Source organism: Reinekea sp., assembly GCF_046710285.1.
GTDB lineage: Bacteria > Pseudomonadota > Gammaproteobacteria > Pseudomonadales > Natronospirillaceae > Reinekea.
The window spans coordinates 1-115,343 of sequence record NZ_JBKEGY010000001.1 but is presented as its reverse complement, the minus strand read 5'-3'; the positions used below and the strand labels follow the sequence as shown (position 1 = coordinate 115,343).

Here is a 115,343-nt window from a genome sequence, read left to right as displayed (position 1 = left end):
AGTGCCTTTTTTTCTTAACGTACATCTTTTTCTTGCAACTAAAAACTCAAAACTTGTAGCTTAAATTTTAATTAACCTTTTTCCAACAATTCACGCAAATCAATAATCGCGGCATTGGCACGGGATATATAGTTAGCCATCACTAAGGAATGGTTAGCTAACAAACCTAAACCATTACCGTTTAGTATAATCGGAGACCAAATATTAGACTGGGTACCCTCTAATTCTCGGATAATCTGCTGTAAGCTCACTAAGGCGTTTTTATCTTCAAGTACCGATGCAAAGTCGACTTCGATTGCCTGCAAAATATGGATCAACGCCCAAGAAGTACCACGCGCTTCGTAAAAGACGTTGTCGACCATTAAGCGTGGCGTTTTCACCTGTTGCTGTTGACCCGTTGGCGTAGATTGCTCGGCAGTTGATGATTGCCCTGCCATATCGGTATTAAAACGAGTTTGACCTACCGATGCGCTTAAACGTTGTGAAATAGACCCTAAACGAGTCTCTACATCACGTAACCAGCTTGAAAGGTTATCTGCCCGAGCATAAAACTGTGCATTACCTTGATCAACATCGGCTAGCCCTGCCAAGTATTGATCGATTAGCTTAATCGCTTGGCGATATTGACCTTCGGTTGCGGGTAACATCCAGCTATCGTGATCAAAATGTAATAATGGCTCAGCTTTAGCAAGAAACTCATCTTCAGTAGATTGTGACTGCGAGCGGCTCATGTCTTTACGCAATGAACGTGCTAAATCTCGCAATTGGATCACCACGCCGAACTCCCAGCTAGGCATGTTATCTAAAAAGATAGACGGCGGTGTGACATCGTTAGCTAAATAGCCACCTGGTTTGGTTAAGATATAATCGCCCAGGTAACTCAAGGTATAAGTTGTAGTATAACCAACCACTAATTGCTGGCCACTATCATTAGCATGCGTTTCTGCTAATGAGGGCATGTTATAAATAGCAGGCTCTCGACTCCAAATAATACCCAGCACAGACCATAAAATTAACAGTGCCGCGAGCAAAATAAGTGAAAAACGCCCCCAGTTCTTTTTCGAAGACTTGTCGGTTGCTTGCCCATCACTGGAGAAACGGTGTTTGAATTCGTTCCAACTCCGTACCATTCGTGCCTTTAGCATGATAAAAACTCCTTTAAACAGGCCTCAAGAGTAACCAGCTAAGGTCCTTCTGCCAATAGTCCAACAGTCATATTGTTAATCTATTTTCGGTTTTATGAACATTTTTCACAACTAAAATTCGTCTCACTAGTTGTTTGTGCAACTTAACCGCACTATCGTGTATCTTTAGCCGAAATTCGAAGTCATTTCGCGACAATAACTGATTCACATAAATGGATGGATAATGGCAAAATTACTGCTATTGAACGGCCCAAACCTAAATTTACTGGGGACTCGGGAGCCTGAAGTCTACGGCCATGAGACCTTAGAAGACATTTGCCTTGCCTTGACGCAACAAGCAAAAGCGCTTGGGCACCAGCTGGACTGCTTTCAAAGCAACCATGAAGGCGCCTTAATTGATCGTCTTCATACGACATTGGCAGACGATACCGACTTCATTTTGATCAATCCTGGTGCTTTCACACACACCAGCATTGCATTGAGGGATGCCTTTGCTGGCGTGAACAAACCTTTTATAGAACTGCATTTATCGAATGTGCACGCCAGAGAGGAGTTTCGCCAGCATTCTTATTTAGCCGCATTAGCCGTTGGAGTTATTGCCGGCTTTGGCAATAAAAGCTACGAACTTGCGCTACAAGCAGCACACAACCAACTAAATAAATAGAATTAACACTTTAATTCAGGGGTACAGATTATGGATATTCGTAAAGTTAAGAAACTGATTGAACTTTTAGAAGAATCGAACATTGATGAAATTGAAATAGCTGAAGGCGAAGAGTCTATTCGCATCAGTCGTACTTCTCGTTTAGCCGCTGCACAGCAGCAAATGCCAATGTATGCGCCTGCACCTGCACATTATGCAGCACCCGCGCCTGCACCTGTTGCGGCACCAGCTGCAGCGCCTACACAAGCAGCGTCTGTCGCGGCTTCTGAGCCTACTGGCCATAGCGTTAAATCACCTATGGTAGGAACTTTCTACGGTTCACCATCTCCGACTAGCCCTGCATTTGTTGAAGTCGGCCAAAAAGTAAATGCCGGCGACACGGTTTGTATCGTTGAAGCGATGAAGATGATGAACCAGATTGAGGCAGACAAAACCGGAACCGTTACTGCTATTTTAGTTGAAAATGGCGAGCCAGTAGAATTCGATCAACCATTGATCACCATCAGCTAACGGGAGCTTTCTCATGCTGAAAAAAGTATTAATTGCCAACCGAGGCGAAATTGCACTGCGTATCTTGCGCGCCTGTAAAGAACTCGGTATTAAAACGGTTGCAGTTCATTCAACCGCTGACCGTGAATTAAAGCACGTAAAGCTTGCTGATGAAGCCATCTGTATTGGCCCTGCGGCTTCAACCGATAGCTATTTGAACATTCCCGCTATTATTTCTGCCGCTGAAGTTAGCGACGTTGATGCTGTACACCCTGGCTATGGTTTTATGGCAGAACGTGCAGATTTTGCTGAGCAGCTGGAGAAATCTGGTTTTGTCTTTATTGGCCCAACCGCTGACTTAATCCGCCTCATGGGTGATAAAGTCTCTGCGATTAACGCCATGATCAAAGCAGGCGTCCCGACTGTTCCAGGCTCAAACGGCGCCGTACCTTCCGACCCAGAGCGTTGCAAAGAAATTGCCTTAAACATTGGTTACCCCGTCATTATTAAAGCGGCATCGGGTGGCGGTGGTCGCGGTATGCGCGTGGTTCATAAAGAAGCAGACCTACTTTCTTCAATACAAGTGACTCAAACAGAAGCAGCGGCTGCGTTCGGTGATGGTACCGTGTACATGGAGAAGTTTTTAACCAATCCTCGTCACGTAGAAGTTCAGGTGATAGCCGATGGCCAAGGCAACGCGATTCACTTAGGTGACCGTGACTGCTCATTGCAACGTCGTCACCAAAAAGTGCTTGAAGAAGCCCCTGCTCCGCACATCGATGAAGAAGCACGCCAAGGTGTCTTTGCCGCCTGTGTGAAAGCTTGTATCGATATTAATTATCGTGGTGCGGGTACGTTTGAATTTTTGTACGAAGACGGTCGTTATTACTTCATTGAAATGAATACCCGTGTACAGGTTGAACACCCTGTTTCAGAAATGGTAACTGGTGTTGATATCATCAAAGAGCAACTCTTAATTGCCTCTGGTAGACCGCTTTCAGTCAAACAAGAAGACGTTGTTATTCGCGGTCACTCTTTCGAATGTCGTATTAACGCAGAAGACCCAAAGACCTTTATGCCAAGCCCAGGCAAAATTACGCACTTCCATCCTCCGGGTGGCTTAGGTGTACGTTGGGACTCGCATATATATAGTGGTTATACGGTGCCGCCTTTTTACGACTCTATGATTGGTAAGTTAATTACCTTCGCTCCTACTCGTGCAGAAGCGTTATTACGTATGGCTTCTGCACTAGATGAACTAGTGATCAACGGCATCAAGACTAACATCGAATTGCATAAGAACTTAGTTCAAGATGTTGCGTTCGCCAAGGGTGGTGTCAATATTCACTACCTAGAGCACAAACTAAGTAATGAACAGTAAGTCATGAGCAACAAATAGCTTTAAATGTAATTACGCACCTACAGGTGCGTTTTTTTTGCCTTGCTGAAACAGCGCAATTCTTTACAAAATGCTCTACCCTATATTTAAATCAAAAATTGAGTTTAGTTAGAACTATGGAATTAATTTCATACCCGCTACTCGCTGCCATTGTCGGCAATTTAAGCGCCCAATTCGCGAAAGCCTTAGTCCAAGGCATATCAAAGCGCAGTTTTGCGCCAGATGTATTATTCGCCTCAGGCGGCATGCCCAGTAGCCACTCAGCATCTGTTGCGGCATTAGCCATGGCCATTGGCTTGCAAGACGGCTTTGACAGCAGCTTATTTGCCATTGCACTCACCCTAACCGGTGTCGTGGCATACGATGCCATGGGCGTTCGCCTAGCCGCAGGCAAACACGCTGCCGCCCTCAACATTCTAGTCCAAGAATTCAAAGAACTCGCCGAGCTAGCCAAAGAAAACCGCCCCGACAAAGGCATGATCATGATCCGCCACTTCCACGAACGCATCGGCCACAGCGTCAGCGAAGTCTTCGCAGGCTTAACCTTCGGCGCCGCGGTCGCTTATGGGGTTTTTCAGCTTTATTTTTAGGGTTGGAAAATCGGTTTTGGGCTGCGAGCTGCGAGCTGCGAGCTGCGGGCTGCGGGCTGCAAGTTTGATATGTGATATGACCCCACTAAAGTAGACACTGTTTTATCTTTAACCCGAAGCTCGAAGCTCACGGACGCCTAAAAGGCGCCGTTCCATCCCCACGCAACACCAAATTGCGTAAATCACACTAACAGTTTTGGTGAAGTTGGTTAGAATGGGGGTACTTACGTAAAGCGCAGGATATAACCATGCCTATATATCGTTCCAAAACAACTACTTCAGGCCGCAATATGGCCGGTGCACGTGCCTTGTGGCGTGCGACGGGAATGAAAGACGACGATTTCCAAAAACCTATTATTGCAGTGGTCAACAGCTTCACACAATTTGTACCGGGTCATGTTCATTTAAAAGATATGGGTCAGCTGGTCGCGCGTGAAATTGAAAAGGCGGGCGGCGTTGCTAAAGAATTTAATACCATTGCGGTCGATGATGGCATCGCGATGGGTCACGATGGCATGTTGTACAGCTTACCATCGCGCGAAATTATCGCGGATTCAGTTGAATACATGGTCAACGCGCATTGCGCCGATGCCATGGTGTGTATTTCAAACTGCGATAAAATCACCCCTGGAATGTTGATGGCCGCGCTGCGCATTAACATCCCAGTAATCTTTGTCTCTGGCGGACCAATGGAAGCGGGTAAAACCAAGCTTTCTGAACATGCGCTCGATTTAGTTGATGCCATGGTCATCGCGGCTGACGACACTGCAAGCGATGAAAAAGTTGCAGAATATGAACGCAGTGCTTGCCCTACATGTGGTTCTTGTTCGGGTATGTTTACCGCAAACTCAATGAATTGCTTAACCGAAGCCATTGGTCTTTCGTTGCCAGGCAATGGCACCACGCTAGCCACTCACTCTGATCGCCGTCGTTTGTTTGAAGAAGCAGGCCATCGCATTGTTGCGATTACCCGTGATTACTATGAGAACGACAACGATCGCGTTCTCCCGCGCTCAATCGCTAGCTTTAAAGCCTTTGAAAATGCTATGGCTCTAGATATTGCCATGGGTGGCTCTACGAACACTATCTTGCATTTACTGGCAGCAGCACAAGAAGCCGAAGTGGATTTCACATTAAAAGACATAGACCGTATGTCGCATTTGGTGCCACAGCTATGCAAGGTTGCACCCAATACGCCTGAGTACCACGTTGAAGACGTTCATCGCGCTGGCGGTATCTTCGGAATTTTGGGTGAGTTGAATCGTGCTGGTAAATTACATGCAGACCTCCCGACCGTTCATTCGAACACCATGGCTGAAGCCCTAGAAAAATGGGACATCATGTCAAACAATGATGCCGCCGTTGCCGAATTTTATAAGGCCGGTCCTGCAGGTATTCCAACGCAAGTTGCGTTCAGCCAATCGACTCGCTGGCCAACATTAGATGGCGACCGAGCAAATGGCTGTATTCGCTCCATTGAGAATGCGTTCAGTTTAGAAGGCGGTTTAGCCGTACTTTACGGCAACATTGCGCAAGATGGCTGTGTGGTCAAAACCGCCGGTGTTGACGAAAGCATTTTAAAATTCAATGGCAAAGCACGCATTTTTGAAAGCCAAGATGCCTCAGTTGCGGCTATTTTAGCCGATGAAGTGCACGAAGGTGACGTTGTCATTATTCGTTATGAAGGGCCTAAAGGTGGTCCGGGTATGCAAGAAATGCTTTACCCAACCAGCTACTTAAAGTCTAAAGGCCTTGGTAAAGCGTGCGCGTTATTGACTGATGGTCGGTTCTCTGGCGGAACCAGTGGCTTGTCCATTGGCCATGCATCGCCAGAAGCCGCTGCAGGCGGTAACATTGGCTTAATAGAAGAAGGTGATCTCATTGAAATTGATATCCCTAACCGAAGTATCAATGTTGCGCTAAGCGATGACATACTGGCACAACGCCGCACCGCAATGGATGCCAAGGGCAAAGCAGCGTGGAAGCCAGTTGAGAAGCGTGAGCGCAAAGTAACTCTAGCGTTAAAAGCCTATGCGTTATTAGCGACGAGTGCCGACAAAGGCGCTGTACGTAATGCGCAAATGCTTGACGACTAACAAGCTTCTTTAGCAAAAAATCGCTATAATATGTCTTTTCAAACAAAACGGGGTTCGCCCCGTTTTTTCTGTCTTGAGGATTATTAGTGCAAATTATTTCAGTACGACGAGTCATTCTAATCGGGCTAAGCATCACCCTACTTTTATCCGCATTTGTCAGCTTCAATATTTTACGTTTTGACAGCGAAAGCTGGCTTAAAAGCCAGACTGAAGCCTCTGACCTAGCTAACCTACATCTTCCTACACCTTTAAAACAAGGAACCTTTAATACTAAGCTGGTGTGGAATAATTTAAGTCTAGAGCTAGATGATGAGAGTTACTTTGAAACTGAACAACTTAGCGTGCAGCTAAATAGCCTATCTATTTTGCTCGGCCAACCGCAAATAGAATCCATTACTTTAAAGGCACCTTATCTAGAGACTTCAAAAAGCGCAGTCACGGTGCAACAATTAAGAATACCCGTAGCGCTGGGCATAAAAGAACTTTCAATCGTCGATGCTCTCGTAGTCATCGGACCAACAGAATTGCATGAAGTCCAGGTTGGCATGATCAAGAACGGCAGCTTTGGTGAATATTCAATGCAAACATCGGGCTACATACGGCAAGACGTTCTGGATATTAGTTTTGGTTACTCTGCTCAACTGAGTATCGATGGTGACAAAAATATCCGATTAAGCAATAACACGCTTGAAAGCCGACTTAACCTAGACCAAAGCACTGGACGCTTGGTAGGTAAAATCAAAAGCCTTTCTCTTGCACCCAATAACGATTTATCAATGAGCTTTGTGTCTTGGTCTTCTCAATGGCAGCAAAGCTTACATCAAGCGATCCCAAGTGAATTCGATTTCGCAGGCGGCTTAGAAGCAGGTAACTTTAAGGCGGCCCAGTGGAATTTAACCATGCTCGATGCTGCTCTCGCCTTCCGCGACACAGACAACATTGGCCATACCTATACCTTGCAATCTACTCAAGCCAATACGCTTAATGAGTCAGTGACGGGTCAACTCAGCGTGTCGATTTTGACTGAAAAACCCGAGGCCGTTAACACTGTTGATGATTGGCAAAGCTACAATTTAGTTATGTCGGGTGCGATCAATAACAACCAACCTTTACTATCATGGTCATTGCCTGAATTTCGTTTAGCTTTTATTAATGGAAACAATGAACGTATCTCCCATAACATTGCATTGCGCACCATTGACATTGACCCGACCGCACAACATTGGCTTATGGACGATGGTGATTGGAACCAGTTCTTAAACGACACCAATACCGCCGGCTATGGTTTTGGAAAAATTACCGGCCAGTGGCCCTCCATGAAAATACTTGAAGGCCCTGCTGTTGCCCAAAATTTGCAATACGCTTTAAATTTACTTTCTTCTGATTTGGTAACCCTTAATGCATTGTTCCGCCACTTGGTTCAGTAAACAGGTTTTAACTTGGTACGATGAGTTTGGCCGCAAAACCTTACCTTGGCTGCAAGGTAAAACGGCTTATCGTGTTTGGGTTTCTGAAATAATGTTGCAGCAAACTCAGGTTGCAACCGTCATCCCTTATTTCGAACGGTTTATGGAGCGGTTTCCAACCGTAGATGCACTCGCCAATGCGCCACAAGATGATGTATTGCATTTATGGACTGGCTTAGGTTACTACGCTCGTGCACGCAATTTACACAAAGCCGCACAGCAAATTATGAGTGATTATAACGGCGAATTTCCGCAACAAGCCGAGCAACTTATTGAATTGCCGGGTATCGGCCGATCTACCGCTGGAGCTATTGCAAGTTCGGTCTTTGATCAACACGCCGCTATTTTAGATGGCAATGTTAAGCGAGTACTTGCCCGTTTCTTTGCGTTAGAAGAATGGCCTGGCACAACTGACAGCCAAAACAAATTATGGGCTTGGAGCGAAGCGTTAACACCTAAAAAGCGCACCGCAGATTACAACCAAGTAATGATGGATTTAGGCGCCATGGTTTGCACTCGCTCTAAACCCAAGTGCAATCAATGCCCACTGGCTAAAAAATGCATCGCCTTGGCGAGCGAACAAACAACAGTGCTCCCTATTTCAAAACCTAAAAAAGAAAAACCCAGCAAAAGCACCTATATGTTAATGCTACAGGGCTCAGATGGGCGCGTTAAATTGGTACAGCGCCCTCCAACTGGTATATGGGGCGGGTTGTTTAGCTTTCCTGAATTCGAAACCTTAAAGGCACTTGAGGAATACACCCAAAGGCTTGATGTCTATCAGCATTTAGATTGGAACAGCTTTCGTCATACCTTTAGTCACTATCATCTTGATATTTGGCCAATCCAGGTAATTTTAAATACCTTACCCGATCAAATAGAAGAAGCGAACACAATCTGGTATCAGCCAAAACTAAGCGACTCTGAACAACAAATTGGCCTGCCAGCGCCAGCTGTGCAACTACTTAAAAAGCTAGAGCAAGCCATGTAATAATTCCCTAGTAAAAACCAACAGCTAGATTAATTACCCTGTAGGACCTAACATTAAGGTATACAGGTCACTACTCGCAACAACACAATTTTATTGCGCGATAAAGCATTAACAGTGGAGAGCACCTAATGACCAGAATGGTAGATTGTTCAAAATATAAAAAACCAATGCCAGGACTAGAGCGACCACCTTTCCCCGGTCCTAAAGGTTTAGAAATTTTTGAAACCGTTTCGAAAGATGCCTGGAATGAATGGCAAGAACACCAGACTCGTTTGATCAACGAGAAGCAACTAACCGTCACCGACCCTTCCGCTCGTACTTATTTAATGACTCAAATGACACTGTTTTTAACCGGTCAAGATTATGATGCCGCTGAAGGCTATGTACCTGAAGAAGACTAACGTTTCATAAAGCTGACATATTTGTGTCACCTAGCCGTCATAAATATCTTCCATACTTTTCTCATTAATTAACTAATATGAGAAAAGTATTATGGAAAACGATCAACACAAAACCGTTGCATTCGACTCTATTCTTGAAAAAGCAGTATCGCGCCGTAGTATTATAAAATCCGGTGGTGCCATTGGTGCCACAAGTTTTCTAGGGGGCGCATCTGCATTAGCCAGTGCGGCCACTCAAGCAACATTTTTAATGGGTTTTGAGCAAGTAGCTGCCTCAACTGCAGATGAGATAACACTGCCTCCGGGCTATAATCACGAGATACTAGTGGCTTGGGGCGACCCAATCATCAAGGGTGGCTCAAAATTTTCGGTTAAAAACGATGCACAAGACCAACTTCTGCAGTTTGGCGATAACACCGACGGCATGAGCATTTTTCATTTAAACAATAAAAACGGCGGACTGGATGAAAGCCGCGCAGTTATGGCCGTCAACAGTGAGTACATCAATAAAGAGTTTATGCACACGCATAAAGGCGAAAGCATGACCGCCGACGATGTAAAAAAAGAAATCTTTGCCCACGGTGTAAACGTTTTTGAAATCAATAAAAATAAAAAAGGCACTTGGAAAGTAAATAAAAACTCACCATTGAACCGACGATTACATGGCGATGCCGATGAGTTCGTTATGACAGGCCCAGTGACGGGTCACCCTTTACTACAAACTCTGGCAGACCCAAGTGGCGCAAATATTCGTGGCACACTAAATAACTGCGGGAATGGTCAAACACCGTGGGGCACTTATATTACCTGTGAAGAAAACTTCAACGGTTACTTTGGCGCTCCCAAAGGTACTCCACTAAGCAAAGAGCAATTGGCCTACGGTTTATCAGAAAATGGTTTTGATTATAACTGGTGGCAAACTGAAGATCGCTTCAACATGGCTAAACACCCGAACGAAGCAAATCGCTTTGGTTGGATTGTCGAAATTGATCCAATGGACCCAAGCTCGAAAGCGAAAAAACGCTCCGCATTAGGTCGTTTCAAACACGAAAACGCAGCCATTACTTTAGCCGCCAATGGTAAAGCGGTTGTCTACATGGGTGATGATGAGCGTGGTGAGTTTATCTACAAATTCGTCTCACAGGAATCTTACATTGAGGGTGATCGAGCTCATAACATGCGCCTACTTGATGAAGGAACTCTTTATGCCGCAAAATTTAACGACAACGGTTCAGGCGAATGGCTAGAATTAAGTTTCGGTAAAAATGGCTTAACGCCTACTAATGGCTTTAAAGACGAAGCCTATGTATTAGTCTACGCTCGTTTAGCCGCGCGCTTTGTAGGTGCCACCACTATGGATCGGCCTGAGTGGGTTGCCTGTCATCCATCTTCACCGATGGTGTTTTGCACCCTCACCAACAACAAATACCGCGGCGAAAAAGATTCACAGCCATTAAACGCCGCAAACCCGCGCGCAACCAATCCATTTGGTCATATAGTACGCTGGGTACCTGAAAACCGTGATCACACGTCTAATCGTTTTGGTTGGGATATGTTCGCGATGGCCGGCAACCCAAATACCCAAACCGGCCTAATGGCCGGCAGTGATAACGTCAACGCCGACAACATGTTTAACAGCCCTGACGGTCTAGCGTTTGATGCAGATGGTCGTTTGTGGATACAGACCGATGGCAACTATCAAAACGAAGGCATCTTTGCGGGCCAAGGTAACAATCAAATGCTCTGCGCCGACCCTGTCACCGGACACATTCGCCGCTTCTTAGTTGGGCCAAAGCAATGTGAAGTAACCGGAATTTCGTTTTCAAACGATCAGCGCACAGTCTTTGTTGGCATTCAGCACCCAGGCACAGACTGGCCAAACGCCGATAAAGACGGCGTGCCCCGCTCTGCAGTCGTCGCGATTCGCAAAGACGATGGTGGTATTATTGGCAGTTAAGTTAACAGTTTAGAAGTGACAAGGAAGTTCACAGAATAAATTCATCAGCCTGTTTGGCTAACCTTAGGGTTAGCCTTTTTTTATTTATGAATCCCCTGTCAAGCCTGCAATACCCGAGTTACATTAAGAACTGCAATTCAGTCACCTCGAGAAAGAGCTCGACAACCAATCCAATAGTTAATTAGAATAGCCTAATATAAAATTACAAGGTTCACACATGAAACAATTGGCTGGCATTTTATTCTTCGTACTGTCACTTTCGGCTTGTGCCAGTGATTCAGTAGACATTCAACAGTGGGCACAAACTGGCGTTATTATCGACACCCGAACGATAGAGGAGTGGAACAGCGGCCATTTAGAAGGTGCTACGTTAATCCCTTTTGACATTATTGGCGCTAATATCAACGCCGTCGCTGCCACCAAAGAAACGCCTATCTTACTTTACTGCCGAAGTGGCAATCGTGCGGGGGTTGCTGAAGAAACCTTACGCAATTTAGGTTATACCAACGTCATTAACCTTGGCGGTATGTCTACGGCCAAAAAGGCACTGGACCAGTAAACAGCATGGTGAAAATGACCAATTTTGATGGTTAATTTCACCATTACTAAAAAAAACAGATGCATTCCTCCTCTACAAGCCTTATAAATTGGCATTGCACAATTGGCACAAACCTTGAAATAGATTAGATGTCCCATCAATATTATTTTAAGGAAGAAGACCATGAGTGCATCTACAGACACACTAAACAACCAAAAACGCGCCTTCCAGTCTAAACGTTCAAAAGGCTGGGGCATGGGCCTATACCGCAATACTGATGACGCCAAAGTGGCCGGTGTTTGTTCTGGTATTGCAGAATATATAGAAATGGATAAAGGTTTGCTGCGTATATTAACCCTAGCCAGCGTGCTCTTTACCTCGGGCGGCTCGGCCATTTTATACGGTGCGGCTTGGTTGGCTTTGTCACCAAGGCCAGAACATCTCGAAGAGTCGGCTGGAACGCAAAGTGACACCACTAGCCGAACGCACGATGACACCGAGCAAAGCTAATCAGCTTGCTTAAGAAGTGCTTTAAAGTGACAAGGACGTCGCGTTAAAGCTTATATTCTGACAAAACGACTTCCATGCCATCAACCATCGCCTCCACTTTGTCAGAAGACGCTAAGGTAGACTGTGCAATCGCAACAGTTGCTTCGCCAATACCTACAATACCATCCATATTGGTTTCAATTTTTTGAAATACTTTATTTTGCGAGACTGCCTCTTCGCTAATATTGTGATTCATGGTCTTCAGGGCTTCGATATGTTCATGTACCTTAGCAAACATGTCATTAGCGGCTTTAATATCGACAGTAGTCTCGGTCATATTTTGACGCGCCTTATCCAACGTCTCGATAGTTTGCTGAGTTCCGGCCTCCAAGCTTCCAACTGTTGTCGCAATTTCACCAGTAGAGGCCTGTGTTCGCGTAGCGAGTGATCTTACCTCATCTGCAACAACGGCAAAGCCACGACCCTGTTCACCCGCTCTCGCGGCTTCTATGGCTGCGTTCAAGGCTAACAAGTTAGTTTGTTCAGCAATGCCTCTAATTTCATTAAGCATCTGGCTTATTGCCTGGGTATCTGCGGCCAGCTTGGCAGAGAAACTTGCAGTACCATGCAGCTCAGTTTCTAGACTCTGAATACTCTGCTGCGCCTTGGTCATTAATTGAAAACCCTGTAACGATACCCCGTCTACTTCGATAGCCGTTCCACAGGCTTGCTCGGCAGTATCACTCACTAGTTTATTGTGTTCTGTCGCGAAATGCAGATCATCTAAAACCGCTTCTGATTTGGCTTGTTGAGATTGGACGCCTTCGCTTAACTGCGCACTGTTTTCTCGCATGGAATGAGAGTTTTCACATAAAACGTTAACCGACGAATTAACACTGTTCATAAGCTGCCGCATATCTACTGCCATGCTGTTAAAGCTACTGATTATATCGCCAATCATATCGTCACTGTTAAGATTGCACTGCTTAGTTAAGTCTTTATTTGAGAACTGTTGCGCTACTACCGAAATTTGCTTCAATTTCACCAACAGCATTTTGTGCATGATGGCATAGCTTGCAACCCCCATCACCAAACCGGCCATGACACACAACGCCGCAAACACACCCAGCAAGCCAGGCTTAAATTCAACAAACAATGAGGCAAAGAATGGGAACACCGCCCCAATCACAAGGCCGAACGTTAAAAATGAAATTAACGTCTTAGAAAGTATGCTGCGCCGATTAAACAGTTTCATGATTACCCTTAGTGATCAAAAATAACCCTACCTATAGGGTTGTCGCCTTTAGACTAGCAAACTTTAGGAATAATACTCATAAAGGCGAGTTACTCTTAAAATTACAGCGACCTTCTAAAAAGCGATGAGGTGAACTCACTTTTCTAATAAAAACCAATAAAACTGAACAATTTTCATCCAAAAAAGGTATTTTTATCAAAAGAATCAATAATTTAGCAAAAAAGGTATTGACGACCTCGACGAAAATCCGTTTAATACGCCCCCGTTGACGAGATGAATTTCAAGCCAACATTGCCCAGATAGCTCAGTCGGTAGAGCAGGGGACTGAAAATCCCCGTGTCCGTGGTTCGATTCCGCGTCTGGGCACCATTAAATTTCACGAAGAAGCCTGCAGCAATGTGGGCTTTTTTGTGCCTGTTAGAAAATGAAATACCCCTTTCTTTGACATAACCCTCTAAAACTCAATCCTAAATCAGCTATATTGAGTTGTTATCTATAGTTCCCTAAATTAGTCCCCAGCAAAGGAGTCGTTATCATGAATGTTCAAGTTCTTATTACCATTACCGGCATGGATCAAGCTGACTTAGTTAAAACCCTTTCTCATAAAACACACGCGTTAGGGGGGAAGTGGTTAAACAGTAAAATATCTCATATAGATCACTATATGGCTGGGTTAATTAAGGTGGAGTTGCCTAAGTTACAACTGCACGCTTTGCTAGAAGAGTTTAGAGCTTTGCCTATTCAGGTTGAATGGGTCGAACTTGAGAAAACAGCTGCAAAAACGAAACAATTGCAATTATCGATTGATACAAAAGATCGTGCGGGCTTGGTGCGTGATATTTCTGAAATATTAAGCAACAATTCGGTGGTTGTAGACAGCATGGAATGTAACAGAGTTGGAGTTTCTGGCATCAGTGATGTTGTTTTCACTAGCCGCTTTCTCCTTTCTGTTAGCGAGAACTTTGACCCGCAAGTACTAACAAGTTCATTGCAAGAAATGCAAGATGAACTATTGATTGATATCACTGCGGCTTGATACTGCACCGCTCCATTGAGTTTCACTAGGTTGGCTAAACTAAATTAGAAAGGCGCTGAATTCAGCGCCTTTTATTTTTTGTATTTGATGGTCATAGCAATTGTTTAGAACAACGCCAGCAAACCATATTGAGATTCGAACATTCCAACCGCGAGCATTGCGCCGAGACACACAAGCAATACTAAGCTAGGTATTACAAGCTTATCCACTTTCGATAACCGCTTAGCGCGCTCTGTATCGCCAATGAGCCCATTGTTATCCAGTAACATGGCTAAGGCCCAAGCTAACACTGGATTGAAAACCGCGGCGGTAAAAATGCAAATACCAGCCGATTGCGAGTCTTTAGTGCTCTTAATCATTTGCATACCGGCTTCCAGTAACGGCAAAAACACCCCAACCAATAACGCAATGCGCATAACCGGCGGCCATACGGCGACGTCCATTGGGAAACCGAGTATAGCGATAATAATACACAGAGAACCCAGCAAAATGGCACCGCCAGGAATTGGGCGTTTTGCGATAGCAGCAGGAATCATGTAGGTGCCCCATGATGAGGTAATGTTGCCACCGCCGACGGCGGTTCCAACCACCTGGCGAATAGAGCACATGGTCATGGTGTCATCAACATCCATTAACACTTTTTCAGTATTTTTTGGGTAGTTCAGTTCTTGGAAAATTCGGTGGCCTAAGAAATCGGGTGACCACATGGCAACGGCCAAAATTGCAAAGGGTAATGATGCAATGAAGTGCTGTAAATTGGGTAACCCCAGCATCCAACCTTCGGTGGTGCTGCCCCACCAGTAAACAGGGTTTAAATTAGGCAGCCCCATTTTGGTTTCAAAGGTTAGGTCAAACCCTGCACCGAGTATCAGGGCGACTAATAAACCGGTAATTGCACAGGCTGGAATAGCTAGCCAACGTTTATTGATCTTAGCAAGGAATGCATAAAGAACGATGTTTATCGCGAGAACCACCAAACCGATATAACCCATACTGCCCGCGGCAATTTCTGCAGAGTGCAAGCCTTTGGCCCAAATTTGAATTTGGTCTATTTGACTGAATGCGCCGGTAAAGCCTAAAAACACCAGCAAGCCACCGGCTACACCTTGGCTGGTTAAATTAACCAGCTTAGAGCCGCCTTTAAAATAACTCAGCATCAAGCCAAATACGCCTAATAAAATGGCCAGAGCGAGTGGGTGCGCGCCCGCTAATGCAATAGCGCCAATGAGAGGAATCATTGGGCCATGGTTACCAGCAAGGTTTGCCCGAGGGTTAAAAAAGCCAGACGCCATAATACAAAAGAGTAAAGCTGGAATAAGCATTTCAACGCGTGCCACTTCAATGGCAAAGCTTTTGCCTAAGGTGATGTGGGCCCATTGCGCGGTGAGTCCATCGGCCCAGGACATCATGACCGCAGAGTACATGGCAATAATACCTATGGTACCGGCAATAGCTGGAACAAGGTCTTCCCATTCAAAGCGGAAATCACGACCCGGCAGGTTTAGCCGATAGCGTCGTGGTTGCATAATTTGTAATTCATGGTCTAAGTAGTCTGAACGAGTTTTAAAGTCGCTGGCAGGTTTGTGTAAATCGCTGTAGCTTTTGGATTGATTAGCTTCCGTCATTTAGGAAGATCTCCGGTGCTGTTAAAAAGTGAATTTCGTAGCAACAATTTTAAAGGTTCGACCTCACCAGCACCCCGTTTGGATAATAGAAGTAGCTGGGGCTAGGCAGTCCAAACTGCCATTGCTCAAGAGCTAGCAGCTTCACTTTAAAAATGATATGCAATTAAAAAAATAAGATTGAACATTAACAAATTTATCCAGCCATTCTTTAGAGCTAGGTCAAGCAAATAGCAGACTGGCCAACAAAATTAGCACTCTTAGCCTTTTGAATGAGGCTCAAGCTCTTTCTGATGTGCTATCCTCTTGGTACCAAGTTCTCATTCTTTATAAGTTACTCAATGCCGAATAGAAACGCTCATCACTTCCCCCAATGGCTCGCTGTAACGCTTCTCATTAGTGTTGCTACCATGTTTGCCGGTAACCATGTCGCGGCTCGGTTAGCTTTTGACAATGGTGCTGGTCTGATCATTGCGCTGTTAGCTCGGAGTGGTTTTGCCTTTGTGATCATGGCCAGTTTAGTTATTTGGCAGGGGCATTCCATTCGTATTCCTAGAGGAAAACGTCGTTTCCAGTTACTGCTGGGGTTAATGATTACACTACAAAGCCTTTCGCTCTACTCCTCTGTTGCGCGCATCCCTGTGCCTATCGCGTTGTTGCTGATTAACTCCTGGCCTATTATTTATACCCTTTTGAACTGGGTTTTATCGGGCGTGAAACCAACCGGCCGTTTTATCTTTATTATGGTAACAATACTGTTTGGTTTGTTACTGGTGCTGGATATTCCTAGTTGGTTCAATAGCCAGGAGCCCATTGAGGGTGATTGGTTTACAGGTATTGCCCTCGGTGCTCTGTCTGCTGTTTTTCTTGCGATTGCCATGCGATTGATGGATTACCAATTATCACAAATGACAGGTTCTGTGCGCAGCGGGTTTTCAATGCTGTTTGTCGTGCTCGTTCTATTTGTTATTGGTATCGCCGATGTTGTGCCTAACGGTATGGCATTGCCTGTCAATGGCATGGGCTGGGTAGGCTTAAGTGCCTTGGCTCTACTTTATGGAACGGCCTCTTCTATTTTATTTATCTCATTGCCTAAGCTGAACATGGCACGTAATTCTCCAATTGTGAACTTTGAACCGGTTGCAGCCTTATTCTTAAGTTTTTGGATTCTTAACCAAGCGCTTTCGCCTATTCAGTTAGTCGGTGGTGCCGTGGTTATGTCTGGTATAGTATTGCTCAGTTTCTCTAAACGTCCGCAATAATAAGAAAGTAAGTGATATTAAAATCATGCTTACCTTACTGAAGTTTTCATAAATGCAGCCGATAGTCTTATAAGTTAATGGATGAATATTACGAGACTAGATATGAAAAATTTAGCGGTGAGCACTAAGCTCTCTATTGCAGTCGCCCTTTCTATCACGCTAATGCTGTTAATTAGTGGTTATGCTGGTTATCAGCAATCTAAATCGATGTTAATAGACCAGGTCTATTCGAATATAGAATCCAGCGGTCAAGACCTAGCTAGCTCGATTAGCGCATGGCAACAGAATAAACTTGATATAATTAATGCCACGGGTTTAAAAGCAGATACAGATGACATTGGAACCGTTTTAGAGCAAGGGTTACTCTCTGGAGACTTTCTTTATGTGTATGTCGGTACAAAATCAGGTGAGATGCTTATGCGACCTGATGAACCGTTAGGCGACGATTTTGATCCGAGAACAAGGCCATGGTACAAGGACGCTTTGGCAGCAGGTAAGCCCATTGTAACCGAACCCTATATCGATTCAGAAACCGGTGAAACAGTGCTTTCGTTTACCCAGCCTATACCTATGGGCGTAATAGCGGGTGACATTTCGATGGAGGAAGTTATTCAATCGGTCTTGAAGCTTGAAATAGGCCAAACTGGCCGAGCGCTGCTTGTTGGCAGCGCAGACAATATTATTGTTTCAGATAACGCAGAACTCCTTGATAAAGATGTCAGCGGCCTATTTACAGGAGATACGTTAAGTAACAATGTAAATATATTCATGATTGAAGGTAAGGAGTATTTAGCCGCAAGTTACACTGTTCCAAATACTGCATGGCAAGTTGTTATTTCTGTTGAAACTTCGGATGCCTTTGCTTCTCTGAACACCTTAATAGTGAGTACTTTTATACTTTCGCTAGTCACTATTATTGTTGTCTTAATTGTTGTCGTTTTTATTATTAGGATCTTACTCACCCCATTGAGGCATCTAGGGCTTGCAATGGAAGATATCGCATCTGGGGAGGCAGATTTAACTAAACGAATTACAGTCTCTAGTGAAGATGAAATTGGTAAATTAGGCAAAAATTTCAATGATTTTGTAGAGTCAATCCACAACCTTGTCGTTAGAGTTATTGGCTCGGCGAACGAGATGCAATCTCTTTCCCAAAACACTCGTGAGACCGCTACCGCCAACAATGAAAGCGTACATCAACAGCAGTCTGAGATTTCTCAAGTAGCGGCAGCTATCCATGAAATGTCTTCAACTTCTGCGGCGGTGGCACAAAACGCAGAACAAACAGCCGACTCGGCACTGCTCGCAACGAACGAAACGTTACGAAGTGAGACCGCTGCGAACGACAATGCCACGCAAATGGGAAATTTAACGACGGAAATTGATAAATCGACGTTAGTCATCAACGACCTAAACGAGCATGCAAAGAACATTGCAACTATTTTAGCAACTATTCAAGGTATTGCCGAACAAACAAACTTACTCGCTTTAAATGCGGCGATCGAGGCAGCACGAGCTGGTGAGCAAGGAAGAGGCTTTGCCGTAGTGGCTGATGAAGTGAGGGCCTTATCTATGAGGACCCACGAAGCGACAGGCGAAATTCAAACAATGATCGGTTCTTTGAGAACTCAAACTGAGTCTGCTGTTATGCAAATGGATAAGAGTAAACAGATCGTTGAGCAGACGATGACTACGGCAAATTCCGTCTCTGAAAGTCAGGCCAGTATAAAAGCGGCTATAAATGAAATTAACACTCAAGCCATTACTATTGCTGAATCATCAAAAGAGCAGAATATTGCCACAGAAGAAATCAACCGTATCACTCAAGCTATACAATATGCGTCTCAACAATTGGCTGAAAATGTCGATACTGCTTATCAGCAGGCTGAAGAGCTTAACAAAATAGGTGAATCGGTTCGAAGCCATTTAGGGCGATTTAAAACATAAATTGACTCGAACCCATACCCTACGTTGTTCATCGTATAAGCAGGTCGCTTGCCTCTTCAATTTAGAGGCAAGCGACCTGAATTTTTATTGCGATGTGATAATCGTTTTAGCAATCATTCACCGCAGTGCACCATAAATGACCAACCTTAAGTCACAACACTTCCAACAATTGCTTGACGATGTCGTTGTCATGGCTGGTATAGTATTGCTCAGTTTCTCTAAACGTCCGCAATAAAGTCATAGTGAATAACCATGAAAAATAGCCCTTCAGAAAAAACGCAACAAGAGGCGATGCAAATAGCCAAAGCGACTGCACGCCCCGGCCAAACCAAAGAACACACTAAGTTAATTGCTAAAGGTGTTGAGAAAGGCATTGCGGAATACAAAAAGCAACAAAAAGCAAAAGCTCGCGAACGAGATAAAGCAAAGAAAAAGGTAGCTACTGGTGAACCCGAAGTAGAAGTACTTGCAGTCAAACCTAAAGCAAGTCTACCTGTTTGGCTGCCTTGGGTTCTACTCGTTGTTAGCTGGGTTGGTTTTATCGCGTTCACACTCATTACGACAAATGTTTGACCCAAAAAGCGACCCTTTTGTTGCCCCTGTTTGTCATGAGGCTATCCAGATCGTGTTTGAAGACGATGATATTCTCTTGATAAACAAACCCAGCGGGTTGCTAAGCCTATCGGGCAAAAACCCACTTAATCAAGATTCGGTTCATTTTCGCTTAACGCAGCAATACCCTGATATTCGTCTATTGCACCGGCTCGATCTTGGCACATCGGGCGTGATGTTATTGGCAAAAAACAAAGCGGTTAACACGGCGTTAATGCAACAGTTCCAAGCTCGCACAATTGAAAAAGATTACATCGCATTGCTTGATGGGCTGATAAAAGAACAAACCTTCATCATAGACTTACCCATTGCCAAAGGTGAGTTCCCTGCTCAAAAAATATGCCAGCAAACGGGCAAGGCGGCGCAAAGCAAAGTGTCAGTCCTTGACGCTAACGAGGTAAACCAAACCACTCGGGTAAAACTCACGCCCTTGACCGGTCGTACCCATCAGCTGCGCATTCATTGCCGTGAAATTGGCCATCCTATTTTAGGCTGTGATATTTACAACAATAACCACAGTCAGAAAAAAGCCGAACGCTTGTTATTACACGCCCAATCATTGAGTTTTGATCACCCAACTACCGGCGCTCGTATCAATGCTGTATGCGATTGCCCATTTTAACTGGTAAACTTAAGTTTATTTATTGCGCACACTGAAGGTTTGAAATGGATTACGAGTTAACCACCGTCGATGAATCGTTCGAAATAGAACCGTTAACACTTTGGCAAAGCCAGTGTTTTATCAGTGAAAACCCCTATCATGCACTGCTCAAACAAGAGCTCATCAATCGTGTCTACCAAGATGCACAAAGCAGCGATGTCGATGTAAAAAGTGATGTCGCCCTTGGCGCGAAGCTTAACTTACAAGAAAGTGAATTAGACTTCCTGGATACCGACGATGCCAACATTCAAACCCTAAACAGCTTCTTGTCAGAATTAATTATAACTGTGGCCGCAGAAACCAACCAAGGTTTTTGGCCTGAAGATGCCGATGTAGCAGCCACCATTATCGAAAGTTGGTATCACATTACCCAAAACGGCGGTTACCATGATGCCCACAGCCACCCTAACTGCTCTTGGTGTGGCATTTATTATTTAGACCCAGGTGATGCCGATTACAGCAAAAAAAGTGGTGTAAATCGGTTTTATGATCCTCGCGTTAATGCCGATCACTACTTAGATGCGGGCAGCCAATATTTAAACAGCACGGGCATTTGGGATATTGAGCCTGTTGAAGGACAAGTGATTATTTTCCCATCTTACTTAAAGCACTCTGCCCTGCCTTATTTTGGACAGTCTGACCGAGTGGTGATTGCCTTTAATGCCCGTGTCGATTTTATTTAACGTAAAATCAACCCAATAGAAATATCAAACTCCTGTACCGTTAATAATTTGTACAATGGTTTTTTATTAAATTCATACGGGAGTGTTGCGTGACTAACCCACCACAAGGTAAAGCTGTTGTTTATCAAGTGTTTACTCGTTTGTTCGGTAATAAAAATCGAACCAATAAACCTTGGGGCTCCCTGAATGAAAATGGCGTCGGTAAGTTTGCTGATTTTAACGATACAGCCTTGGCGGCCATTAAAACCTACGGCACCACCCATGTTTGGTACACCGGTGTGCCTCATCATGCACTAATTAACGAGTATCCGGGCATGAGTAGTGATCACCCTGAGGTGGTAAAAGGCCGTGCCGGTTCACCCTACGCGGTGAAAGATTACTATAACGTTAACCCAGATTTAGCGACTAACCCTGCCAACCGGCTAGCCGAGTTTGAAGCGCTCATTGCGCGTACCCACCAGCACGGCATGAAAGTAATCATCGATATTGTGCCAAACCATGTCGCTCGACAATACCACAGCACCAGTGCGCCAGATGAGGCTCGAGACTTTGGCGCAGATGATAATACGCAAGTAGAGTACCAGCGCGACAACAACTTTTACTACTTACCAAATGAAAGTTTTGCAGCGCCTGACTTTCCAGAAGGGTTTGAACCACTGGGAGGAGAATTCAATGCAGAGCTAACGGGTCATTTTATTGAAACACCCGCAAAGTGGACCGGCAATGGCTCAACACTGGCCAAGCCCAGTTGGGATGATTGGTTTGAAACCGTCAAAATAAATTATGGCGTTACCCCAGATGGCCACAAAGAATTTGATCAGCTACCTGCCGATTTTAGAAACCAAGACCTACATGCCCACTTTGAATTCTGGCAAACGAAAAATGTCCCCAACAGCTGGCTAAAATTTCGCGACATCGCGCTTTACTGGCTTGCCAAAGGCGTTGATGGGTTTCGATTTGATATGGCCGAAATGGTGCCGGTTGAGTTTTGGAGTTACTTAAACTCGGCCATTCATCACGCTAACCCACAAGCTGAGGTGATTGCTGAGGTATACCAGCCTAACTTGTATCGAGATTACCTTCACTTAGGCAAAATGAATTACCTTTACGATAAAGTCGATTTATACGATTCCTTAAAAGGTATTATTCAGCATAAGGCCGGTGCCCATATTATTGATGATATTCAAACCCAGTTAGAAGATATTGATGCCAATCTGATTCGCTTTTTAGAGAACCATGATGAGCAACGTATCCCATCGCCAGAATTTGCTGGCAGTGCCGAAAAAGCCTGGCCCGCCATGGTGGTCACCGCATTAATGGGGCAAGGCCCAACTATGCTCTATTTTGGCCAAGCTCAAGGCGAGAAAGCAGAGTCCGATCTTGGCTTTGGCCGAGCCAGCCGCACAACAATTTTTGATTATGCCGGTGTGCCAGCCCATCAAGATTGGATGAACGATGGTTTGTTTGATGGTGGTTTATTATCGTCAGAGCAAAAGGCTTTAAACGAAGCCTACCAACGGCTACTGACTTTCTCGGCAAATGAAGCTAGTTTACAAGGTTCATTTTACAGCTTACATGCAGTGAACTTATCGGCAGAGAGTAGCTATGACGACAGAAGCTACAGCTTTGTAAGGCAGCATGGCGATGAATGGGCGATAGTCATCGTTAACTTTGACAACGTGCCTAAGCATTACTCATTGGTATTACCAGCCGAGCTGGCTAACGGTTCGCTTAAACTTGAGCCAAAGGCAATGCTTACTGAGCAAATTAATGGGGCTAATCACCAACAGCCCCTACTTCATAGCACCGATAACCAGTTTAAGCTCAATATCAGCTGCCCGGCTTACGGTGCTTTGGTATATAAGCGTTGAACTTAGTCACTTTTAGTCGATAAAAGTGGCGAACTGCTCAAGTGGCTTTTTCTCGATGCTCGGCACCATGCAGTCTTTTTCAGGATACCCCGCCACTAGAATCATATAGGGGCGTTCATCTTTCGGGCGCTTTAAAATTTGATTTAAGAACTTCATCGGGCTTGGGGTATGGGTCAAGGTAGCAACGCCGGCCTGATGCAACGCGCTAATAAGAAAACCTGAGGCAATACCCACAGATTCTGAAGTGTAATAATGCTTTAACTTGTTACCATCTTCATCGTAAGTGAACTTTTGCAAAAAGATGACAATTAGGTGTGAGGCTCGCTCTAAAAATGGCTTATCCGCATCGGTACCTAGAGGTGACAAGGCATCTAACCAATCTTCTGGTGCCTTTTCAGAGTAAAACTCACGCTCCTCCTCTTCTGCAGCCTCTCTTATTTGCTTTTTAACCGCAGGATTAGACACCACAACAAAGTGCCACGGTTGCATGTTGGCACCGTTTGGGGCGGTACCAGCGGCTAACAACGCATGCTGAATAACCGAATCTGGGACTTTTTTGTCAGAAAAGTCACGAATAGAGCGCCGCGTCTTTATTTGCTGGTAAAACTCAGCGGCTTTGGCCTCCATTTCAGGCTCAGAAAGCTCTGTAAAGTTCAATGGCTGCGGAATATAGTCATTATTCATTATCATTACACTCACATCATTAAAGAGATTGATAAGCCACTCGGCTAATGTGGCTAAACATAGTTGAAAATGGATGTTTTTGACAACCGTTATTTAACTGGCCTAGGTTTTAAAGCTCAGCACGCCTATAATGACCGTTTTGAACATCAGGTAATTCAGCGGTCGATGAATTTGTTAAAAAGACGCTATAGAACTAAACGTGCTAAATGGAATGCGACGCCGCATAAAACTGGCTCCAAACTGGGGCTTTTTTATGATAGACACTTTGTCGATCATGCTTTTATTCGTGCGCTCAATCGCAATTTTCATGCCTTAGATGCAAATGTTTACCGTGGTAGCCAGCCGTCTCCTAGGTTTATTAAACAACTCAAAGCCAAAGGGTTTAAAACTATCATCAACTTACGGGGTGAAAATAAGTCAGCCAGCTACATTCTTGAAAAGCAGGCTTGCGAGAAATACAGTGTTCGTTTAATTAATACCAAATTGAACTCGCGGCGTATTCCGGAACCTAAAGAATTTAGACAATGGCTAGACTTTGTGAATAACTGCGAAAAACCAGTGATGTTTCATTGTAAGTCAGGAGCTGACCGTGCCGGAATTGCGGCGGCTATGTATGTGTTAATTCACACCGATTTAGGCATTGATGAAGCCAAAAAACAGCTTAGCCTGAGGTATTATCATCTAAGCCATTCTAAAACCGGCATTCTTGATCACTTTATAGACGCCTATGCACAGTTTAATGCGCACACTCCCATCGCCTTTGTTGATTGGTATGAGCAACATTGTGATCGTGATGCCATTGCCGCGTCTTTCAAGCCATCCACACTCTCTAATTGGTTAGTCGAAAAGGTACTACGTCGTGAGTAATCCAAACAACTCTCATTTAATTAAACGCCTGTGGCACGACTACACCCGTAAGCACAGCGTCAAACTGAGCATCGCTATATTTTTTATGCTGCTCGAAGGCTATGCGATGTACATTTTCGTGAAAACACTTCAGCCTATGTTTGATGTGATTTTTATTGCCGGTGATGAAAGCCAAATTTGGCCAATTACGCTGGCGGTATGTGGTGTCTTTGTAATTCGTGGTGTCGGTTCATTTATCCATCGCTCATTGATGGTCAAAACTGGTGTGCTCATTGTTGGCGATATGCAACGTAATTTAACCCGTCACCTGTTGTCGCTCGATGTGTCCTTTTTTAATAAACACTCACCCGGTGAACTCATTGAGCGAGTACGTGGCGACACCCAAGCTTTACAAGGGTTTGCCAGTACTACGTTATTAACCCTAGGTCGTGATACTGCGCTATTAATTGCAATGCTCAGCAATGCAATTTCCGTTGACCTCATGTGGACGCTGATGATTTTTATAGGCTTTCCACTGTTAGTATTGCCTATCGGCATTTTACAAAAGCTAATTCGTAAACAAACTCGTAAAGCACGTACGGCTTCGGCCATGCTTTCAACTCGGCTCGATGAAATTTTTCACGGCATCAAAGCTATTAAACTAAACAACTTGGCTAAGCATGAAGATAAGCGTTTCTATTCGGGTGTAAATTCCTTTGTTAAGACTCAAATGAAATCTGAGTACAGCCGCGCGGCTATGCCTTCATTTATTGATATTATTGCTGGGCTTGGTTTCATTGCGGTGATTTATTATGGCGGCCATGAAATTATAGCCGGTGAAAAAACGGCCGGTGCGTTCATGCAATTCTTTACTGCGATTGCCTTGGTACTCGACCCTATTCGTCGCTTAACAAATATATCGGGCGCTATTCAAGGCGCGATTGCAAATTTAGAACGCATTTATTTCTTATTCGATCAAAAACCTAAACCTCGTTTAGAAGCGAATGAAAAAGCATTAACACAGCCCTATGGTGATATTGAATTTAAAGAAGTTGAGTTTGGTTATACCGATCAATCCGTGCTTAATAAATTAAGTTTTATTGCGCCCGGCGGAAAAACAACAGCTTTTGTAGGCCCAAGTGGCGCAGGTAAATCAACGCTGTTTAACATTCTCACCTTATTAGAATTACCAACGGCGGGCACAATTACCATTGGCAAGCAAGATATCTCAACAGTTGATACCAAAGCCTTACGCCACGATATTGCGGTTGTTTCTCAGGAGTCGGCATTGTTTGATGAATCGCTCTATGAAAACATCAAGCTAGGTGATCTAGAAGGTGATGATGAAGCCGTAGCCAATGCAGCCAAAGCGGCTTTGGTTTCTAAGTTTGCCGATAGCCTGCCCGATCAACTCGATACTCTAGCAGGGCCTCGCGGCTCAAACCTATCAGGTGGTCAACGCCAACGTGTCATTATTGCCCGCGCTATTTTACGTAATGCGCCCATCTTATTGTTAGATGAAGCAACCTCCGCCTTAGATAACCACACCGAGCAAAAAATCCAAGCATTATTAGATGACTTTGCCGAAGACAAAACCACACTGGTTATAGCGCACCGTTTAACTACCGTGATGAATGCCGATCTAATACATGTGATGCAAAATGGTCGTATTGTAGAAAGTGGTACCCATGCGGAATTACTCGCGATGAATAATCACTACGCAGCTTTGCATACAACGCTAGAAAGATAAACAAGTAGAAGTAATGATGACGCTGCGCACAGCTTGCTAATTGATTTAGCTGTGCGAGTACCTTTGAAGCTATTAACCCGGCTGACCATCGAATCTTGGTTTAGTCAAAATTGGCCAGAAATGCATAAAAAATAGGCCGTAACCAATTGACCAAAATATGATTGAAACGGCCATGACTTGGGCATAATTCGCCCAAAAATAAACACCCAGAATACGCACAATAAAGGCCATGAACACGGCAATAAATGCGCCCACCATCCAATTACTCACCGCCAACATGCGCCCTGTATGTCCTAACGAAACCCGTGAGATCATTGCCAAAATCATTAAGCCAATACCACCCACGGTTAAACTGTGTAGCGCTTGCGGGCGGCTAATAACATTTAACCAAGGCTGCAATGCAAATAAACCCAGACCCACTGGAATACACCAATAACTTAAGTGCAATGACCAAACCAGCGGAAAGCGGATGGTCACCTGAGGGCGCCAGCGCATTGCACGATAGCTGTGCAATAAAGTAGCAATCGCCAAGATCAAGGTATTGATTAGAACGGGTAGCACCGCCGGAAAACTAACCACGAACGCTGAGAAGATAGTAAATAAAATGGTCGACTTTTCTAACCAAGGCAGACCATCGACTCTTTGAGTTTGCGTTCCGTTAGCGGTGAACATGGGGAAAATTCGCCCCGCCATCAAACTAATAAGCAAAATAACGGCCATCACCATTAGATAGCTTGCTTGCTGAGATAGCAAATAGGCATTATTAAGCGCAGCGTAATGCATCAGGGCATTTGCCAGTGTCATCACCGTTAAGATAGGCAAGAAAACCAAGTTGCGCCAGCGTTTGGCTTTAATAATAGGCAGCGCGAGCACTACCGCCGTGATGGGTAAAAAACTCATATCAAGTGTAATGATTAACGCATTGGGTAAGTAGCCGTTAAATGGAAAGCTTAAGCGCGCGAGCACCCACAACAATACCAACCCACCCAGTTTCCAACCACCAAAGCCAGGTAATCCGGTCCAGTTCTTTACGGCGGTTAGTAAAAAACCGGCAATGATTGCTGAGCTAAAACCAAACAACATTTCGTGCATGTGCCACCACAGAGCACCACCGTAAATATTCAAGGTTAAATGTCCGCTTAGCACCAGAGACCATACTATTAGGGTGACTAGGCTTACTAATGGCGCTAATAAAAAGAAGGGCCTAAACGCCAATGCTAGCCATACGGAGACAAACGAGCGTTTAGGTAAATTATTTGCGGGGTTTATCGGTTTCTGCATTTTTCGCTCACTTTTCGTTAACTTGCGTGTTCTATTGATAAAAGGTTCACCAAACCCGATCGATGTTTTTCGCCAATCAAATCAGCCAAAGTATATTTTTCTAACGTGGAATAAAAACTATCTTGCGCTTCTACAAAGATATTTTTCATTTGGCAGCTGGGCGTAATAACACATTGGTTGTTAGCACCAAAGCATTCAACCATTTTGCTACCGTCTTCCATACTACGCACCAATTTGCCAATGTTTATCTGCTCGGGCGGCCTATTTAAACGAATACCCCCATTTTTACCTCGCGTAGCTAGAACAAAATCCTTTTGACTAAGTCCCTGCACTACCTTCATCAGGTGGTTTTTGGAAATACCGTAACTCAGGGCAATGTCATTGATGGTACAAGGCCTATTTTCATTCACTGCTAGATAAATCAGTACCCGCAGCGAATAGTCAGTAAAACGAGTGATATTCATAAGAAAACTAATTTCGATTTATAAGATGCATTTAGTTTACATCTTATAAATCGAAATGTACACTGCCGCAAAAGATGCATTTCCACTGCATCTTAAAGATTTACAGCGAATGAACACCCCGAACAACAACACGACTGCATAACCAGTGACCATGGAGACTACAATGAAAAAATACTATCGATTATGGTGGACATTAATTGCCATATTCGCCATAACATTTGGCATTCTCGGGTATTTCGGTAAAGAAATTTACCGAGAAGCCCCCCCTATACCCGCGACCGTTGTCAATGAATCTGGCGATGTGTTGATGACCAGTGAGAGTATTCTCGATGGCCAAATTGCCTGGCAAACCACCGGTGGAATGCAACTTGGCTCTATTTGGGGTCACGGCGCTTATCAAGCACCCGATTGGACAGCCGACTGGTTGCACCGTGAATTGGTGAACTGGTTAGATATTGCAGCGATCGAGACTTTCCAAACCCCTTACGAAAATCTCAATGAAGAACAACAAGCTTCATTACAGTTTAAACTGAAAAAAGCTTATCGAACCAACACCTACGACACCGAGTCGGACACCTTAGTGTTATCAGAGCGACGATTAGCCGCGATTGAAAAAACAGCCGATTATTATCACCGATTGTTTGGTGACGACCCCGCACTAACCGAAACACGCGCTAACTTTGCGATGAAAGAAAACACCCTTCCTGATCCTGAGCATCGTCAACGCATGACCGAGTTCTTCTTCTGGACAGCATGGGCTGCTGGCACTGAGCGCACGACTGAGTCGGCTACCTATACCAATAACTGGCCACATGAGCCTCTCATAGACAATGTTCCAACCATGGAAAATATCGTTTGGTCTATTATCAGTATTATTCTTTTAGTCGCCGGTGTTGGCTTGTTAATTTGGTTCTGGGCTTTCTTCCGTGATGCCGATGACGAAGAACTTGTCGTTCCTGAAAACGATCCGTTAACCAGTTTTCAATTAACGCCATCACAAAAGGCACTGGGCAAATATTTATTTATTGTTGTCGCGCTGTTCTCTTTTCAAGTCATGATGGGAGGCTTAACCGCACACTACACAGTTGAAGGTGATGGTTTCTACGGCATTGATTTAGCCAAATGGTTTCCGTATAGCTTAACCCGTACTTGGCACATTCAATCTGCATTGTTTTGGATTGCAACAGCTTTCCTTGCCGCCGGTTTATTCTTAGCACCGATTATTAATGGTGGTAAAGACCCAAAATTTCAGAAGCTAGGTGTCGACATTTTATTTTGGGCATTGGTTGCCGTCGTCGCGGGTTCATTTATCGGAAACTTCTTAGCTATTTCTCACATGATGCCGCAAAACTTAAGTTTTTGGTTAGGCCATCAAGGTTACGAATACGTTGACTTAGGTCGACTCTGGCAAATTGGTAAATTTACCGGCATCGTATTGTGGTTAGTCTTAATGTTGCGCGGAATTGTGCCTGCTTTACAACAGCCGGGTGACAAGCACTTATTGGTATTACTGACCGCTTCCGTAGTGGCCATTGGTTTATTCTATGGCGCTGGCTTTTTCTACGGCGCACGTACGCACATCTCTGTGATGGAATACTGGCGTTGGTGGATCGTTCATCTTTGGGTTGAAGGCTTCTTCGAAGTATTTGCCACTGCCGCACTGGCGTTTATTTTCGTGAGCATGGGTATTGTTTCAAAACGCTTGGCAACCATTGCCAGCTTAGGTTCGGCCTCTTTATTTATGCTCGGTGGCATCCCTGGTACTTTCCATCACATGTATTTTTCAGGCACCACAACGCCCGTTATGGCAGTAGGCGCGGTATTCAGTGCACTTGAAGTTGTTCCCTTGATTGTATTAGGCCATGAAGGCTGGGAGCATTATCGTTTACAACGCAGCGCGCCTTGGATGCAAAAAGTAAAATGGCCATTGCTGTTCTTCGTTGCGGTCGCGTTTTGGAATATGGTCGGTGCTGGGGTCATGGGATTCATGATCAACCCACCAATCTCGTTGTATTACTTGCAAGGTTTAAACACTACGGCAACGCATGCGCACGCAGCGCTGTTTGGTGTGTACGGCTTCTTAGGTCTTGGCTTTGTCATCTTAGTTTTAAGATACATTCGCCCTAACATGACCTTCAGCGAACCACTGATGAAAACCGCATTCTGGTGGCTCAACGGTGGCTTAGCATTAATGTTGTTCACCAGCTTGTTGCCCGTTGGTATTATTCAATTGGTTGCCAGTGCATCAGAAGGCTTGTGGTATGCCCGCAGCGAAAGCTTCATGCAGACTGATTTACTGCAAACATTACGTTGGATTCGTACCTTTGGCGACGTTGTCTTTATTGTTGGCGCGTTAGCTGTCAGCTGGCAGGTCGTTAAAGGCTTGTGGCTCGATAAATCAGAAGGCACTGAGCAACCAGCTGTACCTTTATGGAGTAACGGCGCTGAAGGCCGCAAACCAGAACACGGTGTAGATGTTTGCTGTGGCAGTTGTGGTGGCTCTGACGCTGTAAAAGATTAATAACCGTCAGTTTATTTAGAGGTGGGTGCTATCTTAAGTGATAGCACCTTTTTTTATCTCTTAATTAGAATCAAGCCCAAGAAAACGTTTAAACTTCATTAACTGCTCATGGTCGGGCTGTTCTTGAGCTAATAGACCCGCTAGATGCATAATTAATAAATCGCGACGCGCGGTATCTAAAGGTGCTACAAAAACAGCACCGATAAACTCACGCATTTGTAGAGGCAGATGCCAACTAATTTTTACCGCATTACCAAAGCGCGAACTGTATTGTTGCAGCAGCTCGTCCAGAAGGCCTTCATTAAGTGATTCATCTGGTGCTGGGCACTCTTGAATAATCTCAAGCAACGCAAATTCACCCAGCCGATGCAACAGGCCCGCTGTGTAATAAGGTGCAGGATCTAATTTCAACTTGATCGCTATTTTACGCGCTTCTTCGGCCACGCGCTGGCCTTGTCTAGCATAATGTTCTATTTGTTTTTGAATAACCGGTAGACGCGCGGCACTGCCTTGGTTCAGTAATATGGCAGCGGTTTGCGCGATTGCCATAGAGACACCCATTATCGTGATTGCCTCAACCAATGTTGAAACTGAGCGTCCATATCGTTGCATCTGATTACTGTTCGCAACACTGAGCAATCGAGTCGTAATCGTTACATCATCTTTCCAAGCCTTTGCGAGTGTTTTAGCCGTCGGTAGCTCGTCTTTCCATTGCATTGACATGACGTTTTGCGCATCTGGTAGCAAAACTAGGTGATCAAGGTGCTTTACGCGCCCTTCCAACCAATGATCCCAATCAGGGGCTGTATCAGGTATTTTTAAAGAAACTTTTCGCTTAAAAAACGGTGTCAACCGGGTAAGCACATCTTCCGGAGTAAATGGCTTAACTATGTATCCATTAAGCCCAGCTCGATGACTCGCTAGGACAGAATTTCGATCGCCACGACCTGTCACCATGAAAATGGGCACATCTGAATCTTCACTGCGAATACGCCGCGCAAGCTCAAGACCCGAACCTGAGCCTTGTAAATTCCAATCACACAGCACCAAACCAATTTCTGATTTTTGCCAGATCGACCAAGCAACATCTACGCTTTCGGCTTCTTTCACCGTCACTGTTTGACTCAGGCTACTGACTATCGCTATGAGCAGTTCGCGCACGAGAGAGTCATCTTCTACGATCAGAATATTCATTATTACTGCTTCTTGCCTCGATGCTAAACGTGAAAATAGTCTATTATTAACTTTAGCTCATAATATGCGACTCTGTTCAAAATGCATAACATTAGCCAATAATTAAGGTTGGTTACTTGTTTTTTTAAGAAGAGGTATCCATGGTTTCAAACGATGTGATGGCAAAAATAGCCACACTGCGCCGGCAATTCCAAGTTCGTTTAATCGATGACTCAGAGCACCTTCGCAAACTTTGGCAGAATTGGGTCGAGCAAGGCATCGAATCAGATCGGCAACAAATATTGAATTTAACGCATTCACTTAAAGGCAGCAGTGGAACATTTGGCTTTAGCCAGATCAGCGCACAAGCCGCACTGTTAGAAGCCGCATTAGATGCGCAAAGCCAAAATAAAGCCATGGTGCAAGCCAATTTCACCGCATTATTAGCCGCTATCGATCTAGTCATTGAACAGGGCCAGTCTTAGGCAATCATTGGCCGAGCCTAAATAAGATTCTTACCTTTAATCTTGCGCCTGGCGCCAAAGCTGACGCACTTGATCAGCCAACGTAAGAGGATCAAAAGGCTTGGGAATTACTCCTATAGCCCCGAGTGCTTGATACGCCGTTATCTCACTGGGCTGCGATTTTGCCGTCATAAACACGGCCGGTACATTGGCCATACCCGGTATTAAGCGTAAGCGACGTAACGTCTCTGGCCCGTCAAGATCGGGCATCATGACATCCAGTAAAACGAGATCCGGTAAACGTGCCTCCACGGCTTCCAGACATTCCATACCTGAGGCACATTGGGTAATTTCTAAACCACCCACGTTTACCAATGCTAACGCAGCAATAGCGCGAATGTCGGGATCGTCTTCTACATGTATGACATAATGAATAGGCATCGGTTGCTTCAATTCCGTATTATTTTAATTTTGAGTACCGCTATCACCATTAGGATACCTCATTTTGAAAACACTGCACGGCTACTCTAAATTCTGTTAACCCGGGTTGAGATTCAAAACTAATGTTCCCGCCCATAGAGACCATAATGTTTTGACTAATTACAAGACCCAACCCTGTGCCACCCTTTTCGCGACTTGTTCGACTGTCGGCTTGGCTAAATCGCTGGAATATTCGATCTTTAAAATCATCAGGAACTCCTGGTCCATTATCGCTGACCGAGATCGTGACCTGGCAATGACTTACATGAGTGTTGATTGTCACCTGCCCATCTTTAGGGGAGTATTTTATGGCGTTAGAGAGTAAATTTGCCATAACCTGCTCAAACCTATTGGCGTCAACTTCGACCGCTACATCTGCAACACTGCCAACGACAACAGCGACATGGTGTAAATTTGAATAGCCGACAATATTGTCCATTGTTGTTTTTAGGAGCTGCGAAAGAGGAATCTTTTTCATATCAAAACTGATCCGTCCTGCGACCAATTTATCTAAATCAAGAAGATCATTCACTAACAAAATGAGTCTTTCGGTATTTTTAAGGGCAATACCAACCATATTACTAGCCGGCTCCGTTAGTCCGCCAAGGTGCCCAGCCGCCAATAATTTTAATGAACCAGAAATTGATGTCAGTGGTGTGCGCAACTCATGACTCACTGTAGAAACTAATTCATCTTTTAATTGCTCTATTCGTCGCTGATCACTGATATCTTCATAAATGGTCCAAAGTAAATGCCGGCTATCGACATCTAACATTTTCAAACCACGTACCCTTACTGGGTAGTGCTGGCCATTGTAACCGCTAATATCGCATTCAATCGGGCCAAACTGGTCTTGATCTGTGGTTGATTCTAATTGGCCAATTATATCTTGTTGGTTGAGCAATAAATCTTCTTTGCGCAGGTTAAGCAATGCATCTCGGCTATAGCCACTTTGGTGAGTCAATGCGTCATTTACCGCCAGTAACTCACCCGTATCGACATCTGATAAAGAGACGCCTAAAGGCGATAGTTCAAATAAACCTCGCAATCTGGATTCTCGCTGTTGCAAGAGGCGCCTATTTTGGTCCCGGACTAGCGCCGACTCTACCCACCGCCCTAACAGGCGAACAAACGCTAAATCTGTTTCACTCAAGGGTTCTTTACGGCCCTGCAAGGCAGAGAAATTCAATGTTCCATAGACTTTCGATTCAACCACTAAACGAATGCCAACATAGGTTTCAAGGTTAAACAGTATATAACAGGGGTGCTCCTCCAGCACGCTACCTGCAACTGAGTTGATAACCATTTCACCTTCATTTTCCATGACCAAGCTGCAATAGGTGCTTCCTAAAGGAAACTCATCGCCTGGGCTTAACGATTGCGTATCTGGTACCTGGCACCACTGCACCCGGTAATTACTCTTCTCTACTTTACTAATAATGCCTACATCTAGGCTGAGATGTTCACAGCCTAAAGCTAGAACTCGACTTAGTCGATCATCTAGACTGCTTTTTGCATCGGCGGCTATTTCATTCAGTTCCGCCAAAAACTTCAGTTGATCACGCAGTTTTGATTTAATATGACGATCTTCAGTGACATCTAAACTCAAACCTACCAGCCCAATTACGTCATCATACTGGTTACGAAGCGGCAATTTTGACACCCGAAACCAGGCTGAATCTCCATCTTTATTCGCACCTTTATTTTCAAGTAATAAAATGCTTTCACCGCGGTCTAATACAGCTCTATCTTCGCGTTCAGACTGATCTATTAAATTACTGGGGTAGAGGTCGCGGTCGTGCTTACCAAGTACATCGGCTTCATTGGCCAAGCCTAGATGATCCAGTTCTGCGCGGTTGGCGAGCACTTTACGCGCCTCTCTATCTTTGACGTAAATGTTCATCGGAATATTATCAATGATCGTTCTCAGCAGTTGCTCTCGGTTTTGCAATGTTTGATCAGTCTGTTCGTGGCGCTGCAACTCTAATTCAGCTAAGGCAGCATAATCTGCAAACATCTCGCGCTCTAATGGCGTCAGCACCCTTGGAACTTTATCAATCAAGCAAAGGGTCCCCATTGCAAAGCCATGACGAGAACGCAGTGGAATACCCGCATAAAACCGAACCTGGGCATCGCCTGTCACCAGAGGGTTGTCTGCGAAACGAGAATCTTTTAATGCATCGGAAATTTCAAACAGGTTTTCACCCAAGATTGCATGCCCACAAAAAGACACCGCGCGCGGTGTTTGTGTGGCGTCCAGCCCTTGCCTTGATTTAAACCATTGCCGATTCGCATCGACTAAACTCACCAATACGGTTTTAACATTTAGGGCCGCTCGGGTTAATCGGGTAATTCGGTCAAAATTCGCATCGGCTGGTGTATCTAATAAAGCCAAATTATAGAGCACGGCTAAGCGTTGTTGTTCGTTATCCGGAAATGCTGGTGCTTTCATCAATACCCTCGTCGACTTAACTTGCTACTTTTTAGTTTAGCAGCTCGACAGCATCCCAACAGAAATTAGTCTAACTTTTCTGTAACCACCTAAAATATCATCGTTAAATGGACTAATTAGAAAGTCATTGCTCCAGCTTGAAATCTTGTGCTTTAAGATTATGTTTTTTAAGTAACTTGTAGAAATCGGTTCTGTTTCTGCCTGAGACTTCTGCTGCTTTCGATACAACACCGTCAGTCATTTTTAACACGCGACTCACATAATGCCGTTCAAATTCATCTTTAGCCTCTGTTAGACTTGGCCAATAATCCGTATTTTGCAGCATTGCTTGATTGACAAGTGTGGAACTAATCACGGGAGATTGCGTTAATGCAACACACTGCTCAACCACATTTACCAGTTGTCGTATATTACCTTGCCACTGTGCTTGGCACAGCTTCAAAAGCGCATCATCTGAAAAACGTGTTGCATTGACGTTATGCTTTGATGCACTTTGTGAGAGTAGATGCCTGACTAGTACTGGGATATCTTCTGGACGCTCGCTTAAACTCGGTAGGCGCAAATTAACAACACAAATCCGATAGTACAAATCTTCTCGGAATGTTTCGTCTTTCATCGCCTCAGGTAAATCACGATGCGTTGCCGATACTACTCTAACATCTATAGGAATTGTTTCAACGCTACCCACTGGACGTATTGCCTTTTCTTGCAATACTCTCAAAAGTTTAACCTGCAATGACAATGGCATATCGCCAATTTCATCTAAAAATAACGTACCTCCTTGTGCGGCTCTAAACAAACCTTGATGCTCGCTAACGGCTCCAGAAAATGCTCCCTTTTTATGACCGAATAGCTCAGACTCTAATAAATGTTCTGGCAAAGCTCCGCAGTTTATAGCGACGAAGGGTTTACTCGCCCGACTGCTGGCCTTATGGATAGCGTTTGCTAATAACTCCTTGCCGGTGCCACTCGCGCCCGAAATGAGTATGCTGACATCCCGTGGCGCAACCATAGCTGTTTGCTCCATCAATCGTTGCATCACGGTGCTTCGATAAATAATATCTTTGTGCCAAAGTTCATTGGAGTGCATCGATGTTTGGGAGATAGCATTATTTAACGCTGCACGTAATTTTTGATGATCTATGGGTTTAGTGATAAAACCCAATGCGCCTTTTTCTGTAGCATCTACAGCCTCTGTAATAGAGCCATGGGCTGTCATCAATATAACGGGCAACGATGGCAACCGACTTGAAATGAAATCGAGCAAGTACAGGCCATCTTGGCCAGGCATTCTTAAGTCACTCAATACAACTGAAAAGGTAGAGTCGGCTAATTGTTTAATTGCAACCTCTACACTTTCTGCCACGCTAACGATGTACCCTTCACTTTCTAGACGAATACTCAACAATCGAAGTAGGCTAGGATCATCATCTACAAGCAATATTTTAGCGCCTTTAGATGTTGTGCTAGTGGAGGTTTGTATTGGGTATTCTAAGCTAGAGTCATTTTTTAGTGTCATCGGATAGATTGCCTTCTGAGTTTAATTGTTGCTCAATATTTGTTATGGCATCAATTTTTTTCTGGGCTTTTTGTAGTTCTACTTTCGTCTCAGTTAATTCTGTTTTTACGTTATTTAGGCTCTGGATGGTCAGGCTTAATTGTTCAGACTGGTCTAATATATTTTTATGAAACACCAGGTGCGTGAGTAATAACTGATCTAACGGAAAAGGGTAATTTGAAACCATCTGCTCTAACTTATTAATATTGTCCTTCCGAACGGCCAGTACCTCATTGGTATGAGTGAGTAGCAGCGCTTTCTTTAATGTATCAATTTCATCATTTGTCAGGAAAGACAACTGCTGTTGTCGCTCTAGTTCACTCAAAAAAAGTAGCGTTGCCATATAACTTTGCCATGCTAAGACATTACAAGCATTGCCAGTAAGATCAAGCGGATAAGCCAAGCAATCTGTATTATCAACCATTAATGGCTCGACTTTTGTTTCGTTAGAAACCTCTTCATTCCACAAAGTACTTTCATCGATTAACTTAGACTCAATTTGGGGATGGCTAATGCAACCTGTTAGGGCTACACATATAAAAAGTAAACTAAAAATTAATTTCACGACGTTCCCTATTGTTCAATATATAGGCAAGGTCACCGATGCCACAAAATCAAACTCTTCATCACTGCCCAATTCAACATGCCCACCCAGTAAACGGGCGCAATCATTTACAATAGACAAACCTAAACCACTGCCTCGCATTGAATCGTAACGAGGCAGTTCGGCACGATAAAAAGGTTCGAGTAAATGCGACAGGTGCTGCTGAGATACTTTCGGCCCGGTGTTTGCAACACGCAATTGAAAATACGTTAAGTTTTGTTTGAACTGAATGTGAACCTTACCACCTTGATCACCATATGCCTGAGCATTACTTAACAGATTTTCGACAATTCGTGTAAATAGTTTGTGATCAGTTGAGAATTGTGACGCAGTGCACTCAATATTAAGCTCCTGTTGACGTGCTTTGAAAGATAAGTCGTGGTTACTTTTTAATTGAGAGAGTATTTCTTGCGGGTTTAATTCAACTAGATCGGGCTCCTGCTGTTGTAAAAAATAATTATATTCTAGCAGTTGTTCGGTTAAGTTCCGTAATCGATAGGTACTGCCTTCAAGCAAACTTAATACTTCCTTTTGCTGAGCGGTTAAGGGCCCTGCTAGCTCTTCATTCAAAATGGAGCAACCTTCCTGAATACTTGATAATGGCGTTTTGAACTCATGCGATGCGTGGCGTAAAAAAGATTGCCGTAAAGCTTCTAGCTGATCGAGTCGTGTTTCAAGCCATATCAACTTTTCAAAAATGGCTTTGAATTCATTCGGTCCTGAAAAGGCGTCCAAGTGATTATCATCTTGCCTTTCTCCTGAACCAATCGCTTTTATTTTTTCCTCCAATTGCTTAACAGGCGCCGCCATACGGCCACTGATCAGAACGACAAGAAAGAAAGTAGCAAAGGCAATAGCGGTTAACCATCTGTTAACTAATTTTTGTTGCTGCTCGGTGTATTCTTGCTGTTGTTGAGTTGAAACGTCTAAATATTGCCATAAGCGTTTCATCATCTGAGCTTGGCGTGTTTTTAGGGTTGAGAAAAGAGCATCTAGTTCACCCTGTTGACTAGACACAAAACTCGATTCAAGTTTATTAATATCGGGGTTTTGGCGTTCACAAAATTCAGACTGCTCAACATCGCTAGTGCAGACTAAACGCGTTAATTGATTGTATTTTTCAATATTAGCATGTGCCAACCCAGCGAGAGGCTCTGAACTTAAGATTAAATATTGACGAATGACTCGCTCGATATCTACAAGCAGGCTGTCCATTTCGACAGCTGTGCGCACATTACTAATTGATATTTTGGTAAATTGAACTGACGAAAGGCTTACGTTTCTTTGAATAGTGTTGCTCTTCCACAATAGTAGGCACAACGGAATAAACGAGACAAAAAAACCAAGAAGTATGAGATGTCTAAGCGACAATGATTGGAAAGTGGGCTTCATAAATTTAGTATCAGAAAACAGCAAATAAAACTATGCTTAACATAACGGCATACCCTAGAATAATTCCAGAGTATACCGAGGTTTTTACTTACTTATCGTGCATAGTTATCATACTTAACTCATCGGCCGATACTAAACCATTTGCATCTGTGTCTAACACCTTGAACTCAGCTTCAGAGATATAGCCATTGCCATCTATATCTACACTAATGAAGCTCGCTGAAAGCGTTTCGAAAAGTACAGCTTCTTCGATACTGATTTGGCTATCTTGATTCACATCAATGACTCGGAACTCCAACTCGCTAGATAAAGCTTCGTCATTTGCGAAAGTTAGGCTAGATAGAGCAGTGAAAGCAGTGATTAATAATAATTTTTTCATGGTGATTCTCTCTTTAGGTGGTTAATAAATTTGCTGGCTTATTGCTAAGCGCAACATCGCTATTTCAAATCACGTGCCAGAATTTATTTATCTATAAAAATCAAAGACTTACAGTGCTTTTCCATTGTAAAACCATGAAGATAGCGCCCGAGTTGTCGCCAATGAGCAACAATTTAGCCTTGAATTAATAATTATCTAACAAAATCAATAACTTAGCGTGTCGGCTAATACCGACAATGCCATTATTACTAATCGGAAGCGATGCTCCCTCCAGTTAAAATCACTGCTAATTTATATTCCACCAATGCAATTATAATTGGCATATGCTAATTATAGGCGTATAGTTTTTGTTGATTGCACTGACTAGGAGAAATGAAATGCAAACTGCCTATCCCGCATTAAATGATCACTTTTGTAAGCACTTTAACCACGCTAACAGTTTTAAACTTGTCGATGAGCAAGGTGCTATATCAACGACTTTAAACTTGCCAACTAAGTCAGACGATTGCTCAGTTAATCACACCTGGCCTACATTGCTTAAACAGGCGAATGTTAATCGCATAGTTGTTCAGTTTATTGGCCAACGAATGTTGGATCGGTTTCTTCAGGCCGGATTTACAGTTGAACAAGCACCTAGAGGTACAATTGAAATTAATGCAACCGTAATGGCGGCCACCAAGCAATTGTCACTTGGGGATGGCCATGCTTCTCCAAAATTCGAAAAGAAACTAAAGCAAGGTAAGCAATGCTGTCATGGCACAAATAGCAGCTGCAATTCAACACACAGTTGTCAAGATTAATGCCTAGAAAAAAAATGGCACGCCGGATCGAATGTTCAGCACCCTATACATGCTTCAAACCAAATGGAGTGCCTCTAAAATTACTTGAACGGCAAACCTTAGCGGCTGATGAGCTAGAAGCTATTCGCTTAGTAGATTTAGAAGGAATGCAGCAAATTGAAGCAGCCACAGAAATGGCTGTTTCAAGACAAACGCTGGCATTGATCTTAAAGTCAGGCAGAAAAAAAGTGAGCGCAAGCTTAGTACTCGGTCAAGCGTTGTTTTTAGAAAAAATATAGCTGTAACGACTACCTAACTTTTCGTTCGCGCGCGACAATTCGCTTTTAATTTACTCTCTTAGCGAATAGGTGATACAGGTGTGTTACGACATCCCAACCAATGATGACGATGGCGATTATCAACGCTATTTCTACACCGGTATTCACCCCAAGCATAAAGTCATCTAAAGGAGCTTGTTCTGGGTTACTAACTACCGTCAATAACTGTTCGGACTTTAGCGTAGCGGCTAGTACTGCAATCCAAACTAAGTTTAAAGTCACATTGGCGATTCTTAACCCGTTTTGCCACCAGCCTTGAACCAGTTTCGTCGCAGCTAAAAGTATATCAAGAACCAGTAGTAAGACGATTCCGCCAACTAACAGTTCAGAAATATTCAACGATACATCAGTTAACCAAACACCCTCATGGCGAATCATACTAGGAAGATCTATCGCACCTGTTATCCACAAAAGCATAATTACTGATACGTTAAGTTCAATCAGCGCTTCAAGTTTGGGAATTCTTCTGCTTTGGTTTTGTTGCAGCAGCGTACGAGCATTCCACTTGTCAAGCCAACTCGCGCGCTCACCCATACGCTCTAAAATCACAAATATAAAACCAATAAGCAACAATGCCTTCATGAAAGTACTAGGGGCACCTAGAACACTTTGCAATAACGGCTTAAATAGCTCATCTGAACTCCACACGCCGAGTGCAAATAAACCGACATGAATCACTGCAACCACTAACGCAGCAATTTTAATGGTTTCTATAAAGCTTAAATACAAACCGGGACCAATGAGGTACATAGGCTCATCTTGACCAATGCGTGTCGCCATGCGAATAGGGTGCGGTAGCTGCTGAATAAATTCCACAGGGTCCTTTTGGCTTTCAGGACTACTCTCTAGCTCCTCGAATTGTTCCGATAACGAATCAAACAACTCATCTGCGGTTTCTTGTCTAAGTTTTGCAGGCAAATAACTAGCGACTTTGTCGGCATACGCGCGAATCATATCCATGATTGTTCTCCTGTCTTCAATCTAGAATTCGGTGAATAGTGACATTCATTGCTTGCCATTCCTCACTCAATGCGGTTAGAACATCTAGGCCAAGTACGTTGAGCTGGTAGAACCGCTTTTTGCGATTACTTTCAACCCGCCATTCACTGTCGAGCAGACCTTGTTTTTGCAAACGACGAATTAAAGGATACAAAGTGCCCTCATCCATGGGTAAGCCTTTATCTTCAAGGCTTTTACGCAAAGAATAACCATAGTGTTCCTCACGAAGCTGACCCAATACCGCTATTACAATCACCCCACGCCTAAGCTCTAAGCGCATTTTTTCAAGCACATCCTGAAACTCTATACTGGTTGCCATATACTGTGTACCACATAGTGTATGGCAGCCAGTATAATTAGAAATGTGGCGAGAGCAAGGTTTGGGTGAAAAATATACGATGACAGTTATTGCCTTAAGACACTGCTGTCCCTTAAATATCTCAGACCTTACGCGGGGTTCAGCGGCTCACCACTTGAAATGTCGGTCGCCATAAACCCGTCCAAGGGGGCTTTATAGAAACATCCATGTTTCAATCAATGGGCCGCTTCTAAACTATGGGACAGCAGTGGCCTTAAGGACCATTTTTTTCGAATGGAGGCTGGATAGATGCTTAAGTATGGGGCGTAATGATAATGTGGATTGAATTCAAGAGAGACAGGCACAAAAAAAGCCAATCTTTTCAGATCAGCTTTTAGAGCAATGGTACCAGCGGCCGGACTCGAACCGGCACGCTTTTAAGGGCGCGGGATTTTGAATCCCGTGTGTCTACCAATTTCACCACGCTGGCAACGTGGGCGGTATTCTATGGAATTTTTCTTTTGTGTCAAGCACTTAGGGAAATAATCTACAGGTCTTTAAGCGGTGCCATGAGCCGTTGGTGCCATGGCTGGGGTCTGGCTAGGCCGTAACCTTGGCCTGTTTGGCAGCCCAGCTGGCGTAGTCTTTCGAACTGCTCTGGGGTTTCGATGCCTTCGGCTAACACCTCAATGCCTAAGGCATTGGCCATGGATAAAATTGCATAAATTATCTGGTCTTCTTTACGGGATTGGGTTTGCGTTTGCAAAAATTGGCGATCAATTTTTAGTTTATCAATAGGCAGTGAGTGTAAGTAGGCTAAGCAAGAATATCCGGTTCCGAAATCATCTATGGCTATACGTATGCCCAGTTCGCGCCACTGTGTGAACTGCTCGATGACGGTGTCACTTAATGTCATGAGTTGGGATTCAATCACTTCGAGCTCTAACTGCCAATTTGCAGCTTTGACCTTGTTATTTAGCGTAAGTATAAGTGCTTTAAAGGCTTCGTCGTCTATTTGCTGCACCGATACGTTAACCGCCAGAATAGGCTTAAAACCCTTCTCCCAAGAGCACCATGACAAGACATCTCGTTCAATAAGGGCAAACATACGAGCGGAGTGCAGGTTTATTAGGCCACGCGCCTCGGCTAGCGCTATGAACTCATCGGGTGGCACCGTGCCTAGCTCAGGCGAGTTCCAGCGAGAGAGCACTTCAACACCGCTAAATGCGCCTGTTTGTAAATTGTACAGCGGCTGATAAGCGGCACTGAATTGCTCAGGTTCATATTGTAGAGAATTGCGCAATGATTCTACTATGCGCTGCTGATTCTCAGTTTTGAGTGATTGCTTACGATCAAAGAGTTGAAATTGTGCTCGGCCACTTTTTTTGGCAGCAAACATAGCCTTTTCGGCATTGATTAGCAGTTGCTGCTCTGTCATGCCTTGTTCAGGGTAAAATGCGATGCCTATTGAAATTGAGACCTGGAAGGTTTGTCGCTCTACCGAAACGGGCCGTTCAAATGAGCGCATTAAGCGATGGCACAGGTACTGCATTTCGTGATCTTCGCCGTATTCGACCACGGCTGCAAATTCATCTCCAGACAGTCTAGCCAACACATCGCTCTTACGCAGCATCTGGCGAATTTTTTCTGCGCAGGCATTTAGTAGCTTGTCACCGGTTTCATGACCATACAGCTCGTTGATATCTTTAAAATGATCAAGGTCAAAATACAAGATCGCGAAATCAGGGTCTTTATCAACAGAGGCTATCCGTTGCCTAAGGCGCTCCAAAAAAGAATAGCGATTAGGTAACGAGGTTAGTGGATCATTTTGGTGGATAAACTTTATAGCTGGCGTACTCACAAGTACGTTAAATTCAAATATGCCAACAAAGCGCTGTTTATTCTCGCTATTTAACGAAGTGAGGGTTAACTGCAGTGATTGTGAACCATAAGTAGTGGACTGAATGATGGTTTGCCAGTGACCTTCTTCAGCTATTGCGCGACAAATGAGACGCGCATCAAACAACTCTGTTTTAGGTAGTAAGGAAGGCAAGCTAACCAAAGACAACGAAACATGCTCAGAAAACTGTAAATTAGCGTATAACAGCTGGAAGTTTTCATCGAATACAGCAACAGGCTGCGCGAGCTCATCGACGATGTCACGATAACTGGGCTGATAAAGAGCTTCACTTCGCCGCACTACAATTAAACCTTTTAACTTGATACCTGAAACGTCAACGAAATTTCTTAATTACGTTTTTCAATTTAGCTAAGATTATTGAGCGTTCTTTCGTATGAATTCAACAACTTACTAATACAAGGTGATAACTTATCAAGCAATCTACTACAGAAAGTTACATGAATGCCAGTGCCTTTTTATAACCACGAGTGTTCTTCATGGCCATGACGCAAATATATCCTCTGCGCATGGAGCCTTTGGCACATTTCAGTTAGAATAGGCGCCCTTTTATTGAGCCGTCTTAGAATTTCATGCAAGTCACCGATTTTGATTTCCAATTACCCGATGCCCAAATTGCTCGGCACCCTACGCCAAACCGCACGGGAAGCCGCTTGCTGCATCTTGATGGATTGTCTGGGCAGTGCCAACATTTGAACTTTCCCGATATTGAATCTCTGGTAAATCCTGGCGATTTACTGGTGTTCAACAATACTCGTGTTATTCCTGCACGTCTGTTTGGGCAAAAAGTATCCGGGGGTAAAGTTGAAGTCTTAGTTGAACGCATGATTTCTGATCATGAAGCTGTTGCCCATGTTCGCTGCAATAAAAGCCCGAAAGCCGGTACTTTGCTGCAAATGGAGGGTGGTATTGAGCTAGAAGTAACCGGGCGAGATGAAAATCTATTTTGTCTACGCTGCTTAAACGACCAACCACTAGTAGATTTACTCGAAACCCACGGCCACATGCCGCTGCCACCTTATTTAGAGCGCGAAGACAATGACTCCGATCGCGAGCGTTACCAAACCGTTTATGCCGCGCAAAAAGGCGCGGTTGCCGCACCCACAGCTGGGCTGCATTTTGATGATGCTATTCTTGCGAAACTTAAAGAAAAGGGCGTAAACACGGCCTTTGTGACCTTGCATGTAGGCGCAGGCACTTTTCAACCTGTGAAGGCGGACAAGCTTGAAGACCATACTATGCATGCTGAATGGATAGACGTGCCTGAAGCCGTGGTTAAGCAAATTAAGCAAACCAAAGCCGCGGGCGGTCGAGTCATTGCTGTCGGTACTACCAGTGTTCGCTCATTAGAAAGCGCCTCTCAAAGCGGACAAATAGCCACCTTTACGGGTGATACCCGTATTTTTATTTACCCTGGCTATCAATACAAAACGGTTGATGCCATGTTAACTAACTTTCACCTGCCTAAATCGACTTTGATTATGCTGGTGAGTGCCTTTGCCGGCACTGAACACGTTATGGCAGCTTACCAAAGCGCCATTGCCAATAAATATCGTTTCTTTAGTTATGGCGATGCTATGTTTGTGACCAAAAACACCACTCTAGCCGCACAAGAGGATAACCCATGAGCCGCAGCTGCTTTATGAAATTTGCACTACATAATACCGATGGCAAGGCCCGCCGCGGCACCTTAACTTTTCCTCGTGGCGAAGTACAAACCCCTGCCTTTATGCCGGTAGGCACTTATGGAACGGTTAAGGGCATGACCCCGAAAGACATTAAAGAAACCGGCGCTGAGATTATCCTCGGTAATACTTTTCACCTAATGCTGCGCCCTGGCACACAAGTGATCAGTGAGCATGGTGATTTGCATGATTTTGCTCAATGGGACAAGCCAATTCTAACCGATTCAGGCGGCTTCCAAGTATTTTCATTGGGCAAACTGCGCAAAATTACTGAAGATGGCGTCACGTTTCAATCGCCCGTCAACGGCTCTAAAGTACACATGACACCCGAAAGCAGCATGGAAGTTCAACGCGCCCTCGGCTCTGATGTCGTGATGATATTTGATGAATGCACGCCATACCCTGCTACTCACCAAGAAGCTAAAAAGTCGATGCAAATGAGCCTTCGTTGGGCCAAACGCTCTAAAGAAGCGCACGGCGACAGCCCTTCAGCGCTTTTCGGCATTATTCAAGGTGGCATGTACGAAGACTTACGCGAAGAGAGCCTTAAAGGGCTAGACGAAATAGATTTTGATGGCTACGCCATTGGCGGCTTAAGCGTTGGCGAACCTAAAGATGAAATGATCAAGGTTCTAGATTACTTACCCGCGAAAATGCCCGAAGATAAGCCACGCTACTTAATGGGTGTAGGTAAGCCAGAAGACTTAGTTGAAGGCGTGCGTCGCGGTGTCGATATGTTCGATTGCGTCATGCCAACCCGAAATGCCCGCAACGGCCATCTCTTTGTAACTGATGGTGTTGTTAAGATTCGCAACGCTAAACACCGACACGACACCACCTCATTAGACCCTGAATGTGATTGCTATACATGTAAAAACTTCAGTAAAGCCTATTTATATCACCTAGATAAATGTGGTGAAATGCTTGGCGCTCAATTAAACACTATACATAACCTGCGTTACTATCAGCGCCTTATGGCAGATTTACGCTTGGCTATTGAAGAAAATCGGCTTGATGAATACGTGAATGGCTTTTATGCTCTTCGCGGCTTGGAAACGCCGGCTTTGGCACCATAAAGAATAACGATTGATCAAATTAATAACTAAAACTAGATATTGGAGTATAACCATGAAAAAAATCTTTGCGGCCTTATTGGCTTTAGCCCCGGTAGCAGCGCTTGCTCAAACCGTACCTGCACAACCAAGCCCTTGGCAGCTTCCTATTATGCTGGGTATTTTCTTCGTTATTTTCTGGTTCATGGTTTGGCGTCCACAGTCAAAGCGCGCTAAAGAGCATAAGCAATTGTTAAGTGCTATTGGTAAAGGCGATGAAGTTGTTACAACAGCCGGTATCGCGGGTAAAGTAACCAAGGTTACCGATGATTATGTCCAGGTTGAAGTATCGCCTAACGTTGTCTTATCTTTCCAAAAAGGTGCTATTTCTGCAACCTTGCCTAAAGGCACCCTAAAAGCTATTTAATTCGTTAATCGGCTGCGATACGTAAACGATGCGTTAGTAGAAACCTGACTAGAGTCGGGTTTTTATTTTACTGACTCTGTCGTTGGTAAAATAAAAACCTGCACAAACGTAGCCATCTTGAAAGCAAGGAAACACCATGCTCAATAAATACCCTTTGTGGAAATACGTATTAATCGGCTTAGTGCTGGTTTTAGGTATTTACTACAGCCTACCCAATTTATACCCAAATGACCCTGCTATCCAAATTCGTGGTGCCAGCGCTGGCTTAGTTGTAACTGACGTCACTTTAAATAAAGCTGAATCTGTTTTAGATGAAGCGAACATTGAACATTTTGGCGGCGAAATACAATCTCAATCTATATTGCTTCGATTAACTAGCAATGAAGACCAATTATTGGCCAAAGCAGCCCTACAAAAGGGTTTAGGCAACGACTACGTTATCGCGCTTAACCTAGCGCCTACCACACCAAGCTGGCTAACTGCTTTTGGTGGCAAGCCAATGGCACTCGGTTTAGACCTTTCTGGTGGTGTTCACTTCTTAATGGAAGTAGACATGGACAAGTACCTTGCCTCTCGCCTTGCTAACTTTGAAGCGGACATTAAGCGTAACTTACGCACCGAATCAATTCGTTACCGCGCTATTGATGTCACCGGTGACCGCACCATCCAAGTCATTCTTGCCGATGAAGGTCATCAAGACGCGGCGAATACTTGGCTCAACCGTAACCTTAGTGAATTTACTCGCTCCAATGCGACAGCACGTGATTTACCGGCAATCAACCTCACCTTGACTGATGCCGCGGTTACCGCCATGGAAGATTACGCGATTAAGCAAAACCAAACGACTTTAAGTAACCGTGTAAATGAAATTGGTGTTAGTGAGCCATTAGTTCAACGTCAAGGTCGTAACCGCATTGTGGTAGAGCTACCAGGTGAGCAGGATACCGCTCGCGCTAAGAACATTTTAGGTAAATCAGCCAATCTTGAATACCGCATGGAATCTCAAGACGGTGATGGCGAAATTTATCAGTTTAAAGACAGTAACCGAACCGCAATGTTAAGCCGCGACATTATTGTTACCGGTGAGAACGTTGTGAACGCCAGCGTGACCTACGATCAAAACGGTTCTCCTTCTGTTTCTGTCACGTTAGACAGCGTGGGTGGTGCTCGCATGGGCCAGAACACGAAAAACAACGTTGGTAAATTGATGGGCGTTTTGTTCATTGAACAAAAAGCAGAGCTATTAGGCTATGAAACCGTCAACGGCTCTCAAGTTCCTCAATATCGAAACTACGAAACAAAAGAAATTATTTCGCTAGCGACCATCCAAGGTATCTTCTCATCACAGTTCCAAGTGACAGGGTTAGATAGCACAGAAGAAGCCGCTGAATTGGCTCTATTGTTAAGAGCCGGTGCTCTTGCTGCACCCATGACTTTTGTTGAAGAACGTACCGTTGGGCCAAGCTTAGGTGCAGAAAATATCCGCACTGGGTTGCTCTCTGTTGTTATTGGTTTTGGTTTAGTTATTTTGTTTATGCTGGGCTTCTACAAAGTATTTGGCATATTCGCAGCTGCAGCACTTACGGCTAACCTATTCCTCATGATGGCCGTTATGTCTATATTGGGCGCAACACTGACCTTACCGGGCATTGCTGGTATCGTATTAACGGTAGGTATGGCAGTCGATGCTAACGTACTTATTTTCTCTCGAATCAAAGAAGAACTAGCCGCCGGAAAACCTCCACAAACAGCCATTGACTCTGGTTATGGCAATGCCTTCTCGACAATTTTGGATGCCAACCTAACCACCTTAATTGTTGCAATTATACTCTACGCAATTGGTACCGGCTCTGTGAAGGGGTTTGCGATTACATTATCGGTCGGTATTTTAACATCCATGTTTACTGCCATCTTATTAACTCGCGCGCTAGCCAATTTGGTTTATGGCGGTCGCGTAGTTAAAAAGCTGTCTATTTAAGGAGCCTCAAGATGACAGATGTAAAAGTTTTAAATTTCATGGGCAAGCGAACATATGCCCTTGTTTTTTCGGTGGTCTTACTAATCGTTTCCATTGGCTCACTTGCCATTAATGGCCTAAATTTTGGCTTAGACTTCACCGGCGGCGTTCAAATTGAACTCGGCTTTGAAGAGGCTGCAAATTTAGACCAGATAAGAAACACATTGAATGCTCAAGGGTATCGCGATGTAAACGTGAAGTTCTTCGGCAACAACACCGATGTCTTAATCAACATGCAAGAAGACAACAACCCGCAGTTAGGCGAGCAAGTATTAGCGCTGGTTCAGCAAGACCAAGCCAATGTGCAATTGCGCCGAAATGAGTTTGTTGGCCCTCAAGTTGGTGAAGAATTAGCGAACAATGGTGGCATAGGCATGATCGTCGCCCTAGGCTTGGTGATGATTTACATCGCCTTTCGCTTTCAATTTAAGTTTGCGGTTGGTGCCGTCACAGCCTTGATTCACGATGTCATTATTGTGATTGGATTTTTCTCTATCACACAAATGGCCTTCGATTTAACCGTACTCGCTGCCGTATTAGCGGTGATCGGTTACTCATTGAATGACACCATCGTTGTAGCAGACCGTATTCGTGAGAACTTTCGCGTAATTCGTCGAGATGATACGGAATACCTTATTAATATTTCACTGTCTCAAACCTTAGGGCGAACCTTAATAACCTCGTTAACAACACTGTTAGTGTTATTGGCACTGGCTCTATTCGGTGGCGAGTTGATTCGTGGATTTGCTGTTGCGCTCATGGTGGGTGTTGGCATTGGTACCTACTCTTCTATATATGTTTCAGCCAATATCTTAATGCTAATGAAGCTAACCAAGGAAGATATGATTCCTCAGGAAAAAGAAGCGATTGATACCGATGAAGTCCCTACCTGGTTAAAAGACATTGAAGGCGACGAAGACGAAACGCTTGAGGACCAGAAACAATAAACCTAGCTGGTTTTTAAACAAAGAAGAGGGCGAATTATTCGCCCTTTTTTATTGCCTGCACGAAAGCCCACCAAGACAGCCTCGCCTTCAAAATGAATTATGTTACACTTATTTTGTTAATGACTAGATGAACTAAGAGACTTATGAGTAAGACACGCGTTCTAACCGGTATCACCACTACAGGCATTCCACACCTTGGTAATTACGCTGGCGCCATTCGCCCAGCGATTGAAGCGAGCCAAGCTGAAAATGCAGAATCATTTTTGTTTTTGGCAGATTATCACGCCTTAATAAAATGCCATGAACCAGAACGCGTACGTGAATCCGCACGCTCCGTCGCTGCAACATGGCTTGCCACCGGCCTAGATGTAGATCGAGTGACTTTTTATCGTCAGAGCGCAATTCCAGAAATCACCGAACTAAGCTGGATACTTACAACCATCGCCGCCAAAGGCTTAATGAACCGCGCACATGCATACAAAGCCGCCGTTCAAGATAACCTGGAAAATGGTGATGGCGATGCCGATAAAGGCATAGAGATGGGCTTGTTTAGCTATCCAATTTTAATGACTGCCGATATTCTAATGTTTAACGGCCAGAAAATCCCTGTGGGCAAAGATCAAACGCAGCATATTGAAATGGCACGCGATATAGCTCAACGTTTTAACTTTATTTATGGCGATACTTTCTCCCTACCAGAAGCCGTTGTAGATGAAAGCGCCATGATTATCCCAGGCTTAGACGGCCGAAAGATGTCAAAGAGCTATAACAACACAATCCAGCTTTTCGAAACTGAGAAAAAGTTCAAAAAGCTGATTAATAAAATTAAGACCAATAGCTTAGAGCCAGGCGAACCCAAGGACCCAGAAGGTTGCACCCTGTTCTCAATTTACAGTGCATTTTCAAACGAAGCACAACAAGCCGACGTCCGAAAAATGTACGCCGATGGCATTGCATGGGGTGAAATGAAGAAGTTCTTATTTGAGTTTTTAAATGAAGAACTCAAAGATAAGCGTGATGAATACAACCGCTTAATGGCCGACCCTGCTGAACTCGATCGCGCGTTAAAAGTTGGCGCTGAAAAAGCACGTAACGTAGCGCGGCCATTCTTAGATGAGATTCGCAGTAAAGTTGGAATTGGCGGGATGGTGTTTTAAAAAAGCTGCAAATTTTAAAGAAAGCTGCAAGCTGCAACTAAAACATAAGGACATGTTCGGTGCCTTAAATAGCTAAGGTGCCAGATTGGTCTTGATTGGGAATCTGAGCCATGGATGGCGAAGTTTAGCGGTGCATGGATGCACTTGAGCGACCAATCAAGGCTAATTTGGTGCCTTAGCGAACCCCGCAACCTGCCGATGCCCAAAGGGCAACGTTCTATTTTTTTTTACCAAAAAAAAGCAGATCAAAAGATCTGCTTCGATACGTTCAGTTCACAACGGGCAATTAGATTGCTTCGATGTTCTCAGCTTGAGGGCCTTTCTGACCTTGAGTGATGGTGAACTTAACTTTTTGACCTTCGGCCAAAGTTTTGAAACCAGAACCAGAGATAGCACTGAAATGTGCGAACACATCAGGACCACTTTCTTGTTCGATGAAGCCAAAACCTTTAGTTTCGTTAAACCACTTTACAGTGCCAGTTACTGAATCAGACATGCTGTTTTCCTATTATATAAAAGTATAAAACGCCTTTTTGGTGGACTAAGCCTTAAGCCAATTGGGCGGTCGAGCCAGAATAGTACATTTACTTATATACAACAGGACGAAAAAGGAACTGTACGCCGTGTTTCGAAATGCGGTAATAAGACTTACGTTCTAGCAACTTCATTATAGTGAACAATATCCGCCCGTCAACATCATCCGGTACCATGGCTAAAGCATAAAAAACGCATTGAAACCCACGATAATTCACACGGTTTAACAAATATTTTATGCCGTCAAAATACATGATTTTTCTTTCAAAACAAGTATTTAGCACGCTAGTCAATTACACTAAGTTCAGCGTCATTAATTCATTAAAAGCGCACTAAATTCAATTTCATCTAAAGATATAAAATAATATGCCTACTAAAGTCGTACTGCTGATTGCTAAAAACTGGCCCGAGCCGAACTCAACTGCGGCTGGCAGGCGAACCTTAGACTTATTAAACCTATTTAAAAAAGCCGGATTCGAAGTACATATTGCCAGTACCGCAGAACCCACGCCTTTTCAGGCAGATTTTTCAGCATTATCCTACGCCACTCACTCGATAAAGGTTAACGACAATGCATTTGACGACTGGATAAGTGCATTTAACCCCACATTGGTCATTTATGACCGCTTTGTGATGGAAGAACAGTTCGGCTGGCGCGTTAAAGAACAAAGCCCTAAAACAGCAACACTGATTGATACCAGTGACCTACACTGCTTACGAATCGCCCGCGAACACGCATTTAAAAAAGACCAAACACTCAATCTCTTTAACGATATCGCTATTCGTGAAATATCGGCTATAACGCGCTGTGATTTCACCCTAATGATCTCTAAAGTCGAGATAGACTTACTCATCAATAAATTCCAAATCCCCCAACATAAATGCTTATACCTGCCATTTTTAGTCGACCAGGCGCCGCAGCCAAGCCTAGTAGGGTTTGCAGATCGCCAGAATTTAGTCATGGTAGGCGGGTTTAAACATGAACCTAATCGGGACGCGACTCGCTGGTTACGTGAAGCGTTGTGGCCCGCAATGCAACCTTTATTACCCAAGGGAACACAAATGCATGTCTATGGCGCTTATGCAGATCATGCAATGAACCAGCTAAATGCACCGAAAAATAACTTTTATATAAAAGGCCGAGTTGATGATTCAATGTCGACCGTTGAACGGTATCGATTAAATTTGGCCCCACTGCGGTTTGGCGCAGGACAAAAAGGAAAAATTCTGGAAGGCTGGCTCACGGGCACCCCGACTCTAACCACTCCCGTAGGTGCAGAAGCGATGCATGGGGCAGAACCTCCAGTTTATAAATTAACCAATCACCCCGATGAGTTTGCTCGGTTAGTTGCCAGTTATTATCAAGATGAAATGCAGTGGTTAACCTTACAAGAAGACGGCTATCGCAGAGTTCGAAGCAACTTTCTTAGCTCTGACCATGCTCCTAAATTTGTCGAAGTTATTATTCAGGCGATTGAGCAATTAGATGCGCATCGCGCCAAAGATTTTTGGCAGTCCTTGTTATGGCAAAATCAGCTCGGCTCAATGAAATACATGAGCCGCTGGATCGAAGAAAAAAACAAACAAAACTAGAACTTCTCAAAATAAAGCCCCAATTTTGTGACCAGACGCACAAAATAAATATGTCATTACTAATGGCTAAAAATTTACTCTTTAGTCAGTATATTGACGATCTTTTTCTAATACTTTAGACGTACCACTCAAAAAGACCCGATGTTCAGCAACAAAAGGTGTGAAATGCATCGCAAAACGGTAGTGTCTGTAACGAGATTTACATTGATCCTCATTTAACTCGTAAAAGGCTTCCTAAATGTTCATTGATGGTTTATCCGATTGGGAGAAGCGTCGACTAGCGTTAGTTCTAAAAGAGCAAGGCAACACAGCATTTATGGTAATTAAACACGCTAAAGCAGCGGTATTGAGCGCTAAACGTAATCGACCCGTAAACACTGTCGATGACAAGTATTTAATGTTACTCGATAAAACAATAGAAGAGTTATATGGCTATCAACGACTACCCAACTCATTGCAATACACAAGCCCCGAAGTAGTTGCTGCAGCTATTGGTGAAATTAACCGCCGAGAAAATTGACCCACCCTCCACATAACGGCATCATGCAGAAAATTGCAATGCCGCCAAACCATGCCTAAAACATTAGAACCTGCTTTACTTTATCAGTGCCCCGTTTGCCAATCACCCTTGTTGCCTTACAACCTTAGCGTTAAATGCGATAAGGGACACACCTTTGATGTCCATAAAAAAGGTTATATCAACCTATTATTAGCTCATCAAAAAAACAGTAAGGCACCAGGTGATGATGCACAAATGGTTGCCAGCCGACGCCGATTTTTAGAGCAAGGTTATTATCAGGCATTAGCAGAAAAAATTGCCCTACGAGCTAGGCAATGGCTACCGAGCAACGCTAGTCTATGGGATGCAGGTTGTGGCGAGGGTTATTACACCAATACAATTGCACAAATAAACCCTGGGTTTGAACTCTATGGCCTTGATATTTCTAAACCCGCAATACAATCAGCAAGTCGCTATAAACAAGTCAATTGGTGTGTTGCTTCGAGTTCACACCCGCCTTATCTGAATGAAAGTTTTGATGCCATTGTGAGCGTATTTTCTCGTGTTGATGCTTTACCGTTTTACCGAGTACTCAAACCTAGTGGTTCTGTTTTATTGGCCGTACCTGACAGTGATCACTTACTTAACTTGCGCAAGTTAATTTATGACACAGTGAGGCCCTACGATACATCTAAGCATCTTAGTTATTTCGATCAGGGCTTTGAATTAACCAATGAAGAACGAATTACAGTAGAACTACAACTCAACAACAACCAAGCAATCTTTGATTTATTGGGCATGACGCCCCACGCGCACCGCTTACCTCAAGATAAGCGCAGCGCGTTAGAGCAAGTTTCAAGCTTAACTGATACCGCCTGCTTCAAACTGTATCAGTTTAAAAAATCTCATTTGAATCCAAGCCAAACAGACTAGGGTCACCCGGATCAACGTTTTCTGGCGCAGGTGCTGGCTCGCCTTCGTAATCTTGATTAATCTGCTTAATCAAAATTTCAACTCGGCGGTTTTGTGAACGCCCTTCCGGCGTATCATTTGAAGCAATAGGTTTGGTTGAACCGTGACCAACTATGGTGAATCTGTTCTCATCCATTTCTGGTGCAACAAATAAATATTCAGCCACCGCCAGCGCACGAGCGGCACTCAACAGCCAATTACTTCTAAACCGAGCCGACGCAATTGGAATATCATCGGTATGCCCTTCAACAAAAAGCTCACCTGGCGTTGCGACTAATAACTCGCGTATTTTATCTAGAACAGGCAGGAAGTCGTCCGCAACATAGTCCGAGCCGCCACTAAAGCTTTGCTCCTTAACCCTTATAATGATGGTTTCATTAATGGTTTCGATTTGCAGCAAGCCCTCGGCAATTTCTTCAGCCAAAGCTTGGGCAAGTCGCTCAGCACTTTCTTGAATCTCTTCTGAAGTGGCGCTGTCTGGGACAACTATTTCACGCGTCAACTTACCTTCTTCACCTTGGGCGGTTTCTTGCATGGTCACGGTATCTTGGCAAAGAATTTCTAAAGAATCCCGTAAGTCATCTACTGTATCTTGGCGGACAGAGTTTAACGGCGTGGGGTTTGGCGTGCCAGGACTAAACTCTTTAGCGATAATACTGGTGCCCTTGGGAATATCCATGACATTAATTTCTGCTTGAACACCAAATGCATTGCGTAATGAACCTGCTAAACGCTTGAATTTTAAGGCATCCATTTCTGAAAAGGACAGCAATAGCACAAAAAAGCACATTAACAGTGCCATTAAGTCAGAAAATGTACCCATCCATGCGGGGAGACCCTCAATGCATTCGGGGCAGTCGTCTTCTTCATCCATACTGTACCCTTACTCGCCGCGTAAATTAGATGGAAGGTAGCTTTTTAGCATTGATTCAATAATGCGTGGGTTTTGCCCTGCCTGAATTGCCAATAGACCATCAATGGCCATTTTTTGAATCGTCTCTTCTTGCTTTGAGCGCACACCGAGCTTATCTGCTATTGGAATACAGATAACAGTGGCTAAGAATGAACCGTAAAGGGTTGTTAATAGCGCCACGGCCATTGCTGGACCAATAGTTTTTGGATCATCCATATTAGCCAACATCGCAACTAATCCGATCAAGGTACCAATCATACCCATGGCAGGGCCAACATCGGCAACGGCACTGAAAAATTTAGCGCCATCTCCGTGGCGATCTGTGGTCATTTTCATATCTTTATTTAATAAGGTTTTCACTACCTCTGGATCATGACCATCAACCAACAGCTGAATACCTTTTGATAAAAAGTCACTGCTGGTTTCTTTACCCTCTAATGACAGCAAACCACCTTTACGAGCTGCATCCGCTAGTTCAACAATTTCACCAATTAAGTCTTCTGGCTTAACAATGGAAAAAGAGAAAGCTTTACCTACTATTTTGCCAACACCCAAAAACTGCTCTAAGGTAAATTTCGACATAGCCACGAATGTCGACCCACCAAATACAATGAGTACCGACGGAATGTTGATAAATATGCCTATGCTGCCACCTAAAAGCATGGACATGACAATCATGGCAATGGCCCCGATGAGCCCAACAATCATAGCTATATCCACGAATTACCTCGCTGTGTTCTAGATCGGCTAAGCAAACCTTAGTCACGATCATTAAAAAATAATTAGCTAAAGCTTAGCAGCAAAAACCAACCGCTGTGAGCTTACAAATCAATAAAGAAAAAATTTACTACATTTCACTAATAGACCTAATCAGTTAAACTGTCGTCTTCAAAGGCTCTATCGGCCGAGCTTTCTGAAAATTAACCTTAAATTTGTCAAGAACCACTTTTAAAATGCCGACGCTAGAGGTATTTCCATGTCTAAAGCTTCAAAATATACATTCGAAGATGATTTATCAGCCCTTGAAAACATTGTTGAACAGCTTGAATCAGGTGAATTAAGTTTAGACGACGCCATGACAGCTTTCGAAGCTGGCGTAAAATTAACCAACCAATGTCAAAAAACATTAGCCGATGCGCAGCAAAAAGTTCAGGTATTAGTCGATAACAACGGTCTTGAGACATTACAAGCATTTAATGAACAAGGCGCCTAATGAAACTTGCTGATTTTCTGTCAGATACTCGTACTCGCTTTGAAACACATTTACTGAGCACGTTTCAACCATCACCTTCTCAACATTTAGCCAGCGCGATACATTACTCTTTGCTCAATGGCGGAAAACGTTTACGCCCTGCCTTAGTGCGTGCGGCGGCATTGGCGTGCGAGCACGACAATGATGACTGGCTAGTGCCGGCCACCGCTATCGAAGTGATCCATGTTTACAGCCTTATTCATGATGATTTGCCTGCGATGGACGATGACGACCTACGTCGTGGTAAGCCAACCAACCACAAGGCCTTTGACGAAGCGACCGCTATTTTGGCCGGTGATGCATTGCAAGCAGAAGCATTTCAGCTTTTAGCAAATGCAGTGAACTTTAACGATGCTCAAGTACGGCGCATGCTCATATCAATTAGCGCTGGCGCTGGCCATCAAGGTATGGTCGGCGGACAAATGCTCGATATATTAGCCGAAAAGCAAAATGGCACCTTAGAGCAGCTAGAAACTATCCACCGCTTAAAGACGGGCGCACTTATTAAGGCCGCTCTGACACTTGGCGCCCTCTGCCAAAAAAATGTAAGCCAAGAAACCCTCGAACAGCTTGAAAATTATGGTGACGCCATTGGTTTAGCGTTTCAAATCACCGATGATATACTCGACGTTACCAGTTCGACTGAAGTTCTCGGCAAACCCCAAGGCAGTGATTTAGATGGCAATAAAACCACCTATGTTTCTCTGTTAGGGCTAACTGGCGCAGAACATCATGCTCAGCAACAGTTTAGCCTTGCCATCGAATCATTAACCAATATGGGCCTAAATGAATCCAGCCTGCTATGGCAGCTGGCCGAATATATTTTAAACCGAGAATATTAGTGAGTCACACCTCTGCTTTAGAAGTACCCGAATTTAGGGTTTATATGGTTGCTGCCGTCTTTGGCACCATGGCTATTTGGATGGCGCGCTTTCTCTATGGCTGGATGGTCTGGCAGTACACTGAGTCTCCTTTTTGGGTTGGCGTGGCAAGCGCTGGATTACTACTGCCTTCACTTATAGTCACCCCTATTTTTGGTGTGGTTTCTGATCGAATCAACCTAAAGCATGGCATTATTAGCTGGCAGTTTGGTCAAGGTTTGATCACTGGGGTAACCGCAATAATATTGGCCTTTAACCCACTATCTTTGCCATTATTAATGGCCCTCATCGTAACCTTTGGTATTGTTGCCTCCGCGGGCTCGCCACTGCGACTCACTATTTTACCCAAGCTGGTCGGAAAGAATCGACTTTCTAGCGCTGTCGGTTACGGGGCGATCTTATTCAACACATCACGCGTAATCGCCCCCGCTCTGTCTGCCTGGTTCTTAGCCTCTTTCTCCGAATTAAGCTTGTTATGGCTTTGTACGATCGCCTTTTCGGTGGCAGCGCTAATTAACCTAAATTTACCAAACTTCAGGCAGCCCACTGACAAACCCAATGCCATGCCTTGGTATTCTGAATTCGTGGTTGGCGTTAAGGTCAGTTGGCACTCCCCGTTTGTACGTATTTTAATACTGCTGACTCTTTTGAATAGCTTCACTGGGCGAACGCTCATGGAGCTCTTGCCCGCATTCTCAGGCTCTATCACTCAGGGGACAGCCGCAGATTTGGCCACTCTCATTGCTTGTGCAGGTGTTGGTTCGATTGTTGGCGGGATATTTATGTCTCGGCAACGCAACGAAATTGGCCGACTAAAAAACATCCTGCTTGCATCCTTGATACTCTCAATAGTCTTTATAGTGATCTTACTAATAACTCATTCGCTCTTAATTATTGCGATTAGCATTGGTTTTATCAGCCTTTTAATGACGCTTTTCGGCACTGGCAGCCAAATTATTCTGCAAATCCAAACCGATGAAAGTACCCGTGGTCGGGTAATGAGCTTGTGGCTTACCATTGCAATAGCCGGTCCCGCCGTGGGTGCTTTCGTTATGGGTTGGATTACTGAAATCAGCAGTTTCAACGTTACGTTCATCTTAATGGTGACTCTATCGGCGATTTGTTGCTTTTTGTTGATGAGCCATCAGCATAAAGTCGCCAAAAAGAACTTAAGTTGACGGTTGAAGACTCAATTCTGTGTCCTTGGTTGCTGCCTTTTTAAACCAATATTCTGTACACTAGGCCACTTCTTACCCTCTCTGCCATTAGAGAGGTGGTTCCGTATTATCAGGGTATTAAATGAAGGTTTTTGACCATATTCCAAAATCGCGTCCAAGTACGCCACTACTAGATCGTGTTGACTCCCCCGCCGACCTTAAAAAGCTCAGTTTGTCGCAATTGCCTCAATTTGCAGATGAGTTACGTGAATACTTACTTTACAGCGTAGGCCAGTCTGGCGGACATTTCGGTGCGGGCTTAGGTGTTGTTGAATTAACCGTTGCCTTGCACTACGTTTATGACACTCCAGATCAAAAGTTAGTCTGGGATGTTGGTCATCAAGCTTATCCACATAAAATCATTACCGGTCGTCGAGACAAGTTACCCACTATTCGTCAAGAACACGGTTTACATGCCTTTCCCCAGCGTACAGAAAGTGAATTTGACACCTTTGGTGTAGGCCATTCAAGTACCTCTATCTCAGCTGCGTTAGGTATGGCTATTGCTGGACGCCTACAAGGTAATCCACAACAAACCGTTGCGGTCATTGGTGACGGGGCCATTACCGCCGGCTTAGCTTTTGAAGCATTGAATCATGCTGGCCATGACGGCGCGAATCTATTGGTAGTATTAAATGACAACGACATGTCAATTTCAGAGAATGTAGGCGCACTCAACAAGGCTTTTTCAAGGGTATTTTCTTCAAGAACCTATTCCCATTTACGTGAAAACAGCAAAAAAGTCTTAAAAAATGTTCCTCCCATGCTTGAATTTGCGCGCAAAGCCGAAGAACACATGAAGGGCATGGTTGCACCGGGCACCCTATTTGAAGAACTCGGATTCAACTATATTGGCCCTGTCGATGGTCACGATGTTATCGAATTAGTACAAACCTTAAAGAACATTAAAACCTTTAGTGGACCGCAGTTTTTGCATGTTGCCAGCCAAAAAGGCAAAGGGTTTTTGCCAGCTGAAAATGAGCCGATTAAGTACCATGCTATTACTAAAATTGAGCCACAAGTTGCCGAGAGTTCCACTCCTAAGCCTGCGGTAAAGCCAAACTATTCAAATGTTTTTGGTCAATGGCTATGCGATATGGCCGAGCAAAATAAACAACTCGCCGGTATTACGCCGGCGATGCGCGAAGGCTCTGATCTCATCAAATTTTCGCAACAATACCCACAACGGTATTTTGATGTCGCTATTGCAGAGCAACATGCGGTAACACTTGCCGCTGGACTCGCATGCGATGGCATTAAGCCTGTCGTTGCAATTTATTCAACATTTTTGCAGCGCGGTTATGATCAACTTATTCACGATGTCGCCATCCAAAATCTAGATGTTTTATTTGCCATCGATCGTGCTGGCTTTGTCGGAGAAGATGGCCCTACGCATTCCGGTAGTTATGATTTTAGTTTTTTACGCTGCATCCCTAACTTAATCGTGATGGCGCCAAAAGACGAGCAAGAGTGTCGACAAATGCTATCCACTGGTTTCAATTATGTTGGTCCTGCTGCTGTTCGCTATCCTCGCGGCAAAGGCCCTGGTGTCGATGTTGATCAATCGCTTGAATGCCTAGCCATTGGCAAATCTGAACTACTGCGCAAAGGCAAAAAAGTAGCCATTTTAGCCTTTGGGAGCCGCGTAGAACCTTGTAGATCAGTGGCGGATACCTTAGATGCTACCTTAATTAATATGCGTTTTATCAAGCCCATTGATCAAGCAGCCATTATTAAAGCAGCGCAAGAACATGATTTAATCGTAACCGTTGAAGAAAATGCCATCATGGGTGGTGCTGGTTCGGCTGTTGCAGAATCGCTAATGGAATCTGGCTTACCCGTTAACATGTTACAGCTGGGCTTACCCGATGAATTTACCAACCATGCAAAACCAGAAGTCATGCTTGCACACGTTGGCTTAGACAGCGCAGGAATTTTAGCTCGAATTCAAGCGCGGCTGAGTAAGTAAAATGATTTTGGTCATTGCCATTGTTGCGTTGCTTGCCTTACTGATTGGACCGAACTTATGGGTGAAGCGCGTACTGAAAAAAAACAATAATGAACGCAATGACCTACCGGGTACCGGTGCTGAATTGGCAACGCATTTAATGAAGCGTTTTGAGTTAACTGATGTAACCTTAGAAACCACCGAAAAAGGTGACCATTATGACCCAACCAGCCGCACAATTCGCCTAACGCCTTCCGTTTATAATGGCAAAAGTTTAACCGCCATTGCGACCTCCGCACATGAGTTTGGTCACGCACTTCAACACCATAAATCCTATAAGCCGTTACTTACGCGCACAGCAATGGCTAAACAAGCCTACTATGTCCAAAATGCAGCAAGCATTGCCTTGTTGTTAATTCCTTTCCTATCGATGATTCCTGGCTTAGCTATTTTTGCCCGAGCAGTGCTTGTTTTCGTGGTCGGTTCAATGTTTTTTTCAGCCATCATCCATCTAGTGACTTTGCCGGTTGAGTTTGATGCATCTTTTGGACGAGCTTTGCCTATTTTGCAACAAGGCGATTATGTTGATCAGAAAGATTTCGGCACCGTTCGCAAAATTCTTCTTGCTTGCGCGCTAACCTACGTTAGCCAAGCAATGATTGGTGCTCTAAATTTTGGTCGCTGGATTCGAATGCTCAGGCGCTAAACTTAGCGCTATAATAATTATTTCTGCTCTGCTTCACACTGCCAACAATAGTCAAATGAACCTGCATTTTTTTCACCGCATTGATTGCAAAACCACTCTTGCGTTGCTTTTAATTCAATTTGTTCAATGACGGACTTCGCCAAGGTTTCATCTCGCTCATCACTGAGCCAAAGCTCAGGCCAAACATCCTGCGGAGCTAATTCGCCCGAACCACCTGAGGCATATTCATTACGGATACTGGTTTGAATATGCTTAAGCTGCAATAAGTTCTGAATATTAACGACTTGGTATAAATTGGGATGGGTATATATTTTGGTCATAAGGTTATCTTATTGAAATAACATCAACTGTCTCATAATTGATCTCTATGCGATAGTCGAAAAAAACCGCCTACCCCTTTTAAGGAATAGACGGAAGGCTCTCCAACTTTGGTTGTTATTCTACTTTAGTAATATCAAGAGACGGGCTTTCTTTATTGCTAAAGTTAAGAACAAACCGATAAACACCCTCTTCACTTATACTAAGGTTCATTACACTATCCTGTTTAACCAGCAAAGTGGTTGTACTTGGTTCCAAAAGTGCGCCTAGCTTAGAGTAATTCAAACCAGAATTATTACCCGTTTTAACCTTATAAAAACCCTTATCTAACGATAGTTCAATGGCATATTGGTTATTGCCAATAAACTGAAACTGGTTCTCGGTTAAAAGCTTTTCCCAGCTGGTCAATGTACCCAGCAAATAGATAGATTCTTTGCCTAAGCTTGGCATTTGCGTTAGATCTTTCGGCTTAACAGGCAAGCCTAGCGTGCGTGAGTCTTGTTGAGGTTGAACAAATACGGCGACCGTTAAACCCGGCACTCGAACTTCGCCCCCTTCAAAGGTTGAGCGCCTGACCACATCGTCGATGGAATTCTGTAACATAGGGTGTAACTGTAGTTTTCTGGCGCCAGGAATCTGAATCGTTTGAGCCACATTTGAGGCGTTAATTACAACCACTATCGCATCCAGCTTTGGATCTAAATTTTTACCATCAATACCATCGTCAATAGACATTGCAATAACACCTGGCACTTGGTTATTACCTGTATTATGAAAATCTACCCGCTGAATAATGTCTTCTGCGCTTGTCAATCTAAACAATGGACTGCTTTTTCGAATAGCCAAATACTCCAGGAAAACCGCTGCTGACATTTCACGATCAGATTTTTCGCTGTAGCTGTTCGGGTTAGCAAAGGCTTGTTCAACTAAGTGCCAATTATTGCCGTCTTTATCTTTTCTAGGTAAGCCTTTTGCCCAAGTACTGTCAGCCAAACTAAAGTCGACTGCGTTGAACCAATCACCACTGTCATAGCTGTCTCGCTCCATCGATTTCGACCTGAGAATGTCAGAGCCCATGTGAAAAAATGGTACCCCTTGCGCGAACATATTGGTAGCCAAGCCTAGGTTTTGCATTCGAACTCGTTCAGCCGTTGTGATATCACTGGCGATGCGGTATTGGTTATTGTCCCACAGCGTTTGGTTGTCGTGTTTAGAGACATAACTTATATTTTCTTGCGGGTCTAAGGTATACCCAGCTGGCATGCCGTTATAGTCGATATCTTGACCGAATACGGGGAAGCCATCTTTATTTATAAGGACAAAATGTCTTAAGTTACCGGCCAAACCAACTCGAATTTGATCACTTTTATGGAGTAGATCTTGTTTATCGCTATCATCACCCTGACGCATTTCGTTTGGTAAATAGTAAAGCCCATTACCAAAGCCTTGATTAAAGCGTAACGAGTCACCCTCATCAAACGGACCGCCGCCTCGAACAGCATCACGTAAACGATCACTGAAAGTACCTATACCGGTGCCCGCCATGTTCCATTGAATCGCATTTTCGCCACGGGCTCCGTCGACCACTTCGCCAAAGTTCCAACCTTCACCATAAAAATAAATATTTGGGCGTACCGCTTTGACTTTTTCGAATGCTTTTTCTAGGTTTGATTTCATATGGTGACCCATAAGGTCAAACCGGAAAGCATCAACATGATAATCTCGTGCCCAGACCACCAATGAATCAATCATTAGTTTCTCCATCATGCGATTTTCACTAGCGGTATTTTTACAACAGGTCGAGTTTTCTACAGCACCTGACTCTATGTTTAAACGATGATAGTAACCCGGGACGACCTTATCGAGCACCGACTTAGACGCCAAACCAGCTTCGTTGGTATGGTTGTATACAACATCCATGACAAAGTTTAACCCCATATCATGAATACTTTGCACCATGTCTCGATACTCTAAAATTCTATCAGTGCCATTGGCATTAACGGCGTAGCTGCCCTCAGGAACGGTGTAATGAAAAGGGTCATAGCCCCAATTGAAATTATCAAGCGGTCGTACAAAACTCATCAAATTTTGTTGTTGATCGCTGTCGCCAGGAAAACCTGTTAGGACATCGCGTATCGATAAGTCAGTTTCACAATATTGCCCGAACTCGCTTTGCCTAAAATCGCCACTCAATTGACATAAACGAGATACTTTATCATCTATATTAACTTGCTCGCCTGCAAACTCATTGGTCGTGGCAATATCAAAAGACGGCAATAAATGCAGATGAGTTAAACCCGCTTGTTGCAAGGCCATCAAATGCTGAACACTGGCTCGATCGGTTTCTGCCAATGCGCCGTATTTGCCGTTTAAAGTCGCCGTTCCAAGTTGATCACTTAAGGTTAAATCTCGAAGGTGTGATTCATAAATGACGATGTCTTCTGGCTGAGCGACCACATATTGTCCTTGACCCCAGCGGGCGGGCTTAAGGTTTTCCGCATCTAGGTCTACCACTTGAGAAAATTTGCTATTGGTACTTAAGCTGAGACTATATGGGTCGGTAACTTCATATTGCTCTATTTGGTTAGATTCTGGGTGATAAACACGAATATCATATCGATAAAAATATCCGCTGAGGTTTTTTTTGCTGTCGTATATCCATACCCCGCTGTCTTGATCAAAGCTCATTGCTAACGCTTTAGCTTTACTCGATGGTTTTTTATAGAGCTTAAGAGTTATGTTTTGAGCCGTCGGAGCCCATACACTAAACCGTGTAGACCCTTGATCAACAATTGCGCCTAAATTAACCTCTGCAGCTGCACTGGCAAAAACTGCATCTAACACCGCTGACTTTTGGACCAACGTTGCGGCCTCTAAACTACCATCAGGATTAAATGTCGCCACAACCAACTGCCCTTTTAAAGCTGCTTTTGCATCGAAACCTGATGGTAAGCTCCACGCTTTAAAGTCGGCTAAATGAGGGAAGCGTGTTTTAAGTTCTTCTGATAATTGCCCTCGTTTAAGAACAACCTCCGTACCACCTTCGATAGATTTGTTTTCTGCATTAGTGCGGATATCTGCATTTTGACTGTAAAACAGCTTAACGGTTGGTACTGCACCTGGATTGAACGCTATAGTGCTGGCATCTAACCAATGGGCAGAAGCGCCATCGATTGAAATTGGTGGTACCCTATGGGGTTGATTGTAGAGCTTAGAAACGCCTTGAAAGGTATATAATATTTGTGAATTAACCTTGGCCCGGTTAAATAAGTGATCAATGCCACCAAGATCTTTTTCGTCTCCTTTGTGAACAATGAACATAAAGTCTATCCAATCATCTCTGTTCATCGGTACGATAAAATAAGCACCTAGATCAGGATGTACGCCACTAGCGGGGTGTGCCGCCCCCCAGCTGGTTCCAGCAGCCAGCTCATTCGCATTGGTGGTATTGCTATCACCATCCCATAGATGCAAACCCCAGCCATCGTAGTTATTGTCGTTACGTTTGTAATAAATTACGGCTTCATTCGGCTTAGCCTGATAAATATTGTCTATTGTGTCTGACGTTGATTGTGTCGCTATCGTTTGCTGCGACCGTTGCTCGGTATCACTGCTGTTCACGACTTGCGTTTGACAACCTACAAGCAGCAAACAAAGGGCGATAAAACTGGAATAGCCAGCGTACAACTGTAAACGTTTCATATTGCATCCCATTGTTAGTTTTTATTAAGGGTTAAAATATCTGTGCAGCGCGTTTGTATAGGTCATCCTACCTGTCTTAAGGTATTGTAGAGATTCGATTTAGGTGGGGGTTTGATTTGACCATGACTCAACAATCAATAAAATTTTGGCAAAGTGTATGTTTGAGCAAAAAAGGCGCCATTGAAGATACGCCCTTTGGGCCGGATGCTTTGGTATTTAAAGTATCGGGCAAAATGTTTGCACTACTTACTCAACGCAAAGATGGGCTTAGCCTAAATTTAAAGTGCGACCCGCAAGAAGCGTTAATTATTCGCGATAGTTTTAACGCAGTAACTGCGGGGTATCACATGAATAAAAAACATTGGAATACGGTAAATCTTGAACAAGATTTAGATGAGCAATTAATCAAAGGCTGGATAGATGATTCATACTTACTCGTGCTAAACACTCTAGCGAAGAAAGCACGTATTCAATATCTAGAAGATTAAAAAGTCCAGTAGAGCTCACTGCAGCCCGACTATAATCTCACAGTTTACGCAGGGTTCAGCGGCCCATTGCTTGAAATTTCGGTCGCCATAAACCCGTCCATGGGGGCTTGATTGAAACATCCATGTTTCAAACACCCGAATTCCAAGCAATGGGCCGCTTCTAAACTAGGGAACAGCAGTACAGTAGAACTGAGCTTTGATTTTTTTGCCTCAATTACTACCAGACGTCGAAGAAGTGCTGGTCAAATAGTGCTTACGAGACCACATTTTCATCGTATCTAACTTGCGTAGCCGAGCGCCAACCGAATCTATGGTGCTTTGTACAGACGCATTGTTATTAACAATATCAGCTAAAGCGAACTCCATTGAGCTCCAAAAGCGTTTCATTTCTGGAATATCGGGCATCGTTTCGCCAGTCGCTGCCATAACGTAGGTATGGGCAATAAATGCATCAGACTCTAGCTCTGCCATCAGTTGCTTATTGGCGGCAGCACCAATTGGGCGATCGGTATCTATGGCTTTCACGCCATCATAGACCACGACATACTCTTCAAGTAACTTTTTAGCCATTTCGGTGTTGGGCGAAGAACTATTGATCGCTGCAGACAAGAAACCAACAAATGGTCGACCTAAGCCCGAATCTTTGTCAACTCTTGGAAACTTAGCTAAGCCAAAGTTTAGGTTCGCCGTTTTTAACTCATTCCATACCCAAGGGCCATTAATATTCATTGCAATATCGCCGTTCTTAAAGCCATCCATCATTGCGCCCCAATCCACGCCATCGCCATCTTCGATGACGCCTTCTTTTTTCAATCGCTGCAATAAATTCAAACCTTTCACAGCGCCACGGTTATCGACACCAACTTCATTCAGTTGGTAGACTCGCTCTATTTTTTTAAACGAATAGCCCCCTGCAGAGGTTAATAGCGGCCAAGTAAAGTAAACGTTGTTAGTTGGCCACATGATGGCGCGTTTGCCTTCTTTACGAAGCTCTTTATCAAGCGCAATGACTTCATTCCAAGAAGTCGGCGCTTTTGGAATGAGATCTTTATTATAGATGAGCGATATAGCTTCCATTGCGATCGGATAACCATAAATTGAATTGCCAACGGTGACCGCATTCCATGCAAAATCATCAATTTGGTCATAAAGTTCTTTAGATGGCTGTACGGGTTCTAGTAACCCTTCGTTAATCCAGTTTCCGAACCGGTCGTGCGCCCAAATTATAATATCAGGGCCTTCTGAGGTGGCGGCAACTCTATCAAAACGGTTTGCTGGGTCTCCATAGCTTTCAGGCCAATCATTCTGAGTTTCAACAATAACCTTAATGCCAGTTTCAGCACTAAATTGTTCAGCTATTTGCCCTAAACCTTCGTAACCTTTATCACTGTTTATCCAGACGACTAGCGCATCTTCTTGGAAGCCGTATGAAAGCTGGCTACTGGCGATTAGAACTAACCCTAACGCTGACGCTTTGACTTTATTGTACAACTGCATATTTGTCTCCGTAGAATTCAAGGGCCTGATTTATAAGCTAAAAATGTTTATACTGACAATATAGTTGAACTCGCGAGTTTCACCACGAGTCAGTGTAATATTAACAAGGTTGTTCTAGATGGTAAGTTGGAATATGGAAAGGTACGAGTTAGTAATTGTGGGTGGAGGTATGGTGGGCTTAACAATGGCGCTCGCTTTGCGGCCAATGCTCGACTTAAACTGCAAGATTGCCTTAATAGATCCCGCACCGAAGCCTACCCAAAGGCCGCTCGAATCACCTAGTTTCGATGACCGCTCGACTGCCTTGTCGAGTTACACACTCAACACGTTCAACACACTGGGGCTAACAACTTTGCAGCAAAATTCCAGCCCAATCACCGCTATTGAAGTGTCCGATCGAGGTCATGCAGGTTATCACCACATGAGCGCCCAAGAGCAAGGCTTTGATAGCTACGGAGCTGTGGTCGCAAATAAAACTCTGGGCCAGCTACTCTGGCAGACTGCAAGTGAACTCAACATTGAATACCGTTTTAATCAGCGCGTTACAAATATCGAAGCCAATCAAAATGGTCATCAACTAACATTAGACGGCGGTAGTCAATTAAGCAGCCAGTATGTTTTGTTATGTGACGGCGGGCGCTCAGAGCTCCATAAACAGCTAGGGCTTCAAGAAAAAACTCATCATTTCCAAGCTCGAGCCAGAATTGCTACAGTTCAAACTCAGTTGCCGCACATTGGCAAAGCCTTTGAACGATTTACCGAGTCTGGCCCAATTGCCTTGTTACCATTTGGTGAATTCAGCGCCCTAGTTTGGACTCTACCCGAGAAAATTTACCCATCGATCTCTGCGTTAGACAAAGCTGAAACATTAGTTTGGTTAAACCAACAGTTTGGCCAACGTTTAGGGACCATTACCGCCATAAGTGAATGGCAAGAATATCCCCTCATTGAAAAGCAACTGCCCATATCTATTAGCCATGGCTTTATTGCCTTAGGCAATGCAGCCGTAACATTACACCCTGTTGCAGGGCAAGGATTTAACTTGGCCATTCGCGGTATTATGCGTTGCGCTGCTTTATTAAATAGCGAGTATCAATCACACCAAAGCCTACCCAACTTTGCTCAATGGCAGGCGCTATCAGATGGTATTCAGATTGATCAATCCAAGACTGTAATGTTTTCAAAAAAACTAATTCAATTGTTTGAATCTAGCAATGTTGCGACCCAAATAGCCAGAGGAATTGGGCTCAACAGCCTAGATCGCCACCCGTTAATCAGTCAATCATTTGCTTTGGCTGGCATGGGTTTAGTACAAAATGCACCGAGTCAACTCTAGAGAGCTGCCATGACTGAGCCTAATCTTACACACGATATTATAATTTCCGGCGGAGGTATGGTCGGTCTGTCACTCGCCTTAACCTGTGCGAACCAAGGACTGCGCGTGGCGCTTATCGAAAAAAACCTGCCACCATCACCAAGCTTAAACGATGGTCAATATTCACCTCGAGTCAGTGCTATAAACCATGCCAGTGAACGCTTTCTTAACAGCATCGGAGCCTGGCAAGAAATTCCTACTCAGCGACTCTGCTCCTACCAGAAAATGCATGTTTGGGACGGCCTTGGCTCGGCACAACTCAACTTTACTGCGGCTGATGTACAGACCGGCCACCTTGGCCACATTATCGAAAACAATCATATTGTTCATGCATTGTGGCAGTGCGTTTATCAACAAAGCCTTATCGATTTGTATACCTCAAAACAGATCGAAAGCCTTAATAATACTGCGCAAAATGCGAGTGTTAACCTAGAAAGCGGTGAATGCTTAACGGCTGCACTCATCGTTGCTGCAGAGGGAAAATTCTCACCCGTACGGCAATTTGCAGGTATTCAAACCAATGAATGGGATTACCAGCACCAGGCCATTGTTACCACTGTGAAGCATCAATTGAACCACCAAAACTGCGCCCAGCAAGTGTTTCTAGAATCTGGTCCGCTGGCGTTTTTGCCATTGAAAACTCGCGACGGTGCCAATAACGTTAGCTCTATCGTTTGGTCGGCCAAGCCAGAGCGAGCTAAGCAATTACTGGCCATGAACGACAATGATTTTAAAAAGGCATTGTCTCAAGCTTTTGAACATTCGCTAGGTGAACTGGAGCATATTGATGCTCGGTTTTCATTCCCTTTAACCGCTCAACATGCGCAAAGTTATTTTCAAGGTCGCGTTGTCGTTGTTGGTGATGCCGCCCATACCATCCATCCATTGGCAGGCTTAGGCGTAAACCTTGGTTTTCTCGATGCCGCCACCTTGGGCGAAGAGTTAACAAGAGCAAAAGATAAAAATATTGATTTAGCGCACCCGCATGTACTGCGGCGCTATCAACGCCAACGTAAAAGCCATACCTATGTAGTTACGGGCTTAATGGAAGCCTTAAAGCGTGGCTTTGATCAGCAAGGGGCTTCCAGTGTTTTAGTGCGCAATGCGGGCATGCAACTTATTAACAAGTCACCTATTCTAAAGCGACCTCTGATTCTTGCGGCGCTCGGTGATATTGGTACAGCGTTACCAAAAGCCTGCCAACCACTCACAAATTAGCGTAATAGACCTCACGCAATGGCATTGACGGCTGTTGCGCTACCTAAAATGCCTGCAACTAGAATGTGATCCGCTAGGTTTCTTTCGTAAAACATCCATTTCGAGTGACTTTAGATACCGACAGGTGCTGATCTGAGATAAAATGCACAGCCAACACCCGTCAAAAGATTAGTCTTTATGTTTGAAATTGCGCTCTTCGAGCCACAGATCGCTCCAAATACTGGCAATATTATTCGTTTAGTCGCGAACAATGGCTGTAAATTACACCTTATTGAGCCACTCGGGTTCTCGTTGGATGAAAAAAAAGTACGTCGTGCTGGCTTGGATTATCATGATTTAGCCAATGTCACCATTCACCCGAACTACGCTGCATTCAAAGACGCTGTTGGCGATAGGCGCATTATTGCGTGCACGACAAAAGGCACACGCAGCCATTCTGATGTCAATTATCACACGGATGATATTCTATTATTTGGTGCAGAAACTCATGGCCTACACCCAGATGTGATGAACAGCATTGCTCCTGAAAACCGAATTAAAATACCCATGCGTGAATCCAATCGCAGCTTAAACTTATCCAATGCAGTCGCTATTATTAGTTACGAAGCTTGGCGGCAATTAGACTATATTGGATCGCTCGACATTTAGTTAGATTGATCAAATTGATAAGTTAATTAACACTAAGGTTTTCCAAAACTAAATCTAGCTTTGCTTTTAAATAAAAAAAATTTAACACCGCTCAGGTTTTTGTTTGCACTATAACACCCTGTTGACTAGCCTAAAGTAACTGGAACCCTGCGTTTTAAAAACAACGAAACATCTGGTTCCACTTTTTATGGCATAAAAACTTAATTTTTTATTAAAATAGTAAGAAATCCGCTAAATTTAGCTATTAAAAGACTTTTAACTCAGGCAGTTAAGTTGATATGTTGCTAAACTACTTGAATTATGTAAATAATCATCAAGTAGCTGGATTAATCAGAGCGATGTTAAAAAAAGTCAGTACCAAACAAAAGCCTCAACAATGGCTGTATCTATCAGCGTTCGGCATGACCGTGTTTCGAACTCGTACAGATGCCGGTAAACTACCATCATTAGAAATTCTGGCTCATCAAGCCGCCCAAGACCCACTTCATAATGCGGCTAATCATGTTAAATGGGTTAGGCAACACATGAAAGGTAGCATCAATTTATTGTTAACAGACAGTTTATATCAATTACTATTATCTGATGTCCCGGACGTACCCGATGAGGAAATTGAATCAGCCATTAGATTCAAAGCCGCTGATTTAATTCAGTACGATATAGAAGACGCTGCTTTAGATGTTATCCAGTTGCCCAGCGAAGCTTATCGCGGTCGTATGAAAATGGCTTTTATTCTTGCAACTAAAAAACAACCTCTACGCGAGTGGTCTATGGCCCTAGTACAAAAAGGCATCCGTATCGACACTATAGATGTGGAGCACACTCAACTGCGCAACCTAGCGGTCCACTTACAAAACTTCAGTGAAACTGGAATATTTCACATTGAGAGCACCCGCGGTCGCTTGATATTAAACTTTCAAGGCGAGATGGTACTTTCACGGACCTTTGATTCGGGCTTATCAACGCTTGCCTCAGAAGGCACTTTTCAAGATGGCGAGCTAGAACTCACTCAATCAGACAACGAGCAAGATGATATTCAACTTGAAACACTTGTTTTAGAAATGCGCCGCTCGTTTGACTACTACGAATCACAGCTCGGCTTAGGCGCTATATCTGAAGTACAACTACTTTGCCTTCCTGAGCACCTTAGTTTATCAACCAAATTAACCGAAAAACTCGGAATGCGTTTCTCACCGATTAACATCTCCGATTTCATGAACTTTACCTCATTGGATGAGAATATCGAACCTAGCCAATTATTGGGTATTGCAGGAACGGCGTTCCGAGGGGCGTTAGCATGACAAAACAAGTAAACCTAGTTTCCAGTGACCTTCTCCCTGGTTATGGCCCAGTGCAATTACCTATTTTTATACTTATCTTTTGCGTCTCATTAGTTTGTGCAGCATTGTGGGTTTTCAGTGCTTATGACACTCGCGCTCAACATTTAGAAGAGAAAGCGATGTGGCAACAAACGGCAAAAAACCAATTAGCCGCATTGGAAGCTTATCAAAAGCTACACCCAAAACTACATAATCAAGACCAATTAGAGCAGCGCAACATTGTATTAACTGATGAACTCAATCTCCGTCGCACCACCTTGCAAGATTTAGCTGACCAACTTGAAAATGCTATTGAGGGCTTCACTCGGCCGTTGTTACAGTTATCTGATTACGATGTGCAAGGTCTGTGGTTAGATACCATTCAACTTAAAGACGGTAAGCGCTCCTTCAACCTAATTGGCTTCGCACAAACGCCTGAGTTGATTCCAGAATACTTGGCTCAACTTGGTCAATCTGACTTTAAAGGCATCACTATCCAGCAACTGAGCGTAGAAAAAGAAGTAGCACAAAATCAGCTATGGCGATTCGGTTTAACCAACGATAAAAACCTAAATGCCTTGGGGGTTCAATAATGTTTGCAAAGAACCTTTATAAAGTACGCCTACAGTTAGAACGCTTGTCGCTTCGCGAGCGCTACTTGTTGTTAATCATTATTTTCGCACTTGTTATACTGGTAGCCCAAGGTGTACTTATCCTTTCGGGTCTCGATAAACATGATGCGGTTATCTCACAAGTGGATAACTATAAGAATGAAGCGACAGCCTATCAAGATACACTCAAGAATTTAGAGTCTGCGGTCAGCAACCCTAGAATTATAGCCCTACAAAATAGTAACCAGCAGTTAGAAAACACTATATCTGAGTTAGATGGCCGCATTGATAAAATTGCCAGCTTATTAATTACGCCTGAGCGTATGGCTTCAGTGATAAAACAATTGCTCAACGAGCAAAATAAATTATCACTAGAGCGTTTTAATGTGCTTCCCGCAAAGCGCTTACAATCGAGCACCGATGTTGAAACCATTTTTTATCAGCACACGATCGAAATTGCGCTAACAGGTGAGTTTGAGGCCTTTGTTTCTTATCTTGAAAAAATAGAAGAGCTTCCCGAGGAGCTCTTCTGGGACGATTTACTCATCAAAACACAATCTTTCCCTGTGCTTGAATTTAGATTAAAGGTTCATACCCTAAGCCGGCAAGAGGAGTGGTTAAATGTTTAAGTTTTGTATTGCTCTAGCGGCTAGTTTTTGTTTTTCTGTATCTTTAGCTCAAGCTAACCCGATGCGCCCTGATAATATGGCGGCACCAAAGAGTACAGCAACTACAACTGCCAAACCGAAGGTTACCTATTTCAGTTTATCCGACATCTCAATTATCGGTGATCTTCGTTATGCCTATATAAATAAGCAACAACTGACGTTAAATGATCTAATTAATGGTTATCGCGTTGCCCAAATTGAAGCCGATTACGTTTTGCTAATTAAAGGCAATTCAGAACGAACTCTTTATTTAAAATCTCCGGGCAGTTTTAAAATTGTTCCGTCGACCGAGGATTACCCGAGTGAATAAGCTACTCAGAATTACTGCATACACACTGAGTGCTACGCTACTAGTAGCCTGTGCGAATACACAAACAGCAGAAACCGATACGGGTTTTAGTGCCCGTGCGGCGCTTGCAGCAGAAAGACAAAATGCCATAGCAACTGAAACAGAACCTCGGCCCAGTGTTGAATCTCCACTAACACTGACCAACGATTTGCTGGCTGTCAATCAAGCGCCTACGTTGAAGCGCATTGATATTGAAGCGAATAATCGCCCAGCTGCGGCTTTTTTTGCTGACCTAGGTAAAAGCCAGCAGGTAAACTTATTACTAGATCCTGGCATTACAAATAACATTACCCTGTCTTTGCGTGGAGTAACACTTAGACAAACCTTGGCTGCGTTGCGTGACAGCTATGGTTATGACTTTGAGAAAACGAGCTATGGTTACCGAGTCGTTCCGAATCAAATATCCACTCGTGTTTACAAACTTAACTACCTAAATGTTGAACGTTCCGGTGAATCAAATACCAACATTGGCAATGGCGAAGACAACAGTACAAACCGCGTCAAAACAACTACCGGTAGCGTTTCCAGCATCAATGGCGAAAGCAACTCTGACAGCTTTTGGGATAATTTAAAAACCTCTCTACAAGGTTTCATCCGCACCAGCAATGAAAACGACAATGTTATCATCAACCCACAAACTGGCTTGCTAGTAGTTCGAGCATCCTCTATTGAGCATAACGCCATCAATAGTTTTTTAACTGATGCAGAACTGACCTTACAAAAACAAGTGATCATCGAAGCTAAAATCGTTGAGGTGACTTTAGACAACGAATTTAAGTCTGGTATCAACTGGAGCATACTTGATGGCAATTTCGCAAACGGAAATGGCAGCGGCTCACTCTCACTAGATGGCAACACGGTTCCTGGCTTTGGCGATGTTGGTGGGGTTTTCAATATTAACTTAGGTATAAATAACTTTACTTCAATGCTCCAACTGCTAGACCATCAAGGTGATGTCCAAGTTCTTTCTAGCCCTCGCGTTTCAACCATCAATAATCAAAAGGCGGTGATAAAGGTTGGCGTCGATGATTACTTTGCGACCAGTGCATCGAGTGATATTACCAATTCAGAAACCAATACAACCACATCGAGTGGTGCTCCCTTTAATCTTGAAAAGATATTTTCTGGGATTGCTTTAGATGTGACGCCTCAGATTTCAAATGATGACAGCGTAACACTACACGTTCGCCCTTCTGTTACAGAAGTCGTCGAGCGTACGAAAGTTATTAATGTCGGTGATCAGAGCTATTCGCTACCGCTTGCCTACTCTAATATTCGTGAGTCAGACAGTATTATACGTGCGCAAAGCGGACAAATAGTTGTCATTGGTGGCTTGCTTCAGCAAAAACAAGATAATGGCAACACAGGGCTACCCTTTTTCTCAAAGGTCCCACTCATTAAGTACTTTTTTCAGCAAGAGCGCAAAGCAACTCGCAAGAGTGAGTTAGTCATTTTATTAAAACCAACCGTTTATGACCAATTCACCAGCCTGAATGATATTGACGATGTGCTAGGAAGAATTCAATAGTATGTACTTGCGTCACTTCGGACTTTCAAAACAGCCCTTCAGCCTAACGCCTGATACTGGGTTGTTTGTTAACTTGCCCAGCCATGAGCAGTGCTTTAATTTGATGACTCATGTGCTCGACAGCGGTGAGGGGTTTCTAAAAGTCATCGGTGATGTTGGAACAGGTAAAACTATTTTGTGCCGTAAGCTGCTTCGTTATTTAGAAGCGCATGAGGCAACAGAGCATCGTTTTCATACGGTATATATCCCTAACCCTATGCTATCGCCGGTTGGGCTATACCGAGCTGTGGGTCAAGAGCTTGGCTTAGACGCTTCAGAAAAACGTAACGACGATGCATTATTGCAACACATTAATGAACGAGTTCTTTCTCTAGCTAACGAAAACAAAGGCGTTGTGATTGTCGTAGATGAATCACAATCGCTGCCGCCAGCGACTTTGGAGGCACTCAGACTCATTAGTAACTTAGAGACTGAAGAAAGAAAGCTCGTGCAAATTATTCTTTTTGGTCAGACAGAGCTCGATGAGCTGTTAAATCAGAATCGATTTAGACAGCTAAAGCAACGTATTACTTTTGCCCATTACTTATCTCCTTTGTCAGTTACCGAAGCTAAGCAGTATCTTCAGTTCCGGCTTTTGCAGTGCGGTTATAATGGCCATGACTTATTCTCCAATTCAGCCATCAAAAAGCTACACAGAGCAGCAGAAGGTATTCCTAGGATGCTAAATGTGTTGGCTCATAAATCAATGATGGCAGCCTACGCAGACCAAAAAAAACAAGTTGAGCTAACGCATGTCGCGCTTGCAACTAACGATACGGCTCGAACGAAGCTGCCGTTAGCACCTTTTGCTGCTGGCGCCGCCTTCGTTGTTCTTGTCGCCACTGTTGTTTGGAGGCTGCTATGAGCGCTATTCATCAAGCTCTGCAACGGGCTACCAATACCCCAGCTGAGCCACTCAATCGAAACGACTACAACCCGTTAGCCTCCAACCTAGGGGGTCCTAAAAAGAAATCCAAAGGGTCTATTTTTTATTGGTTTCTAGCCGGGGCTTTTTTGGTACTTATTCCAGTCGTCGTGTTTTGGCCTATGCCCGGTCAAACACCGATAATTGAATCACAGCAAACGCTCAACACTATCCCTGAGCCAGCAGTGCAAGAGTCTAGTCGTAAAGCTCAGGGAATTGAGACGACACCGGTTCAGGCGGAGTCACTTATTGCGCCAAAGAGCGCCACTCTAGAGAGTGAGTCAACATCTTCACCTATAGACAATGGAACGGCGGTGGTTGAAAGTGTCGCAACTCGCTCATCCACGTTCAGCCCGGCCAGGACTAACCCTGTTAGTTCGCCGCCTAGTCCAGAAGCAACAGTCGACACCCAACCAATAATCAAGTCCAAGCCTGCTGCACAACAGTCAAAGGTCGCTGACATCGCGAAGGTTGCGGAAGAACCTAAGGCCGAGAGTACCCTTGATGTTGTCACCGTCAGTGCAAAACATTGGCAGTCAAAGGTTGAACAACATCTAGCCGATGGAAACATTGAGCATGCTGAAGCCGTCCTAAAGCAATGGATTGGTGGGGCACCACAAGATGAAGCACCTAGATTATGGCTTGCACGCATCTATTTATCTAACCAATTGTATAGTTCTGCCGAATCGTTGTTGACACAACTCGAATCAAATGAAGCGTTAGCCCTAAAAGGTATTCTATTTGAGAAAACTAAGCGTTTTGGGCTTGCGAGCGCTCAATTTTCTGAGTTATTCGAAAGAGAGCCCGAAAGTGGACGATGGCTCTTAATGTGGGCAGTGAATACTGAAAATAGTGGAAAACTGGCAAGATCGCTCGATCTGTACCAAGCTTTCATTAGAAACTTCAATTATGAAGACGAAGCACTCACTACTTTCGCGCAACAACGAGTTCGTGCGCTAGGGGGGTCTTAAATGAAAGCAGTAGCTTTATATTCAATACTATCTGAGCACGCCAATGTCGATCAAGTGCAATTAGACCTGCTATTTAACCAAATGCCTAAAGATGCAACCGTCTCACAATTTCGTAATTTATTGGTTAAAAGCGGGCTGCTAGAATATAACGAAATAATGTCGTTATTTATTACCAAAGGCTTGGCGCCTAGAGGTAAAGCTCTTGTGAGTAAGCTGAAGGCTGAACAAGCCAAAGTGATTGAGTTTAAACCAACGGGCCATGAACAAAAATTTCATATTACAGATACAGAAATCACTTCGACAATAGATATTTCTAATGGTCTCCTACCTGTTGAGATCCCTCCGCCTGTTGAAAGCCAGCTGGAGTTTCGCCATAGCGATGAAAAACAAGCTGTTTTGTTAGCTCTGGAGATGGCCCAAATGGGTGATCCTGCAGAAGCAGAAATTATTTTGTTAGAGACCATAGAAAGCTTCGAAAACTCGGTCGCTGCAATGCAATGCATGTGCTGGCTATATCTAGCAACGGGCCATGTTGAGCTAATCCATCAATGGGCAAGCCGTAATCTAGATCACCATCAGGGCGATACGCTAACGCTTGAGCTACTGTCTTTGGCCGATCAAATTCTCGGTAAACATTTGCTAGCCTCTGCTCGGTATCAACGCCTCTTAAGCAAAGATAAAGTTAAGTCTTCTTGGTATATTTTGTTAGCTAAGTCCCAAGAGGCGAGCCAATGCATCCCAGAGGCAATCGAAAATTATAAAATATATTTAGCGATAGGCAAGGATCCAAAATTGATCGACTTTGCTAAAACGCGATTACAGGAGTTAAACCGTAAATGACCACCTTAACCCCGACTGATGCGACGCCTCGAAAGAGAATTCGTTTAGGTGATCTATTGGTTGAAACCGGCTCTATTACCTCAGGCCAGTTAAACCTAGCTCTACAAGAACAAAAAATTACTGGAAAAAAAGTGGGCCGAGTCCTTGTAGACATGGGCCTCATACAAGAGCAACAATTACTCTTAACATTGTCTGGCCACCTTAGAATTCCATTTATTGAGTTGCGGCAGTATCAGCTCGATAACAACATCATGCATTTACTCGACGAAAATATCGCGCGGCGTTTTCGTTGTTTGTTGCTCAGCAAAAAAGACGGCAAATACTTACTCGGCATGGCAGACCCACTTGATTTAATGGCTGTTGATGAAGTCGAAAAAGCCCTTAAAGAAGATGTAACCACCGCCATCGTCCGAGAATCAGAATTACTGGCGACCCTTGATGTTGTTTACCGCAACACAAGTGAAATTGAATCCTTGGCGGGGCAACTCGACGATGAGCTGTCTCAAAGTGACTTCGACATTGCAAACCTAGCCGATGAAACCGATTTACAAGATGCACCCGTGGTTCGGTTACTGCAAAGCGTACTGGAGGACGCCATCGCTGTCGCTGCTTCTGACATTCATATAGAGCCCGATGAAAAAGTTTTCCGTATTCGTATGCGCGTAGACGGTGTCTTGCAAGAGCAAGTCGTTAAAGAAAAGCGCGTTGCTTCCGCATTAGTGATGCGCCTTAAAATTATGTCTAACCTAGATATTTCAGAAAAGCGTTTGCCTCAAGACGGTCGCTTTAACGTCGGGATTAAAGGCCGCTCGGTTGACGTTCGTATCTCGACCATGCCGGTCCAATATGGCGAGTCAGTGGTAATGCGTCTACTGGATCAATCTGCTGGGATACTTGGTCTTAGTGAATTAGGCATGCCTAAAGAGATTAAAGATCGCTTTGAAGTGATGATTGAACGCCCACATGGCTTAATTCTTGTCACTGGCCCAACGGGTAGCGGTAAAACCACAACACTTTATTCTGCTTTGACTAAGTTAAACACACCTAAACGAAAAATAATTACCGTTGAAGACCCTATCGAATATCGACTCAGTCGCGTTAACCAAGTTCAGGTTAATGCTAAAATTAACTTAACATTTGCGAGTGTACTGCGCACCGCATTGCGGCAAGACCCTGATATAATTCTCGTGGGCGAGATGCGAGATCAAGAAACCGTTTCTATTGGAGTACGTGCCGCAATGACCGGCCACATGGTCATGAGTACGCTACACACCAATGATGCTGTTTCCAGTGCGATACGCCTAGCAGATATGGGTGTTGAACCTTACATGGTTGCCTCAGCATTACGCGGTGTTTTAGCTCAACGCCTTGTCCGTAAAGTTTGCCAAGACTGTAAAAAACCTCATCAACCCGATACACGTGAAAAGATGTGGTTACAAAATATGGTGGGCGGAAAGTTTCAACATACTCCTTTCTTTGCTGGCGAAGGTTGTTATCAGTGCAACAACACGGGTTATAAAGGGCGTGTCGGGGTTTACGAGTGGCTCGAACTTGATGACGCCATGCTCGTTGCCCTGAGAGATCAAGATCACAACGGTTTCATTCAAGCGGCACGACAAAATGCGAGCTTTAAACCAATGGAAGAGCTTGCTTTAGAATATGCCGAGCAAGGTATTACTGATTTAGAAGAAGTTTTCCGTATCTCAATCGATTTAGATGACTTTGAGGGTGATCGCCCACATATTGGCGTTGAGCACTTAGGTGAAACAAATGGCTAATTTCTTTTATCGAGGGCGCAATGAAAATGGAGAGCCTGTCCAAGGCATTTTAGAAGCTCAATCTAAATCTGCGGTGCTTACGTCTCTTAAGAGGCTCAGCATTATCCCTACATTGATTGAGCCGGCAAAGGGTAAGCCTAAACAAGACTCTAAAAAGACTTCTGGGCTCGATGAAGCGTTATCTGGTTTATTTGCCAAAAAGAAAGTCGGCATTGATGAGCTTATAATGTTCAGCCGACAAATGTATGCTCTCACCCGCTCAGGTATTCCTCTAATTAGGGCAATTAACGGGTTAGCCGATGCCTCACGCTCTGAAGTTTTAGGCGAAATTCTCCACGATATTTCACGGACGTTAACCCAAGGCTCTTCGTTGTCTAACGCATTCCGCGCTCATCCAAAAATATTTGGCGAACTGTTTGTTTCTATGATTGCAATGGGTGAGTCTACAGGCCGATTGGATACCGCATTTTTACAGTTGATCAGCCATTTAGAATTAGAAAAAGATACTCGTAAAAAAATAAAATCGGCTACTCGTTATCCTATGATCGTGACCATCGCAATGGCGATTGGCTTAGTCATTATCAATGTTATGGTTGTCCCTGCTTTTTCTACTATTTTTGAAAAACTAGGTGCCGACCTACCATTACCGACAATCATACTTATTGCAACATCTGACTTCATGATAACGTTTTGGTGGCTTATCGCTATTGTCGTCATCGGTTCTAGCTACGCATTTCTACACTGGAAAAAAACACCCGATGGGTTATTAAAGTGGGATGAAATAGTGTTAAGAATACCTATTTTGGGCGGTGTATTTGAGCGTATCGCTTTAGGCCGGTTTGCGCGCCCCCTTGCGATGATGCTGAGTGCGGGCGTGCCATTACTGCAAGCACTTAAGGTATCTTCTCGTACCGTTGGCAATGAATATATCGGTCAGGGCATTGAGGGGATGCTGAAAGGGATTGAACGTGGCGAATCATTATTATCGACCGCCTCATCAAGTGGTTTATTTAACCCGCTCATTCTTCAGATGATCGCCGTCGGAGAAGAAACCGGTAACGTTTCCGACCTGTTAACTGACATTTCCGATTTTTATGACCAAGAAGTTGAATACGATTTAAAACGACTCGCTGAATCGCTTGAACCTATCTTGCTGGTATTTATGGGTTTCATGGTTTTGATTTTAGCTCTCGGTGTTTTCCTCCCAATGTGGGAGCTCGGTGCGGCATTCGGCTAGGTTAATCAAGCAAAAATTCAAAGGTAAAAGCAATGCTCAAAAAGAAAAAAACTGTCTCTCTAGTTTTGGGCAGCGGCGGCGCACGCGGTATGGCACACATTGGCGTTATTCGTTGCTTAGAAGATCAAGGTTATGAAATTAAGAACATCGCGGGCGCTAGTATTGGCGCAATGGTTGGTGGGTTTTATGCCGCAGGCCAACTCGACCAATTACAAAGCTGGGTAACCGCTTTAGATCGTAAAAATGTCCTCGGCCTGTTAGATCTTAGCTTTAGTGGCGGGGGTTTGTTTAAAGGCGATAAACTCATGGACGCCTTAGAATCTTTAGTAAAAGATCGAGTCATTGAAGAGCTTCCCATCGACTTTACCGCGGTTGCGGTAGACTTAGTGCGCCAAAAAGAAGTTTGGTTTACCGATGGCAGTTTATACGAGGCTGTTCGCGCGTCTATTTCTATCCCTTCTGTATTCAAACCCCATTATTATCGTGACATGTATTTAGTGGATGGTGGTGTATTAAACCCAGTACCCGTTGCCGCTTCAATGAAATATGTAACAGACATTACCTTAGCCGTGAACCTCAATGCTAAACGCAACCCACTAGCACCTGACCTAGATCCTGAGGTTGACAACGCTGCTAAAGATGCCTCAGACAGAAACACTGTCCATAGAGCAATTAAACGCTTTATAGATCGGTGGGGTTCTGAAGATAAGGGTGGTTCCTTTCAAGAGCGACAGTTTTCAACCGTTGAGTTAATTAACCGAAGTATAGAGACTATGCAGAATACCATGGCTCACATGAAACTAGCGGCAAATATGCCCGATATCTTGATTGAAGTGCCTTACACTCTCGGTGGTTTATTCGACTATCATCTTGCAGACAAAATGATAGAAGAAGGGTATCAGTTGTGTTTGAAATCATTAAAACACTATGACTTAGTCGGTCCCGAAGAGGCCATTGCTGAAGACTTCCATGGCATAGACCGGTCAGGACTTGATCAATTATAGAGTGTTAACGACCATCTGAGTTCCAGTTAAACAATATCGAGCCAAGCAATAAAAATGCGAGGGTCATCGCTGCCAGGATACTCAGATGATCGCTAATTTGCATAAAGCTGGCACCATCTATCATGACTTCGCGCATAGCCTCAACTATATGAGTTAACGGGAATACGTTAGAAATAACCTTTATAAAATGCGGCGCACCTTCAAGTGGGAACCAAACTTGAGATAAGCCCATCATCGGCCAAGTTGTCATGTTAATTAAGGCGCCGGTAAACTCTTCACTGCGCAATCGGCTGGCAACTAACAACCCCAAGCTGATCAGTGACAATGCTCCTAACACCATGACTATTAGCAATAGTGCGTAACTGCCGATCATCACCGTCGATAAAATATAACGACCACCGAAATATAAAATATTGCTGACAAATACAACTGAAACAAGACGCGATAATACTTGGGCGCTGATAAATTCAATCGCAGTTAAAGGCGTTGCGTTTAACCGCTTAAGCACACCATTTTTTCGATAGCGTACAATCGCATAGCCTACGCCAAACAATGAACTGAACATGATGGTCATGCCAATAATACCTGGTAGTACCCAGTCGACATAACGAATAGCATCACCACGAACAATATTACGTTGATAATGCGGGTCTATTTTAGACAGTAATTGTTCAGCGATATAACCTTGGCTACTTTCGTCATTAACCCAATAAAACTGTTGATCAATATCGATGACCAGGTCTATTTGATGTCGCTGTAAACGTTCAACTGCAACATCAATATCCTGATAAGGTATAAACTGAATATGTTTAACCGCCATAAATTGTGGCCGAGCCACGTAACCGTCTTCTATGGCAATAACACCAACTTTAAATAACGGCTGGCTTTGCCCAAAGGCGAAATAAAACACAAACAACAGCAAAAAAGGGAAAATGAGATTCCAAATGAGTGTACTGCGATCACGGAAAAATTCTTTATTGCGGGCATGAAAGACCGCTAACATACGTTTCATTCACTATACCCTTAATGCATGCCCTGTCAGTTTCAAGAATAGGTCCTCTAAGTTGGGGCGCTTCACCTGTAAGCCTTGTAAGGAAATTTTCTGCTCTATTAACCATTGAATAGTTTCATCAACGGTATCGGTGGCTATTTCATAATTACCCTGCACTTGCTGATGATCAATATTAAGTTCGATTGCGTTCTCGATAGGCAAAGAGACAACCGCACCAGTAAAGTGCTCGGCTAATAAATTTGAAGGGGCGCCACGAGCAATTATTCGTCCTTGGTCCATAATGGCGATATCATCACAGAGAATGTGCGCTTCATCCATGTAGTGTGTTGTTAGAACAATACTTCTACCTTGGGCTTTTATTGACTCAATGAGAGTCCAAAAATTGCGTCGAGCTTGTGGGTCTAGACCTGTTGTTGGCTCATCAAGAAACACCAGATCTGGCGAATTAACTAAGGCAAGGGCTAACAGCAACCGCTGCCGCTGCCCGCCAGACAATGTGCGGGCATCTTGCTTGAGGATATCTTCTAGCGCGCATAATTCAATGAGTTCTGGTAATGGCATGGCCTTGTCATATAAATCATGAAACAGCTGCAAGGTCTCTTTTACGGTAAGAAAGTCTTGCAGTGCCGTCTGTTGAAATTGCACCCCTACTCGCTTATAGACCGACTTTTTGGCAGGTTTTCCAAATAAGGATATTTTTCCTGAGGTTGGCGGTAAAATACCTTCTAACATCTCAATAGTCGTTGTCTTGCCTGCGCCGTTTGGCCCCAATAAGCCAAAACAACAACCTTCAGCTACCGCAAAGCTTAACTGATCGACCGCAATGGCAGATCCATAATGCTTGGTTAGGTTCTCAACAGAGATCACATTTGCCATTTGGTTCACTATATTTTCATGTAAAAAGGCATAGGCTAATCAAGCTAGACTAAAACTACCAGCCCCAATAGTCATTTAGCGTTCGATCGGTGTTTAAGGATCCCGGTCTGAGGTTGACTGTGTTAGACTGGTTGACCGAGCCTAGATTAGTGTCATAGGCCGATTCAAACTAAAACTCAATATGCGATGACCTCTTAATGGGGGTCAAATGGGTGCCATGTGATTTCAGAAAAAATGCTACTCGTCTCACCAACTCTGGCTGCAACGCTAGGCTTGGAAGAAGCGCTGCTATTTCAGCTGCTCTATGAAGCAAGAGCATTGCAAGGCCATGACGCTATTGAACTCAGCACGGCGCAACAGAAAAAACTGTTTCCGTTCTGGAGCGATATGCAATTTTTGGCTGTTAGCAATCGCTTACAAGCCCAGGGTGTTCTTAGCATCGTAAGCCAGTCGCCATGGCAGTTTAAGATTGATCCATTATTTGATGTTGAGGAATTAACGGGTGAGCAGAGTAAATTACCCGACCTCAATCATGCGGTGCCGGTATTTTCTCCACCAGCTAAAGCGGTAGAAAAGCCAGCCAGCGCTCAAACACATACATCAGTTACAGAGCCAAGCAAACAAACAAAACCTTCGGTTGTGACCGACACCTTACCTGTGTTTTCAATGAATGAAGCTCGCCGCCGCAACCAAGAAGATGACGATTTAGCTTACCTAAAGCCGTCAAACTCTAATGGTGGACGGGTCTCAATTCAACGCGTGCGAATGTCGCCAGAATGGGAGCCAAGCGAACAGTTTCCAAGTTTGCTATCGTTTCACAACATCCCCTTGGCTTTCGCCCTTTCCGAATTGGAAAAATTTCGGCAATATTACCTAGCCAGTGAACGCCAAGAAGCTAATTGGGATATCCGCTTAGTTAACTGGGTGCAACGCGCTTGGCCAGAGTCATCACATTCTAAAGGTCGCTATGAGCAATCAAACAACACAACTCGTGAGCCTGAAAACAATCCTCGCGAAAAAAGAGCACGCGTCCGGGACGCTCTCCGAAACATCGCAGATACTGACTGGTAACCGGCCAAAGGTAGATCACGACACAAAAGTCTTGATCAATATGATTTTTGCCCGTTTTCATCATATTTATACACACCGTTTCGAAAGCGCTTATGGTGATGAAACGACGCTCAATCAAGCCAAACGTGAATGGGCGATGTCTCTTGCTGGTCTAACAGAAGTGCAGCTAGAGTTTGCGCTAGAACGATGTAAGCGTGAACACGCTTGGCCACCTACTATTGCAGAGTTTCTAAAGCTACTTGAACCAACGCCTGAATCACTAGGTTTACCTTCGCTTGACCAAGCCTACTTAGAGGCCTGTGTTAACGCCCACCACCCTAGTGCTCACACTTGGACTCATGTCTGTGTGCAATTAGCCGCACAACAGGTAAGCTATCATGCCCTGCGCTCTGAGTCTGAACGCACAACTAAGCCCGTATTTAAAGCAGCTTACACAGCGCTGTGTAAGCGTTTATTTGCTGGCGAAGTGGTTGAAATACCAAGCCCAAGGTCACTGCCTGAGCCAAATTTCAATGAAGAGTTAGCTTTTGTGAATAAACTTAAAGCTGAAGGTGTAGATGACGTTAACGCACAAGCGCTAGCTTATTACCTTGAAAAACCAAAGGGCAGCGAGGTTAGAAAACGCTATCGAAAACAAGCGATTGCTTCATTAGAAGCCATGAATGTTAATGTTGAAGCACCGCAATAATGAACAACTCGCTAATTTGCCTCTGTCATGAAACGCGAACTGGCGTAACCCGTTTTATCATCAAAGGTTATTTTCATCCATAATCCGATAGCCTCATCTGGGTATGCCCAAACTTTCGCATCTTTACCCAGCTTAGCGACTACTTCGCTATCAACCGTCGCTTGAGCACGAACATTTAAGACATTGGCTGATATCGTCATCAATACTTTTTCAGTCGCCGATGCAGGCGCTTCATTGACAGTACTTACAGTCGGCTCAACAACTACCTCTGCTGGATTCGTTTCTTCAATGATAATAGGCGAAACCTGACTTTCAACTGGCGTTTCGATTTCAGGCGCGACTGCTGGAGGGCTTGCCTCTACCTCAACAGGCACAGTTGGTGCGGGGGTCAATGCTATTTTAGGGAGATTATCATGTTGCATACGCGCAACTGAAATACGGCCTAGCTGTAATGGACCAAAAACTAACAACGCCAAGGCCGCAGCGCCTAGAATAAACCCAACAATGAAGGCGGGTACTTTACCAGTAGGCTCTGTTTTTTTGGTTTCTCTATGTTCGAATATATTTCGTGATGTTGCGGTATGCCCATACATTCGCCATTCAATTCTGTCTAAATAACGAGGATCGACGGGCAATAATGGTGCACGGGACTTGGCTTCATCTACTTCCAAGAACTCTCGGAAAACATCACCACCAATTTCATGTAAACGCTGTTCGTTGATGCCAATAATTTGCCCTAAAATTCTTAGCGCTAACGGCACGTGAGTAGGCAGTTCATGATCGGCAAGTACTAAACGCCAGCAGGTTTCGACTAAAAATGGAATTTGCTCACTGGATATTGTTTCAGCCATCCAGGTGAGAGCTTCAACGTGCTCTTCAACATCATTTTCATCGAGAAACTGTGCCCAACGTGAAGATAGGTCGGTATCAGAATAAGGCAGTGCTTTACTTAAAGTACGGTCGATCTGCAATTCACTAGAAGGATAGACATAGGCAAGCCATTGCAGAGCGAGTTGAACTGCAGCTTGAGTATGATCTGATAGTGACTCCCAAAAATGGTATGAACTATCTGTATGCGTGGTCACTTGCTTTGTTTCTGCCATGGTCTTTTTAATCAAATTAGTTGTGTGACGAGGTTATCGCCCTACTCTCAATATAAAACACTGTTCTCTTAAGGGTAGACAAGAATACGTAAAATGCTCGGAAACTTAGCTACATTTAACAAATAATTGAACTAATTTACAGAAAAATAATGTTTTTAGGTATATACGGGGGTTTTTAGGTTGGTGAGGTAGTGTTTTAGACCATTAAAACGAAAAAGGAGCACCCTAGCGCCACTGCTGTCCCATAAATATATCTGGCTTTACGCGGGGTTCAGCGGCCCATTGCTTGAAATTTCGGTCGCTCGGGATGCCGCCCAATACCCCCGTCTTTGGGGGCTTGATTGAAACATCCATGTTTCAAACACCCGAATTCCAAGCAATGGACCACTTCTAAACTATGGCACAGCAGTGACCCTAGTGCTCCTTTCGATTTTAGTTAACCCGAGGAGCGTTACTTTTTATACTTTTCGGGTAATGCATCACGTGCAACACCTGTCTCAACTGCCGCACGGGCCACTGCACCGGCAACTCGATCAAGCAAGCGCGGGTCTAATGGCTTAGGAATTATATACTCTGGGCCAAATTCAAAGGCATTGCCGCCATAAGCATCAATAACTTCTTGAAGAATTTCTTCTTTCGCTAAATCGCTAATGGCATGAGCTGCAGCAAGCTTCATTTCTTCATTGATTTTAGTCGAACGAACATCCAATGCACCACGGAAAATAAATGGGAAGCCCAGTACGTTGTTGACTTGGTTCGGGTAGTCAGAGCGGCCAGTCGCCATGATCAAATCATCACGAACAGAGGCGGCCAATTCAGGCTTAATTTCTGGATCTGGGTTAGAACATGCAAAAACAATTGGCTTATCGGCCATAGTTTTTAACTGCTCTGCGCTTAGCTGATCTGGACCAGAAAGGCCTAAGAACACATCGGCACCATCAATGGCTTCAGAAAGAGTACGCGCACGAGTCACATCGTTTGCAAACTCTGCTTTATATTGGTTAACACCTTCACGACCGTTAAAAATAACGCCCTTGCGGTCGAGCATGACGATGTTTTCTTTCTTCATGCCTGCTGCGACTAGCAAACGAGAGCAAGAAATAGCTGCTGCCCCCGCACCTAGGCAAACGAGCTTAGCTTTTTCGAGGGTTTTACCTTGAATATCGAGTGCATTCAGCATACCCGCGACCGTTACAATAGCAGTACCATGCTGGTCATCATGGAAAATTGGAATATTGCATGATTCAATTAAACGTCGCTCAATTTCGAAACATTCCGGCGCTTTAATGTCTTCTAGGTTGATTCCACCAAAGGTTTCAGCAATAAGCTCTACAGTGCGGACAATTTCATTGATGTCGGTTGAATCGACCTCAATATCGATCGCGTCAATATTGGCAAAACGCTTAAACAACAACGCTTTACCTTCCATGACAGGCTTACTGGCCAACGAACCTAAGTTACCTAACCCTAAAATAGCCGTTCCATTAGAAATAACGCCCACTAAATTGCCTTTAATGGTGTATTTATAGGCATTTTCTGGATCTTCAGCAATAGCACGGACAGGCTCGGCTACGCCAGGGCTGTAGGCAAGCGATAAGTCACGTGCAGATTCGGCAGGAGTGGTAATTTCAATGCTGAGCTTACCTGGACTAGGTTCAGCGTGATAAGCCAAGGCATCTTTTTTAAGTGTATCTGTCATGAGGGTATCCAATTATTTTTATAAGAGTCGTATTCGTGCGGCTAGCATAACGCCGCAAGTGAATTGGCTCAATACGTCTTTATGGATAAAGATGCACCGCTGTGTTGCCAAACGCTACATGCACCTCATTATCAAGCCAGATACTAACCTGTTTATAAGGTGACAAGAATCAATCCCATCGCCTAACAACTTGGTATCTTGTATGCATTAACCACATTGGAAAATAAATGAGCACAGTAAAACTAACACAATACAGCCACGGAGCCGGGTGTGGATGCAAAATATCGCCACAAACGCTACAAACCATTTTGGCTGGAAACCTTGCCGAACAGGACAACAACCTGTTAGTTGGCAACCATTCTAACGACGACGCGGCCGTTTACGACCTAGGCGATGGTAGCGCGCTCATTTCCACGACTGATTTTTTCATGCCCATAGCAGATGACCCGATGATCTTCGGAGAAATCGCCGCAGCGAATGCCATCAGTGACGTTTATGCAATGGGTGGAACGCCGCTCATGGCGATTGCGATCTTAGGCTGGCCCATTGATAAACTCGCTCCAGAGGTTGCCCAACAAGTGATTAAAGGCGGGCGAAACATTTGCGCGCAAGCTGGCATCAGCCTAGCAGGCGGCCACAGCATTGATTCCCCAGAGCCCATCTTTGGCTTAGCGGTCACTGGGCGGGTCAATATTGCGCAATTAAAACGCAACGATTCCGCAACCGCTGGCGATGTTATATTTTTAACCAAACCGCTTGGCGTAGGTGTGTTAACAACCGCTCAAAAACAAGGCTTGTTAGCAGAAAAGCACCAGCATATAGCCACTGACAGCATGCGTAAGCTCAACAGCATTGGCGCTAAACTAGCGACGCTAGAGGGCGTCACTGCTTTAACCGATGTAACAGGCTTTGGCTTAGCCGGACACCTCTATGAAGTGACTAATGGTGCCCAAATATCAGCACAAATTAACTGCTCTACCCTGCCCTTATTGCCTGAAGTAGAACACTATATAGAACTCGGCTGCATTGCAGGTGGCAGCAAACGAAATTTTGCCAGTTACCACGAGCACATCTGCGTGCCAAATAACTATTGGCAAAATATTGTGTGCGACCCACAAACCAGCGGCGGCTTATTAGTCGCCGTAAAACCACAACACGCCACGCAAATCGCTGCCTTACTGGCGCAAAATAGCCTGCCCGCTGAGGTGATTGGCAAATTTATCGAGTCAAACGACTTATCACCACGAATTGAATTTATTGGTTAGCTATTTGGATAGCCCACTTGGGGTTCGTTCACGGGTAGCCGTGGTCTTGTACCCCTGCAATTTTAACTAGACGTAAACTGACATGGATATTGTTCTGCTGAATAACCGTTGTTTGATTATTCTCACCATGCTTTGCCAGCGATTAAGACTAAAGGGTTCCTCACAACTTTTTTCTGTTTGAGGTCACCCCATGCAGCCTTGATTTCAATGGCTGCTTGCTCGAAAAAAATGTCACCGATACCCTCAATACACTTTCTCGTACCCGACCAAGTATGCAAATAATTAAGAAACTCAGCTGCATCCCAATGATTTACGATGTCAATTTGCGGAGATTTAAGTGGCTTGAACGGTAACTTTAAGTCTTTGTATTCATTCCATAGGAGCCTATTGTTCGGAGCCCAGTATGGCTCTGTGACCTTAATAATACGATCTATAACGATGCCATCTATTGCCGGGTTCACGACGGGCCAGATGTAGGAGTAAGCAACAAACACCCCTGATGGCTTAAGGACTCGAGATACTTCATCCCAATATTTATCATAATCAAACCAATGCAGCGCTTGCGCGACATTAACAAGATCGAATTGATTATCTTGAAAGCTGGTCATCTCTGACGGTTGAATGGAGTAGGTTACGTTATTTGAACCGAAGGCATTAGCTATCTGTTCAGGACTCACATCGGTGGCTTCAACCTTAGCAAAGATATTGGATAGCCCCACCGCTGCTTGTCCATTTCCAGTGGCGCAATCCCAAGCAGCCTCTTTAGCATGAACCTGTGCAGCAATGTAATCAAAAAGCGCCTCCGGATAAAGCGGTCGTGAAGAAGCGTAAAGTTCTGCCTTGTCTTCAAAAAGCTTTGATGTATCCACCTTGTTTTCCTCGATCATTGCGTCCTGCTATACGGTAAATAAGAGTTGGTTAAATCGCGAAGCGAGAGCCACTTTTATTTTTCCATTTAAGCACCTTGCTAGTTGTTTATTTGCAGTAATTTATGGTTACCTTCCCATACATACAACAAATCATTAATTTTTTCATCGCTACCCGGCGGTTGCCACAAATTAGTCTCTTGATGTTTAGCACCCATTCGATGGTAGAAATTACGCGCATTTAAATTATCTTCTAGGACTTCAAGATATAAGCCTTTATTTTCAAACGATTCATCAGCCCATTTAGCAATTAAATACATTAACTGTTTACCAACCCCCTTGCCTTGAACAGAACTTGAAACATGTAAATTATCAACGAATGTTCCCCATTTAGAGTTCTCATTTCCAAAAGCACAAATAAAACCACAAAGTTGATTGCCATCAGTAGCCATTAATACTCTCTGATTAAGTTTAGGATTAGATAAACGATTGGTCCAAGTTAAACGGCGCTCTTCCCATACATCGTTATCTAAGAAATCATCAGTGAATATACCTCTATACGATTCACGACAGCTTTCAGCGTGCAACTTAGTCAAACTTTCTACGTCATTTAAATTAGCAATTCTATATTGCATAAATTTATAACCTCCAATGACAATTAGAGCCGCCGACACAAACGAGCGGTAGCAATATAGCAATTCCGGTGTAGCTTGTTGCACGGTTGTGCTTGGCCTAATTAGGTCTCTGATTCATGACAAACCATTTCGACGTTGTGCCCGTCGGGACCAATGACAAAAGCTGCATAGTAGTTAACATGATACTGTGGGTGAAGACCAGGCGGACCATTGTCTAAAGCGCCCGCTTGAAGTGCCGCTCGATAGAAATCCCTCACTTGCTGACGATTTTCTGCGGCGAACGCCAAGTGAAGTGGTTCCGTCTTTTTTTCAATTCGGCGGATACAAAGTGATGTATTGCTGTCGGGTCGGCAAAGCTCTACGCCAAGTGGCCGATCCGAAACAACCGCTACGCCGAGTGGTGCCAATGCCTTGAGGAAAAATGCCCTGCTCTTTTCAAAATCGCTGACTCCAAATACGATGTGATCAAACATGATTATCCTCTACTGTGAGTATCTGTATGGCTCCTACTGCTTTTATCTAGACTTTAGCCAAATTCCAGCGCCAAATATGTAAAAAAATTGTTAAAACAGCGCTACACCTCAATGATCATGGCGACTTAGCACTTTTATGTCAATATCACATTGTCTTACATATAAGTGTGTGCCGATGCCTCTATATTACTTCGACGTCGGAAGCGTTCCTCACAGTTTGAGCCCCTGTTTACTTTGCTATCCTCTTTTGACCTCTTCCTTCCACGTTTTTAGGCTCGAGCTTATATGACTAGTAAATACCCTGAAATATGATTGTTTTTGCATGAATTTGGGCACCACAGTTTCTGATCTATCCTATGCTTAGATCTCACGTCCACAATACTTGCACATTTTTAGTGTATAAAAAATAGTCGATCAAAGATCCATCATCAGCAGTCTCGGCGTATAATTAATTTTAAAAGAGGCAACGTTTATGACAATAAGAGAGAGCAACACAACTGTATCTTCAACACAAGCACGCCCAATTCCTCAGGAAGCCTTTGACTGGTATGACGAATATGCCCATGGCTTAATTGACAGACGTACCTTTATGGCCCGATTAGCCGGTTTAACCGCCTTGGGCTTTACGATGGCGACGCTGACAACCGCACTAATGCCAAATTATGCTTTAGCTGAGCAGGTTTCCTTCAATGATGAAGACATTTCGGCTTCTTATGTCACTTTTGACTCGCCGAAAGGCCATGCCACGGGTCGCGGTTATTTGGTGACTCCGAAGGGCTTAACCACAAAAGCGCCTGTGGTGCTGGTTGTACACGAAAACCGAGGTTTAAACCCATACATTGAAGATGTTGCACGTCGCGCAGCTAAACAAGGCTTTATTGCCTTTGCCCCTGATGCACTGCACCCTTTAGGCGGCTACCCTGGTAATGATGATCAAGGCCGTTCGATGCAGAGCAGCTTAGACAAAATGAAAGTTGAGGAAGACTTCATTGCGGCGGCTCATTTCATTAAAAATCATGAACTCAGCACAGGCAAGTTGGGCGTCGTCGGTTTTTGCTTCGGTGGGTACATTGTTAATATGTTAGCAGCGGCCATCCCTGACGCCGTTGATGCTGGTGCACCTTTCTATGGCACGCCACCTGCAGAAGAAATACGCGGAAACATTAAAGCGCCGCTGCAATTGCACTTTGGTGAATTAGACACTCGAGTTAACGGTACTTGGCCTGACTACGAAAAAGTCCTAAAAGCCAACAAAGTTGACTATACCGCTTACGTCTATGACAACGTGAATCATGGCTTCCACAACGATTCCACCGCCCGTTACAGTGAAACCGAAGCTGAGCTCGCTTGGTCTAGAACTATGGCGTTCTTTAAAGACCAGCTTTAGTTTTTACTGCCTTTCACAATGATCCTAACAGCATTCACCGCTTAACGGATCGTTGTGAGAGCGTTGCTTTAGGCTCACCCCTGAGTCGATCTAGTAGAAAAATTATTGTAGGCTTGATCCGTAATCCGTAATCCTAACGCTGCCTATGGAATCTAACGTGCAAATCACCACTAAAATAGCCAACTACCATGACCCTCGTGATGCTCAACAACTTATCGACTTATTAAATTCATACGCACAAGACCCTATGGGCGGTGGCGAAGCTTTAAAACCTGAAGTCAAAGCGCAACTGGTTGCCACGCTGGCAAACACACCGGGTGCCTTTACTGTTTTAGCCTTTGTCGATGATCAACCTGCGGGTATCGCCAATTGTTTCCAAGGCTTCTCTACATTCAAATGCAAACCTTTGATTAATATTCATGATTTAGCGGTGGCATCTGAGTTTCGTGGTTTAAAGCTAAGCCAGCTGCTGTTACAAAAGGTCGAAGAAATAGCCAACGATCGTGGTTGCTGCAAAGTAACCTTAGAGGTTTTAGACGGCAATAAGGTCGCTAAAAACGCCTATTTGAAATTTGGCTATGCGGGTTATGAGCTCAACCCAGAGATGGGCAAGGCGTTGTTTTGGGAAAAACCTCTCGCTAACTAATATGCTTTTTAGACTGTAAACTTTTGAACAGCAATCTCTGTTGGCCCATAGTTTAGAAGCGGGCCATTGCTTGGAATTCGGGTGTTTGAAACATGGATGTTTCAATCAAGCCCCATGGACGGGGGTATTGGGCGGCATCCCGAGCGACCGAAATTTCAAGCAATGGGCCGCTGAACCCTGCGTAAATTTGAAATTTTTATAGTTAGCCGTGACAAGCCATAAAAAAACCCAGCCTAAGCTGGGTTCTTTTAACGAGACTAATTCAGTCTTACTTACCGATTTTACGGCCACTGAAACGAGTCTTGAAGCGATCGATACGACCACCAGTGTCAACCATCTTCTGTTGACCAGTGTAGAACGGGTGGCAGTTTGAACAAACGTCCAAGTGCATGTCCGATCCACGCGTAGAATTGATGTTAAGCACGTTGCCACAAGAACAAGTTGCGACCATTGCTTCATATTTTGGATGTATATCTGCTTGCATTTTTAATACCTCAATTGACGCCGCTACCAGATCTCTTGTCAGGCACCGCGTTTTGACGGAACATTAACTTTGAAGGCACAATAGCGTGCTAGACGCCTCCAAAAAGGGAGCGCAATCATACCAGAGTTCAGTCAATTGACAAGCCTTATGAAACAACAAATGCAAAGAGTCTCAATTGCCGTACAAGGCCCATTCAATGGGGCTTTGACCTATTTGCATGAGTCTGTTTTAGCGCCAGGAATACGCTGTGAGGTTAGCTTAGGGCCCCGCACAGTGATCGGCATTAGCGTCAATGAACCCCCTGATGAGCAGCTAGATCTGGCTAAATTAAAGCCAATTAAACGAGTTTTAGATGATAAACCCATACTTTCTGAAGATATTTTAACGATTTCAGTGTGGATGAGCCGTTATTATTTGCACGAATTTAGCAGTCCGTTCTTTTTGGCCCTACCCAAACTGTTAAGAACAGGTAAAAGTGCTGAGTTAAAGAAAACCCGCTGGGTCTCGCTCACGACTCAAGGCCAACACATAGATACCACTCAATTAGCTCGTTCGGTCAAACAGCAAGCTGTCATGGTGGTCATGCAAAAACAGCGCAAGGCAACACAGAGCCATTTAAATGGCCTTGGTTTCAATACTGCTCTCGTGGCCGCCTTAGAAAAGAAGCAATTGCTCACCACCAGCGAAGAAGTGAACTTAGAGCCCATTAAGCCAACCGGTGAATTATTTGAAGCGGCATTGCAACTGACCGGTGAGCAGCTGCAAGCGCTTGAACATATCAATATGGATCAGTATTCGCCTTGCTTGCTCGAAGGGGTTACCGGCAGTGGTAAGACGGAAGTTTACTTACAAGCTATCGAAAAATGCTTAAAAGAAGGCAAGCGCGCACTCGTCTTAGTGCCAGAAATTGGCTTAACGCCACAAACCTTATCGCGCTTTCAAAAACGTTTCCAAGATGACACCGTCGCCCTACACTCGGGTATGACCGATAACGCTCGGCATCAAGCCTGGGTTAAAGCATCACTAGGACAAGCCGCTATTATTATTGGCACGCGTTCGTCTATTTTAACGCCCATTCCAAACTTAGGTTTAATTGTTGTCGATGAAGAGCACGATGGCTCTTACAAACAACAAGACACGCTGCGCTACCATGCCCGTGACATTGCGTTAAAACGTGCCCACGCGTTAAATATCCCGATTATTTTAGGTTCAGCTACCCCATCTCTGGAGTCATTACATAATGCCAGCATAGGCCGTTTTGCCCATTTGTTGCTCGAACAAAGAGCGAATGGCTCAAGCTTACCGCCAATCGAAACCATCGATATGCGCAAGCAGAAGCATCAAGCAGGCTTTTCAGAACGCTTGGCTTTACGGGTACAGATGCACTTAGATGAAGGCAATCAAGTTATCCTATTCCTTAATCGACGCGGCTATGCACCCAATTGGTTTTGCAAAACTTGTGGCTGGATAGCAGACTGCACTTTTTGCGATGCTCACATGACGCATCACCGAGCCCAACGCACTAATATTTGCCATCATTGCGGTCACCGTGAAGCACCACCACGCCAATGTCCCAATTGCCATGAAACTACTCTAGAAGCGATGGGTACAGGTACTGAAAGAGCAGAAGAAACCATTGCGCAACTTTTTCCTGGTACGCCGATCATTCGTTTTGATCGTGATATAGCCAGTACTCGAATTAAAATGGAACAACAACTCAAACTCACCGAACAAGATGGACCGGCCATTATTATCGGCACGCAAATGCTCGCGAAAGGGCATCATTTCGAACGCGTGACGTTGGTGGGCATTTGGGACATCGATGGTGGTTTATTCAGCGCCGACTTGCGTGCTCGTGAACGTATGGGTCAACTTTTAACGCAAGTCGCGGGTCGATCTGGCCGCGGTGAACGTCGTGGCGAGGTGTTAGTTCAAACCTGGTATCCAGACAACCCAGTCTTTGAGCCATTATTGAAACACGACTACCGAAGCTTTGCGGTTAGCTTATTAGAAGACCGTAAACGCAGCCAGTTACCTCCATTTGGATTTTTAGCGGTTATTCGCTGTGACAGTGCCTTTGCCAATTTGGCTGAAAATCGGCTACAAGAAATGGCGCACTATTTACTCGACACTAAAAAAGTGAGGGTATTAGGGCCGTTACCCGCATTATTATCACGCCGCGCCGGCAAACACCGATATATGCTATTAGTACAATGCCAAAAGCGCAGCCATTTACATGAAGTATTAACCCCGCTTCATCGTCATTACCCTCGCGATGCTAAACAAGTTAGCTGGCATATCGATATTGACCCTTCAGATTTAGCCTAAGTATTTCACTTCACTGACCTGTGCCCCCTAGCGAGGGGGGCTGAAAATATGGATAATGGCCCATCGTATTCACACCCTAATTTCCGGAGCACCTAAGTCAATGAAGCAGCAAATCACTCAATTGCTGGAAGCCGCAGCGCAATCCTTAAAAGCAGACGGCTTCATCCCTGAAGATCACGCAGTCACTGTATCTGTTGATAACACTCGGGATAAAAGCCATGGTGATTTAGCCACTAACCTAGCATTGACGTTAGCGAAGCCCTGTAAAAGCAACCCTAGGGTTGTGGCAGAAAAGTTAATTGCTGCTATTCCTGCAAATGACATCATCAGTAAAGTAGAGATTGCTGGGCCGGGCTTTATTAACTTTTACTTAGCCAGCGCCTCAAGTGCAGCCATTGTTGCCGACATTTTAGAGCAAGCTGATAAATTTGGTACCAACACCAGCGGCGAGAACAAAAAAGTTCAAATTGAATTCGTTTCCGCCAACCCTACCGGGCCATTGCATGTGGGCCATGGTCGTGGCGCTGCCGTCGGTGATTCACTATGCCGTGTTTTGGCTGCCAATGGCTGGAACCCTACACGTGAGTTTTATTACAACGATGCCGGTGTACAAATAAGTAACTTAGCTCTGTCAGTCCAGTCTCGTGTTAAAGGTTTAACGCCTGACGACGACGCTTGGCCAGAAGATGGTTATCGTGGCGAGTACATAGCCGATGTAGCTAAAAGCTATTTAGCAGGCGACACCATTGTTGCCGATGACCGTAGCGTAACCGGCACAGCTAACCCTGACGATTTAGAGGCCATTCAAGATTTTGCTGTTGCTTATTTACGCCGTGAACAAGATCTCGATTTAAAAGCCTTTGATGTCCAGTTCGATGTCTACTTTTTAGAATCATCTCTTTATTCTGAAGGCCTAGTTGAGCAAACCGTTCAACAACTAATTGCCAATAATTTCACGTATGAAAAAGATGGCGCGCTGTGGCTAAAAACAACAGAGTTTGGTGACGACAAAGACCGCGTTATGCGCAAGAAAGATGGCAACTATACGTATTTCTTGCCCGATGTCGCTTACCACAAAAACAAATTCGAACGCGGCTTCGCTCGTGTCATTAACGAACAAGGCGCAGATCACCACAGCACCGTCACACGAGTGCGAGCGGGTATCCAGGCATTACAAATCGGCATACCCGAGGGTTTCCCTGAGTATGTTTTGCACCAAATGGTTCTTGTAATGCGGGGTGGAGTTGAAGTAAAACTGTCGAAGCGTGCTGGCAGCTATGTCACCTTGCGCGACCTCATTGATGAAGTGGGTCGCGATGCCACCCGTTATTTCTTAGTGTCTCGTCGCTCCGATGCACAAATTACGTTTGATATCGATTTAGCGCGCTCAAAGAATAACGACAACCCGGTTTACTACATTCAATACGCACACGCTCGCGTATTTGGTGTACTTAAGAAACTGGCGGAGCAAGGTCATAGTTATGATCAAAGCCTTGGCTTAGAAGCCCTGGGTTCGCTAAATTTGGATGCAGAGCGTGAACTCATGACACAATTGCGTAAATACCCAGATGTGGTTAAAAATGCTGGTGTGTCACTTGAGCCCGCTTCTATAGCGACCTACCTGAAAGACTTAGCTGGCTTGTTCCACAGCTACTACAACAGCAACAAAATGCTCATCGACGATGCTCAAGTACGTAACGCTCGATTAGTTCTGTCCCGTGCAGTCGCGCAAGTCATTGCTAACGGTTTAGATTTATTAGGTGTTAGCGCACCTGAACAGATGTAATTTGAGGTCAAATGGCACGAGATTTCGCACACAAGCCTAAACAAACAGATAGTAGCCGCATTCCGAAATGGGTGTGGCTATTTACCACCATTGTGGCGGTCAGCTTTGTCGGCTTTCTATTTTTCCTAGCGAAAGTTCCACCAGAAGATGGCGGAGCTGAGGCTGTTCGTGAGCAACTCAATATTGCCCTAAAAGAAAGTAATCCGCAGGATACCCCAGCGCCTGCGCCTAAAATTGAGCAAGCTGAAGAAATAAAGAACAAAACCGAAACGCTCAAACAAGCATTTGAATTCTACCAGTTACTTCAAGACGACGAAGTACCCTTAATTGCACCTGAAGAAGCCCCCGGCACTTCATCTAATACAAACTCAAGCACCGTCACTCAGCCAGTCGCTCCGCCTAAAGCCAGCAGCTGGATGATTCAAGTAGCCTCATTTACCCGAGTTGGAGACGCTGATCGCTTACGGGCAGAGCTCATCTTAAATGGCCTACCCACCTCAAGTATCAATACAGTAGATCTTGGCGATAAAGGAACCTACCACCGTGTAGTCGTAGGCCCCTTCACCAACCGCTCAGAATTAAATAGAGCCCAAGACCGCCTTGCAGAGCTAAATCACCAGGTGATGGTGAGGGCGCTTTAAGCGGCTGCGGGCTGCGGGCTGCGGGCTGCGGGCTGCGGGCTGCGGGCTGCGGGCTGCGGGCAAATATAAGAGCCTCAACTCACAACACAACGTTTTTTGTCTTTTGAACTTACTTGCAGCTTGCAGCTCAAAACTCGCGGTGCCTTCAAGGCACCGTTCTGTCTTTCCCCTTCCTTTCATTATCCTTAAGAATAAGCTAATGTAATTGATTCGAAAACTTCGGATATTTTGTCACTCATGAGCACGGTTGAATCCATAGCTTTAATAACAGACAGCGCTTCTTATATTTCGGGTTTGCCTAACGCCGCAAACATTCACCTAAAACAAGGTGAAGTAATCTGGAATGATATGCAGTGTGAAGACCCTCCAGATGGTTACGCCCGTCAGCTTTTCTTCCAAAATGCGGAAGTGAATGAACGTACCAGCGGCCTAATAAAAAACTCCAAGTTCAATTGGGCAGACTCGCTTGCAGAGCACTCTATTGAGCAAGATGCATTATTTATGTTTGCCCCCCACCAAGATATTTTCCCGCAGCAATTAGAAGAAATGATTAACGCCCAAGTTCGACAAAAGACTCAATACATTGAATTCTTTAGTCGCCATAAAATCAAAACGGGAAAATTAAAAACCTTCATTATAAAAACGGAAAGCTGGTTTACAGGCACAGGCTTAATCGTTTGGCAATGCCAACACCTTCTCAGTAAAATTGAAACAGATAAGTCAGTTCCGCTAACACAGCTAAAGCGCTATTTTGAACAAATTACCGCCCGCACTAGAACTGTTTCCATAATGCCTTGCAATCAACTCAACCCGTGGACACGTAGCCAAATTATAGAAGAGTCTATGCTCAGTAAACTTCGAGGAAATATGGGCCGCACCAAGTGGATATCAATTGAACTTGGTATAGATATAACAGAAGTCAGCCAACGCGATAGTCTAGAAGTTCAAGTAGAAAGCCAATTAAAGAATGTCATAGAGGCCATTAAAGCCAAAAAGTTAGCCTTCCCTCGCATCGTTATTTCTTGTTCAGACGCTCAGCTGGCTACCCTTAAATCAATGGCTTCGTTTACTATATTCGATGCTTTACAAAGCTCACATAAATTTAAGTGGTTACATCAACCCTCATCTATCATGGCGCAAGTGCTGACTGGCAAAGACGCCGTTCATATTAGCTACAGTGTTAAATAAGTAAGGAAACATTTATGAGTCGATTTAAATACCTTGGCGTTGACAAGTACCCAGACCAAGACAACACCCTGCTTAATAAAAAAGTAGTCGTCATGCTAGGTTACGATTCAAAACGCCCGCAACGTGGTCGCGTTTTAAGAGCAGATGCCTCAGCACCCAGCGAAGTTGTTATTCAATTAGACGATAAACGAATTGTTTTAGGCTCAGAGTGTTCATTCAAAGTAGCCATCGAAGCAGATGGCTAACAGTATTGAGCATACATTTTGACCTTACTTCAAACCAAAAGAGGGTAACCTATGGAAATTGTTAACTTTGAGCCTTTGAATGCCTATCTTGGCGGACTCATGCTTGGCGCGGCAGCTATGATGCTTTATTTACTAAGAGGCGATGTCGCCGGTATAAACGGTATGGTTAGCGGGTTATTAAGCCCGATTAAAGGGGAAGTAAGCTGGCGTATTTTATTTTTGATCGGCTTAGTCATCGGCGGTCTTATCTATCGGTCCAATGGTGGTGCTTTAGAAACCTTAGAGCCAGCTGTAGAAGGTTATTGGGTCGTACTCGCAGGCTTGTTAGTCGGTATTGGCGCAACATTCGGTAGTGGCTGCACATCCGGCCATGGTATTTGCGGCATTTCACGCTGGAGCGTTAGGTCCATGGCCGCTACCGTCACCTTTATGGCGACCGCTATAATTACCGTATTCATTATTCGCCACGTGGTAGGAGGTTAAACATGAAGTCGATAATCTCACTACTTACAGGCATCTTATTTGGTGCAGGCCTATGTGTTTCAGGCATGGTCAACCCTGCAAAAGTCATTAATTTCTTAGATATAAGCGGTCAATGGGATCCTAGTTTAGGCTTGGTAATGCTCGGCGGACTTACTATTATGATTATCGCCAACCTAATCGGCCGTAAGATGAATCGCCCACTCTATGCAGAGTATTGGCGCTTACCCACACGCGAAAAATTAGACAGCCAATTACTAATAGGCTCAGGTATCTTCGGCATCGGCTGGGGCATCGGCGGTTTTTGCCCAGGCCCCGCCCTAACGGCCATCGCCTACAGTAACTCAACCTTACTTCTAGGCGTCGCAGCCTATTTAGTCGGCGTCACAATGGCCTCATTAATACGCTCCAGCATGCAGAGAAAAGCGCAGAGTAAAATGAGTCATGGGTATTGAGCTGCGGGCTGCGGGCTGTGGGCTGCGGGCTGCGGGCTGCGGGCTGCGGGCTGCGGGCTGCGGGCTGCGGGCAAAAATAAGAGCGTTCGCTCACAACACAATACTTTTTTTGTCTTTTGAATTTACTTGCAGCTGACAACTTGCAGCTCGCGGTGCCTCCAAGGCACCGTTCTGCCCTTCAACACCGTTCTTAAAAAACCCTTTAAAAAAACACTCCCGCCCCCAAATACTCCTTTGAACTCATATTTTTGGTAATTGTTATGACCACCATAGTCGCAGTTCGCCGCAATGATCAGGTTGTTGTTGCCGGTGATGGTCAAGTTTCACTGGGTAATACCGTGATGAAGGGTAATGCTCGTAAGGTTCGCCGTTTATATAATGATCAGGTTATTGCTGGCTTTGCTGGCAGTACGGCGGATGCTTTTACATTGTTTGAAAAATTTGAAGGCCATTTGCAGCAACACAGCGGCCATTTAACCCGTGCGGCTGTTGAGCTAGCCAAAGAGTGGCGCAGTGATCGGGCCTTACGCAAACTAGAGGCGATGCTCATAGTTGCAGATAAAGAAGCTAGCCTACTAATTTCAGGTACAGGTGATGTGGTTGAACCTGAACACGGCGTTGTATCTATTGGCTCTGGCGGCAATTTTGCTATGGCCGCCGCCCGTGCACTTTATGACAACACGGAACTTTCTGCACAAGAAATTGCTGAGAAATCATTAGAACTCGCAGCCGATATCTGTGTTTACACCAATCACAATACGGTTGTTGAGGTGCTCTAAGCAGCTGACTTCCGTTTTTAGAGGTAATTATGTCTACCATGACTCCGCGCGAAATCGTGCATGAATTAGATAAACACATTGTCGGTCAAGATGATGCCAAACGGGCAGTGGCGATTGCACTGCGTAATCGCTGGCGCCGTATGCAGTTAGACGAGCGTATGCGTGAAGAAATATCACCCAAAAATATTTTAATGATTGGCCCTACCGGTGTCGGCAAAACTGAAATTGCTCGTCGCTTGGCCAAGCTTTCAAATGCACCTTTTATTAAAGTCGAAGCTACCAAATTTACCGAAGTCGGCTATGTTGGTCGAGATGTTGAATCTATCATTCGAGATCTAGTAGAAACTGGTATTAAGATGTTCCGCGAACACGAAATGAACGCAGCAAAGCCACGAGCAGAAGATGCAGCCGAAGATCGTATTCTAGATATATTGCTACCTGCGCCACGTAATGCACAAGGCGAGACCGAAGCCACCGATACCAGCTCATCTACACGTCAGGTATTTCGTAAGAAGCTTCGCCAAGGCGAGCTAGACGACAAAGAGATTGAGCTCGATATTGCTGATACCCCTGTAGGCGTAGAGATAATGGCACCGCCGGGTATGGAAGAAATGACCAGCCAATTGCAAAACATGTTTTCGAACATGGGCAATCAGAAAAAAACAAAACGTAAGCTGCCAATTAAAGAAGCGCTTAAGCTTTTAACTGATGAAGAAGCCGCTAAACTGGTTAACGAAGACGATTTAAAACAACGCGCATTAAATGCCGTTGAACAAAACGGCATTGTGTTTATCGACGAAATTGACAAAATTGCTAAAAGCGACAACCGAGGTGGCGGAGACGTTAGCCGCGACGGTGTACAACGTGATTTACTGCCACTGATTGAAGGCTGCACCATCAATACTAAATACGGCATGGTCAAAACAGATCATATTTTATTCATTGGTAGCGGTGCTTTCCACTTTTCTAAGCCCAGTGATTTAATCCCAGAGTTACAAGGTCGCTTACCGATTCGTGTTAACTTAAAGGCCTTAACACCAAGTGATTTCAAACGCATTTTAACCGAACCCGATTACGCCATTACCGAGCAGTATATTGCGCTTATGGGTGCCGAAGGCTTAGAGGTTAACTTCACCGATGAAGCCATTGAAGCCATCGCTAACACCGCGTTCAACGTCAACGAAAACACTGAGAACATTGGTGCACGTCGCTTACATACCATCATGGAGCGACTCTTCGAAGAAGCTTCTTATAATGCCAGTGAGCGTGGCGGTCAAAAATTAGAAGTCGATGCTAAAATGGTTCAAGACACACTCGCAGAGCTGGCACAAAATGAAGACTTAAGTCGATTCATTCTCTAGCAGTACTGTCTAGTAGCACTGCCGCTAAGCCAAGGTACTGTAAAACTAGGGACGCCGTAAACCCACCCATGGGGGCTCGTCATTGGCATCCATGCCAATGAACACCCTATTTTTACAGCAGCTTAGCTGAATCGGTGGGTCTTCTGAGATATAAAACGGCTCGATTTTTACTGCTGTCCCATATTTTGGAAGCGGCTCATTGCTTGGAATTCGGGTGTTTGAAACATGGATGTTTCAATCAAGCCCCCATGGACGGGTTATTGGGCGGCATCCCGAGCGACCGAAATTTCAAGCAATGGGCCGCTGAACCGTACCTAAACTGTGAAATATAAATGGGACGGCAGTGCTTTAATTTCACTTTATGTTTCTTTTATTCAAGGCATAATAATGACCTGTTAATTTTCTGGACGCCTCATGCATAACGCCCCTAGTAAAATAGACTATCAACAAGCTACAGCATTGCTTTATATAACTTGGCCAGATGCGAGTGAAGCCTCCCTTAGCGCCGAGTTTTTACGAGTACATTCACCGTCAGCTGAAGTCAGGGGTCATGGTATTGGCCAGCAGGTACTTCAAACGGGCAAAAAGAATGTCACCATCAGTAAAATAGAACCAACCGGCCGGTATGCGATAAAAATCACCTTCAGTGATGGACATGACACGGGGTTATTTGATTGGGGTTACCTTAAAAAACTTTGTGATCAAAAAAATGATTATTGGCAAACCTATTTAGATAAACTCGAAGCAGCAAACGCAACACGTGAATCAATGTTTATCGACATTAAACAACTCAATAACTAACGCCCCTTGGGCTTTCATCTAACATGCATTAGCATTAACTCACTTTTTAAATGTGGCTAGGCCTATGAAATACACAGATTTACGAGATTTTAATCAAGCCTTAGAGAAAAGAGGTGAACTGAAACGCATAACGGCAGCCGTTGACCCTCATTTAGAAATGACTGAAATGTGTGATCGTGTATTGCGTAATAAAGGCCCTGCACTACTTTTTGAAAACCCGAGCGGCTATAAAATGCCCGTGTTAGGCAACCTTTTCGGCACACCCGAACGAGTAGCCTTAGGCATGGGCGCTGAGTCGACTCTTGAGTTACGAGAAATTGGTAAGCTTTTGGCCTATTTAAAAGAGCCCGACGCGCCCTCTGGACTCAAAGACGCTTGGCAAAAAATGCCACTCTTAAAAAAAGTGCTCAGCATGGCACCTAAGACGTTGAAAAAAGGCGTTTGCCAAGAAAATATTATTCAAGGTAGCGATGTTGATTTATCAACCCTACCCGTTTGGACTTGCTGGCCAGATGACGCGGCGCCATTAGTAACTTGGCCCTTAGTCATCACCCAAGGACCAGATGGCGGTCGCACAAACCTTGGCATTTACCGGCAACAGGTTATCGGGAAAAACAAACTGATTATGCGCTGGCTATCGCATCGTGGCGGCGCTCTAGATTTTCAAGCTTGGCAAAAGGCTCATCCAGGTAAACCCTTCCCTGTCGCGGTTGCCTTAGGTGCCGACCCGGCTACTATTCTTGGTGCGGTAACCCCAGTACCCGATACGCTGTCAGAATACGCTTTCGCTGGGTTACTTCGAGACAGTCGTACCGAACTGGTGAAGTGTCAGCTGCATGATTTAAAAGTGCCGGCCAGTGCAGAAATTATTCTTGAAGGCTATATCTACCCAGGAGAAACTGCACCTGAAGGACCTTATGGCGATCATACTGGGTACTACAACGAAGTTGATGAGTTTCCAGTTTTCACCGTTGAGTGCATGACACACCGCAACGACCCTATTTATCACAGCACTTATACCGGCCGGCCCCCTGATGAACCTGCGGTTTTGGGAGTGGCGCTGAATGAAGTCTTCGTTCCGATTCTACAAAAGCAGTTTCCAGAAATTATAGATTTTTACTTACCGCCTGAAGGCTGTTCCTATCGAATGGCTGTCATCAGCATTAAAAAACAATACCCGGGGCATGCGAAACGCGTCATGCTCGGTACCTGGTCGTTTTTGCGCCAGTTTATGTACACCAAATTTGTTATTGTGGTCGATGATGATGTTAATCCTCGCGATTGGAACGACGTTATCTGGGCGATTACCACGCGTATGGATCCAACCAGAGACACGACCTTAATTGACAATACGCCCATCGATTACTTAGATTTCGCTAGCCCTATTTCCGGACTTGGTTCCAAAATGGGGATGGATGCGACTAATAAGTGGCCAGGTGAAACCTCTCGAGAATGGGGCCGTCCAATCGTCAAAGATTTGGATGTAGTAAAAAGAGTCGACGCGATTATGCGTGAAATAGGAGATATTTGACACATATTGGCGGTTTAAACCGTCAATATGAAATAAAGAGTAGCATTTCTACAGAGTCCGATTATAATTTCTGACCATTAGGTCAAATAGGGTAGTCTAGGTTATGGAATCAATCGGGTTAATAGAGTGGTATGGCTATTTAGGCTCACTCATTATCGCAGTATCATTAACAATGTCAGATATAAAGCGTTTGCGTTGGATCAATATGATTGGTGCGGGTATGTTTGCGAGCTACGGATTTATTATTTCGGCATGGCCGGTATTGGTACTCAATGCCTTTATTGTACTGATCAATATGTACCATATCTATGTCTTATATCGAAGCGAAACTAACAAAGCCTAACTCATAGGTTATCGCCTTCTGCATCGAATTTTGTATAATGTCCATTGACATTGACCAAACCGACTGGAGATGCGTGTTGCCCAACTCGACTATTGCAACCGTTCATGATTTAAAACTAATGAACGGTAAAGTCTGGCAAGTATTATTAAAACCACTTGATGAATATCCTTTTCAGGCAGGACAGTTTACAGAACTGCTGATCGACGGTTTTCAGTTTTTATACTTTACCATTGCTTCTGCACCACACAGCCCTTGCATTGAGCTGCACGTTCAAGGCGGCACTGAAACCAATGACCGGTTAATAGAGTATTTACGTCAGCAAGGCTCTGTATCACTCGCTCCGGCTGGCGGACGCTGTATTTTACCCTCTCTAGCAAAAGAAACAGGTCCCTTATTGCTTATTGCATCCGGAACTGGCTTTAGCCAAGTTAAGTCAATCGTTGAAGATTACATCGCAAATGACAGTGAACGCCCTATTTATATTTATTGGGCCAGTTATAAATTAGGCCAACTCTATATGCTGGAAAAGGCTGAAGCTTGGGCAGAACAAGAAGCGAATATTCACCTAACCGCACTCATTTCAGAACAAAGCCACTGGGAAGACAAGCATCAAATGCTGCTACACAGCATTTTGTCCGAACAATCTGATTTAACCAAGGCTCAAACTATCCTCTGCGGTTCACCTAAAATGGTTTATAGCCTATTTGATGCGTTGGTTGAAAAAGGGTTTAGGCCGGCCAGTGTGCTCAGTGATGTCTTTGATTTTGCCCCTAGGGAATCGGCATGAACACTGCAGAAGTATTAAGAATATTCGGGCTTGAGCCGAGAGAAACACGAATCTATTTAGCGCTGCTTGAATCTGGCCCGGCTTCAATTCGAGATGTTGCCGATAGATCTGGTATTAACCGCGGCACAACACATGAGCTTTTAAAGCGTATGCAACAAAAGGGGGTCGTAAGCTACTTTCCCAAGGGTAAACGCCGGCATTTTCGAGCGGAGCCACCTTCTCGGCTAAGAGAGCTGGCACTGAATCATCAAAACCAAGTTTCAGAAGCCATGGACCTGCTTGAAGACAAAATCATCCCTCAGTTGTCACACCTCCAGCCCATTACCGGCAATGCAGATGTACATTATTATGAAGGCGATGATGGCATTGAATTTGTTTTAAAGGACATACTGAGCACGGTCAGTGAGCAGCCCAGTAAAAACTACTGCGTTTACTCTGCAAAAGCCATTCGAAAGCACCTGTACCGGCCTTTTCCAAATTACACTCGAGCACGAGTTAAGCTGGGCATTAATGTTAAAGTGATTGCGATTGGTGAAGGTGGCCGAGATGCACCGCTTGCTGATCGAAAATGGATTGATGAAAAGTCGAGTGAAAACGCTGGCTCGTACATTGCAATTTACCCACCCAAGGTCGCGTTAATATCACTCAGTGATGGTGACCTTCCAACCGCGGTGGTTATCCAGTCACCCACTATCGCTAATACCCATCAGGTGATTTTTAACACCCTTTGGCAGACGCTATAACAAGCTAAAGCTATCGGGTAGCAGTTGAGCCACTGTCCATGTCTTAGACTCACCATGGCGATTATAAGAGGTGACATTGGCCTGTTGCGACATGAATTCGCTCATGACTTGGCGACAAGCGCCACAAGGAGAGACTACCTCTTCTGTATCAACAAAGATCACCACTTCAAGAATATCGCCTGGACGCGCGCCGTTAGCCACCGCGGTAGTAATCGCATTGCGCTCTGCACACAAGGTCACTGGGTAAGCCGCATTCTCAACATTACAACCCAAGATGGTTTCACCCTGAGCAGTTGAAATAGCAGCCCCTACCTGAAATTTACTGTAGGGCGTATAAGCTCGCTGAGCTGCTTGCTTAGCCAGAGGCAAAAGCTTGTGCTCTGCTTTCATAACATCCCCTTACAGCGTAATCGCTGCATCTAATGTTAAAATAATCATGTCGTTAAACGATGATTGACGCTCTTCAGGTGTTGCGGCTTCGCCACGAGGAATGTGATCACTGACGGTTAATACAGTCAAGGCGTTAGCCCCGTATTCAGCTGCAACGCCGTAGAGACCTGCTGCTTCCATATCGACGGCTAGAATTCCCATTTGAGCTAGGCGTTCCATCATGTTATCAACTGGCGTGTAGAATAGATCCGAAGAAAAGATATTACCCACTCGAACCGGAATATTCGCAGCTTTCGCAGAGCTTACCGCGGCCGCCAAAAGTTCATAGCTCGCCGTAGCACTGAAATCAAATCCCATTAACCGTGTACGGTTCACAACTGAATCGGTACTCGCGCCAATTGCGATAATTACATCACGTAGATTGACGTCATCTGACAATGCACCGCAAGTTCCGACGCGAATAATGTTTTTCACACCAAACTCAGTAATTAACTCTTTAGCATAAATTGACATAGATGGAATACCCATCCCTGAGCCCATGACAGATAATCTTGAGCCTTTGTATTCGCCCGTAAAACCAAGCATGCCTCTTACGCTATTAACCTCGACCACATTGGTCAAATAAGTTTCTGCAATGTGTTTCGCACGTAATGGGTCGCCTGGCATAAGGACTGTTTCTGCAAAGTCACCTTTTGCGGCACTGATATGAGGGGTAGACATAATAATTTCCTATTTTCACTTAAATTGACCGAGCGTACAGCTTTTAACTATACCAATCTGCTCGCAAAATACTAGACGTATTATTTGCCGAACGCACTTTATATTCTCGGTAAAATAACTGCAGCTTCTAATCCATATCCGATACGGTTTCGCAAACGTAATTGACCACCATGTCCATGGACGATATTACGAGCAATACTTAACCCTAACCCCGCTCCACCGGTGTTACGGTTACGGGAGCCTTCTAATCTTACATAGGGTTCAAAGACTTTTTCTAGCTCTTTTTCAGGGATACCTGGGCCATTATCGATGATATAAATCTTCAATTCGTGACGCGAGTCAACTAAATCAATACCGACATCTGCGCCATAGAAAATACCATTATTAATTAGATTAGACAGGCAACGTTTGAGCGCTAATGGTTTGCCATAATAAGGCCGCTTTACAATGCCTCGTATTTCTAAATCTGCACCCATTAACTTAAATTCATCTTTAAACGTTCTAACCAATTGATTAATATTTATTGGATGCGTTGTTTCATGTAAATCAGTGCTTTTTCCAAGATCTAACGCGCCTTTAACCATAATTTCTAATTCATCGAGATCTTTGATCATTTTATGCTGAGTTTCAGACTCTTCCATCAGCTCTGCTCTCAACCTTAATCGAGTGATAGGGGTTTTGAGATCGTGGGAAATGGCAGAGAACATACGCTCTCTGTTTTCTATAAAACGCAATATACGCTCTTGCATAAAATTAAAAGCCGCTGCCGTTTGCCGAACCTCTTTCGAACCAGCCAACATCAAGGGTTTTAAATCATAATCAATGTCCGTTCCTAAATGTCGAGCCGCTTTTGATAAATTTGTGAGCGGTAAGGTTAGCCATCGAACCAATAGCCAGCTCAACACGACCAGTATCAGTAACGTAATGACTAAAAACAAAATTTGCTGATTACTCAGGCCGCGAGTATCGGATAAATAATAGGGGTCCGGCAGCAGCCCGGCTAAGTAGAGCCACTCGCCACCACCAAGAGGCATTTGCGCAACTAAAACGGGTGCTACATTGGGTTCCCGTATCAGCGAGTTCTGAGCCCAGCGCGGAGGTAAATCGATTAGTTTAATATCATTTTTATAAACACGCAGCTGTGTCGGATCTGCAAAAGTGACCTGCATGTCTTTTAAACGCTGGCCCAACGTCGCGGTGATAGATTGGTTAAAATCATTCAGAAAGTTATCACTGATTGTTGTCGCTTCTATCGGTTCAACCTGAATAAACTCATCATTGATTGAAACCAAAAACCTCGAGCCCCCAATATCTCGCATTTGGTTCAAAATGATATGTCGGTACTCTTTTGGGTAAGCACGAATGAATTCGACTGCTCTACCAACTGACGCAGCCATATCAACGGCCATACCTCTACCTTCATCTGCCTTTTTTGCTTCTAGGACGTAAATCCATAAATAGTTACTCACCAGAAAGGCACTCAGTAAGCCAGTTAGCAGCAAAAACAAAAAACGAGCATAAAGGGAGGTAGTACCAATTATGCGCATTTAGTTTACCGTTTCCACGGGCACCGTTAATACATAACCTGCACCACGAACTGTTTTGATCAATTGAGGTGACTTACCATCATCTTTCAACCGGTTTCTAAGTCTGCTAATTTGCACATCAATTGACCGATCAAATGGAGAGGCGTCTCGTCCTCTTAAATGATAAGAGAGATCATCTCGACTCAAAACCTCGCCCGGCCGAGTCAAGAATAAATTTAGTAAGTTATAATCCGCGCCATTTAAAGATTCAGATTCTTCATCTTTATACATTAACTCTCGATTAGTCATATTTAATGAGAAATCACCAAACTTAATGATTTTAATTTCTTTAGTTGATCCGGCTACAGGTTCCTTTTGATAGTCTTCATACCTGCGCAGTACGGCCTTAATTCGAGCAAGCAGTTCTCGCGGATTAAACGGCTTACCTACATAATCATCCGCGCCAAGCTCTAAGCCAATAATTCGATCGGTTTCATCTGAACCGGCCGTTAGCATGATAATTGGAATATTAGACTTATTACGTACCACTTTACATAAGGTAAAACCATCATCGCCTGGCAACATAATATCTAACACTATCATATCAAAATGATCAGCTTGAAGCTGTTCAAACATAGCCCCGCCATCACCTACAGCAACGACTTTAAAGCCATTTTTTTGCAGGTACTCTGTCAGCAGGCTACATATTTCTGCATCATCATCGACGATTAATATCTTTTTTTGTTGTTCCAACATCTGCTATTTCTACTTATACGCAAAATAATGGGCCACACAGTTCGTGGCAATTTTTTATCATACTACCCTAATTAGAAATTTCCGTTTGTAACAAAGTATTAAATCGGCAGAATGCGAATAATCAACTAAACTTACCAAGCACTTATTGCTTATTTTGGATGAAATACCTTTTGGACACTAACTCACCTCAAATTGACCAAAAGCCAATCGGCTACATCGGGAACCAAGGCGCTTCTGCGAATCATATAAAGGAAGTACGTGAACGGTTTTTAGTGGTCAATGAAGGTCGTCTGCGCCGACTCAAAGATGGTCTACAAATAAAACAACAACAATGTTTTGAGTTATTGCCTCTAGTGTTTCACGTTAATCATCGTAGTTTACCGGGCTTTATTGATTCAGAAGAAATGCCAAAGGGGATCGCTTTTTATCAACCCTCAGATGCTCTTATACGTACCGCGCAATCTATCACGCGTCAAGAGTTCGGTTCACAATACTCCATGCCTCTGCCTGAACTTTCAGCAATGTATTTAATGGGCTCAAGTGGCAGTATCGGGCAATCTACAGGTTCAGACTTAGACATATGGATATGCTACGACAGTAAGTTAAGTCCTTACAAAATCAGCTTACTTACCCAAAAATGCGAATCCGTTACCCAATGGGCTAGTAGCTTTAACCTAGAGGTACACTTTTTTCTAATGAATGCACACAGGTTTCAAGGTGGTGAACAGCAGTCACTTACCGGTGAAAACTGTGGATCTACCTCACATACCTTATTGCTAGATGAATTTTACCGTACTGCTCAGTTAATGGCTGGCTGTCTGCCCGCATGGTGGTTTGTGCCTACAAAAGAGGAGCATAACCACCCTGTTGTCATAGAGGAAATGGTCCAAAATGGTCATATACGAGAATCTGAGTTAACTGATTTTGGCGGTATTTCAGAACTTGATGCGGGTGAGTTTATTGGTGCCGGATTATGGCAAATTTATAAAGCGATCGACTCACCTTATAAGTCTGTTTTAAAACTTATTTTATTGGAGATTTACGCTCGTGAATTTCCAAAAGTAACGAGCTTAGCCCATTCCTATAAAAATGCAGTCTATCGAATGCAGTTGTCATTAGATAACTTAGACCCCTATGTCATGTTGTATCAACGTATTGAATCTTATTTGTTAGACAGAAATGAACTTGCACGCCTCGAACTCCTTCGACGCTGTTTCTACTTTAAGGTGGGTATTAATGTTTCTAAGCCTACTCGAACTCGCACTTGGCGCCGTGAGCTTATGGAGTTGCTGGTGCAATCTTGGGGCTGGGATAAAAATACAACTCGTTATCTAGACAATCATCGTGAGTGGTCCATAGAAGATGTCATTCAAGAACGTCGATTGTTAATTAGTGAACTCACTCGCAGTTATCGTTTTTTAACAGAATTTGCAGCAGAGCATCACAGCGCGCACATAATGAGTCAACGTGACTTGTTAATCTTGAGCCGAAAATTACATGCCGCCTTTGATCGTCGTCCCGGCAAGATTGACTTTATCAAAATTGGTTTAGATATAGATCTCTCGCATGAAAAAATTCGCCTTTATGAAAGAGAGAGCAAACAAAAAGGGACCGTTTTGTGGGCTGCATATAACCAGCCCCTTGATGATGACGATGCATTGTCTCCGTTGAAATACTCACAAGGGTTACTGGAAACACTTCTCTGGTGTCATCTGAATGGTCTGTTAAGTGCACATTTACATATCCCTATTCAACCGCTAAAAGAAAAAATTGGCGACTTCGAAATCAGAATGACAATAGCGTCACTGCGGCAGCACTTACCGACACCACTACCAAAAATAGATCCAAATAGCTTTTACCATCCAGCACAATTAACCCAAGTCGTTCTGTTTATAAATTTGGGTCGAGACCCCCTCGCCTACCTTTCTGCAAAAGGACTCCAGAAGATATCCGAGCGCAGTAACAGCATGGATTTCAGCGCTAGACGAGAAAACCTCATACTCAGCATTGATATGGTGCTCGTTAATAGCTGGGGAGAGGTAGTGGTTGAGCGCTACGCAGATGAAGATGTGACTGCAAAAGCGATCTGCTCATTAGTTAATAAATTGAATAAGCAACGTAGCATGAGTTTGCCGTTGCTAAATGTGGTTTGCCATAATGAAACTCGTCCACAAGCCATATCTAAGCGAGTCAAAGATCTATTCGACGATGCCTTAGAATCATTATGTTCTGGCAAACATCCAAAAAGCTCCCGCTTTTTATTCAACGAAAGTGAACATTTTTTACTGTTTCAAATAGCCAACAAAGTTGTTAATTATCGACGTCTACTTTCCGAGCAAGAACTAGTCGGACATTTAGGGGAAGAGCAATTAGATTACAATCCTATACTTATAGATCGTCAGTTTGAATCAAGCTCCAATTGGTTAACGCCTCTATTCAAACTCGATACTGAGAACTGCATAAGCGTTGGTTTTGAGCGCCGAGGTAAAAACGTATTGATCAGGTTGATTGATGAAAAAGGCTCATTAGTTTTTTTCAAAACAGAGTTTTTCAATATCGCGACCCTAATCTCACCACTGGTAAGATTTCTTAAAATTACGGAGCATAGACAGCGTAGTATCGAAGAAGACTCTTTTAGCGTGCAACGAAATATTCAATGCTTTGAATTTACTGCGGACAAAAATAAATATTTAGCCAAGCGAACGCCCATTAAGGGCTTAGTAAACAAGGGTCATTTCATAAGTATTCAGGTGACCATGGACCTAGGTTCTAACGGAGTAGATGAGTATACGATTGCCTGTAACGATAAAGAGTTCAGTAGCAATATACTCGGCAAAAGCCTATTTACAGCCGTCGCGTCTTATATTTTGGGGATTCGATCTTCGGGCCAGCGATACCCAGCCTACATCACTGATATCGCTTTATCAGATAACTATGTCGCTCAGCTTCCATTTGGCTCAGCACAAACTAAGCACTACTTAGAAACCAAATTGAAGTTAGAGCGAAAAATAAATCATGCAATGACGTTACTGTAGTAACGTTAAACCGCTAACTAAACTTTGCTCGCCAGAGATTCTAAATACTCTAAGTCAGGTATTATTGCTTTACCTAACTGAGTAAGGACGGCCATTTTCTCAGCCTGGCCAATTGACGTTTGTTTGTCTTCGCGAATTTCATTTTCGGTTAGTTTTATCATACGCGGAATGCCTTGCAACATAATGGCAAAAAACTTGCGGCCCTGTTCTCCACCAATACAGTTAATTATCGCTAAACGAACATCTATACTGTTGCGACCACTGACCTGGCTGTTAGCTATTTCAAAACTGATAACAGGCACCTCAACACCGCGCCAAAGTACATATCCTAGACACCAAGTCGGCAGACCATCTCGAGTTTGAATTTCTGAGGCGGGGACCACTTCAGCAATGGCCACGTTGGGGACCAATAAACTTTTGCCCTGTACCGGCACAAGTAAACTGGACACTGTGTCGTTATCAGATTTTGAAAGCAATCGAGTCGGTGTTTTCATATTGAACCCTTTTCAATTCAAACTAGGCAGCTTGCGTTTTACGCTGTGCTAACCATGTAATTAGTTTTTCAGCTAGCTCTCTAGGTGAGCCTCGCCAATCAATACAACCAGCCTCATCAGCGGAGTCTGGCATTGAAGGCTGTATGCAACTGTCGGTTGACTGACTCCAAACCGTACCACCCACTTCTTTAATGAGTGTAGCGCCAAGTGTGCCGTCTGTACCCATTCCACTAAAGACGATAGCATTGGCTTTTATTCCAAAATGTTCGGAAACGTTTTGTAATAGATGATCTAAGCTTGGACCATAGGGACCACTCCAGGCGTTATCACGCCAAAGTACTCCTGAGTTCTCAGTAAACTCAATTTCGTTATCAACAGGAACAACACAGACCTTACCATTTTCAAGTTGAATGCCGTGCTCAGCTTTGACCATCGTTAATTGGGTATGTCGACCTACTGATTGCACCAAAGCATCTAAACAGCCTGCATCAATATGCTGAGCATAAAGAAAGCTCGCAGGGATGTCTTTTGGTAATAGATCTACAAACTCTTTAACTGCCTTTGGCCCACCTAACGACGCACACAAGACCCATACCGGGCCTAAAAGTGGATGAGGAGCGTTTTTTAGCGACTCAGGTAACTCAAAATTAATCTTTTCAGTGTTACCGGCAAGCTCTTCAAGATCAATAATCGGTGCTGCCTTGGCTTCTTCAATGGGAGGAGCATGGGCGATGAGCTTGTCATGTATGCGTCGCTGCCAACCTAAATAATCTTCATCGTTTTTGCCTGGAATATTGCCGTCACCAAATAAAACGGGCGCTTCGGCAAATTCAAGGACATCTTGAACAAAGTCGTCGTTTTGATCGCTTTCTTCCAGTTCAAC

Annotated in this window: 109 protein-coding genes and 2 tRNA genes; 74 read left to right on the top strand and 37 right to left on the bottom strand. The window is 44.2% G+C overall.

What is annotated here, in order from left to right; all coding sequences use genetic code 11:
* Positions 1 to 71 precede the first annotated feature (71 nt).
* Positions 72 to 1,145 (bottom strand): DUF2333 family protein, encoded by a 1,074-nt coding sequence (locus tag ACI882_RS00555; RefSeq protein WP_411744087.1) that lies wholly within the window; start codon positions 1,143 to 1,145, stop codon positions 72 to 74.
* Positions 1,146 to 1,368: 223 nt separating this feature from the next.
* Here ACI882_RS00555 and aroQ point away from each other — a divergent pair, with 223 nt between their 5' ends.
* The 11 genes from aroQ (at position 1,369) to ACI882_RS00500 (ending at position 12,246) form a co-directional block, all read left to right on the top strand.
* Entirely contained in the window at positions 1,369 to 1,809 is a 441-nt protein-coding gene (gene aroQ / locus ACI882_RS00550) for a type II 3-dehydroquinate dehydratase (protein ID WP_411744086.1), read from the top strand.
* A gap of 30 nt (positions 1,810 to 1,839) precedes the next feature.
* Positions 1,840 to 2,319 carry an acetyl-CoA carboxylase biotin carboxyl carrier protein gene (gene accB / locus ACI882_RS00545; RefSeq protein ID WP_411744085.1) on the top strand — a complete coding sequence of 160 codons (480 nt, stop codon included), beginning with the start codon at positions 1,840 to 1,842 and terminating at the stop codon, positions 2,317 to 2,319.
* A gap of 13 nt (positions 2,320 to 2,332) precedes the next feature.
* On the top strand, positions 2,333 to 3,679 hold the full coding sequence (gene accC / locus ACI882_RS00540; RefSeq protein WP_411744084.1) for an acetyl-CoA carboxylase biotin carboxylase subunit: 1,347 nt from the start codon (positions 2,333 to 2,335) through the stop codon (positions 3,677 to 3,679).
* 134 nt (positions 3,680 to 3,813) lie between these two features.
* Positions 3,814 to 4,287: a divergent PAP2 family protein gene (locus ACI882_RS00535; RefSeq protein WP_411744083.1), complete on the top strand. Its 474-nt coding sequence runs from the start codon at positions 3,814 to 3,816 to the stop codon at positions 4,285 to 4,287.
* Between the two features lie 248 nt (positions 4,288 to 4,535).
* The gene (gene ilvD / locus ACI882_RS00530; protein ID WP_411744082.1) at positions 4,536 to 6,383 is read left to right on the top strand and encodes a dihydroxy-acid dehydratase; all 1,848 of its coding nucleotides are present in this window, start codon (positions 4,536 to 4,538) and stop codon (positions 6,381 to 6,383) included.
* 86 nt (positions 6,384 to 6,469) lie between these two features.
* Positions 6,470 to 7,810 (top strand): hypothetical protein, encoded by a 1,341-nt coding sequence (locus ACI882_RS00525; protein WP_411744081.1) that lies wholly within the window; start codon positions 6,470 to 6,472, stop codon positions 7,808 to 7,810.
* Positions 7,782 to 8,840, top strand: coding sequence for an A/G-specific adenine glycosylase (gene mutY, locus ACI882_RS00520; protein WP_411744080.1), 1,059 nt, complete (start codon positions 7,782 to 7,784; stop codon positions 8,838 to 8,840). Before ACI882_RS00525 ends, mutY begins: the two co-directional genes overlap by 29 nt.
* 128 nt (positions 8,841 to 8,968) lie before the next feature.
* The gene (locus ACI882_RS00515) at positions 8,969 to 9,241 is read left to right on the top strand and encodes an oxidative damage protection protein (protein ID WP_411744079.1); all 273 of its coding nucleotides are present in this window, start codon (positions 8,969 to 8,971) and stop codon (positions 9,239 to 9,241) included.
* A gap of 91 nt (positions 9,242 to 9,332) precedes the next feature.
* A complete protein-coding gene (locus ACI882_RS00510; RefSeq protein ID WP_411748428.1) occupies positions 9,333 to 11,198 on the top strand; it encodes a PhoX family protein in 1,866 nt (621 codons plus the stop codon).
* Positions 11,199 to 11,415: 217 nt separating this feature from the next.
* Positions 11,416 to 11,757: a rhodanese-like domain-containing protein gene (locus ACI882_RS00505; protein WP_411745684.1), complete on the top strand. Its 342-nt coding sequence runs from the start codon at positions 11,416 to 11,418 to the stop codon at positions 11,755 to 11,757.
* Positions 11,758 to 11,919: 162 nt separating this feature from the next.
* Complete coding sequence (locus tag ACI882_RS00500) at positions 11,920 to 12,246, top strand: PspC domain-containing protein (protein WP_411745683.1); 327 nt, start codon at positions 11,920 to 11,922, stop codon at positions 12,244 to 12,246.
* 43 nt (positions 12,247 to 12,289) lie between these two features.
* On the opposite strand, the gene ACI882_RS00495 is transcribed toward ACI882_RS00500, so the two are convergent.
* Positions 12,290 to 13,480, bottom strand: coding sequence for a methyl-accepting chemotaxis protein (locus ACI882_RS00495; RefSeq protein WP_411745682.1), 1,191 nt, complete (start codon positions 13,478 to 13,480; stop codon positions 12,290 to 12,292).
* Between the two features lie 293 nt (positions 13,481 to 13,773).
* Between ACI882_RS00495 and ACI882_RS00490 the strand changes: the two genes are divergently transcribed.
* Together ACI882_RS00490 and ACI882_RS00485 are read left to right on the top strand one after the other, a co-directional pair.
* A tRNA-Phe gene (locus tag ACI882_RS00490) sits at positions 13,774 to 13,849 on the top strand.
* A 166-nt stretch (positions 13,850 to 14,015) separates the two neighbouring features.
* Complete coding sequence (locus ACI882_RS00485; RefSeq protein ID WP_411745681.1) at positions 14,016 to 14,516, top strand: glycine cleavage system protein R; 501 nt, start codon at positions 14,016 to 14,018, stop codon at positions 14,514 to 14,516.
* Between the two features lie 104 nt (positions 14,517 to 14,620).
* On the opposite strand, the gene ACI882_RS00480 is transcribed toward ACI882_RS00485, so the two are convergent.
* A complete protein-coding gene (locus tag ACI882_RS00480) occupies positions 14,621 to 16,141 on the bottom strand; it encodes a DUF3360 family protein (RefSeq protein ID WP_411745680.1) in 1,521 nt (506 codons plus the stop codon).
* Between the two features lie 338 nt (positions 16,142 to 16,479).
* Here ACI882_RS00480 and ACI882_RS00475 point away from each other — a divergent pair, with 338 nt between their 5' ends.
* The 6 genes from ACI882_RS00475 (at position 16,480) to ACI882_RS00450 (ending at position 23,174) form a co-directional block, all read left to right on the top strand.
* Positions 16,480 to 17,400, top strand: coding sequence for a DMT family transporter (locus ACI882_RS00475; RefSeq protein ID WP_411745679.1), 921 nt, complete (start codon positions 16,480 to 16,482; stop codon positions 17,398 to 17,400).
* A 102-nt stretch (positions 17,401 to 17,502) separates the two neighbouring features.
* Complete coding sequence (locus ACI882_RS00470) at positions 17,503 to 19,347, top strand: methyl-accepting chemotaxis protein (RefSeq protein ID WP_411746615.1); 1,845 nt, start codon at positions 17,503 to 17,505, stop codon at positions 19,345 to 19,347.
* A gap of 252 nt (positions 19,348 to 19,599) precedes the next feature.
* Positions 19,600 to 19,920 carry a DUF2956 domain-containing protein gene (locus ACI882_RS00465; RefSeq protein ID WP_411743616.1) on the top strand — a complete coding sequence of 107 codons (321 nt, stop codon included), beginning with the start codon at positions 19,600 to 19,602 and terminating at the stop codon, positions 19,918 to 19,920.
* A 52-nt stretch (positions 19,921 to 19,972) separates the two neighbouring features.
* Positions 19,973 to 20,581, top strand: a complete 609-nt coding sequence (locus ACI882_RS00460; RefSeq protein WP_411743615.1) for an RluA family pseudouridine synthase — start codon at positions 19,973 to 19,975, stop codon at positions 20,579 to 20,581.
* A gap of 44 nt (positions 20,582 to 20,625) precedes the next feature.
* Positions 20,626 to 21,303 carry a putative 2OG-Fe(II) oxygenase gene (locus ACI882_RS00455; protein WP_411743614.1) on the top strand — a complete coding sequence of 226 codons (678 nt, stop codon included), beginning with the start codon at positions 20,626 to 20,628 and terminating at the stop codon, positions 21,301 to 21,303.
* A gap of 89 nt (positions 21,304 to 21,392) precedes the next feature.
* On the top strand, positions 21,393 to 23,174 hold the full coding sequence (locus ACI882_RS00450) for an alpha-amylase family protein (protein WP_411743613.1): 1,782 nt from the start codon (positions 21,393 to 21,395) through the stop codon (positions 23,172 to 23,174).
* A 12-nt stretch (positions 23,175 to 23,186) separates the two neighbouring features.
* On the opposite strand, the gene ACI882_RS00445 is transcribed toward ACI882_RS00450, so the two are convergent.
* Positions 23,187 to 23,858: a nitroreductase family protein gene (locus ACI882_RS00445; RefSeq protein WP_411743612.1), complete on the bottom strand. Its 672-nt coding sequence runs from the start codon at positions 23,856 to 23,858 to the stop codon at positions 23,187 to 23,189.
* Between the two features lie 69 nt (positions 23,859 to 23,927).
* Between ACI882_RS00445 and ACI882_RS00440 the strand changes: the two genes are divergently transcribed.
* Both ACI882_RS00440 and ACI882_RS00435 read left to right on the top strand, forming a co-directional pair.
* Entirely contained in the window at positions 23,928 to 24,725 is a 798-nt protein-coding gene (locus ACI882_RS00440) for a fused DSP-PTPase phosphatase/NAD kinase-like protein (protein WP_411743611.1), read from the top strand.
* Positions 24,718 to 26,454: an ABC transporter ATP-binding protein gene (locus tag ACI882_RS00435; protein ID WP_411743610.1), complete on the top strand. Its 1,737-nt coding sequence runs from the start codon at positions 24,718 to 24,720 to the stop codon at positions 26,452 to 26,454. The genes ACI882_RS00440 and ACI882_RS00435 overlap by 8 nt, the downstream gene beginning before the upstream one ends.
* 72 nt (positions 26,455 to 26,526) lie before the next feature.
* Here ACI882_RS00435 and ACI882_RS00430 read toward each other — a convergent pair whose 3' ends face one another.
* Together ACI882_RS00430 and ACI882_RS00425 are read right to left on the bottom strand one after the other, a co-directional pair.
* Positions 26,527 to 27,735, bottom strand: coding sequence for an NnrS family protein (locus tag ACI882_RS00430; RefSeq protein ID WP_411743609.1), 1,209 nt, complete (start codon positions 27,733 to 27,735; stop codon positions 26,527 to 26,529).
* A gap of 17 nt (positions 27,736 to 27,752) precedes the next feature.
* Positions 27,753 to 28,199, bottom strand: a complete 447-nt coding sequence (locus tag ACI882_RS00425) for an RrF2 family transcriptional regulator (protein ID WP_411743608.1) — start codon at positions 28,197 to 28,199, stop codon at positions 27,753 to 27,755.
* A 163-nt stretch (positions 28,200 to 28,362) separates the two neighbouring features.
* Between ACI882_RS00425 and ACI882_RS00420 the strand changes: the two genes are divergently transcribed.
* Positions 28,363 to 30,720, top strand: a complete 2,358-nt coding sequence (locus ACI882_RS00420) for a nitric-oxide reductase large subunit (protein ID WP_411743607.1) — start codon at positions 28,363 to 28,365, stop codon at positions 30,718 to 30,720.
* Positions 30,721 to 30,780: 60 nt separating this feature from the next.
* On the opposite strand, the gene ACI882_RS00415 is transcribed toward ACI882_RS00420, so the two are convergent.
* Positions 30,781 to 31,914: a response regulator gene (locus ACI882_RS00415; protein ID WP_411743606.1), complete on the bottom strand. Its 1,134-nt coding sequence runs from the start codon at positions 31,912 to 31,914 to the stop codon at positions 30,781 to 30,783.
* Between the two features lie 140 nt (positions 31,915 to 32,054).
* Between ACI882_RS00415 and ACI882_RS00410 the strand changes: the two genes are divergently transcribed.
* Positions 32,055 to 32,378 (top strand): Hpt domain-containing protein, encoded by a 324-nt coding sequence (locus tag ACI882_RS00410; protein ID WP_411743605.1) that lies wholly within the window; start codon positions 32,055 to 32,057, stop codon positions 32,376 to 32,378.
* Between the two features lie 36 nt (positions 32,379 to 32,414).
* Here the strand turns inward: ACI882_RS00410 and ACI882_RS00405 are convergent, their stop codons facing one another.
* The 6 genes from ACI882_RS00405 to ACI882_RS00380 form a co-directional block, all read right to left on the bottom strand.
* Entirely contained in the window at positions 32,415 to 32,798 is a 384-nt protein-coding gene (locus ACI882_RS00405; protein WP_411743604.1) for a response regulator, read from the bottom strand.
* A 49-nt stretch (positions 32,799 to 32,847) separates the two neighbouring features.
* On the bottom strand, positions 32,848 to 35,289 hold the full coding sequence (locus ACI882_RS00400; protein ID WP_411743603.1) for an ATP-binding protein: 2,442 nt from the start codon (positions 35,287 to 35,289) through the stop codon (positions 32,848 to 32,850).
* Positions 35,290 to 35,413: 124 nt separating this feature from the next.
* The gene (locus ACI882_RS00395) at positions 35,414 to 36,808 is read right to left on the bottom strand and encodes a sigma 54-interacting transcriptional regulator (RefSeq protein ID WP_411743602.1); all 1,395 of its coding nucleotides are present in this window, start codon (positions 36,806 to 36,808) and stop codon (positions 35,414 to 35,416) included.
* Entirely contained in the window at positions 36,792 to 37,412 is a 621-nt protein-coding gene (locus tag ACI882_RS00390) for a hypothetical protein (protein WP_411743601.1), read from the bottom strand. The genes ACI882_RS00395 and ACI882_RS00390 overlap by 17 nt, the downstream gene beginning before the upstream one ends.
* 15 nt (positions 37,413 to 37,427) lie before the next feature.
* Complete coding sequence (locus ACI882_RS00385; RefSeq protein ID WP_411743600.1) at positions 37,428 to 38,666, bottom strand: sensor histidine kinase; 1,239 nt, start codon at positions 38,664 to 38,666, stop codon at positions 37,428 to 37,430.
* Positions 38,667 to 38,931: 265 nt separating this feature from the next.
* Positions 38,932 to 39,222 (bottom strand): hypothetical protein, encoded by a 291-nt coding sequence (locus ACI882_RS00380; protein ID WP_411743599.1) that lies wholly within the window; start codon positions 39,220 to 39,222, stop codon positions 38,932 to 38,934.
* Between the two features lie 377 nt (positions 39,223 to 39,599).
* On the opposite strand from ACI882_RS00380, the gene ACI882_RS00375 reads away from it, so the two are divergent.
* Positions 39,600 to 40,022: a NifB/NifX family molybdenum-iron cluster-binding protein gene (locus ACI882_RS00375; protein WP_411743598.1), complete on the top strand. Its 423-nt coding sequence runs from the start codon at positions 39,600 to 39,602 to the stop codon at positions 40,020 to 40,022.
* 14 nt (positions 40,023 to 40,036) lie between these two features.
* Positions 40,037 to 40,300: a DUF134 domain-containing protein gene (locus ACI882_RS00370; protein WP_411743597.1), complete on the top strand. Its 264-nt coding sequence runs from the start codon at positions 40,037 to 40,039 to the stop codon at positions 40,298 to 40,300.
* A gap of 45 nt (positions 40,301 to 40,345) precedes the next feature.
* Here the strand turns inward: ACI882_RS00370 and ACI882_RS00365 are convergent, their stop codons facing one another.
* From ACI882_RS00365 to ACI882_RS00350, 4 genes are all read right to left on the bottom strand, one after another.
* A complete protein-coding gene (locus ACI882_RS00365; protein WP_411743596.1) occupies positions 40,346 to 41,299 on the bottom strand; it encodes a hypothetical protein in 954 nt (317 codons plus the stop codon).
* A 16-nt stretch (positions 41,300 to 41,315) separates the two neighbouring features.
* Positions 41,316 to 41,657, bottom strand: a complete 342-nt coding sequence (locus ACI882_RS00360; RefSeq protein WP_411743595.1) for a PadR family transcriptional regulator — start codon at positions 41,655 to 41,657, stop codon at positions 41,316 to 41,318.
* A 382-nt stretch (positions 41,658 to 42,039) separates the two neighbouring features.
* A tRNA-Leu gene (locus tag ACI882_RS00355) sits at positions 42,040 to 42,126 on the bottom strand.
* A gap of 57 nt (positions 42,127 to 42,183) precedes the next feature.
* Positions 42,184 to 43,836 (bottom strand): putative bifunctional diguanylate cyclase/phosphodiesterase, encoded by a 1,653-nt coding sequence (locus tag ACI882_RS00350; protein ID WP_411743594.1) that lies wholly within the window; start codon positions 43,834 to 43,836, stop codon positions 42,184 to 42,186.
* A gap of 290 nt (positions 43,837 to 44,126) precedes the next feature.
* Here ACI882_RS00350 and queA point away from each other — a divergent pair, with 290 nt between their 5' ends.
* From queA to trpS, 6 genes are all read left to right on the top strand, one after another.
* Positions 44,127 to 45,182, top strand: a complete 1,056-nt coding sequence (gene queA / locus ACI882_RS00345; RefSeq protein WP_411743593.1) for a tRNA preQ1(34) S-adenosylmethionine ribosyltransferase-isomerase QueA — start codon at positions 44,127 to 44,129, stop codon at positions 45,180 to 45,182.
* 14 nt (positions 45,183 to 45,196) lie between these two features.
* On the top strand, positions 45,197 to 46,315 hold the full coding sequence (gene tgt / locus ACI882_RS00340) for a tRNA guanosine(34) transglycosylase Tgt (RefSeq protein WP_411746425.1): 1,119 nt from the start codon (positions 45,197 to 45,199) through the stop codon (positions 46,313 to 46,315).
* A gap of 52 nt (positions 46,316 to 46,367) precedes the next feature.
* Positions 46,368 to 46,718, top strand: coding sequence for a preprotein translocase subunit YajC (yajC, locus tag ACI882_RS00335; protein WP_411745243.1), 351 nt, complete (start codon positions 46,368 to 46,370; stop codon positions 46,716 to 46,718).
* A gap of 136 nt (positions 46,719 to 46,854) precedes the next feature.
* Positions 46,855 to 48,696, top strand: a complete 1,842-nt coding sequence (secD, locus tag ACI882_RS00330; protein ID WP_411745242.1) for a protein translocase subunit SecD — start codon at positions 46,855 to 46,857, stop codon at positions 48,694 to 48,696.
* Between the two features lie 11 nt (positions 48,697 to 48,707).
* Entirely contained in the window at positions 48,708 to 49,682 is a 975-nt protein-coding gene (secF, locus tag ACI882_RS00325) for a protein translocase subunit SecF (RefSeq protein WP_411745241.1), read from the top strand.
* A 143-nt stretch (positions 49,683 to 49,825) separates the two neighbouring features.
* Positions 49,826 to 50,839, top strand: coding sequence for a tryptophan--tRNA ligase (gene trpS / locus ACI882_RS00320; protein ID WP_411745240.1), 1,014 nt, complete (start codon positions 49,826 to 49,828; stop codon positions 50,837 to 50,839).
* A 286-nt stretch (positions 50,840 to 51,125) separates the two neighbouring features.
* Here trpS and ACI882_RS00315 read toward each other — a convergent pair whose 3' ends face one another.
* On the bottom strand, positions 51,126 to 51,335 hold the full coding sequence (locus tag ACI882_RS00315) for a cold-shock protein (protein ID WP_411745239.1): 210 nt from the start codon (positions 51,333 to 51,335) through the stop codon (positions 51,126 to 51,128).
* Between the two features lie 404 nt (positions 51,336 to 51,739).
* On the opposite strand from ACI882_RS00315, the gene ACI882_RS00310 reads away from it, so the two are divergent.
* From ACI882_RS00310 to ACI882_RS00300, 3 genes are all read left to right on the top strand, one after another.
* Positions 51,740 to 52,966 carry a glycosyltransferase gene (locus ACI882_RS00310; RefSeq protein WP_411745238.1) on the top strand — a complete coding sequence of 409 codons (1,227 nt, stop codon included), beginning with the start codon at positions 51,740 to 51,742 and terminating at the stop codon, positions 52,964 to 52,966.
* A 238-nt stretch (positions 52,967 to 53,204) separates the two neighbouring features.
* Positions 53,205 to 53,486, top strand: a complete 282-nt coding sequence (locus tag ACI882_RS00305; protein ID WP_411745237.1) for a hypothetical protein — start codon at positions 53,205 to 53,207, stop codon at positions 53,484 to 53,486.
* Positions 53,487 to 53,537: 51 nt separating this feature from the next.
* Positions 53,538 to 54,398 carry a putative RNA methyltransferase gene (locus tag ACI882_RS00300; protein WP_411745236.1) on the top strand — a complete coding sequence of 287 codons (861 nt, stop codon included), beginning with the start codon at positions 53,538 to 53,540 and terminating at the stop codon, positions 54,396 to 54,398.
* Here ACI882_RS00300 and ACI882_RS00295 read toward each other — a convergent pair.
* Entirely contained in the window at positions 54,361 to 55,311 is a 951-nt protein-coding gene (locus tag ACI882_RS00295) for a MotB family protein (RefSeq protein WP_411745235.1), read from the bottom strand. The genes ACI882_RS00300 and ACI882_RS00295 overlap by 38 nt on opposite strands.
* Positions 55,312 to 55,320: 9 nt before the next feature.
* The gene (gene pomA, locus ACI882_RS00290; RefSeq protein WP_411746426.1) at positions 55,321 to 56,070 is read right to left on the bottom strand and encodes a flagellar motor protein PomA; all 750 of its coding nucleotides are present in this window, start codon (positions 56,068 to 56,070) and stop codon (positions 55,321 to 55,323) included.
* Positions 56,071 to 56,326: 256 nt separating this feature from the next.
* Between pomA and ACI882_RS00285 the strand changes: the two genes are divergently transcribed.
* The 5 genes from ACI882_RS00285 (at position 56,327) to ACI882_RS00265 (ending at position 61,354) form a co-directional block, all read left to right on the top strand.
* On the top strand, positions 56,327 to 56,563 hold the full coding sequence (locus ACI882_RS00285) for an exodeoxyribonuclease VII small subunit (RefSeq protein WP_411745546.1): 237 nt from the start codon (positions 56,327 to 56,329) through the stop codon (positions 56,561 to 56,563).
* On the top strand, positions 56,563 to 57,444 hold the full coding sequence (locus tag ACI882_RS00280) for a polyprenyl synthetase family protein (protein ID WP_411745545.1): 882 nt from the start codon (positions 56,563 to 56,565) through the stop codon (positions 57,442 to 57,444). The genes ACI882_RS00285 and ACI882_RS00280 overlap by 1 nt, the downstream gene beginning before the upstream one ends.
* Positions 57,444 to 58,661 (top strand): MFS transporter, encoded by a 1,218-nt coding sequence (locus tag ACI882_RS00275; protein ID WP_411745544.1) that lies wholly within the window; start codon positions 57,444 to 57,446, stop codon positions 58,659 to 58,661. Before ACI882_RS00280 ends, ACI882_RS00275 begins: the two co-directional genes overlap by 1 nt.
* A gap of 121 nt (positions 58,662 to 58,782) precedes the next feature.
* Positions 58,783 to 60,669, top strand: coding sequence for a 1-deoxy-D-xylulose-5-phosphate synthase (dxs, locus tag ACI882_RS00270; protein ID WP_411745543.1), 1,887 nt, complete (start codon positions 58,783 to 58,785; stop codon positions 60,667 to 60,669).
* 1 nt (position 60,670) lies between these two features.
* A complete protein-coding gene (locus tag ACI882_RS00265) occupies positions 60,671 to 61,354 on the top strand; it encodes a zinc metallopeptidase (RefSeq protein ID WP_411745542.1) in 684 nt (227 codons plus the stop codon).
* A 17-nt stretch (positions 61,355 to 61,371) separates the two neighbouring features.
* Here the strand turns inward: ACI882_RS00265 and ACI882_RS00260 are convergent, their stop codons facing one another.
* Positions 61,372 to 61,674: a putative signal transducing protein gene (locus ACI882_RS00260; RefSeq protein ID WP_411745541.1), complete on the bottom strand. Its 303-nt coding sequence runs from the start codon at positions 61,672 to 61,674 to the stop codon at positions 61,372 to 61,374.
* Between the two features lie 115 nt (positions 61,675 to 61,789).
* Complete coding sequence (pulA, locus tag ACI882_RS00255; RefSeq protein WP_411746427.1) at positions 61,790 to 65,374, bottom strand: pullulanase-type alpha-1,6-glucosidase; 3,585 nt, start codon at positions 65,372 to 65,374, stop codon at positions 61,790 to 61,792.
* 161 nt (positions 65,375 to 65,535) lie between these two features.
* Between pulA and ACI882_RS00250 the strand changes: the two genes are divergently transcribed.
* Positions 65,536 to 65,862 (top strand): MmcQ/YjbR family DNA-binding protein, encoded by a 327-nt coding sequence (locus ACI882_RS00250; RefSeq protein ID WP_411745599.1) that lies wholly within the window; start codon positions 65,536 to 65,538, stop codon positions 65,860 to 65,862.
* A gap of 210 nt (positions 65,863 to 66,072) precedes the next feature.
* Here the strand turns inward: ACI882_RS00250 and malE are convergent, their stop codons facing one another.
* On the bottom strand, positions 66,073 to 67,359 hold the full coding sequence (gene malE, locus ACI882_RS00245) for a maltose/maltodextrin ABC transporter substrate-binding protein MalE (RefSeq protein ID WP_411745598.1): 1,287 nt from the start codon (positions 67,357 to 67,359) through the stop codon (positions 66,073 to 66,075).
* Positions 67,360 to 67,477: 118 nt separating this feature from the next.
* Here malE and ACI882_RS00240 point away from each other — a divergent pair, with 118 nt between their 5' ends.
* From ACI882_RS00240 to ACI882_RS00175, 14 genes are all read left to right on the top strand, one after another.
* Positions 67,478 to 68,695, top strand: a complete 1,218-nt coding sequence (locus tag ACI882_RS00240) for an FAD-dependent monooxygenase (RefSeq protein WP_411745597.1) — start codon at positions 67,478 to 67,480, stop codon at positions 68,693 to 68,695.
* Between the two features lie 9 nt (positions 68,696 to 68,704).
* On the top strand, positions 68,705 to 69,952 hold the full coding sequence (locus tag ACI882_RS00235; protein WP_411745596.1) for a UbiH/UbiF/VisC/COQ6 family ubiquinone biosynthesis hydroxylase: 1,248 nt from the start codon (positions 68,705 to 68,707) through the stop codon (positions 69,950 to 69,952).
* A 177-nt stretch (positions 69,953 to 70,129) separates the two neighbouring features.
* Entirely contained in the window at positions 70,130 to 70,600 is a 471-nt protein-coding gene (locus ACI882_RS00230) for a tRNA (cytidine(34)-2'-O)-methyltransferase (RefSeq protein WP_411745595.1), read from the top strand.
* 338 nt (positions 70,601 to 70,938) lie between these two features.
* Positions 70,939 to 71,898: a hypothetical protein gene (locus tag ACI882_RS00225; protein ID WP_411743449.1), complete on the top strand. Its 960-nt coding sequence runs from the start codon at positions 70,939 to 70,941 to the stop codon at positions 71,896 to 71,898.
* Positions 71,895 to 72,509 (top strand): hypothetical protein, encoded by a 615-nt coding sequence (locus ACI882_RS00220; protein ID WP_411743448.1) that lies wholly within the window; start codon positions 71,895 to 71,897, stop codon positions 72,507 to 72,509. The genes ACI882_RS00225 and ACI882_RS00220 overlap by 4 nt, the downstream gene beginning before the upstream one ends.
* The gene (locus ACI882_RS00215; RefSeq protein ID WP_411743447.1) at positions 72,509 to 73,156 is read left to right on the top strand and encodes a hypothetical protein; all 648 of its coding nucleotides are present in this window, start codon (positions 72,509 to 72,511) and stop codon (positions 73,154 to 73,156) included. Before ACI882_RS00220 ends, ACI882_RS00215 begins: the two co-directional genes overlap by 1 nt.
* Positions 73,149 to 73,505 carry a hypothetical protein gene (locus ACI882_RS00210; RefSeq protein ID WP_411743446.1) on the top strand — a complete coding sequence of 119 codons (357 nt, stop codon included), beginning with the start codon at positions 73,149 to 73,151 and terminating at the stop codon, positions 73,503 to 73,505. Before ACI882_RS00215 ends, ACI882_RS00210 begins: the two co-directional genes overlap by 8 nt.
* Positions 73,498 to 75,072: a pilus (MSHA type) biogenesis protein MshL gene (mshL, locus tag ACI882_RS00205; protein ID WP_411743445.1), complete on the top strand. Its 1,575-nt coding sequence runs from the start codon at positions 73,498 to 73,500 to the stop codon at positions 75,070 to 75,072. Before ACI882_RS00210 ends, mshL begins: the two co-directional genes overlap by 8 nt.
* A gap of 1 nt (position 75,073) precedes the next feature.
* Positions 75,074 to 75,976 (top strand): ExeA family protein, encoded by a 903-nt coding sequence (locus ACI882_RS00200; protein ID WP_411743444.1) that lies wholly within the window; start codon positions 75,074 to 75,076, stop codon positions 75,974 to 75,976.
* Entirely contained in the window at positions 75,973 to 77,007 is a 1,035-nt protein-coding gene (locus tag ACI882_RS00195) for a tetratricopeptide repeat protein (protein WP_411743443.1), read from the top strand. Before ACI882_RS00200 ends, ACI882_RS00195 begins: the two co-directional genes overlap by 4 nt.
* Positions 77,008 to 77,847 carry a tetratricopeptide repeat protein gene (locus ACI882_RS00190; RefSeq protein WP_411743442.1) on the top strand — a complete coding sequence of 280 codons (840 nt, stop codon included), beginning with the start codon at positions 77,008 to 77,010 and terminating at the stop codon, positions 77,845 to 77,847. It begins immediately after the preceding gene.
* Positions 77,844 to 79,625: a GspE/PulE family protein gene (locus ACI882_RS00185; RefSeq protein ID WP_411743441.1), complete on the top strand. Its 1,782-nt coding sequence runs from the start codon at positions 77,844 to 77,846 to the stop codon at positions 79,623 to 79,625. Before ACI882_RS00190 ends, ACI882_RS00185 begins: the two co-directional genes overlap by 4 nt.
* A complete protein-coding gene (locus ACI882_RS00180) occupies positions 79,618 to 80,862 on the top strand; it encodes a type II secretion system F family protein (RefSeq protein ID WP_411743440.1) in 1,245 nt (414 codons plus the stop codon). Before ACI882_RS00185 ends, ACI882_RS00180 begins: the two co-directional genes overlap by 8 nt.
* Positions 80,863 to 80,894: 32 nt before the next feature.
* Positions 80,895 to 81,866 (top strand): patatin-like phospholipase family protein, encoded by a 972-nt coding sequence (locus ACI882_RS00175; RefSeq protein ID WP_411743439.1) that lies wholly within the window; start codon positions 80,895 to 80,897, stop codon positions 81,864 to 81,866.
* A 4-nt stretch (positions 81,867 to 81,870) separates the two neighbouring features.
* Here ACI882_RS00175 and ACI882_RS00170 read toward each other — a convergent pair whose 3' ends face one another.
* Together ACI882_RS00170 and ACI882_RS00165 are read right to left on the bottom strand one after the other, a co-directional pair.
* Positions 81,871 to 82,878 (bottom strand): ABC transporter permease, encoded by a 1,008-nt coding sequence (locus ACI882_RS00170; RefSeq protein ID WP_411743438.1) that lies wholly within the window; start codon positions 82,876 to 82,878, stop codon positions 81,871 to 81,873.
* A gap of 3 nt (positions 82,879 to 82,881) precedes the next feature.
* Positions 82,882 to 83,754 carry an ABC transporter ATP-binding protein gene (locus ACI882_RS00165; protein WP_411743437.1) on the bottom strand — a complete coding sequence of 291 codons (873 nt, stop codon included), beginning with the start codon at positions 83,752 to 83,754 and terminating at the stop codon, positions 82,882 to 82,884.
* Positions 83,755 to 83,973: 219 nt separating this feature from the next.
* On the opposite strand from ACI882_RS00165, the gene ACI882_RS00160 reads away from it, so the two are divergent.
* Together ACI882_RS00160 and ACI882_RS00155 are read left to right on the top strand one after the other, a co-directional pair.
* Positions 83,974 to 84,825, top strand: a complete 852-nt coding sequence (locus tag ACI882_RS00160) for a DnaT-like ssDNA-binding domain-containing protein (RefSeq protein ID WP_411743436.1) — start codon at positions 83,974 to 83,976, stop codon at positions 84,823 to 84,825.
* Between the two features lie 40 nt (positions 84,826 to 84,865).
* Entirely contained in the window at positions 84,866 to 85,513 is a 648-nt protein-coding gene (locus tag ACI882_RS00155) for a replication protein P (protein WP_411743435.1), read from the top strand.
* 11 nt (positions 85,514 to 85,524) lie between these two features.
* On the opposite strand, the gene ACI882_RS00150 is transcribed toward ACI882_RS00155, so the two are convergent.
* Positions 85,525 to 86,616: an SH3 domain-containing protein gene (locus ACI882_RS00150; protein WP_411743434.1), complete on the bottom strand. Its 1,092-nt coding sequence runs from the start codon at positions 86,614 to 86,616 to the stop codon at positions 85,525 to 85,527.
* Positions 86,617 to 87,067: 451 nt separating this feature from the next.
* Positions 87,068 to 88,315: a malic enzyme-like NAD(P)-binding protein gene (locus tag ACI882_RS00145; protein WP_411743433.1), complete on the bottom strand. Its 1,248-nt coding sequence runs from the start codon at positions 88,313 to 88,315 to the stop codon at positions 87,068 to 87,070.
* A gap of 227 nt (positions 88,316 to 88,542) precedes the next feature.
* Here ACI882_RS00145 and selD point away from each other — a divergent pair, with 227 nt between their 5' ends.
* Positions 88,543 to 89,580, top strand: coding sequence for a selenide, water dikinase SelD (selD, locus tag ACI882_RS00140; RefSeq protein WP_411743432.1), 1,038 nt, complete (start codon positions 88,543 to 88,545; stop codon positions 89,578 to 89,580).
* A 122-nt stretch (positions 89,581 to 89,702) separates the two neighbouring features.
* Here the strand turns inward: selD and ACI882_RS00135 are convergent, their stop codons facing one another.
* The 3 genes from ACI882_RS00135 to ACI882_RS00125 all read right to left on the bottom strand — a co-directional run bounded on the left by ACI882_RS00135 (position 89,703) and on the right by ACI882_RS00125 (position 91,554).
* On the bottom strand, positions 89,703 to 90,449 hold the full coding sequence (locus ACI882_RS00135) for a class I SAM-dependent methyltransferase (protein WP_411743431.1): 747 nt from the start codon (positions 90,447 to 90,449) through the stop codon (positions 89,703 to 89,705).
* A 98-nt stretch (positions 90,450 to 90,547) separates the two neighbouring features.
* Positions 90,548 to 91,165: an N-acetyltransferase family protein gene (locus ACI882_RS00130; protein WP_411743430.1), complete on the bottom strand. Its 618-nt coding sequence runs from the start codon at positions 91,163 to 91,165 to the stop codon at positions 90,548 to 90,550.
* A gap of 17 nt (positions 91,166 to 91,182) precedes the next feature.
* Positions 91,183 to 91,554 (bottom strand): VOC family protein, encoded by a 372-nt coding sequence (locus tag ACI882_RS00125; protein ID WP_411743429.1) that lies wholly within the window; start codon positions 91,552 to 91,554, stop codon positions 91,183 to 91,185.
* 472 nt (positions 91,555 to 92,026) lie between these two features.
* Between ACI882_RS00125 and ACI882_RS00120 the strand changes: the two genes are divergently transcribed.
* Together ACI882_RS00120 and ACI882_RS00115 are read left to right on the top strand one after the other, a co-directional pair.
* Positions 92,027 to 92,941, top strand: coding sequence for a dienelactone hydrolase family protein (locus ACI882_RS00120; RefSeq protein WP_411743428.1), 915 nt, complete (start codon positions 92,027 to 92,029; stop codon positions 92,939 to 92,941).
* 157 nt (positions 92,942 to 93,098) lie between these two features.
* On the top strand, positions 93,099 to 93,587 hold the full coding sequence (locus ACI882_RS00115; RefSeq protein ID WP_411743427.1) for a GNAT family N-acetyltransferase: 489 nt from the start codon (positions 93,099 to 93,101) through the stop codon (positions 93,585 to 93,587).
* 268 nt (positions 93,588 to 93,855) lie between these two features.
* On the opposite strand, the gene rpmE is transcribed toward ACI882_RS00115, so the two are convergent.
* Positions 93,856 to 94,071 carry a 50S ribosomal protein L31 gene (rpmE, locus tag ACI882_RS00110; protein ID WP_411743426.1) on the bottom strand — a complete coding sequence of 72 codons (216 nt, stop codon included), beginning with the start codon at positions 94,069 to 94,071 and terminating at the stop codon, positions 93,856 to 93,858.
* Positions 94,072 to 94,218: 147 nt separating this feature from the next.
* On the opposite strand from rpmE, the gene ACI882_RS00105 reads away from it, so the two are divergent.
* The 14 genes from ACI882_RS00105 (at position 94,219) to ACI882_RS00040 (ending at position 107,539) form a co-directional block, all read left to right on the top strand.
* Positions 94,219 to 96,399 carry a primosomal protein N' gene (locus tag ACI882_RS00105; RefSeq protein WP_411746418.1) on the top strand — a complete coding sequence of 727 codons (2,181 nt, stop codon included), beginning with the start codon at positions 94,219 to 94,221 and terminating at the stop codon, positions 96,397 to 96,399.
* A gap of 100 nt (positions 96,400 to 96,499) precedes the next feature.
* The gene (argS, locus tag ACI882_RS00100) at positions 96,500 to 98,185 is read left to right on the top strand and encodes an arginine--tRNA ligase (protein WP_411743450.1); all 1,686 of its coding nucleotides are present in this window, start codon (positions 96,500 to 96,502) and stop codon (positions 98,183 to 98,185) included.
* An 11-nt stretch (positions 98,186 to 98,196) separates the two neighbouring features.
* Positions 98,197 to 98,826: an SPOR domain-containing protein gene (locus tag ACI882_RS00095; RefSeq protein WP_411743424.1), complete on the top strand. Its 630-nt coding sequence runs from the start codon at positions 98,197 to 98,199 to the stop codon at positions 98,824 to 98,826.
* Between the two features lie 237 nt (positions 98,827 to 99,063).
* The gene (locus tag ACI882_RS00090) at positions 99,064 to 100,014 is read left to right on the top strand and encodes a hypothetical protein (protein WP_411743423.1); all 951 of its coding nucleotides are present in this window, start codon (positions 99,064 to 99,066) and stop codon (positions 100,012 to 100,014) included.
* A gap of 14 nt (positions 100,015 to 100,028) precedes the next feature.
* Positions 100,029 to 100,259 (top strand): hypothetical protein, encoded by a 231-nt coding sequence (locus tag ACI882_RS00085; RefSeq protein ID WP_411746419.1) that lies wholly within the window; start codon positions 100,029 to 100,031, stop codon positions 100,257 to 100,259.
* Between the two features lie 51 nt (positions 100,260 to 100,310).
* A complete protein-coding gene (locus tag ACI882_RS00080) occupies positions 100,311 to 100,742 on the top strand; it encodes a YeeE/YedE family protein (RefSeq protein ID WP_411745812.1) in 432 nt (143 codons plus the stop codon).
* Positions 100,743 to 100,744: 2 nt separating this feature from the next.
* Positions 100,745 to 101,194: a DUF6691 family protein gene (locus ACI882_RS00075; RefSeq protein WP_411745813.1), complete on the top strand. Its 450-nt coding sequence runs from the start codon at positions 100,745 to 100,747 to the stop codon at positions 101,192 to 101,194.
* 260 nt (positions 101,195 to 101,454) lie between these two features.
* Positions 101,455 to 101,973 carry an ATP-dependent protease subunit HslV gene (gene hslV, locus ACI882_RS00070; RefSeq protein WP_411745814.1) on the top strand — a complete coding sequence of 173 codons (519 nt, stop codon included), beginning with the start codon at positions 101,455 to 101,457 and terminating at the stop codon, positions 101,971 to 101,973.
* A gap of 29 nt (positions 101,974 to 102,002) precedes the next feature.
* The gene (gene hslU, locus ACI882_RS00065) at positions 102,003 to 103,334 is read left to right on the top strand and encodes an ATP-dependent protease ATPase subunit HslU (protein WP_411745815.1); all 1,332 of its coding nucleotides are present in this window, start codon (positions 102,003 to 102,005) and stop codon (positions 103,332 to 103,334) included.
* A 414-nt stretch (positions 103,335 to 103,748) separates the two neighbouring features.
* Positions 103,749 to 104,135, top strand: coding sequence for a gamma-butyrobetaine hydroxylase-like domain-containing protein (locus tag ACI882_RS00060; protein WP_411745816.1), 387 nt, complete (start codon positions 103,749 to 103,751; stop codon positions 104,133 to 104,135).
* A 64-nt stretch (positions 104,136 to 104,199) separates the two neighbouring features.
* Entirely contained in the window at positions 104,200 to 105,666 is a 1,467-nt protein-coding gene (gene ubiD, locus ACI882_RS00055) for a 4-hydroxy-3-polyprenylbenzoate decarboxylase (protein WP_411745817.1), read from the top strand.
* A gap of 103 nt (positions 105,667 to 105,769) precedes the next feature.
* Complete coding sequence (locus ACI882_RS00050; protein ID WP_411746062.1) at positions 105,770 to 106,009, top strand: hypothetical protein; 240 nt, start codon at positions 105,770 to 105,772, stop codon at positions 106,007 to 106,009.
* A 37-nt stretch (positions 106,010 to 106,046) separates the two neighbouring features.
* Positions 106,047 to 106,796, top strand: coding sequence for a hypothetical protein (locus tag ACI882_RS00045; RefSeq protein ID WP_411746061.1), 750 nt, complete (start codon positions 106,047 to 106,049; stop codon positions 106,794 to 106,796).
* Positions 106,793 to 107,539, top strand: a complete 747-nt coding sequence (locus ACI882_RS00040) for a TrmB family transcriptional regulator (protein WP_411746060.1) — start codon at positions 106,793 to 106,795, stop codon at positions 107,537 to 107,539. Before ACI882_RS00045 ends, ACI882_RS00040 begins: the two co-directional genes overlap by 4 nt.
* On the opposite strand, the gene cdd is transcribed toward ACI882_RS00040, so the two are convergent.
* From cdd to ACI882_RS00020, 4 genes are all read right to left on the bottom strand, one after another.
* Complete coding sequence (cdd, locus tag ACI882_RS00035; RefSeq protein WP_411746059.1) at positions 107,534 to 107,929, bottom strand: cytidine deaminase; 396 nt, start codon at positions 107,927 to 107,929, stop codon at positions 107,534 to 107,536. The genes ACI882_RS00040 and cdd overlap by 6 nt on opposite strands.
* Before the next feature lie 9 nt (positions 107,930 to 107,938).
* Positions 107,939 to 108,649 carry a purine-nucleoside phosphorylase gene (gene deoD, locus ACI882_RS00030; RefSeq protein WP_411746058.1) on the bottom strand — a complete coding sequence of 237 codons (711 nt, stop codon included), beginning with the start codon at positions 108,647 to 108,649 and terminating at the stop codon, positions 107,939 to 107,941.
* 98 nt (positions 108,650 to 108,747) lie between these two features.
* Entirely contained in the window at positions 108,748 to 110,196 is a 1,449-nt protein-coding gene (locus tag ACI882_RS00025) for an ATP-binding protein (protein ID WP_411746420.1), read from the bottom strand.
* Entirely contained in the window at positions 110,197 to 110,931 is a 735-nt protein-coding gene (locus ACI882_RS00020; RefSeq protein ID WP_411746102.1) for a response regulator, read from the bottom strand. It abuts the gene before it with no gap.
* 170 nt (positions 110,932 to 111,101) lie between these two features.
* Here ACI882_RS00020 and ACI882_RS00015 point away from each other — a divergent pair, with 170 nt between their 5' ends.
* Positions 111,102 to 113,966 carry a class I adenylate cyclase gene (locus ACI882_RS00015; RefSeq protein ID WP_411746421.1) on the top strand — a complete coding sequence of 955 codons (2,865 nt, stop codon included), beginning with the start codon at positions 111,102 to 111,104 and terminating at the stop codon, positions 113,964 to 113,966.
* 17 nt (positions 113,967 to 113,983) lie between these two features.
* On the opposite strand, the gene ACI882_RS00010 is transcribed toward ACI882_RS00015, so the two are convergent.
* Together ACI882_RS00010 and ACI882_RS00005 are read right to left on the bottom strand one after the other, a co-directional pair.
* Positions 113,984 to 114,460: a chemotaxis protein CheW gene (locus ACI882_RS00010; protein WP_411743162.1), complete on the bottom strand. Its 477-nt coding sequence runs from the start codon at positions 114,458 to 114,460 to the stop codon at positions 113,984 to 113,986.
* A gap of 22 nt (positions 114,461 to 114,482) precedes the next feature.
* Positions 114,483 to 115,343: chemotaxis protein CheB (locus tag ACI882_RS00005; protein WP_411748427.1), on the bottom strand; the 861-nt coding region annotated here is incomplete at its 5' end.

Bases quoted from the DNA above. Each gene is read 5' to 3' on its own strand.
- ACI882_RS00155 (WP_411743435.1), top strand. From the start codon at position 84,866: ATGATTTTTGCCCGTTTTCATCATATTTATACACACCGTTTCGAAAGC.
- ACI882_RS00215 (WP_411743447.1), top strand. From the start codon at position 72,509: ATGTTTGCAAAGAACCTTTATAAAGTACGCCTACAGTTAGAACGCTTG.
- ACI882_RS00535 (WP_411744083.1), top strand. From the start codon at position 3,814: ATGGAATTAATTTCATACCCGCTACTCGCTGCCATTGTCGGCAATTTA.
- ACI882_RS00150 (WP_411743434.1), bottom strand. From the start codon at position 86,616: ATGGCAGAAACAAAGCAAGTGACCACGCATACAGATAGTTCATACCAT.
- ACI882_RS00410 (WP_411743605.1), top strand. From the start codon at position 32,055: ATGGTTTCAAACGATGTGATGGCAAAAATAGCCACACTGCGCCGGCAA.
- ACI882_RS00465 (WP_411743616.1), top strand. From the start codon at position 19,600: ATGAAAAATAGCCCTTCAGAAAAAACGCAACAAGAGGCGATGCAAATA.
- ACI882_RS00405 (WP_411743604.1), bottom strand. From the start codon at position 32,798: ATGCCTATTCATTATGTCATACATGTAGAAGACGATCCCGACATTCGC.
- queA (WP_411743593.1), top strand. From the start codon at position 44,127: ATGCAAGTCACCGATTTTGATTTCCAATTACCCGATGCCCAAATTGCT.
- ACI882_RS00470 (WP_411746615.1), top strand. From the start codon at position 17,503: ATGAAAAATTTAGCGGTGAGCACTAAGCTCTCTATTGCAGTCGCCCTT.
- ACI882_RS00315 (WP_411745239.1), bottom strand. From the start codon at position 51,335: ATGTCTGATTCAGTAACTGGCACTGTAAAGTGGTTTAACGAAACTAAA.
- ACI882_RS00105 (WP_411746418.1), top strand. From the start codon at position 94,219: ATGAAACAACAAATGCAAAGAGTCTCAATTGCCGTACAAGGCCCATTC.
- hslV (WP_411745814.1), top strand. From the start codon at position 101,455: ATGACCACCATAGTCGCAGTTCGCCGCAATGATCAGGTTGTTGTTGCC.
- malE (WP_411745598.1), bottom strand. From the start codon at position 67,359: ATGCAGTTGTACAATAAAGTCAAAGCGTCAGCGTTAGGGTTAGTTCTA.
- ACI882_RS00310 (WP_411745238.1), top strand. From the start codon at position 51,740: ATGCCTACTAAAGTCGTACTGCTGATTGCTAAAAACTGGCCCGAGCCG.
- ACI882_RS00370 (WP_411743597.1), top strand. From the start codon at position 40,037: ATGGCACGCCGGATCGAATGTTCAGCACCCTATACATGCTTCAAACCA.
- dxs (WP_411745543.1), top strand. From the start codon at position 58,783: ATGAAGGTTTTTGACCATATTCCAAAATCGCGTCCAAGTACGCCACTA.
- tgt (WP_411746425.1), top strand. From the start codon at position 45,197: ATGAAATTTGCACTACATAATACCGATGGCAAGGCCCGCCGCGGCACC.
- ACI882_RS00440 (WP_411743611.1), top strand. From the start codon at position 23,928: ATGGATGTTTTTGACAACCGTTATTTAACTGGCCTAGGTTTTAAAGCT.
- ACI882_RS00185 (WP_411743441.1), top strand. From the start codon at position 77,844: ATGACCACCTTAACCCCGACTGATGCGACGCCTCGAAAGAGAATTCGT.
- ACI882_RS00430 (WP_411743609.1), bottom strand. From the start codon at position 27,735: ATGCAGAAACCGATAAACCCCGCAAATAATTTACCTAAACGCTCGTTT.
- ACI882_RS00425 (WP_411743608.1), bottom strand. From the start codon at position 28,199: ATGAATATCACTCGTTTTACTGACTATTCGCTGCGGGTACTGATTTAT.
- ACI882_RS00365 (WP_411743596.1), bottom strand. From the start codon at position 41,299: ATGGATATGATTCGCGCGTATGCCGACAAAGTCGCTAGTTATTTGCCT.
- ACI882_RS00445 (WP_411743612.1), bottom strand. From the start codon at position 23,858: ATGAATAATGACTATATTCCGCAGCCATTGAACTTTACAGAGCTTTCT.
- ACI882_RS00200 (WP_411743444.1), top strand. From the start codon at position 75,074: ATGTACTTGCGTCACTTCGGACTTTCAAAACAGCCCTTCAGCCTAACG.
- ACI882_RS00180 (WP_411743440.1), top strand. From the start codon at position 79,618: ATGGCTAATTTCTTTTATCGAGGGCGCAATGAAAATGGAGAGCCTGTC.
- ACI882_RS00025 (WP_411746420.1), bottom strand. From the start codon at position 110,196: ATGCGCATAATTGGTACTACCTCCCTTTATGCTCGTTTTTTGTTTTTG.
- ACI882_RS00495 (WP_411745682.1), bottom strand. From the start codon at position 13,480: ATGAAACTGTTTAATCGGCGCAGCATACTTTCTAAGACGTTAATTTCA.
- ACI882_RS00075 (WP_411745813.1), top strand. From the start codon at position 100,745: ATGAAGTCGATAATCTCACTACTTACAGGCATCTTATTTGGTGCAGGC.
- ACI882_RS00050 (WP_411746062.1), top strand. From the start codon at position 105,770: ATGGAATCAATCGGGTTAATAGAGTGGTATGGCTATTTAGGCTCACTC.
- ACI882_RS00455 (WP_411743614.1), top strand. From the start codon at position 20,626: ATGGATTACGAGTTAACCACCGTCGATGAATCGTTCGAAATAGAACCG.
- ACI882_RS00265 (WP_411745542.1), top strand. From the start codon at position 60,671: ATGATTTTGGTCATTGCCATTGTTGCGTTGCTTGCCTTACTGATTGGA.
- ACI882_RS00080 (WP_411745812.1), top strand. From the start codon at position 100,311: ATGGAAATTGTTAACTTTGAGCCTTTGAATGCCTATCTTGGCGGACTC.
- ACI882_RS00420 (WP_411743607.1), top strand. From the start codon at position 28,363: ATGAAAAAATACTATCGATTATGGTGGACATTAATTGCCATATTCGCC.
- ACI882_RS00510 (WP_411748428.1), top strand. From the start codon at position 9,333: ATGGAAAACGATCAACACAAAACCGTTGCATTCGACTCTATTCTTGAA.
- ACI882_RS00485 (WP_411745681.1), top strand. From the start codon at position 14,016: ATGAATGTTCAAGTTCTTATTACCATTACCGGCATGGATCAAGCTGAC.
- selD (WP_411743432.1), top strand. From the start codon at position 88,543: ATGAGCACAGTAAAACTAACACAATACAGCCACGGAGCCGGGTGTGGA.
- ACI882_RS00385 (WP_411743600.1), bottom strand. From the start codon at position 38,666: ATGGACAGCCTGCTTGTAGATATCGAGCGAGTCATTCGTCAATATTTA.
- ACI882_RS00480 (WP_411745680.1), bottom strand. From the start codon at position 16,141: ATGACGGAAGCTAATCAATCCAAAAGCTACAGCGATTTACACAAACCT.
- ACI882_RS00095 (WP_411743424.1), top strand. From the start codon at position 98,197: ATGGCACGAGATTTCGCACACAAGCCTAAACAAACAGATAGTAGCCGC.
- ACI882_RS00300 (WP_411745236.1), top strand. From the start codon at position 53,538: ATGCCTAAAACATTAGAACCTGCTTTACTTTATCAGTGCCCCGTTTGC.
- ACI882_RS00380 (WP_411743599.1), bottom strand. From the start codon at position 39,222: ATGAAAAAATTATTATTAATCACTGCTTTCACTGCTCTATCTAGCCTA.
- ACI882_RS00230 (WP_411745595.1), top strand. From the start codon at position 70,130: ATGTTTGAAATTGCGCTCTTCGAGCCACAGATCGCTCCAAATACTGGC.
- aroQ (WP_411744086.1), top strand. From the start codon at position 1,369: ATGGCAAAATTACTGCTATTGAACGGCCCAAACCTAAATTTACTGGGG.
- ubiD (WP_411745817.1), top strand. From the start codon at position 104,200: ATGAAATACACAGATTTACGAGATTTTAATCAAGCCTTAGAGAAAAGA.
- ACI882_RS00395 (WP_411743602.1), bottom strand. From the start codon at position 36,808: ATGACACTAAAAAATGACTCTAGCTTAGAATACCCAATACAAACCTCC.
- ACI882_RS00165 (WP_411743437.1), bottom strand. From the start codon at position 83,754: ATGGCAAATGTGATCTCTGTTGAGAACCTAACCAAGCATTATGGATCT.
- argS (WP_411743450.1), top strand. From the start codon at position 96,500: ATGAAGCAGCAAATCACTCAATTGCTGGAAGCCGCAGCGCAATCCTTA.
- ACI882_RS00190 (WP_411743442.1), top strand. From the start codon at position 77,008: ATGAAAGCAGTAGCTTTATATTCAATACTATCTGAGCACGCCAATGTC.
- accC (WP_411744084.1), top strand. From the start codon at position 2,333: ATGCTGAAAAAAGTATTAATTGCCAACCGAGGCGAAATTGCACTGCGT.
- ACI882_RS00305 (WP_411745237.1), top strand. From the start codon at position 53,205: ATGTTCATTGATGGTTTATCCGATTGGGAGAAGCGTCGACTAGCGTTA.
- ACI882_RS00295 (WP_411745235.1), bottom strand. From the start codon at position 55,311: ATGGATGAAGAAGACGACTGCCCCGAATGCATTGAGGGTCTCCCCGCA.
- deoD (WP_411746058.1), bottom strand. From the start codon at position 108,649: ATGTCTACCCCTCATATCAGTGCCGCAAAAGGTGACTTTGCAGAAACA.
- ACI882_RS00555 (WP_411744087.1), bottom strand. From the start codon at position 1,145: ATGCTAAAGGCACGAATGGTACGGAGTTGGAACGAATTCAAACACCGT.
- ACI882_RS00260 (WP_411745541.1), bottom strand. From the start codon at position 61,674: ATGACCAAAATATATACCCATCCCAATTTATACCAAGTCGTTAATATT.
- ACI882_RS00235 (WP_411745596.1), top strand. From the start codon at position 68,705: ATGACTGAGCCTAATCTTACACACGATATTATAATTTCCGGCGGAGGT.
- ACI882_RS00040 (WP_411746060.1), top strand. From the start codon at position 106,793: ATGAACACTGCAGAAGTATTAAGAATATTCGGGCTTGAGCCGAGAGAA.
- ACI882_RS00475 (WP_411745679.1), top strand. From the start codon at position 16,480: ATGCCGAATAGAAACGCTCATCACTTCCCCCAATGGCTCGCTGTAACG.
- ACI882_RS00500 (WP_411745683.1), top strand. From the start codon at position 11,920: ATGAGTGCATCTACAGACACACTAAACAACCAAAAACGCGCCTTCCAG.
- ACI882_RS00210 (WP_411743446.1), top strand. From the start codon at position 73,149: ATGTTTAAGTTTTGTATTGCTCTAGCGGCTAGTTTTTGTTTTTCTGTA.
- ACI882_RS00020 (WP_411746102.1), bottom strand. From the start codon at position 110,931: ATGTTGGAACAACAAAAAAAGATATTAATCGTCGATGATGATGCAGAA.
- ACI882_RS00400 (WP_411743603.1), bottom strand. From the start codon at position 35,289: ATGAAAGCACCAGCATTTCCGGATAACGAACAACAACGCTTAGCCGTG.
- ACI882_RS00360 (WP_411743595.1), bottom strand. From the start codon at position 41,657: ATGGCAACCAGTATAGAGTTTCAGGATGTGCTTGAAAAAATGCGCTTA.
- ACI882_RS00060 (WP_411745816.1), top strand. From the start codon at position 103,749: ATGCATAACGCCCCTAGTAAAATAGACTATCAACAAGCTACAGCATTG.
- ACI882_RS00375 (WP_411743598.1), top strand. From the start codon at position 39,600: ATGCAAACTGCCTATCCCGCATTAAATGATCACTTTTGTAAGCACTTT.
- yajC (WP_411745243.1), top strand. From the start codon at position 46,368: ATGAAAAAAATCTTTGCGGCCTTATTGGCTTTAGCCCCGGTAGCAGCG.
- rpmE (WP_411743426.1), bottom strand. From the start codon at position 94,071: ATGCAAGCAGATATACATCCAAAATATGAAGCAATGGTCGCAACTTGT.
- secF (WP_411745241.1), top strand. From the start codon at position 48,708: ATGACAGATGTAAAAGTTTTAAATTTCATGGGCAAGCGAACATATGCC.
- pulA (WP_411746427.1), bottom strand. From the start codon at position 65,374: ATGAAACGTTTACAGTTGTACGCTGGCTATTCCAGTTTTATCGCCCTT.
- ACI882_RS00090 (WP_411743423.1), top strand. From the start codon at position 99,064: ATGAGCACGGTTGAATCCATAGCTTTAATAACAGACAGCGCTTCTTAT.
- ACI882_RS00515 (WP_411744079.1), top strand. From the start codon at position 8,969: ATGACCAGAATGGTAGATTGTTCAAAATATAAAAAACCAATGCCAGGA.
- ACI882_RS00505 (WP_411745684.1), top strand. From the start codon at position 11,416: ATGAAACAATTGGCTGGCATTTTATTCTTCGTACTGTCACTTTCGGCT.
- hslU (WP_411745815.1), top strand. From the start codon at position 102,003: ATGTCTACCATGACTCCGCGCGAAATCGTGCATGAATTAGATAAACAC.
- ilvD (WP_411744082.1), top strand. From the start codon at position 4,536: ATGCCTATATATCGTTCCAAAACAACTACTTCAGGCCGCAATATGGCC.
- ACI882_RS00120 (WP_411743428.1), top strand. From the start codon at position 92,027: ATGACAATAAGAGAGAGCAACACAACTGTATCTTCAACACAAGCACGC.
- cdd (WP_411746059.1), bottom strand. From the start codon at position 107,929: ATGAAAGCAGAGCACAAGCTTTTGCCTCTGGCTAAGCAAGCAGCTCAG.
- ACI882_RS00225 (WP_411743449.1), top strand. From the start codon at position 70,939: ATGTTAAAAAAAGTCAGTACCAAACAAAAGCCTCAACAATGGCTGTAT.
- trpS (WP_411745240.1), top strand. From the start codon at position 49,826: ATGAGTAAGACACGCGTTCTAACCGGTATCACCACTACAGGCATTCCA.
- ACI882_RS00285 (WP_411745546.1), top strand. From the start codon at position 56,327: ATGTCTAAAGCTTCAAAATATACATTCGAAGATGATTTATCAGCCCTT.
- ACI882_RS00085 (WP_411746419.1), top strand. From the start codon at position 100,029: ATGAGTCGATTTAAATACCTTGGCGTTGACAAGTACCCAGACCAAGAC.
- ACI882_RS00170 (WP_411743438.1), bottom strand. From the start codon at position 82,878: ATGAAACGTATGTTAGCGGTCTTTCATGCCCGCAATAAAGAATTTTTC.
- mutY (WP_411744080.1), top strand. From the start codon at position 7,782: ATGCATTGTTCCGCCACTTGGTTCAGTAAACAGGTTTTAACTTGGTAC.
- ACI882_RS00240 (WP_411745597.1), top strand. From the start codon at position 67,478: ATGGTAAGTTGGAATATGGAAAGGTACGAGTTAGTAATTGTGGGTGGA.
- ACI882_RS00145 (WP_411743433.1), bottom strand. From the start codon at position 88,315: ATGACAGATACACTTAAAAAAGATGCCTTGGCTTATCACGCTGAACCT.
- ACI882_RS00415 (WP_411743606.1), bottom strand. From the start codon at position 31,914: ATGAATATTCTGATCGTAGAAGATGACTCTCTCGTGCGCGAACTGCTC.
- secD (WP_411745242.1), top strand. From the start codon at position 46,855: ATGCTCAATAAATACCCTTTGTGGAAATACGTATTAATCGGCTTAGTG.
- accB (WP_411744085.1), top strand. From the start codon at position 1,840: ATGGATATTCGTAAAGTTAAGAAACTGATTGAACTTTTAGAAGAATCG.
- ACI882_RS00280 (WP_411745545.1), top strand. From the start codon at position 56,563: ATGAAACTTGCTGATTTTCTGTCAGATACTCGTACTCGCTTTGAAACA.
- ACI882_RS00125 (WP_411743429.1), bottom strand. From the start codon at position 91,554: ATGTTTGATCACATCGTATTTGGAGTCAGCGATTTTGAAAAGAGCAGG.
- ACI882_RS00220 (WP_411743448.1), top strand. From the start codon at position 71,895: ATGACAAAACAAGTAAACCTAGTTTCCAGTGACCTTCTCCCTGGTTAT.
- ACI882_RS00195 (WP_411743443.1), top strand. From the start codon at position 75,973: ATGAGCGCTATTCATCAAGCTCTGCAACGGGCTACCAATACCCCAGCT.
- ACI882_RS00045 (WP_411746061.1), top strand. From the start codon at position 106,047: ATGTCCATTGACATTGACCAAACCGACTGGAGATGCGTGTTGCCCAAC.
- ACI882_RS00010 (WP_411743162.1), bottom strand. From the start codon at position 114,460: ATGAAAACACCGACTCGATTGCTTTCAAAATCTGATAACGACACAGTG.
- ACI882_RS00175 (WP_411743439.1), top strand. From the start codon at position 80,895: ATGCTCAAAAAGAAAAAAACTGTCTCTCTAGTTTTGGGCAGCGGCGGC.